At 28.7% G+C, this 113,252-nt stretch carries 130 protein-coding genes, 6 tRNA genes and 1 pseudogene (2 of these 137 running past the window's edge); 58 read left to right on the forward strand and 79 right to left on the reverse strand.

From position 1 onward, the window contains the following. The 44 genes and pseudogenes from cysD to ACYQ1U_RS06430 form a co-directional block, all read right to left on the reverse strand. On the reverse strand, positions 1 to 504 hold the 5' portion of the coding sequence (cysD, locus tag ACYQ1U_RS06215) for a sulfate adenylyltransferase subunit CysD (protein ID WP_459885491.1). The gene continues 408 nt to the left of window position 1, outside the view; 504 of the gene's 912 nt are visible here — the first part of the coding sequence; its start codon is at positions 502 to 504; the stop codon falls past the left edge of the window. Between the two features lie 65 nt (positions 505 to 569). Beyond that, on the reverse strand, positions 570 to 1,811 hold the full coding sequence (locus tag ACYQ1U_RS06220) for a GDP-L-fucose synthase family protein (RefSeq protein ID WP_459885494.1): 1,242 nt from the start codon (positions 1,809 to 1,811) through the stop codon (positions 570 to 572). Between the two features lie 32 nt (positions 1,812 to 1,843). Continuing rightward, positions 1,844 to 2,209, reverse strand: a complete 366-nt coding sequence (locus ACYQ1U_RS06225) for a four helix bundle protein (protein ID WP_459885497.1) — start codon at positions 2,207 to 2,209, stop codon at positions 1,844 to 1,846. A 59-nt stretch (positions 2,210 to 2,268) separates the two neighbouring features. Next, the gene (locus tag ACYQ1U_RS06230; protein WP_459885500.1) at positions 2,269 to 3,300 is read right to left on the reverse strand and encodes a PDDEXK nuclease domain-containing protein; all 1,032 of its coding nucleotides are present in this window, start codon (positions 3,298 to 3,300) and stop codon (positions 2,269 to 2,271) included. Continuing rightward, positions 3,301 to 4,485 (reverse strand): GDP-mannose 4,6-dehydratase, encoded by a 1,185-nt coding sequence (gene gmd / locus ACYQ1U_RS06235; protein WP_459885503.1) that lies wholly within the window; start codon positions 4,483 to 4,485, stop codon positions 3,301 to 3,303. Then, complete coding sequence (locus ACYQ1U_RS06240; protein WP_459885506.1) at positions 4,478 to 5,029, reverse strand: GDP-mannose mannosyl hydrolase; 552 nt, start codon at positions 5,027 to 5,029, stop codon at positions 4,478 to 4,480. The genes gmd and ACYQ1U_RS06240 overlap by 8 nt, the downstream gene beginning before the upstream one ends. 85 nt (positions 5,030 to 5,114) lie before the next feature. Next, the gene (locus tag ACYQ1U_RS06245) at positions 5,115 to 5,393 is read right to left on the reverse strand and encodes a four helix bundle protein (RefSeq protein ID WP_459885508.1); all 279 of its coding nucleotides are present in this window, start codon (positions 5,391 to 5,393) and stop codon (positions 5,115 to 5,117) included. Positions 5,394 to 5,432: 39 nt separating this feature from the next. Next, positions 5,433 to 6,875: a mannose-1-phosphate guanylyltransferase/mannose-6-phosphate isomerase gene (locus ACYQ1U_RS06250; RefSeq protein WP_459885511.1), complete on the reverse strand. Its 1,443-nt coding sequence runs from the start codon at positions 6,873 to 6,875 to the stop codon at positions 5,433 to 5,435. A 229-nt stretch (positions 6,876 to 7,104) separates the two neighbouring features. Further along, on the reverse strand, positions 7,105 to 7,293 hold the full coding sequence (locus ACYQ1U_RS06255) for a hypothetical protein (protein WP_459885514.1): 189 nt from the start codon (positions 7,291 to 7,293) through the stop codon (positions 7,105 to 7,107). Next, a complete protein-coding gene (locus ACYQ1U_RS06260) occupies positions 7,269 to 8,117 on the reverse strand; it encodes an ATP-binding protein (RefSeq protein WP_459885517.1) in 849 nt (282 codons plus the stop codon). The genes ACYQ1U_RS06255 and ACYQ1U_RS06260 overlap by 25 nt, the downstream gene beginning before the upstream one ends. Further along, positions 8,104 to 8,448 carry an ATP-binding protein gene (locus ACYQ1U_RS06265; RefSeq protein ID WP_459885520.1) on the reverse strand — a complete coding sequence of 115 codons (345 nt, stop codon included), beginning with the start codon at positions 8,446 to 8,448 and terminating at the stop codon, positions 8,104 to 8,106. The genes ACYQ1U_RS06260 and ACYQ1U_RS06265 overlap by 14 nt, the downstream gene beginning before the upstream one ends. 300 nt (positions 8,449 to 8,748) lie before the next feature. Beyond that, on the reverse strand, positions 8,749 to 10,044 hold the full coding sequence (locus ACYQ1U_RS06270) for an ATP-binding protein (protein ID WP_459885523.1): 1,296 nt from the start codon (positions 10,042 to 10,044) through the stop codon (positions 8,749 to 8,751). Between the two features lie 461 nt (positions 10,045 to 10,505). Then, the gene (locus ACYQ1U_RS06275) at positions 10,506 to 11,672 is read right to left on the reverse strand and encodes a nucleotide sugar dehydrogenase (protein WP_459885526.1); all 1,167 of its coding nucleotides are present in this window, start codon (positions 11,670 to 11,672) and stop codon (positions 10,506 to 10,508) included. Then, positions 11,669 to 12,081 (reverse strand): annotated as a pseudogene (locus ACYQ1U_RS06280) (four helix bundle protein). Before ACYQ1U_RS06280 ends, ACYQ1U_RS06275 begins: the two are co-directional and overlap by 4 nt. A gap of 179 nt (positions 12,082 to 12,260) precedes the next feature. After that, positions 12,261 to 12,497, reverse strand: a complete 237-nt coding sequence (locus ACYQ1U_RS06285) for a ComEA family DNA-binding protein (RefSeq protein WP_459885529.1) — start codon at positions 12,495 to 12,497, stop codon at positions 12,261 to 12,263. 83 nt (positions 12,498 to 12,580) lie between these two features. Further along, the gene (galE, locus tag ACYQ1U_RS06290; protein ID WP_459885532.1) at positions 12,581 to 13,612 is read right to left on the reverse strand and encodes a UDP-glucose 4-epimerase GalE; all 1,032 of its coding nucleotides are present in this window, start codon (positions 13,610 to 13,612) and stop codon (positions 12,581 to 12,583) included. 235 nt (positions 13,613 to 13,847) lie between these two features. Then, entirely contained in the window at positions 13,848 to 14,264 is a 417-nt protein-coding gene (locus ACYQ1U_RS06295; protein ID WP_459885535.1) for a type II toxin-antitoxin system VapC family toxin, read from the reverse strand. Next, positions 14,257 to 14,529, reverse strand: a complete 273-nt coding sequence (locus ACYQ1U_RS06300) for a hypothetical protein (RefSeq protein ID WP_459885538.1) — start codon at positions 14,527 to 14,529, stop codon at positions 14,257 to 14,259. Before ACYQ1U_RS06300 ends, ACYQ1U_RS06295 begins: the two co-directional genes overlap by 8 nt. Positions 14,530 to 14,597: 68 nt before the next feature. Beyond that, complete coding sequence (locus tag ACYQ1U_RS06305) at positions 14,598 to 15,041, reverse strand: hypothetical protein (protein WP_459885541.1); 444 nt, start codon at positions 15,039 to 15,041, stop codon at positions 14,598 to 14,600. 1 nt (position 15,042) lies between these two features. Next, the gene (locus ACYQ1U_RS06310) at positions 15,043 to 15,483 is read right to left on the reverse strand and encodes a Sua5 YciO YrdC YwlC family protein (protein WP_459885543.1); all 441 of its coding nucleotides are present in this window, start codon (positions 15,481 to 15,483) and stop codon (positions 15,043 to 15,045) included. Further along, positions 15,470 to 15,892 carry a flagellar export protein FliJ gene (locus tag ACYQ1U_RS06315; RefSeq protein WP_459885546.1) on the reverse strand — a complete coding sequence of 141 codons (423 nt, stop codon included), beginning with the start codon at positions 15,890 to 15,892 and terminating at the stop codon, positions 15,470 to 15,472. The genes ACYQ1U_RS06310 and ACYQ1U_RS06315 overlap by 14 nt, the downstream gene beginning before the upstream one ends. 71 nt (positions 15,893 to 15,963) lie before the next feature. Further along, complete coding sequence (locus tag ACYQ1U_RS06320; RefSeq protein ID WP_459886408.1) at positions 15,964 to 17,211, reverse strand: adenylosuccinate synthase; 1,248 nt, start codon at positions 17,209 to 17,211, stop codon at positions 15,964 to 15,966. Next, on the reverse strand, positions 17,198 to 18,013 hold the full coding sequence (locus ACYQ1U_RS06325; RefSeq protein WP_459885549.1) for an ATP phosphoribosyltransferase regulatory subunit: 816 nt from the start codon (positions 18,011 to 18,013) through the stop codon (positions 17,198 to 17,200). Before ACYQ1U_RS06325 ends, ACYQ1U_RS06320 begins: the two co-directional genes overlap by 14 nt. A gap of 128 nt (positions 18,014 to 18,141) precedes the next feature. After that, a complete protein-coding gene (locus ACYQ1U_RS06330; protein ID WP_459885552.1) occupies positions 18,142 to 18,342 on the reverse strand; it encodes a hypothetical protein in 201 nt (66 codons plus the stop codon). A gap of 1 nt (position 18,343) precedes the next feature. Next, positions 18,344 to 19,444 (reverse strand): pyridoxal-phosphate-dependent aminotransferase family protein, encoded by a 1,101-nt coding sequence (locus ACYQ1U_RS06335; protein ID WP_459885555.1) that lies wholly within the window; start codon positions 19,442 to 19,444, stop codon positions 18,344 to 18,346. An 82-nt stretch (positions 19,445 to 19,526) separates the two neighbouring features. Next, positions 19,527 to 19,772 (reverse strand): hypothetical protein, encoded by a 246-nt coding sequence (locus ACYQ1U_RS06340; RefSeq protein WP_459885558.1) that lies wholly within the window; start codon positions 19,770 to 19,772, stop codon positions 19,527 to 19,529. After that, complete coding sequence (gene tkt, locus ACYQ1U_RS06345) at positions 19,750 to 21,600, reverse strand: transketolase (protein ID WP_459885561.1); 1,851 nt, start codon at positions 21,598 to 21,600, stop codon at positions 19,750 to 19,752. Before tkt ends, ACYQ1U_RS06340 begins: the two co-directional genes overlap by 23 nt. 125 nt (positions 21,601 to 21,725) lie before the next feature. Continuing rightward, positions 21,726 to 22,586 carry a polyprenyl synthetase family protein gene (locus ACYQ1U_RS06350; protein WP_459885565.1) on the reverse strand — a complete coding sequence of 287 codons (861 nt, stop codon included), beginning with the start codon at positions 22,584 to 22,586 and terminating at the stop codon, positions 21,726 to 21,728. Positions 22,587 to 22,589: 3 nt separating this feature from the next. Next, positions 22,590 to 23,483: a DUF7488 domain-containing protein gene (locus ACYQ1U_RS06355; protein WP_459885568.1), complete on the reverse strand. Its 894-nt coding sequence runs from the start codon at positions 23,481 to 23,483 to the stop codon at positions 22,590 to 22,592. Beyond that, complete coding sequence (locus ACYQ1U_RS06360; protein ID WP_459885571.1) at positions 23,480 to 23,767, reverse strand: YbaB/EbfC family nucleoid-associated protein; 288 nt, start codon at positions 23,765 to 23,767, stop codon at positions 23,480 to 23,482. Before ACYQ1U_RS06360 ends, ACYQ1U_RS06355 begins: the two co-directional genes overlap by 4 nt. Before the next feature lie 29 nt (positions 23,768 to 23,796). Further along, positions 23,797 to 24,090 (reverse strand): type II toxin-antitoxin system RelE family toxin, encoded by a 294-nt coding sequence (locus ACYQ1U_RS06365; RefSeq protein ID WP_459885574.1) that lies wholly within the window; start codon positions 24,088 to 24,090, stop codon positions 23,797 to 23,799. Then, positions 24,080 to 24,283, reverse strand: coding sequence for a hypothetical protein (locus ACYQ1U_RS06370; RefSeq protein WP_459885577.1), 204 nt, complete (start codon positions 24,281 to 24,283; stop codon positions 24,080 to 24,082). Before ACYQ1U_RS06370 ends, ACYQ1U_RS06365 begins: the two co-directional genes overlap by 11 nt. Next, positions 24,280 to 24,657 (reverse strand): aspartate 1-decarboxylase, encoded by a 378-nt coding sequence (gene panD, locus ACYQ1U_RS06375; RefSeq protein ID WP_459885580.1) that lies wholly within the window; start codon positions 24,655 to 24,657, stop codon positions 24,280 to 24,282. The genes ACYQ1U_RS06370 and panD overlap by 4 nt, the downstream gene beginning before the upstream one ends. Further along, complete coding sequence (locus ACYQ1U_RS06380; protein ID WP_459885583.1) at positions 24,654 to 24,989, reverse strand: (2Fe-2S) ferredoxin domain-containing protein; 336 nt, start codon at positions 24,987 to 24,989, stop codon at positions 24,654 to 24,656. Before ACYQ1U_RS06380 ends, panD begins: the two co-directional genes overlap by 4 nt. Positions 24,990 to 25,159: 170 nt before the next feature. After that, on the reverse strand, positions 25,160 to 26,389 hold the full coding sequence (locus ACYQ1U_RS06385) for a UDP-N-acetylmuramoyl-L-alanyl-D-glutamate--2,6-diaminopimelate ligase (RefSeq protein ID WP_459886411.1): 1,230 nt from the start codon (positions 26,387 to 26,389) through the stop codon (positions 25,160 to 25,162). Then, on the reverse strand, positions 26,361 to 26,726 hold the full coding sequence (locus ACYQ1U_RS06390) for a hypothetical protein (RefSeq protein WP_459885586.1): 366 nt from the start codon (positions 26,724 to 26,726) through the stop codon (positions 26,361 to 26,363). The genes ACYQ1U_RS06385 and ACYQ1U_RS06390 overlap by 29 nt, the downstream gene beginning before the upstream one ends. Further along, positions 26,701 to 26,994, reverse strand: a complete 294-nt coding sequence (locus ACYQ1U_RS06395) for a NifU family protein (RefSeq protein WP_459885589.1) — start codon at positions 26,992 to 26,994, stop codon at positions 26,701 to 26,703. The genes ACYQ1U_RS06390 and ACYQ1U_RS06395 overlap by 26 nt, the downstream gene beginning before the upstream one ends. Position 26,995: 1 nt before the next feature. Further along, positions 26,996 to 27,367: a 50S ribosomal protein L17 gene (gene rplQ / locus ACYQ1U_RS06400; protein ID WP_459885592.1), complete on the reverse strand. Its 372-nt coding sequence runs from the start codon at positions 27,365 to 27,367 to the stop codon at positions 26,996 to 26,998. Then, positions 27,367 to 28,368, reverse strand: coding sequence for a DNA-directed RNA polymerase subunit alpha (locus ACYQ1U_RS06405; protein WP_459885595.1), 1,002 nt, complete (start codon positions 28,366 to 28,368; stop codon positions 27,367 to 27,369). Before ACYQ1U_RS06405 ends, rplQ begins: the two co-directional genes overlap by 1 nt. A gap of 13 nt (positions 28,369 to 28,381) precedes the next feature. After that, positions 28,382 to 29,008 carry a 30S ribosomal protein S4 gene (gene rpsD, locus ACYQ1U_RS06410; protein WP_459885597.1) on the reverse strand — a complete coding sequence of 209 codons (627 nt, stop codon included), beginning with the start codon at positions 29,006 to 29,008 and terminating at the stop codon, positions 28,382 to 28,384. Between the two features lie 2 nt (positions 29,009 to 29,010). Then, positions 29,011 to 29,403 (reverse strand): 30S ribosomal protein S11, encoded by a 393-nt coding sequence (rpsK, locus tag ACYQ1U_RS06415; RefSeq protein WP_459885601.1) that lies wholly within the window; start codon positions 29,401 to 29,403, stop codon positions 29,011 to 29,013. Positions 29,404 to 29,413: 10 nt separating this feature from the next. Beyond that, positions 29,414 to 29,782, reverse strand: a complete 369-nt coding sequence (rpsM, locus tag ACYQ1U_RS06420; RefSeq protein WP_459885604.1) for a 30S ribosomal protein S13 — start codon at positions 29,780 to 29,782, stop codon at positions 29,414 to 29,416. Positions 29,783 to 29,785: 3 nt separating this feature from the next. Beyond that, positions 29,786 to 29,899, reverse strand: a complete 114-nt coding sequence (gene rpmJ / locus ACYQ1U_RS06425; RefSeq protein WP_007475222.1) for a 50S ribosomal protein L36 — start codon at positions 29,897 to 29,899, stop codon at positions 29,786 to 29,788. A gap of 339 nt (positions 29,900 to 30,238) precedes the next feature. Beyond that, positions 30,239 to 31,525 carry an NCS2 family permease gene (locus ACYQ1U_RS06430; RefSeq protein ID WP_459885607.1) on the reverse strand — a complete coding sequence of 429 codons (1,287 nt, stop codon included), beginning with the start codon at positions 31,523 to 31,525 and terminating at the stop codon, positions 30,239 to 30,241. A 458-nt stretch (positions 31,526 to 31,983) separates the two neighbouring features. Here ACYQ1U_RS06430 and ACYQ1U_RS06435 point away from each other — a divergent pair, with 458 nt between their 5' ends. After that, entirely contained in the window at positions 31,984 to 32,406 is a 423-nt protein-coding gene (locus ACYQ1U_RS06435) for an Hsp20/alpha crystallin family protein (protein WP_459885610.1), read from the forward strand. A gap of 95 nt (positions 32,407 to 32,501) precedes the next feature. Here ACYQ1U_RS06435 and ACYQ1U_RS06440 read toward each other — a convergent pair whose 3' ends face one another. The 5 genes from ACYQ1U_RS06440 to flgB form a co-directional block, all read right to left on the reverse strand. Next, positions 32,502 to 33,599: a mechanosensitive ion channel family protein gene (locus ACYQ1U_RS06440; RefSeq protein WP_459885613.1), complete on the reverse strand. Its 1,098-nt coding sequence runs from the start codon at positions 33,597 to 33,599 to the stop codon at positions 32,502 to 32,504. A 140-nt stretch (positions 33,600 to 33,739) separates the two neighbouring features. Then, a complete protein-coding gene (locus ACYQ1U_RS06445; RefSeq protein ID WP_459885616.1) occupies positions 33,740 to 35,446 on the reverse strand; it encodes a peptidoglycan D,D-transpeptidase FtsI family protein in 1,707 nt (568 codons plus the stop codon). Further along, positions 35,446 to 35,739 carry a flagellar hook-basal body complex protein FliE gene (gene fliE, locus ACYQ1U_RS06450; RefSeq protein WP_459885619.1) on the reverse strand — a complete coding sequence of 98 codons (294 nt, stop codon included), beginning with the start codon at positions 35,737 to 35,739 and terminating at the stop codon, positions 35,446 to 35,448. Before fliE ends, ACYQ1U_RS06445 begins: the two co-directional genes overlap by 1 nt. A gap of 3 nt (positions 35,740 to 35,742) precedes the next feature. Beyond that, the gene (gene flgC, locus ACYQ1U_RS06455; protein ID WP_459885622.1) at positions 35,743 to 36,237 is read right to left on the reverse strand and encodes a flagellar basal body rod protein FlgC; all 495 of its coding nucleotides are present in this window, start codon (positions 36,235 to 36,237) and stop codon (positions 35,743 to 35,745) included. 101 nt (positions 36,238 to 36,338) lie between these two features. Beyond that, positions 36,339 to 36,767 (reverse strand): flagellar basal body rod protein FlgB, encoded by a 429-nt coding sequence (flgB, locus tag ACYQ1U_RS06460; protein WP_459885625.1) that lies wholly within the window; start codon positions 36,765 to 36,767, stop codon positions 36,339 to 36,341. Positions 36,768 to 36,871: 104 nt separating this feature from the next. On the opposite strand from flgB, the gene ACYQ1U_RS06465 reads away from it, so the two are divergent. From ACYQ1U_RS06465 to ACYQ1U_RS06545, 17 genes are all read left to right on the forward strand, one after another. After that, on the forward strand, positions 36,872 to 38,011 hold the full coding sequence (locus ACYQ1U_RS06465; RefSeq protein ID WP_459885628.1) for an FtsW/RodA/SpoVE family cell cycle protein: 1,140 nt from the start codon (positions 36,872 to 36,874) through the stop codon (positions 38,009 to 38,011). Positions 38,012 to 38,124: 113 nt separating this feature from the next. Next, positions 38,125 to 39,219 carry an undecaprenyldiphospho-muramoylpentapeptide beta-N-acetylglucosaminyltransferase gene (murG, locus tag ACYQ1U_RS06470; protein ID WP_459885631.1) on the forward strand — a complete coding sequence of 365 codons (1,095 nt, stop codon included), beginning with the start codon at positions 38,125 to 38,127 and terminating at the stop codon, positions 39,217 to 39,219. After that, the gene (locus ACYQ1U_RS06475) at positions 39,219 to 39,767 is read left to right on the forward strand and encodes a Uma2 family endonuclease (RefSeq protein ID WP_459885634.1); all 549 of its coding nucleotides are present in this window, start codon (positions 39,219 to 39,221) and stop codon (positions 39,765 to 39,767) included. Before murG ends, ACYQ1U_RS06475 begins: the two co-directional genes overlap by 1 nt. Positions 39,768 to 39,856: 89 nt before the next feature. After that, a complete protein-coding gene (locus ACYQ1U_RS06480; RefSeq protein ID WP_459885637.1) occupies positions 39,857 to 40,672 on the forward strand; it encodes a lysophospholipid acyltransferase family protein in 816 nt (271 codons plus the stop codon). After that, positions 40,662 to 41,741 carry a capsular polysaccharide export protein, LipB/KpsS family gene (locus ACYQ1U_RS06485; RefSeq protein ID WP_459885640.1) on the forward strand — a complete coding sequence of 360 codons (1,080 nt, stop codon included), beginning with the start codon at positions 40,662 to 40,664 and terminating at the stop codon, positions 41,739 to 41,741. The genes ACYQ1U_RS06480 and ACYQ1U_RS06485 overlap by 11 nt, the downstream gene beginning before the upstream one ends. Continuing rightward, a complete protein-coding gene (locus ACYQ1U_RS06490) occupies positions 41,729 to 42,577 on the forward strand; it encodes a glycosyltransferase family 2 protein (protein WP_459885643.1) in 849 nt (282 codons plus the stop codon). Before ACYQ1U_RS06485 ends, ACYQ1U_RS06490 begins: the two co-directional genes overlap by 13 nt. Continuing rightward, on the forward strand, positions 42,562 to 44,259 hold the full coding sequence (locus tag ACYQ1U_RS06495; RefSeq protein WP_459885647.1) for an ABC transporter ATP-binding protein: 1,698 nt from the start codon (positions 42,562 to 42,564) through the stop codon (positions 44,257 to 44,259). The genes ACYQ1U_RS06490 and ACYQ1U_RS06495 overlap by 16 nt, the downstream gene beginning before the upstream one ends. Next, the gene (locus tag ACYQ1U_RS06500) at positions 44,260 to 45,585 is read left to right on the forward strand and encodes a capsular polysaccharide export protein, LipB/KpsS family (RefSeq protein WP_459885650.1); all 1,326 of its coding nucleotides are present in this window, start codon (positions 44,260 to 44,262) and stop codon (positions 45,583 to 45,585) included. After that, a complete protein-coding gene (locus ACYQ1U_RS06505; RefSeq protein ID WP_459885653.1) occupies positions 45,575 to 46,909 on the forward strand; it encodes a capsular polysaccharide export protein, LipB/KpsS family in 1,335 nt (444 codons plus the stop codon). The genes ACYQ1U_RS06500 and ACYQ1U_RS06505 overlap by 11 nt, the downstream gene beginning before the upstream one ends. A gap of 11 nt (positions 46,910 to 46,920) precedes the next feature. Then, a complete protein-coding gene (gene pseB / locus ACYQ1U_RS06510; RefSeq protein WP_459885656.1) occupies positions 46,921 to 47,916 on the forward strand; it encodes a UDP-N-acetylglucosamine 4,6-dehydratase (inverting) in 996 nt (331 codons plus the stop codon). Next, positions 47,913 to 49,106, forward strand: coding sequence for a UDP-4-amino-4,6-dideoxy-N-acetyl-beta-L-altrosamine transaminase (pseC, locus tag ACYQ1U_RS06515; RefSeq protein ID WP_459885658.1), 1,194 nt, complete (start codon positions 47,913 to 47,915; stop codon positions 49,104 to 49,106). The genes pseB and pseC overlap by 4 nt, the downstream gene beginning before the upstream one ends. Next, entirely contained in the window at positions 49,103 to 49,783 is a 681-nt protein-coding gene (gene pseF, locus ACYQ1U_RS06520; protein ID WP_459885662.1) for a pseudaminic acid cytidylyltransferase, read from the forward strand. Before pseC ends, pseF begins: the two co-directional genes overlap by 4 nt. After that, a complete protein-coding gene (locus ACYQ1U_RS06525; protein WP_459885665.1) occupies positions 49,764 to 50,624 on the forward strand; it encodes a UDP-2,4-diacetamido-2,4,6-trideoxy-beta-L-altropyranose hydrolase in 861 nt (286 codons plus the stop codon). Before pseF ends, ACYQ1U_RS06525 begins: the two co-directional genes overlap by 20 nt. Further along, complete coding sequence (pseH, locus tag ACYQ1U_RS06530) at positions 50,593 to 51,036, forward strand: UDP-4-amino-4,6-dideoxy-N-acetyl-beta-L-altrosamine N-acetyltransferase (RefSeq protein WP_459885667.1); 444 nt, start codon at positions 50,593 to 50,595, stop codon at positions 51,034 to 51,036. Before ACYQ1U_RS06525 ends, pseH begins: the two co-directional genes overlap by 32 nt. Further along, positions 51,017 to 52,039 (forward strand): pseudaminic acid synthase, encoded by a 1,023-nt coding sequence (gene pseI, locus ACYQ1U_RS06535; protein WP_459885670.1) that lies wholly within the window; start codon positions 51,017 to 51,019, stop codon positions 52,037 to 52,039. Before pseH ends, pseI begins: the two co-directional genes overlap by 20 nt. Further along, a complete protein-coding gene (locus tag ACYQ1U_RS06540) occupies positions 52,032 to 52,916 on the forward strand; it encodes a glycosyltransferase family 2 protein (protein ID WP_459885673.1) in 885 nt (294 codons plus the stop codon). The genes pseI and ACYQ1U_RS06540 overlap by 8 nt, the downstream gene beginning before the upstream one ends. 196 nt (positions 52,917 to 53,112) lie before the next feature. Then, a complete protein-coding gene (locus ACYQ1U_RS06545) occupies positions 53,113 to 53,229 on the forward strand; it encodes a diacylglycerol kinase (RefSeq protein WP_459886413.1) in 117 nt (38 codons plus the stop codon). Here ACYQ1U_RS06545 and ACYQ1U_RS06550 read toward each other — a convergent pair. Genes ACYQ1U_RS06550 through tig form a run of 7 tightly spaced genes read right to left on the reverse strand, consistent with a single transcriptional unit; the run spans position 53,215 to position 60,042 of the window. Further along, complete coding sequence (locus ACYQ1U_RS06550) at positions 53,215 to 53,835, reverse strand: tyrosine-protein phosphatase (protein WP_459885676.1); 621 nt, start codon at positions 53,833 to 53,835, stop codon at positions 53,215 to 53,217. The two genes, ACYQ1U_RS06545 and ACYQ1U_RS06550, sit on opposite strands and share 15 nt — an antisense overlap. Continuing rightward, on the reverse strand, positions 53,819 to 55,204 hold the full coding sequence (locus ACYQ1U_RS06555; RefSeq protein ID WP_459885679.1) for an NAD(P)H-hydrate dehydratase: 1,386 nt from the start codon (positions 55,202 to 55,204) through the stop codon (positions 53,819 to 53,821). Before ACYQ1U_RS06555 ends, ACYQ1U_RS06550 begins: the two co-directional genes overlap by 17 nt. Further along, positions 55,201 to 56,679, reverse strand: a complete 1,479-nt coding sequence (locus tag ACYQ1U_RS06560) for a YifB family Mg chelatase-like AAA ATPase (RefSeq protein WP_459885682.1) — start codon at positions 56,677 to 56,679, stop codon at positions 55,201 to 55,203. The genes ACYQ1U_RS06555 and ACYQ1U_RS06560 overlap by 4 nt, the downstream gene beginning before the upstream one ends. Further along, positions 56,643 to 57,167 carry a peptide deformylase gene (def, locus tag ACYQ1U_RS06565; RefSeq protein ID WP_459885685.1) on the reverse strand — a complete coding sequence of 175 codons (525 nt, stop codon included), beginning with the start codon at positions 57,165 to 57,167 and terminating at the stop codon, positions 56,643 to 56,645. The genes ACYQ1U_RS06560 and def overlap by 37 nt, the downstream gene beginning before the upstream one ends. A 3-nt stretch (positions 57,168 to 57,170) precedes the next feature. After that, complete coding sequence (locus ACYQ1U_RS06570) at positions 57,171 to 58,166, reverse strand: GGDEF domain-containing protein (protein WP_459885687.1); 996 nt, start codon at positions 58,164 to 58,166, stop codon at positions 57,171 to 57,173. Further along, positions 58,166 to 58,756 carry an ATP-dependent Clp endopeptidase proteolytic subunit ClpP gene (gene clpP / locus ACYQ1U_RS06575; protein WP_459885690.1) on the reverse strand — a complete coding sequence of 197 codons (591 nt, stop codon included), beginning with the start codon at positions 58,754 to 58,756 and terminating at the stop codon, positions 58,166 to 58,168. Before clpP ends, ACYQ1U_RS06570 begins: the two co-directional genes overlap by 1 nt. Beyond that, complete coding sequence (gene tig / locus ACYQ1U_RS06580) at positions 58,756 to 60,042, reverse strand: trigger factor (protein WP_459885692.1); 1,287 nt, start codon at positions 60,040 to 60,042, stop codon at positions 58,756 to 58,758. The genes clpP and tig overlap by 1 nt, the downstream gene beginning before the upstream one ends. Positions 60,043 to 60,103: 61 nt before the next feature. Here tig and folE point away from each other — a divergent pair, with 61 nt between their 5' ends. From folE to ACYQ1U_RS06615, 7 genes are all read left to right on the forward strand, one after another. Further along, positions 60,104 to 60,682, forward strand: coding sequence for a GTP cyclohydrolase I FolE (gene folE, locus ACYQ1U_RS06585; RefSeq protein ID WP_459885695.1), 579 nt, complete (start codon positions 60,104 to 60,106; stop codon positions 60,680 to 60,682). 307 nt (positions 60,683 to 60,989) lie between these two features. Beyond that, entirely contained in the window at positions 60,990 to 62,288 is a 1,299-nt protein-coding gene (fliI, locus tag ACYQ1U_RS06590; RefSeq protein ID WP_459885698.1) for a flagellar protein export ATPase FliI, read from the forward strand. 366 nt (positions 62,289 to 62,654) lie between these two features. Beyond that, positions 62,655 to 62,732: transfer RNA gene (locus tag ACYQ1U_RS06595), tRNA-Pro, on the forward strand. A 43-nt stretch (positions 62,733 to 62,775) separates the two neighbouring features. Next, positions 62,776 to 62,852, forward strand: a tRNA-His gene (locus tag ACYQ1U_RS06600). Between the two features lie 17 nt (positions 62,853 to 62,869). After that, positions 62,870 to 62,946 (forward strand) — tRNA-Arg (locus ACYQ1U_RS06605). 17 nt (positions 62,947 to 62,963) lie between these two features. After that, positions 62,964 to 63,040, forward strand: a tRNA-Arg gene (locus tag ACYQ1U_RS06610). A gap of 25 nt (positions 63,041 to 63,065) precedes the next feature. Next, positions 63,066 to 63,150: transfer RNA gene (locus ACYQ1U_RS06615), tRNA-Leu, on the forward strand. Positions 63,151 to 63,339: 189 nt separating this feature from the next. Here the strand turns inward: ACYQ1U_RS06615 and ACYQ1U_RS06620 are convergent. From ACYQ1U_RS06620 to ACYQ1U_RS06660, 9 genes are all read right to left on the reverse strand, one after another. Next, positions 63,340 to 64,092 carry an ABC transporter permease gene (locus ACYQ1U_RS06620; protein ID WP_459885700.1) on the reverse strand — a complete coding sequence of 251 codons (753 nt, stop codon included), beginning with the start codon at positions 64,090 to 64,092 and terminating at the stop codon, positions 63,340 to 63,342. A gap of 9 nt (positions 64,093 to 64,101) precedes the next feature. After that, positions 64,102 to 65,076, reverse strand: a complete 975-nt coding sequence (locus ACYQ1U_RS06625) for an ATP-binding cassette domain-containing protein (RefSeq protein ID WP_459885702.1) — start codon at positions 65,074 to 65,076, stop codon at positions 64,102 to 64,104. Positions 65,077 to 65,078: 2 nt separating this feature from the next. Continuing rightward, positions 65,079 to 66,023 carry a tungstate ABC transporter substrate-binding protein WtpA gene (gene wtpA, locus ACYQ1U_RS06630; protein ID WP_459885705.1) on the reverse strand — a complete coding sequence of 315 codons (945 nt, stop codon included), beginning with the start codon at positions 66,021 to 66,023 and terminating at the stop codon, positions 65,079 to 65,081. Positions 66,024 to 66,171: 148 nt separating this feature from the next. Then, positions 66,172 to 67,107, reverse strand: coding sequence for a formate dehydrogenase subunit gamma (locus tag ACYQ1U_RS06635; protein WP_459885708.1), 936 nt, complete (start codon positions 67,105 to 67,107; stop codon positions 66,172 to 66,174). A gap of 12 nt (positions 67,108 to 67,119) precedes the next feature. Beyond that, entirely contained in the window at positions 67,120 to 67,716 is a 597-nt protein-coding gene (gene fdh3B, locus ACYQ1U_RS06640) for a formate dehydrogenase FDH3 subunit beta (protein WP_459885711.1), read from the reverse strand. Positions 67,717 to 67,726: 10 nt separating this feature from the next. Continuing rightward, entirely contained in the window at positions 67,727 to 70,549 is a 2,823-nt protein-coding gene (locus tag ACYQ1U_RS06645) for a formate dehydrogenase subunit alpha (RefSeq protein WP_459885715.1), read from the reverse strand. A gap of 10 nt (positions 70,550 to 70,559) precedes the next feature. Then, on the reverse strand, positions 70,560 to 70,754 hold the full coding sequence (locus tag ACYQ1U_RS06650; protein ID WP_459885718.1) for a twin-arginine translocation signal domain-containing protein: 195 nt from the start codon (positions 70,752 to 70,754) through the stop codon (positions 70,560 to 70,562). A 70-nt stretch (positions 70,755 to 70,824) separates the two neighbouring features. Beyond that, positions 70,825 to 71,562, reverse strand: coding sequence for a TorD/DmsD family molecular chaperone (locus ACYQ1U_RS06655; RefSeq protein ID WP_459885721.1), 738 nt, complete (start codon positions 71,560 to 71,562; stop codon positions 70,825 to 70,827). Beyond that, a complete protein-coding gene (locus ACYQ1U_RS06660) occupies positions 71,552 to 73,207 on the reverse strand; it encodes a 4Fe-4S binding protein (protein ID WP_459885724.1) in 1,656 nt (551 codons plus the stop codon). The genes ACYQ1U_RS06655 and ACYQ1U_RS06660 overlap by 11 nt, the downstream gene beginning before the upstream one ends. 134 nt (positions 73,208 to 73,341) lie before the next feature. On the opposite strand from ACYQ1U_RS06660, the gene ACYQ1U_RS06665 reads away from it, so the two are divergent. From ACYQ1U_RS06665 to ACYQ1U_RS06675, 3 genes are read left to right on the forward strand one after another with little or no spacing between them, the layout of a single operon-like run. After that, on the forward strand, positions 73,342 to 74,430 hold the full coding sequence (locus tag ACYQ1U_RS06665; RefSeq protein ID WP_459885727.1) for an ABC transporter substrate-binding protein: 1,089 nt from the start codon (positions 73,342 to 73,344) through the stop codon (positions 74,428 to 74,430). Further along, on the forward strand, positions 74,427 to 75,917 hold the full coding sequence (locus ACYQ1U_RS06670; protein WP_459885730.1) for a sensor histidine kinase: 1,491 nt from the start codon (positions 74,427 to 74,429) through the stop codon (positions 75,915 to 75,917). Before ACYQ1U_RS06665 ends, ACYQ1U_RS06670 begins: the two co-directional genes overlap by 4 nt. Further along, positions 75,904 to 76,575, forward strand: coding sequence for a response regulator (locus ACYQ1U_RS06675; RefSeq protein WP_459885733.1), 672 nt, complete (start codon positions 75,904 to 75,906; stop codon positions 76,573 to 76,575). Before ACYQ1U_RS06670 ends, ACYQ1U_RS06675 begins: the two co-directional genes overlap by 14 nt. On the opposite strand, the gene ACYQ1U_RS06680 is transcribed toward ACYQ1U_RS06675, so the two are convergent. From ACYQ1U_RS06680 to fdhD, 3 genes are read right to left on the reverse strand one after another with little or no spacing between them, the layout of a single operon-like run. Beyond that, complete coding sequence (locus ACYQ1U_RS06680; protein ID WP_459885736.1) at positions 76,568 to 77,797, reverse strand: molybdopterin molybdotransferase MoeA; 1,230 nt, start codon at positions 77,795 to 77,797, stop codon at positions 76,568 to 76,570. The two genes, ACYQ1U_RS06675 and ACYQ1U_RS06680, sit on opposite strands and share 8 nt — an antisense overlap. Then, a complete protein-coding gene (locus ACYQ1U_RS06685) occupies positions 77,787 to 78,521 on the reverse strand; it encodes a winged helix-turn-helix domain-containing protein (RefSeq protein ID WP_459885739.1) in 735 nt (244 codons plus the stop codon). Before ACYQ1U_RS06685 ends, ACYQ1U_RS06680 begins: the two co-directional genes overlap by 11 nt. A gap of 55 nt (positions 78,522 to 78,576) precedes the next feature. Beyond that, complete coding sequence (fdhD, locus tag ACYQ1U_RS06690; RefSeq protein ID WP_459885742.1) at positions 78,577 to 79,371, reverse strand: formate dehydrogenase accessory sulfurtransferase FdhD; 795 nt, start codon at positions 79,369 to 79,371, stop codon at positions 78,577 to 78,579. A gap of 333 nt (positions 79,372 to 79,704) precedes the next feature. On the opposite strand from fdhD, the gene ACYQ1U_RS06695 reads away from it, so the two are divergent. The 5 genes from ACYQ1U_RS06695 (at position 79,705) to selD (ending at position 83,960) form a co-directional block, all read left to right on the forward strand. Continuing rightward, on the forward strand, positions 79,705 to 81,018 hold the full coding sequence (locus ACYQ1U_RS06695; protein ID WP_459885745.1) for a double-cubane-cluster-containing anaerobic reductase: 1,314 nt from the start codon (positions 79,705 to 79,707) through the stop codon (positions 81,016 to 81,018). After that, positions 81,018 to 81,773 (forward strand): acyl-CoA dehydratase activase, encoded by a 756-nt coding sequence (locus ACYQ1U_RS06700; protein WP_459885747.1) that lies wholly within the window; start codon positions 81,018 to 81,020, stop codon positions 81,771 to 81,773. The genes ACYQ1U_RS06695 and ACYQ1U_RS06700 overlap by 1 nt, the downstream gene beginning before the upstream one ends. Before the next feature lie 46 nt (positions 81,774 to 81,819). After that, positions 81,820 to 82,416: a sulfurtransferase-like selenium metabolism protein YedF gene (yedF, locus tag ACYQ1U_RS06705; RefSeq protein WP_459885750.1), complete on the forward strand. Its 597-nt coding sequence runs from the start codon at positions 81,820 to 81,822 to the stop codon at positions 82,414 to 82,416. 134 nt (positions 82,417 to 82,550) lie between these two features. Beyond that, positions 82,551 to 82,907 (forward strand): DsrE/DsrF/TusD sulfur relay family protein, encoded by a 357-nt coding sequence (locus tag ACYQ1U_RS06710; RefSeq protein ID WP_459885754.1) that lies wholly within the window; start codon positions 82,551 to 82,553, stop codon positions 82,905 to 82,907. Between the two features lie 9 nt (positions 82,908 to 82,916). Continuing rightward, entirely contained in the window at positions 82,917 to 83,960 is a 1,044-nt protein-coding gene (gene selD, locus ACYQ1U_RS06715; protein ID WP_459885757.1) for a selenide, water dikinase SelD, read from the forward strand. On the opposite strand, the gene ACYQ1U_RS06720 is transcribed toward selD, so the two are convergent. Further along, positions 83,953 to 84,246 (reverse strand): NifB/NifX family molybdenum-iron cluster-binding protein, encoded by a 294-nt coding sequence (locus ACYQ1U_RS06720; protein WP_459885760.1) that lies wholly within the window; start codon positions 84,244 to 84,246, stop codon positions 83,953 to 83,955. The two genes, selD and ACYQ1U_RS06720, sit on opposite strands and share 8 nt — an antisense overlap. 60 nt (positions 84,247 to 84,306) lie before the next feature. Here ACYQ1U_RS06720 and selA point away from each other — a divergent pair, with 60 nt between their 5' ends. After that, the gene (gene selA / locus ACYQ1U_RS06725; RefSeq protein ID WP_459885762.1) at positions 84,307 to 85,644 is read left to right on the forward strand and encodes an L-seryl-tRNA(Sec) selenium transferase; all 1,338 of its coding nucleotides are present in this window, start codon (positions 84,307 to 84,309) and stop codon (positions 85,642 to 85,644) included. A gap of 1 nt (position 85,645) precedes the next feature. Next, the gene (gene selB / locus ACYQ1U_RS06730) at positions 85,646 to 87,478 is read left to right on the forward strand and encodes a selenocysteine-specific translation elongation factor (protein ID WP_459885765.1); all 1,833 of its coding nucleotides are present in this window, start codon (positions 85,646 to 85,648) and stop codon (positions 87,476 to 87,478) included. Here selB and ACYQ1U_RS06735 read toward each other — a convergent pair. Continuing rightward, positions 87,479 to 87,576, reverse strand: a tRNA-Sec gene (locus ACYQ1U_RS06735). Positions 87,577 to 87,710: 134 nt separating this feature from the next. After that, positions 87,711 to 88,352 (reverse strand): methyltransferase domain-containing protein, encoded by a 642-nt coding sequence (locus ACYQ1U_RS06740; protein ID WP_459885768.1) that lies wholly within the window; start codon positions 88,350 to 88,352, stop codon positions 87,711 to 87,713. A gap of 226 nt (positions 88,353 to 88,578) precedes the next feature. On the opposite strand from ACYQ1U_RS06740, the gene secG reads away from it, so the two are divergent. Genes secG through ACYQ1U_RS06785 form a run of 9 tightly spaced genes read left to right on the forward strand, consistent with a single transcriptional unit; the run spans position 88,579 to position 94,703 of the window. Further along, a complete protein-coding gene (gene secG, locus ACYQ1U_RS06745; RefSeq protein WP_459885770.1) occupies positions 88,579 to 88,884 on the forward strand; it encodes a preprotein translocase subunit SecG in 306 nt (101 codons plus the stop codon). Beyond that, positions 88,881 to 89,810, forward strand: coding sequence for a polysaccharide deacetylase family protein (locus ACYQ1U_RS06750; RefSeq protein WP_459885773.1), 930 nt, complete (start codon positions 88,881 to 88,883; stop codon positions 89,808 to 89,810). The genes secG and ACYQ1U_RS06750 overlap by 4 nt, the downstream gene beginning before the upstream one ends. Beyond that, positions 89,811 to 90,365, forward strand: a complete 555-nt coding sequence (gene frr / locus ACYQ1U_RS06755) for a ribosome recycling factor (RefSeq protein ID WP_459885776.1) — start codon at positions 89,811 to 89,813, stop codon at positions 90,363 to 90,365. It begins immediately after the preceding gene. Positions 90,366 to 90,385: 20 nt separating this feature from the next. Next, the gene (gene pyrE / locus ACYQ1U_RS06760) at positions 90,386 to 91,009 is read left to right on the forward strand and encodes an orotate phosphoribosyltransferase (protein WP_459885779.1); all 624 of its coding nucleotides are present in this window, start codon (positions 90,386 to 90,388) and stop codon (positions 91,007 to 91,009) included. Continuing rightward, positions 91,009 to 91,413: an HIT family protein gene (locus tag ACYQ1U_RS06765; RefSeq protein WP_459885782.1), complete on the forward strand. Its 405-nt coding sequence runs from the start codon at positions 91,009 to 91,011 to the stop codon at positions 91,411 to 91,413. Before pyrE ends, ACYQ1U_RS06765 begins: the two co-directional genes overlap by 1 nt. After that, positions 91,406 to 92,449, forward strand: coding sequence for an MFS transporter (locus tag ACYQ1U_RS06770; RefSeq protein WP_459885784.1), 1,044 nt, complete (start codon positions 91,406 to 91,408; stop codon positions 92,447 to 92,449). Before ACYQ1U_RS06765 ends, ACYQ1U_RS06770 begins: the two co-directional genes overlap by 8 nt. A 30-nt stretch (positions 92,450 to 92,479) precedes the next feature. Further along, the gene (locus ACYQ1U_RS06775; RefSeq protein ID WP_459885787.1) at positions 92,480 to 93,445 is read left to right on the forward strand and encodes an AAA family ATPase; all 966 of its coding nucleotides are present in this window, start codon (positions 92,480 to 92,482) and stop codon (positions 93,443 to 93,445) included. Beyond that, a complete protein-coding gene (rnhB, locus tag ACYQ1U_RS06780) occupies positions 93,427 to 93,999 on the forward strand; it encodes a ribonuclease HII (protein WP_459885790.1) in 573 nt (190 codons plus the stop codon). The genes ACYQ1U_RS06775 and rnhB overlap by 19 nt, the downstream gene beginning before the upstream one ends. Before the next feature lie 8 nt (positions 94,000 to 94,007). Next, positions 94,008 to 94,703 carry a glucosaminidase domain-containing protein gene (locus ACYQ1U_RS06785; RefSeq protein ID WP_459885793.1) on the forward strand — a complete coding sequence of 232 codons (696 nt, stop codon included), beginning with the start codon at positions 94,008 to 94,010 and terminating at the stop codon, positions 94,701 to 94,703. On the opposite strand, the gene ACYQ1U_RS06790 is transcribed toward ACYQ1U_RS06785, so the two are convergent. Continuing rightward, on the reverse strand, positions 94,684 to 95,604 hold the full coding sequence (locus ACYQ1U_RS06790) for a D-2-hydroxyacid dehydrogenase (RefSeq protein ID WP_459885796.1): 921 nt from the start codon (positions 95,602 to 95,604) through the stop codon (positions 94,684 to 94,686). The genes ACYQ1U_RS06785 and ACYQ1U_RS06790 overlap by 20 nt on opposite strands. A 37-nt stretch (positions 95,605 to 95,641) precedes the next feature. Between ACYQ1U_RS06790 and ACYQ1U_RS06795 the strand changes: the two genes are divergently transcribed. Then, entirely contained in the window at positions 95,642 to 96,328 is a 687-nt protein-coding gene (locus tag ACYQ1U_RS06795; protein WP_459885799.1) for a DUF3108 domain-containing protein, read from the forward strand. Positions 96,329 to 96,454: 126 nt separating this feature from the next. Then, the gene (gene katG / locus ACYQ1U_RS06800) at positions 96,455 to 98,614 is read left to right on the forward strand and encodes a catalase/peroxidase HPI (RefSeq protein WP_459885802.1); all 2,160 of its coding nucleotides are present in this window, start codon (positions 96,455 to 96,457) and stop codon (positions 98,612 to 98,614) included. 4 nt (positions 98,615 to 98,618) lie between these two features. Here katG and ACYQ1U_RS06805 read toward each other — a convergent pair whose 3' ends face one another. Continuing rightward, on the reverse strand, positions 98,619 to 99,965 hold the full coding sequence (locus ACYQ1U_RS06805; protein WP_459885805.1) for an acetyl-CoA carboxylase biotin carboxylase subunit: 1,347 nt from the start codon (positions 99,963 to 99,965) through the stop codon (positions 98,619 to 98,621). Continuing rightward, positions 99,962 to 100,414 carry an acetyl-CoA carboxylase biotin carboxyl carrier protein gene (gene accB, locus ACYQ1U_RS06810; RefSeq protein WP_459885808.1) on the reverse strand — a complete coding sequence of 151 codons (453 nt, stop codon included), beginning with the start codon at positions 100,412 to 100,414 and terminating at the stop codon, positions 99,962 to 99,964. The genes ACYQ1U_RS06805 and accB overlap by 4 nt, the downstream gene beginning before the upstream one ends. A 78-nt stretch (positions 100,415 to 100,492) precedes the next feature. Here accB and dcd point away from each other — a divergent pair, with 78 nt between their 5' ends. The 11 genes from dcd to ribE are packed head-to-tail and all read left to right on the forward strand — an operon-like array spanning position 100,493 to position 107,902. Beyond that, positions 100,493 to 101,053, forward strand: coding sequence for a dCTP deaminase (gene dcd / locus ACYQ1U_RS06815; protein ID WP_459885811.1), 561 nt, complete (start codon positions 100,493 to 100,495; stop codon positions 101,051 to 101,053). A 32-nt stretch (positions 101,054 to 101,085) separates the two neighbouring features. Next, positions 101,086 to 101,772: an orotidine-5'-phosphate decarboxylase gene (pyrF, locus tag ACYQ1U_RS06820; protein ID WP_459886416.1), complete on the forward strand. Its 687-nt coding sequence runs from the start codon at positions 101,086 to 101,088 to the stop codon at positions 101,770 to 101,772. After that, positions 101,769 to 102,503, forward strand: a complete 735-nt coding sequence (locus ACYQ1U_RS06825) for a thioredoxin fold domain-containing protein (protein WP_459885814.1) — start codon at positions 101,769 to 101,771, stop codon at positions 102,501 to 102,503. Before pyrF ends, ACYQ1U_RS06825 begins: the two co-directional genes overlap by 4 nt. Continuing rightward, positions 102,500 to 103,198, forward strand: coding sequence for an FIG domain-containing protein (locus ACYQ1U_RS06830; RefSeq protein ID WP_459885817.1), 699 nt, complete (start codon positions 102,500 to 102,502; stop codon positions 103,196 to 103,198). Before ACYQ1U_RS06825 ends, ACYQ1U_RS06830 begins: the two co-directional genes overlap by 4 nt. Before the next feature lie 2 nt (positions 103,199 to 103,200). After that, positions 103,201 to 104,046, forward strand: coding sequence for an acetyl-CoA carboxylase, carboxyltransferase subunit beta (gene accD, locus ACYQ1U_RS06835; protein ID WP_459885820.1), 846 nt, complete (start codon positions 103,201 to 103,203; stop codon positions 104,044 to 104,046). Next, a complete protein-coding gene (locus ACYQ1U_RS06840; protein ID WP_459885823.1) occupies positions 104,046 to 104,723 on the forward strand; it encodes a thiamine phosphate synthase in 678 nt (225 codons plus the stop codon). Before accD ends, ACYQ1U_RS06840 begins: the two co-directional genes overlap by 1 nt. Next, the gene (locus ACYQ1U_RS06845) at positions 104,669 to 105,100 is read left to right on the forward strand and encodes a 23S rRNA (pseudouridine(1915)-N(3))-methyltransferase RlmH (RefSeq protein ID WP_459885826.1); all 432 of its coding nucleotides are present in this window, start codon (positions 104,669 to 104,671) and stop codon (positions 105,098 to 105,100) included. The genes ACYQ1U_RS06840 and ACYQ1U_RS06845 overlap by 55 nt, the downstream gene beginning before the upstream one ends. Before the next feature lie 19 nt (positions 105,101 to 105,119). Then, complete coding sequence (gene dksA, locus ACYQ1U_RS06850) at positions 105,120 to 105,470, forward strand: RNA polymerase-binding protein DksA (protein WP_459885829.1); 351 nt, start codon at positions 105,120 to 105,122, stop codon at positions 105,468 to 105,470. Further along, on the forward strand, positions 105,467 to 106,387 hold the full coding sequence (locus ACYQ1U_RS06855; protein ID WP_459885832.1) for a hypothetical protein: 921 nt from the start codon (positions 105,467 to 105,469) through the stop codon (positions 106,385 to 106,387). Before dksA ends, ACYQ1U_RS06855 begins: the two co-directional genes overlap by 4 nt. After that, positions 106,362 to 107,297 carry a tRNA dihydrouridine synthase DusB gene (gene dusB / locus ACYQ1U_RS06860; RefSeq protein ID WP_459885835.1) on the forward strand — a complete coding sequence of 312 codons (936 nt, stop codon included), beginning with the start codon at positions 106,362 to 106,364 and terminating at the stop codon, positions 107,295 to 107,297. Before ACYQ1U_RS06855 ends, dusB begins: the two co-directional genes overlap by 26 nt. Beyond that, complete coding sequence (gene ribE, locus ACYQ1U_RS06865; protein WP_459885838.1) at positions 107,297 to 107,902, forward strand: riboflavin synthase; 606 nt, start codon at positions 107,297 to 107,299, stop codon at positions 107,900 to 107,902. The genes dusB and ribE overlap by 1 nt, the downstream gene beginning before the upstream one ends. Positions 107,903 to 108,140: 238 nt before the next feature. Here the strand turns inward: ribE and ACYQ1U_RS06870 are convergent, their stop codons facing one another. Next, positions 108,141 to 108,443, reverse strand: coding sequence for a hypothetical protein (locus tag ACYQ1U_RS06870; RefSeq protein WP_459885841.1), 303 nt, complete (start codon positions 108,441 to 108,443; stop codon positions 108,141 to 108,143). Between the two features lie 114 nt (positions 108,444 to 108,557). On the opposite strand from ACYQ1U_RS06870, the gene ACYQ1U_RS06875 reads away from it, so the two are divergent. Further along, entirely contained in the window at positions 108,558 to 109,943 is a 1,386-nt protein-coding gene (locus tag ACYQ1U_RS06875) for a Do family serine endopeptidase (RefSeq protein WP_459885844.1), read from the forward strand. A gap of 14 nt (positions 109,944 to 109,957) precedes the next feature. Here the strand turns inward: ACYQ1U_RS06875 and ACYQ1U_RS06880 are convergent, their stop codons facing one another. The 4 genes in view from ACYQ1U_RS06880 to clpX are tightly spaced (at most 3 nt apart) and all read right to left on the reverse strand, a layout consistent with a single transcriptional unit that may run on beyond the window. Further along, entirely contained in the window at positions 109,958 to 110,479 is a 522-nt protein-coding gene (locus tag ACYQ1U_RS06880; protein WP_459885847.1) for a hypothetical protein, read from the reverse strand. Positions 110,480 to 110,482: 3 nt separating this feature from the next. Beyond that, complete coding sequence (locus ACYQ1U_RS06885; protein WP_459885850.1) at positions 110,483 to 111,238, reverse strand: rod shape-determining protein MreC; 756 nt, start codon at positions 111,236 to 111,238, stop codon at positions 110,483 to 110,485. Next, a complete protein-coding gene (locus tag ACYQ1U_RS06890; RefSeq protein WP_459885853.1) occupies positions 111,231 to 112,256 on the reverse strand; it encodes a rod shape-determining protein in 1,026 nt (341 codons plus the stop codon). Before ACYQ1U_RS06890 ends, ACYQ1U_RS06885 begins: the two co-directional genes overlap by 8 nt. Then, positions 112,246 to 113,252, reverse strand: partial view of an ATP-dependent Clp protease ATP-binding subunit ClpX gene (clpX, locus tag ACYQ1U_RS06895; RefSeq protein ID WP_459885856.1) — the 3' portion only. Its footprint extends 211 nt past the window's final position; 1,007 of the gene's 1,218 nt are visible here — the last part of the coding sequence; its start codon lies off the right edge, out of view — the gene reads right to left on this strand; the stop codon is at positions 112,246 to 112,248. Before clpX ends, ACYQ1U_RS06890 begins: the two co-directional genes overlap by 11 nt.

Below are 113,252 nucleotides of genomic sequence, written 5' to 3' on the forward strand. Positions count from 1 at the left end.
AAGTTCTGGTCGTTGAGCTTTTGGATTCCATCTATGATTTTTATCACGAAAACTAAAAATTCTCTCTTTTGCACGAGATTTTTCCTCATCTCTTCTAGCACCACCAATTACTGCATCAAATCCATATTTATTAAGTGCTTGTTTTAGTGCCTGAGTTTTCATAATATCAGTATGGACTTTACTCCCATGAATAAAAGGATTGATATTCATTTCAATCCCTTCCGGATTAGTATATACTAAAAGTTCCATTCCAAGCTCTTTTGCTCTTTTATCTCTAAACTCTATCATTTCACGAAATTTCCATAATGTATCAACATGAAGAAGTGGAAAAGGCGGTTTTGCTGGATAGAAAGCCTTCATTGCAAGATGCAGCATTACACTACTATCTTTCCCTATACTATACATCATTACAGGATTAGAAAAATTTGCAGCTACTTCTCTTAAAATATATATACTCTCTGCTTCTAGTTGTTTTAAATGTGTTAATCTTTCATTATTTATCATAATAGATCCTTATACCATTTATAAATTCTTTGATTTTAACATATAACGAATAATCAGTAGTAATTTTATTGAATATACCATTTATAAATCTTTGCAATTCCATATTTTAACGGTGTTTTATACTGCCATCCTAAATTATGCAACTTACTAACATCTGTAACTTTTCTCATTGTTCCATCTGGTTTTGAGGTATTGAAATAAAATTCACCTTTAAATCCAACGATATCTTTTATTAAATATGCTAATTCTTTAATTGATATATCCTGACCTGTGCCTATATTTATATGTGTATTTCTAATTTCTTTAAATTCTTGTGAAATTATATCGCAACTCTTATTACTATCCTTTTTAATATTTACTAAATCTTTAAAATCAACTTTTTCCATCAAAAACACACACGCATCAGCCATATCATCACTCCATAGAAATTCGCGTCTCGGTTCTCCCGATCCCCAAATTTCTATGGAAATTTTGAATTTTGAATTTTGAGTTTTGAATAAAATACCATATTTCTTTAATATGTTTAAAATTTCTTCTTTACTTGCTCTTCCATCAATACCTTCAATAGGATTTTTGTTTAAATCTTTTCTAATTTCATCAAAGTTTTCTTCTTCTAAACATTTCCCAAGATGAATTTTTCTGATAAGTGCTGGTAAAACATGAGACTTTTCTAAATCAAAATTATCATTTTCTCCATATAGATTAGTAGGCATCACTGAAATAAAGTTTGTGCCATATTGCAAGTTATAACTTTCGCACATTTTTATACCTGCTATTTTTGCTATTGCATAAGGTTCATTTGTATATTCAAGCTCTCCTGTTAATAAATATTCTTCTTTTATAGGTTGAGGACAGTTTTTTGGATATATGCAAGTACTTCCTAAAAACATTAGTTTTTTTACACCATATTTATATGCATTATGAATTACATTGTTTTGTATTTGAAGGTTTTCATATATAAAATCTGCTCTATATGTATTGTTTGCAACTATTCCTCCGACTTTTGCAGCGGCAAGAAATACAAACTCAGGTTTATGTTGCTCAAAGAACTCTTGAACCGCTATGCTATCTAATAAATCTAACTTAATCCAAGTGATAGAGTTTGTTTTTAATGTTGAATGTTGAATGTTGAATGTTGAATTATTTGGTTTTCTGTTGTGATAATTTGCGATAATATTTGTATATCCTTTCTCAAGAAGTTTTCTGATAATTGCACTTCCTACAAGTCCAGTTCCACCAGCAACAAAAACACGAGAGTGTTTTTGTAATTTTGAATTTTTAATGTTGAATGTTGAATTTTTTTTCATTTTAAACCTTTCCCTTTATTAAACATTCATAATTAAACATTATTTTTCCCTTGGCTACTTTTTACTATACTGGTTAATAATTTTATAATTTCCTCTATATCATTCATTAAACTTTTTGTATGCTTATCATTTACATCTAAATATCCTGTTTTTATCAATAAATTTATCCAATATTTAGATTCTCTTGCTTCTTTACTAGCTATGCTCATTTTTGCTATAAAATCAGCCTTTGATTGTCCTGCCAGAGCTTCATTTACATTTGCACCTATTGAAGTTCCACATCTTAATAACTGTTTAGATAAAACATATTCATTTTTATTTTTACAAAGATATTGATACAATTTTACTATTCTAATTGCAAAATTAAATGTTTTATCCAAAATAATATTATTTGTCATTTCCTATCCTAATTAAATTAATCATTCAACATTTATAATTCAAAATTTTAAACTGTATTTTAGTCATTATCATCCTTTTGAATCTGTTTTTTTATTTGTTCTATGCTTGGAAGTGTGTCTTTTAATTTGTCAGGCAATTTTGTAGTTAATCTATATTCACTAACTCCTATTGGTTTATTTATATCTCTTAAAGCATATTCGACTATTAAATTATCTTTTGATTTGCATATCAAAATACCTATAGTTGAATTATCTATTTCTGATTTTAGAATATCATCTACAGCAGATACGTAAAAATTTAATTTTCCGGCATATTCAGGTTTAAATTCATCGTTTTTAAGTTCAATTACAATATATGAATGAAGTTTTAAATGATAAAATAATAAATCTATTCTAAATTCTTGATTTGCTATTTCTAATATATATTGCTTACCAACAAATGCAAACCCACTGCCAAGTTCAAGTAAAAAATCTTTTATATTTTCAATTAAAGCATCTTCTAATTCTTTTTCTTTATAATCCTCATTAATAGTCAAAAAATCAAATATATAAGGATCTTTTGTAATTTCTTTTGCTAAGTCTGAGTGAATAGGTGGTAAAGTTTTTTCAAAATTATTTACTGCTCTATTTTTTCTATAAAAAAGCCCGCTCTCTATTTGATGAACTAAAACATTTCTACTAATGCCATTCTTTAATGTATTTTCAACATAAAAAATTGCTTCATCTATATTTTTACATTTTTGAATAATTATAATATTATGTCCCCATGGGATTTGATAAATTTGCGAAACAACTTGTTTCGCAATTTCTTTTTTATCCCAAAAGTTTACCCATTTTCTAATAAGCTCTAAATTTCTTTTAGAAAATCCTTTAACATTAGGAAATGCTTTTGATAAATCAATGCTAAGATTTTCTAAAAATTTACTTCCCCATTTATAATTATCTTGAACTTCAATAATTTTTTTACCAAGATACCAATAAAACTGTAATAACTCGCTATTTACTTTTATAGATGCTTTTATTTGAGCAGATTTAAATTTTAATTTTAAATCTTTTAAAATATTTTTATATTCATCTATATGATCTAACATCTACACTCCACAACTCTTAGGCACCTCAAATCCACATCTCTTTAATACTAACTCTTGATAATTTTCTTTCAAATCACTCTCAACCATCTCTTGTGTCATTTCTTCAAGAGTAATTTGTGGTTCCCATCCAAGTTTTTCTTTGGCTTTTGTAGCATCTCCAAGTAACAAATCAACTTCTGTTGGTCTGAAATATTTAGGGTCAACTTCAATAATTGGCTTGCCAATTAAATTTTTAATGTTTAATGTTAAATGTTGAATTGTTTGTTCATCCGCTCCAATTTCTTTTAATTTATCATTCAAAATTGAAAATTCAACATTATTTAATATTCCTTTTTCATCTACTCCTTTACCTTCAAATACAATATTAAGTCCTAAATATTTTCCTGCAAGTCTTACAAATTCTCTAATCTCAGTTGTCCTACCTGTCGCTATTACCCAGTCTTCTGGTTTTTCATATTGAAGTATCATCCACATCATTCTCACATAATCTTTTGCATGTCCCCAATCTCTTTTTGCACTTAAATTTCCAAGATATAATTTTTTATCAAGTCCTAAAAGGATTCTTGCTATTCCTCTTGTTATTTTTCTTGTTACAAATGTCTCCCCTCTTCTTGATGATTCGTGATTAAAGAGTATTCCATTACAAGCAAACATGTTATAAGCTTCTCTATAATTTACCGTAATCCAATACGCATATAGTTTTGCTACTGCATAAGGACTTCTTGGATAAAAAGGTGTTTTTTCATTTTGTGGAACTTCCTGAACTAATCCGTAAAGCTCTGACGTTGAGGCTTGATAGATTTTTGTTTTATCTGTTAGTCCTAATAGTCTTACTGCTTCAAGAATTCTAAGTGTTCCTATACCATCTGCATTTGCTGTATATTCTGGTTCTTCAAAACTAACTGCTACGTGTGATTGTGCAGCAAGATTGTATATTTCATCTGGCTGAACCTCTTGAATAATACGAGTCAGATTCATACTATCTGTCATATCACCGTAATGTAAAAAGAAATTCACATCTTCTTCATGAGGGTCTTTATATAGGTGATCTATTCTATCGGTATTAAACAAACTGCTTCTTCTTTTTATACCATGTACTTCATAACCTTTTTCAAGTAAAAACTCGGCTAAATAACTTCCATCCTGACCTGTTATCCCTGTTATTAACGCTTTTTTCTTAGACATATTCACTTCCTTTAAAATAATCTTTAATATATTGATGAACATCATTTCTTAGCATAATTTCCTCTATACTTAACCAAATATATTCGTTGTGTTGCTCAAATGGTATATTATTAGGGTTAAGTGATAAGGGATAAGGGCTATTGTGTTTTTTAGAAATTATATCGAAATCCAATAAGTATGCTAAATTGATATAATGAGTAGATATATCATCTCCAAAAATACTATCTTCATAAAAATGTTCAAAAATACCAATGAATTTTAGGGGTAAGGGATAAGTGGTAAGGGATAAGTTTAGTTCTTCTTTTAGGATTCTTTTTTGGGCATCTTCAATAGTTTCGTTTTTAAATATTCTCCCACCTATCGTAAAATAATATCCTTTTGCTGGAGAATTAACTCTTTTTCCAAGTAAATATTTATTATTTTTCTTTATCAAAAAATCTATCGAAATTAGCGGTGTATTTTCTACTACACATTTAAATGTATCAAGAGGTAAGAAGAGATAAGGGGTATGGAATAAGGGATAAGAGCTATGTTCATTAGGCATTTCTTAATTTCCTTTTTAAAGAATTAATAAAAGCATTTAACATTTTGCTTATTTCCATACATTTATTTTCTATAATGATAAATTTTTATTCACTAATATACTCTAAATCTTTTGAAAGAATTAAAAAATATCTAACTTCTTCTAATGAAGCATTAGCAATATTCAAAAACTGAATAAATTCTTTTGTATTTTTCATCGCCTTTCCTTCTACTATATTAACAGGAACTGAATATGCCGTTCTTCTTATTTGAGAAATGATTCCATATATCTCTTCTTTTGGAAAAGATTTAGTAGTTTCATAAATATCTAATACTAAACTATGTGCTTTTTTCCAAACTTCTAAATTATTCCACACTACATACATCTTACACTTACCTCTTATTCCTCTTATCCCTTACTCCTCTTACCTATTATTCCTCTTAAAATCATCTTCAATTCTAATAATATCATCTTCACCAGTATATTCGCCAACCTGTGCTTCAATTAAAACTACTGGAATTTTTCCAGGATTAGAAAGTCTATGAATTTCTCCCATTTTGATGTATGTTGATTCGTTTGGTCTCACAAGATATGTTTTATCTCCTACTTGCACCTCTGCTGTACCACTTACTACTATCCAATGTTCGTTTCTATGAAAATGCTTTTGAAGTGATAGTCTTTTACCTGGTTTTACTACTATTCTTTTTATCTTATATCCATTTTCATCTATTAATGTTTCAAATGTTCCCCAGGGGCGATTTACTTTATAATGTTCAATTATTAATTTTGAATTTTGAATTTTAAGTTTTTCAACAATATTTTTAACTTTTTGTGTTTGGCCTTTTTTAGCAATTAATAGTGCATCTCTGGTATCAATTACTATAAAATCCTCTAATCCAATTGTTGCAATAACTTTTTTACCATTATCTGTATAATAAAAATTATTTTTTCCTTCTATCTCAATCCTACAACCTAAATCCTCATTGCTTAACTCTTCAATTAAACTATCAAAGCTTCCTACATCATTCCACCCAAAACTACTTGGTACTACTTTTATTTTATTACTTCTTTCCATTACTGCATAATCTATACTAATGTCTGGAATATCTTGCATATTGGTTATTCGTAATTGGTTATTGGTTATTTGTTTTATATATTTGCTATACACTTCCTTACATGCTTCATAAACTTCAGGAGAATATTTTTGAAGCTCTTCTAAATAAACTCCGGCTTTAAACATAAACATTCCGCTATTCCATAAATAACGAGTAGTTGGTAGCGAATAGCTAGTAGAATTTTGTTGTATATATTTTTTTGCTGTTTCTAAATCTGGCTTTTCATGAAAATTCTTTACATTCAAACCACTTTCTACTTTCTGCTTGCTACCAGCTACACACTCAATATACCCATATCCTGTGTGAGGTTCAGTTGGTTCAATACCAAACGTTACTAAATAACCATCCTCCGCTAATTTTTTTGCTTTTTCTATTGCCTCTTTGTATTTTTCTATATCTTTGATCAAATGATCACTCGGAGTTACAAAAAGTATCTCTTCCTCTTTACTATGTAATGCTGCAAATGCTATAGCAGGTGCCGTGTTTTTCCCTATTTCTTCTAATAAGAATTGAGATTTGAGGTTTGAGGTTTGAGGATATATTTCTTCAATTTGATCTAATGCTAAAAAATATTGATCTTCATTTGTTATTATCACAAACTCATCACAAACACTACTGTTTCTCTCTATTGTATTTTGAAAAAGAGACTTTGTTTGGTTATCAAATAGCTTTAAAAACTGCTTTGGCATTAATTTTCTGCTTAGTGGCCAAAGTCTAGTACCATTACCCCCACAAAGAATTATATTTTTCATCCATTATCCCTAAAAATATCCTTTATATAAGGATTGATAAATCTTTTTCTATTCTGCTAGGTAAAATTTTATCAAAATTTTTTCTGATTTGTATAGAGTTGGTGTATTGGTTATTGGTATATTGGTTATTGGTATATTGGTTATTGGTATATTGGTTATTGGTGTATTTATATTGGGAACTGAGTGCTAAGGGTTGAGTATTGAGTGCTGAGTTTTAAGATTTTGTGTTTTATTTACTCAACAGCTCAAAAAACTCTCTATTTATGTAATATTTACTCTTACTTATTTTCTTTTCTTCTAGCAAACCGACAGTCGATAACTGCTTTAAATATTTTGAAGCGGTCTGTCTTGATATATTTAAGTGCTTCCTTATGTTAAAAAACTTCAAAAATTTTAATATAAAAATCCAAACAGCCAAAGGGGTATCTCTTCAAAACCGACTTCTATATTATCTTTTACAACAAAAGCATTTTTTAAATTCTTAATCTGTTTTTTAGTCTTATTCTTACCTCCAATCTCGAAAACATATTTATCATCTACAATATAATCGCCTTGTTTGGAGTATTTTATATTATGCTTATAAAGTTGTGATACAAAAAAAGATTCTCTAATAGAACCGATGTTTTGATTTACACATAAAATATTAAATAAATTGGGATTATCTAAAAGAATTTTATCCGGTTTTTGAAATAAAGAGTTTCCTTTTTTATTATAATAAAGAAGATGTATCAATTTTCCTTTTAAAAGTGCTTCTATATAATTATAAAGGGTTTTTATGTTAATCCCGACTTCTCTTGATAAATTAGTTAAATTAAAATTACCCAGAGGGTTTTCGCAAAGCAATAAAAGCAGTTTTTTTAAAACAAATATATTTGATGAATCAATATTAAATAAATACAACAAATTGCTTTCGATTGTTTTATTTACAACTTCTAATAATTTCATATAATATGTGTCTTCATTGCTCTCAAGAAAAAACGGATAAGCTCCATATTTTAAATAATCATCAAAATATTTAAGCGGCTTGATTTTTTTAGATATTTCAAATGCAATATCATAATGATTATTAATAATATTTTCTAATGTTATACTTGAAAAAGAGATATTTAAACTTAACTCTAAAAACTCTCTAAATGAAAGTATCGGAACATCGTAAATGACGGCTCTTCTGCTTAAATCGGGAGTAGATAATACAATAGCACTTGAGCCGGAAAAAATAATTTGAATATCAAAAAAAATCATATATTGTTTTTAAATCATTTTCAAAATCTTTTTGATAATGAATTTCATCAAACGCTATTACCTTTACTCCTTTTTTATAAGCTTCTTCTGTGATATTTAATATTTTTTCAGTAACAATTGAGCTGTCAACAGAAACATATAAAATTTCTCTTTTTTGTAAAGAAAGAGTATTTAGATATTGTTTGATTAGAGTTGTTTTTCCAACTCCTTTTGCACCTCTTATGCCAATTAATTTTTCATTAAAGTTAATGGTGTTATAGATACTCCTTTTATATAGCGGGGGAGAAGATTTTAAAAATAAATTTGAATAAAAAAATAATTTTTCTAACATTCAAAACCTTTCAATGCAATGAAAAAAAATAAACACTTTTTTGTATTATACCAATTCTAATATAGTCATAGTTTTTAAATAGAAGTATATGCTTTAATTGTTTGTATTTGATTAACTAAATTTTATTATACTGAAGTGTCCAAATATCTTGGAATTGGTATAATAATAGATTTTTTATAGTTTTTTTAATCAACTTAGCATTTTAAGGATTTCATTGCACTAAAAGACTTCGTTTTATATATGTGAATTCTCACATTTCATAATACTTAACCCTCAATCCTCAATACTCAGCACTAAATACTAAACCTCATCAATAGAAAATATTTTATACTCTACTTCAAAATTTTTAAATTTTTCCACTAAATTTTTTGATTTTAAGATAAGCTCTTTCAGATTTGCCCTTTTTTTATTCATTTTGACTTCTGCTATTAAAAGTTTTTTATTTATTTCATCTACTGCGACTATATCTATTTCGTTTTTATTGCCTCTTTCCCAGTATCTTCCTATTTTTGTGTATTGTTTTGTGAGTTTTAATTTTTCTACAAAAAGTTTTTCTAAAAATTTGCCTTGGTATGTCGGAAAATCCCTAAAAATAATTTGCTTTAACGCTTCAAAGTTTTCAGCTTCTATAAATGAGAGGTATTTATAAATAAACCTAAACCAAAAATTTAGAAAATTATCCTCTATTTCATATTTTTGAAGTTTTGAGTTTATTTTTGCTGTAATTGGTTTTATGGGCTTAATAATATTATAATCCTTTTCAAGTCTTTCTAAATGACCTGAAATGTTTTTTTGCAATATACTCTCAATCTCACTTCTTGAAGTTTTAGATGAAGCAATCAAAGCAAGTATCGAAAAATATGTAGTATATTCTTTTCCAAACTCTTCAATAAGCCTATTTTTACCTTCGTCTAAAAAAATACTGTTTGGGGCAATTATTACATTGATTATATCTTTCAAGCTAAAAGCATTGAATAATAAAAGCAGTTCTATATATTTTGCAACACCACCGGTAATAGTATAAAAGTCAAGCAGATTTTTTTGAGAGTATGAATTATAATCTTTTAGTATCTCCTCTAGAGTATCTATCCTAAAAGGTTTTAGATTTATTTTAAAATCTGCTCTTGCAAAAAGAGGTTCTTTACTGTCTTCAAATATCTTTTTCATTAGAGAATATACCGACCCGCAAATTATCAAGTGCATATGAGAAGTGTTTTTGTTTAAATCCCATATCTTTTGTATCTGTGAAAAAACCGATGGATTAACTTTATAAAACTCTTGAAACTCATCAAGTATTAAGGTTATTTCATTTGTTTTTGAATACTCCATCAAAAATTCAAACAAATCCGCAAATTTTTCAAATTTTCCAAAAGTTTTTATTCCTTGATTGTTAAGTTCGTCTACAAATTCTTCACATAATAAGGCTTCATTTTTTCTAGAAATAAACAAATAAATAGCATTATTAACCTTCAAAGCCAAAGTAGTTTTGCCAACTCTTCTCCTTCCAACTATAATAGTCATAATAGAGCGATTCTGTTTTAAATTATCAGCTTTTTGAAGTAAATTTAATTCATCATTTCTGTCATAAAATTTCATTTTGTTCCTTATGATAACTTGTGTTATGATAATGTGTGTTATTATAACAAAATTTTTATTAGTGATGAGTGGGGAGTATTTATACCAATTCCAAGATGTTTAGACACTTTAGTATAATAAAATTTAGTTAATCAAATACAACCAATTAAAGCATATACTTCTATTTAAAAACTATGACTATATTAGAATTGGTATTATACCAATTGACAATGGAAAATGGATAATGGAAAATGATGAAAAGTATTGAAATTAAGGAAATTTTAAACATTTATAAAGTAACTAACTAATTAAGAATTGGTATTATTCGTAGCATCTATTGCCCCGAATAAATTCGAGGTTCCGTTAGAGTTATTTAGTCAGTGCCCATTAAATTTATCTGGAACCTCTCTACTTTCGAAGCTTTTTTAGCCGCGATTAAAATCACGGTTGTGAAAAAATGTAAGATTTTTTTAGAATTGGTATTAGTCTCTACTATAAATATCCCTTGTATATACTTTGTCTTTAAACCTTTCTAAATCATCTTCCATTCTGTTTGCAATTATTACATCACATTCATTAAGTGTATCTAAATTGTTTGTAATAGGAATACCGTCTATCTCTTTTTCTTTTGCAGCCGGTTCATAAATTATCATATCCACAAAAGGCTTTAGCATATTTATTACATCAAATATTGCACTGCTTCTGAAGTTATCACTTCCTGCTTTCATTATTAGTCTATAAATGCCCACTTTTTTAGGATTTTTATCAAGTATTCTTTTTGCAATATATTCTTTTCTTAATACATTTGAATCTACAATCGCTTCCATTAATTTTTGAGGTATGTTTTCTTTTGTATAGTTTGCTAAGAGTTGTTTTGTATCTTTTGGAAGGCAGTATCCTCCATATCCAAAGCTTGGATTGTTATAGTGCATTCCTATTCTTGGGTCAAGACATACCCCTTCTATGATATCTTTGCTATTTAAGCCTTTCATTTCGGCAAATGTATCAAGTTCGTTAAAAAACGAAACTCTCATTGCAAGATACGTATTTGCAAAAAGCTTAACCGCTTCTGCTTCTGTATTGTTAGTAAACAAAATAGGAATAGTCTCTTTAAAAGCCCCATCTCTTAGTAGATTTGCAAAAATTTCAGCTTTAGTACTTTTTTCTCCTACAATTATTCTGCTTGGATATAAACTATCATATAATGCTTTTCCTTCTCTTAAAAATTCTGGCACGAAAAATATATTTTTGTAGTTAAATTCTTTTTTGATTCTTTCAGTATATCCTATTGGAATGGTTGAGCGAATTACAATAGTAGCTTTTGGATTTATTTCAAGCACATCTTTTATTACACTCTCAATTGACTTTGTATTAAAGTAATTTGTAATTGGGTCATAATCAGTAGGTGTAGCTATTACTACATATTCAGCATATTCATAAGCCTCTTTTTTATCAAGTGTTGCTCTTAACTTTAAATCCTTCGTCTGGAAAAACTCTGTAATCTCTTTATCTTCTATTGGAGAGATTCTTTTATTTATAAGCTCAACTTTTTCTGGAATAATATCAAGTGCAACTACTTCGTTGTTTTGTGATAATAATACCGCATTACTTAAACCTACGTATCCTGTCCCAGCGATTGCTATTTTCATTTGAGTTCCTTTGATTTAGAAGTATTAGAGGTTTTAGGGGTTGTAGATGTTTTATAAGTTTTTGAAAGTGACTTTATAAGTCCATTTAGTAAATACCCTATTTTTAAAGATTTATCATACAAAAAGTTATAATCTTTATTATTTAAAAAACCTAAATCTTTTGATAATAAAAGCAAATATTTTACCTCCTCTAATGACCCTCTAGAAATATATAAAAATCTTATAAATTCCTTATTGAATTTTTTGAATGGCCTTCTACTATATTTGTTGGAATAGAAACTACTGCCCTTTTTATTTGAGAAATTATACCAAAGGTCTCTTCTTTTGGAAAAGTTTTTAAACAACTATAAATGTCTTTCACAAATTTATGACTTTCTTGCCAAACTATTAAGTCTTGCCAGTTACGCATGATTTTTCTTTGTTTTAGAGGTGTTAAAGGTTGTAGGGGTATTAGAGGTAATAGAAACACTAAAAGTACTAGAGGTACTAGAAGTATTAGGGGTATTAGAAGTTATATTACTCTTATACCCCCCTACAACCTTTACAACTTCTAATACCCATACTAACCCCCTATAACCTCTACTAACTTCATTTAACTTTAATATCATCTTTTATTTTTTCAAATATTTTTTTGCCTATACCTTTGACTTTCATAATATCTTCTTTTTGTTTAAATGGATGAGCTTTTCTATATTCCATAATTGCTACTGCTTTGGTATGGCCAATTCCCTCTAATGAATGTAACTCCTCCATTGTAGCTTTATTGATATCTATTTTTGCAAACAAACTAACTACAAATAAAAATAAAATTAATAATTTTTTCATCCCTTCTCCTTCATTTTTTTATTTTATCATAAAAGACTATACACAATAGACTTTTTAAAATTTTTGTTTAATTTTGTCTATAATTATTTTAAATTTTTCTCCCATTCATATGCAGTTTTACAAATAAAACTTAAATCATCATATTTTGGAGTCCAATCCATTTTATTTTTAATTTTATTATTATCTGCTATAAGCATTGCAGGATCTCCCGCACGTCTACCAGTAACCTCAACCTTAAAATCAACCCCGCTTACTTTTTTCATCGTATCAATTACCTCTTTTACACTAGCACCTCTTCCATATCCTATATTAAAAATATCGCTTCCATCTTTATCTAAATATTCAAGCCCTTTTATATGAGCATCGGCTAAATCCATTACATGGATATAATCCCTAATACCTGTGCCATCAGGTGTAGGATAATCATTTCCAAAAATATACATTTTATCTCTTTTGCCACAAGCACATTCACTTGCTACTTTTATAAGATGTGTTGCGTCTTTTGTTTTTTGTCCTATTGTAAGGTCTGGGCTTGCTCCGGCTACATTAAAATATCTAAAAATTACATATTTAAATTCAGGATTTGCCTTGGCTGCATCTTGAATTATCTTTTCACTAAAAAGTTTAGTTTGTCCATATGGATTAATTGGATTTGTCGGATAGTCCTCAGAAATTTTAAAATCACTTGGAACTTGGAACTTGGCTACTTGGCTACTTTTAACATCAGGTTCTCCATATACAGCAGCAGTTGAAGAAAATATAAACTTTTTAACTCCATATTCATTTGAGAGCTTTACTAAATTGGCAGTATTTGCAGTATTGTTTAAGTAATATTTCAGAGGTTTTTCAACGCTTTCCGGCACAATAAGACTCGCTGCAAAATGAATAATAGCATCAAAATTTTTAGCTTTAAAAACCCCTCTTATCTCATCCCAGTTACTAAGGTCTGCTTCAATAAAATCAAAATCTCTAATCTTTTTAAGCTCATCAATAGTTGATTTAAATCCTGTAATTAAATTATCTATAACTGTTACATCACTGTCACTATTTTCTAAAAGAAGTTTTACCACGTGTGAGCCTATATATCCAGCCCCACCAGTTACTAAAATGTTCATAAAAATCCTTTAATTTTTATTCTTATACCAATTCCAATATGTTTGTATATTTTTAAAAAATTCAAAATCCCTTAATTTTGCGATATTTATCCATTTTCCATTGTCCATTTTCCATTTTCAATTGGTATTATTAAGATTTCAAATTATAACATTTCATATATTAATTTAAAAACTATTTGAAAATAGGCCATTCTTTCAAACTAATAGAATATACCACAAATAAAATAAAGAAAGCCTATGACTTCACTTTAAGATCTAAAAATTCTTCATAATTCATAATTTTGATCCCACAGTTTACAAATTTTTTATCACTTGTAATAAAAATTTCACAATTATTATTTTTAGCACAAAAACATTGTAAAACATCTTCTAAATCTGCTTTATTTTCTTTACAATATTTTATACTTTCTTTTAAAGTTTTTTCACCAAAACCAACTATATTCCATTTATCAATAATATTCTCAAAAAAATCTAAAATCTTAAGATTTCCTTTTAAGATATAATAAACAGTCGTTATAATATCTTCACTAATGAACACTTCATAATCTTCCTCAATTAATTTTATTATAAGCTTCTTTGCCAAGAAATGATTTTTTCTACCGCCATCAATTATATCAATTACAATATTAGCATCCAAAAACACTCTATTCATAATATTTTTCTTTCTTTTTAGTTTTAATATCCTGCACTTTCATATCTTCAAATTCTCCATTAACCATACCAACAAACTGCATAAATTCATCTATTTCTTTTTGTTTTTTTTCTTTTAAAAACTTTTGAAATTCTTTAGCATATTTAGGAGATAAAAATATCCCTTTTATTTCGTTTTTTCTCTTATCCACAACCTCTACATAATCATAATTTTCTATAATCGAAGAATTTCTTACCAAATCTCTAATACTTACTGTTATTGACATAATAATCCTTTGTTGTATTTTGGTTTATTGTAACACTTAAATCCAATATTGTCAAATTTTAATTAAATTCAATTTTTCATCTCTTTTATTAAAATTAAAATACCTCTTTTTTTGTCTTTAAACAAAATTTTGTTTTTATCTTTTTTACAAAAATATCCCTTAATACACTCTTTATTTAATAATTTATCAAAAAAATCACTAGGATAATCTTTACTAATATATTCCCTAATAAACTTTTCTTTGTCAATACACTTTCCATTGTAACAAATATATGAATTTTTAACAGTAATTTTAAAAGGGATTGTGCCTGCTTTATAAATCTCTATCTCTTTAAATCCTAACCCTTCTTTCAAAAAACCCTGATCTGAAATTTTTATTTGAGGTGTTTTAATAACAGCATATATTGGCACTGTTTTTGTAGTACAACCAAGCATTAAAGTGAAAAGTGAAAAGTGAAAAGTGAAAAGCAATATTTTTTTTATCTTCTTAAGTTCCAATTCTACATTCTCCATTCTAACGAATTCTTTTTATTTTATTATTTGAAATTTTATAAATTTTTGAAGCTTCACCTTCAAAAAGGCCTCTTTTATCTTCCACAATAATATCAGCCATCTCTCTTGCCCATTTTTTATCAAACTTTTGTTTATGAGGGTTTGCGGACGTGGAGTACATCCATTTAAACTTTTTTAAAAACTTTAAATGACTCTCATCTTTTACAACTCTAAAACTCTCTTTATTTGGATATATAAAAGTAGTCTTACAAGAGCGTCTTACTAGATTTTTATACTTATTTGGCACTCTTACAAAGTTTTTTAGTGTAGAGAGACTATCTACTTCTCTTAAGATTTTTTGATTTAGGGGTCGCTTTTTTATTGCGTTTAGCTTAATTTTATCTTGAGATAAAAATCCCACAGTCGTATCTGTTTGGGTTAGGTATATTTTATTTGGGTTCATCATTTTTCCTTAGCAATATAGCAATCTCATCTAAATCTCTCATTTCTTTTAACCTTATTTCTTTAACTTTTTTCTTAATCTCCTCACCTTGAAGATATTTCATTTTTTCATATTCTATTTTTGCTTTTTTTAACTCCTCTAATAAATCCTTTTTTCGTGCATTTAACATATCAATTTGAGAATTAAGACTGTTTATTTCCTGTCTTACTAAGTCTTGATTTGCTTTAATATAAGTAAACTGAGAAAAAGTACCTGTTTTGGGGAAAGAAAAAGAAATTAAAGAAGAGTTTAGCTCATCTATTTTATTTTTAAGATCAAGTATTGCAATATTGATTTTTTTTATATCGTTTTCTATTTTTTCAACAGCCCTTTTTTTAAATTTTACAACACTGTCAAATTTTGTTTTCATAACAATCTGTTATTAGTGTATTTGTTATTGGTATATTTGAAATCCAATATACTAATACACCTCTATACCAATTAACGAATAATTGTTGCATTTCTGTCAGGTCCAGTCGATACATACTTAATATGACAATCTATTTTTTCTTCTAAAAATTCAATATATTTTTTTGCATTTTCAGGTAAATCTTCAAATTTTGTAATACCAGCACTTTTTTCCCATCCATCAAACTCTACATAAATTGGTTTAATACCTTCTAAATCACTTGGGAAATAATCCAGTCTCTCTCCATCTCTTTCATATGCCACACATACTTTTACCTTATCAAATCCATCAAGTACGTCAAGTTTCATAATAGCCACTTCATCACAACTATTAAGAGTTACAGCATATTTCGCAGCAACTACATCAAACCACCCACATCTTCTAGGTCTACCGGTAGTTGTTCCAAATTCAGCACCTTGTGCTCTTATTTTATCTCCAGCCTCACTCAAGTCTTCAGTAGGAAAAGGTCCATTACCAACTCTTGTAGTATATGCTTTTGCAATTCCTATTACTTTATTAAGTTTTTTTGGTGGAATGCCGCTACCTGTAAGTGCTCCGCTTGCAATAGTATTTGAGCTTGTAACATATGGATATGTTCCATGATCTACGTCAAGTAAAGTAGCTTGAGCTCCTTCAAGAAGCATATTTTTATCAAAATTATCCCAAAGGTATTTTGTAGTATCTATAATATTGCATCCAAGTTCATTTTGCCATTCTTGAAGTTCTTTTTTCAAATCATCCATATTTGGAATCTCTATATCAAGATATTCAAAGTATCCTTTGTTCATTTCATAATAGTGTTCTAATTTCTCAAGCAGTCTATCTATATTTTTAAGCTCACCCATTCTAACACCAACTCTTGCTATTTTATCAGCATATGCAGGGCCTATTCCTCTTCCAGTTGTACCAATTGCATTTTTACCTCTAAGTTTCTCTCTTGCTTTATCTATTGCTATGTGAGTATCAAGTATCATATGAGCTTTGTCTGAAATAAATAATTTATTTTTTATGTCTTTATCAAAATTTTTTATTTCTTTAATAAGTTGAGGCGGATATACTACAACTCCGTTTGCTATTACATTTATAGCATTTGGATTTAGTACACCACTTGGAAGCAAATGAAGAGCATATTTTTTACCGTCTACTACCACAGTATGTCCGGCATTATGTCCACCTTGACTTCTAATAACAATATCATAATTTTTTGCTACTAAATCAACTATTTTACCCTTACCTTCATCTCCCCACTGAAGTCCTACAATCAAATCAACCATCGAGATCCTTTAACAAGTTATCAGTATATATCGAAAATCCACTACTTCTTATGCCTTCTACTATATATTCTCCGCCTTTTGCTATTACATCATTTTTATTTATAAATCTATAAAAAAGTCCAGTATAGTATCTAAGATTTGCTACATAAAGCGGCGCTAAAATAATATCATAATTTATTTTTTTGCTAGTTTCAATTAGCTCTTTTAAATAATTACCTATTTCGTATGGATACACATTTAAGTCAATATCTTCTGGTTTATTAATTTTTAAAAGTTCTTTTAACCAAGGTTCTTTGAATTTATAAATTCTCATTTTTTTAATATCTTCAATATCAAGCCCCGTTAACTCGCATACTTTTTTTGGAATTTGAATATGAGATAAAACAAGAGGATAATTTTTATTTAGTCTTTTTAAAATATTTATGTTTGTATTAAGTATATCTTCTATATTCCCCTCAAGCCACTCAGCCCCAATTTGATTAATCTCAGTTGACGGTGCACGAAATACCGGCTGAATATAAAACCATTTTTTGGCTTCACTTTTTAGTCTTTTTAATACTATTCTTATAATATCAATTGAACTATCTCCTCTTAGAGCCAAATTTCTATTTTCTTTATCTGTAAATCTAATAAGTTCTTTCTCACTTAAAGCTTCAAGCTGGTGATAAGAAAAAAACGGGCTTACTATCTCTTCGTAATCTAACGATTCAAATACCTCACTAGCTAAACGCTCTACTTCTCTTTTTATTTTGGCTTTTTTGCCAAAATAAAGCTTTGCTCCATCTGGTATATCGTGTGCAAAAATCATTTTTCTTCTTTTATAGAAATATCAACTGATTGAAATAAAAACCACATTAAAATCAATAATAGCACTATTCCTATTAGATAATTCATTCCTTCAACCTTTCAAGAAGTTTCTTCATTTCAACATATTTGCTATTTTTTATATTTGTTAAAACATATAATACTGACAAAACCTAATAAAATTAATATAAAATCAGCATAATTAAAATTATTATGTAAGATTTTATAAATCAAACTTACTTCTCCACTCATTATAGCAAACATAACAACAAAAATATTTCTTAAAGAATCTCTTAATAAATCAATTTCTATTTTTATCTTTTCATTTTTCATTTTACACTTTTAATTTTTCACTTGAATAGACTTTAACTGCACTTCCATCATATGGTCTAATTCCAAGTTCATCAAGAGCTAGTTCTATACTATTTAAGATATATTCCATTTTATAATCTTCTATTAATCCCATATTATTAATTCTAAATAGCTTGCCTTTCATAAAATCCTGTCCACCTGCTACATTTACCTGATATTTTGTTTTTAAGATTTTTCTAATCTCTTCGGCTTTAGGAGTATATATAGCTGCCATTGATAGAGCCGGATTTTTAGGATAAATAGAAAGTCCTATTGCTTTTAGAGCCTCTAATATCGATTTATGTCTTTTTGCAGTATCTTGATAATGTTTAGTTAGACCGATACTTTCTAATTTTTTAAGTACTTCATTTAGTGCTATAATCAAACTTGTAGCTGGTGTAAATGCAGTAGTACCATCACGCTGTTTTTTAATCTCATTTGCTAAGTTAAAATAAAATCCTTTTCCTTTGCCAATTCTCTCAACTGCTGCAACACTTAAACCTAACATTGCAAGTCCTGGTGGAAGCATAAATGCTTTTTGGCTACCTCCTACTACTACATCAATATTACTTGTATCAATATCTTCAACTCCAAGAGCAGTAATACCATCTGCAACAATGATTATATCATCTCTTACTTGTTTTACTGCTTTTGCTACTCTTTCAACTGGATGTCTAAGCCCTCCTGCACTTTCACTTATCTGAATAAATAATGAGTCAATTTCAGTATCTTTAATAGCCTCAACTACTTCATCAACACTTGCTGGAGTATCCCAATCATATTTTAGTTCTTTATAATTAATTCCGTGAGCTTCACAGATTTTACCCCATCTCTCACCAAATTTTCCAGCATTGATAGTAAGAGCTTTTTTCTTTACTATATTTATAACACTTGCTTCCATTGCACCTGTACCTGAACTTGAAAGAAATACATTATTTGGTAATTTAGTAATTTTTGAAAATCTTTCAAGTGCTTCTAATAAAATAGATTTAAATTCAGGTGTTCTATGATGAATAGTCTCACTCAAAAATGTTTCTCTAACAAAATAAGGAATTTCAACCGGTCCTGGTGTTGCTAAAATCATTTTAAACCTTTAACTAAGGAATTTATTAAATACATAAATAAACCTAAAGAAACAATAATTGTTAAAATACTAACTATTTCCATCATTTTACTTCCTTTATCAATTCATCCATTTTATTAAATACAAAAATTGTAACTTTTATTAGTAAAAATTCTACCACAATTGCTACTAAATCAAAAATTACAAAATATATTGGTAATTTCTTAACTAACACATATAGATTAAGAGAAACAATCGCACTTATAAATGTTAAATTCGATAACAACAAAAACTTAAAAAGCTCTCTTAAATTCTCTACCTTTATTTTAACTATTTCTAAGTTTTTCAATTATTTTGTCCTTATCAAACCCAAAATATTTATAAACTTCTCCACCTTTTCCACTTGCACCAAATGTATCCATCCCTATAACCTCATCGGCATATTTATACCACTCAAATCCCCTTCCTGCTTCAATAGCTACTATTTTTCCTTTAAATAAGCTATTTTTAAATTCTTGCGTCTGTTCATCAAATAGATCAAAACAAGGCACACTTACAACTCTTGCATCAAGTTCCACAGCTACTTCCATCGCTAAACTAACTTCACTACCACTTGCTACAAGCGTTATATCAGCTTTTCCATCCCTAAGGATATAAGCACCTCTCTTTAAATCAACTTCTTTTGGTGTTATATTTTTTAACCCCTGTCTACTTAAAGCAAAAACAACTGGTGCATCAATATTTAATGCTGCCTTCCAAGCATTTACATTTTCATTTGCATCGGCAGGTCTAAATACGTAAAGGTTTGGAATAGCTCTAAGAGATGTTAAATGTTCAATTGGCTGATGAGTTGGTCCATCTTCTCCAACTACTATACTATCATGTGTAAAGATCCAATAGTTTTTGTGTGAACTTAAAGCTGCTATTCTTAATGCACCTCTTAGGTAATCACTAAATACTAAAAATGTAGCCACATACGGTAAAAAGCCATAAGCACTAAAAGCATTATTGATTGCCGCCATAGCGTGTTCTCTAATTCCGTAGTGTAAGTTTCTACCGTTTGGAAAATCGTCTTCACATTTGAGTAAAGTATTATTCGATGGTGCTAAATCAGCACTACCTCCTAAGAAACTTGGAATTGCAATAGCAATTGCATTTAAAATTTCACCATTACTTTTTCTAGTAGCAATATTTTCACCTTCTTTAAATTCAGGCCAATTAATTCTAGAAAAGTCTTTTTTGAAAAATTCTTCGATTTCTTTAACTCTTGCTTTTTTATTCCACTCAGCCTCTAATAATTCTCCTTTTTCTCTCACACATCTAAACCTAATCAGCACATCTTCTGGAACAATAAATTTCTCATCAGGATTAAAACCTGCTGCCTCTTTACTTTTTCTAATTACATCTTCTCCAAGTGGTGCCCCGTGAGTTTTTTCACTTCCTTCAACTCCTACAGCGCCTTTTGCAATTATAGTTTTCGCAATAATTAATGTTGGTTTATCACTATTTTTAGCAGTTTGCAAAGTCTTTTTAATTTCATCATAGTCATGCCCATTCATCTCAAGTACTCTAAAACCTTGAGATTCAAATCTTTTTTTCACATCTTCATTAAATGCAATACTCACATCACCTTCAATTGAAATATTATTGCTGTCATAAATTATGATTAAGTCTTTTAGATTATGTTTTCCTGCAATACTACAAGCTTCATAAGCAATTCCTTCTTCTAAATCCCCATCTCCACAAAAACACCAAACTTTATGGTCAATTTCACTAAAACGTCTAGATAAAAATTCTTTTGCCATAGCAAATCCAACAGCATTTGCCACACCTTGTCCAAGAGGACCAGTTGTTACTTCAATTCCCGGTGTATGTCCAATTTCTGGATGACCAGGAGTAATACTGCCAAGCTGTCTAAAATTTTTTAAATCTTCAAGAGTAATATCATAACCCCATAAATAAAGCATTGAGTAAATAAGAGGAGTCGCATGTCCTCCTGAAAACACAACTCTATCTCTATTAATAAAATTTGGATTATGTGGAGTAATATTCACAATCTCACTAAATACTGTCATTATATCAGCAAGTCCAAGAGCTGCACCTGGATGACCTGATTTTGCCTTCTCAACCATATCCGCTGCTAAAAATCTTATCGTATCTGCCATTTTTTTATACATCATAAACCTTTCTTTAGTTATTTGTGTACTATTAGTATATTTGTATATTTGTTATTGGTTTATTAGCCCAATTAATTAATATACAAATATACTAATTACCTTTTTATTATTTTTCATTTCCAATTTTACATTTTACACTTTTCACTTTTCACTTTACTGTGTCTATAAAGATATTTTTCAAGCAATTTATTTAACTCAACTTTTAAACTTTCATCAAATTCATTTAGTTCTTTTTCAATTTCCCCTGCTAATTTGTCTGCTTCTTTTTTAGCTTCATCAATTCCTAAAATAGTAACAAAAGTGTTTTTATTTTCATCAACTCCCGTCGTTTTCCCTGTCTCGCTTGAATCTAAAAGGTCTAATAAATCATCTTGAATTTGAAAAAGCAGTCCTAGCTTTAATCCAAAATCATATAGTTTATCAGCTAATTCTGTTTTATTTACAATAATAGTTCCCATTTTAAGACTTGCAGCAATAAGTTTGCCTGTTTTATTTAGATGTAAAAATTTAAGCTCATTAATATTCAATTTTTTATTTTCAAAATAACAATCTATCGCCTGACCTAAAACCATACCATTAGGTCCTGCATTTTCAGCTAAAATTTTTATAAGTTCTATTTTTATGTCATTATGCATAGGCGCTTTACTTAGCACCTCAAAAGCATAAGTGTTAAGTGCATCTCCAACAAGTGTTGCAGTAACTTCATCATAAGTCACATGTAGTGTAGGATGTCCTCGTCTTAAACTAGCATTATCCATCACCGGCAAATCATCATGAATTAAAGAATATGTGTGAATTAACTCAATTGCAAATGCAGCATATTTTGCACTATCTATTAGCATAGGTTCATATGCTCTTACGACTGATAGCAGTAGACTTGGTCTAAATCTTTTACCACCAGCTATTAGCATCTCATTAAGAGCTTTTTCAAAAAAAGGATGAAAACTTTTAACTTTAATTAAATTTTTTTTTATAAATTCTTCCATTTACTACCTTAGAGGAATATTTATTTTTATACCATCTTTTTCTAACGTAATTGTAACATTTTTGTCAAAAGATAATGCTTTTTTAAGTTCACTAAAAGAATGAATTTTTTTACCATTAACTGCTATTAATCTTGCAGGAGGAGTTAAGTATGTTTTATTATATATTTTTTTTGGTACTTTTGTTACTATTAAATTTTTATCTACTACTATATCAAAATGCATTAGTGGAGTAAAATTATAAATTTTCTTTCTTATTTTGACTAAAAAACTTCTATTATTAGCAGTTATTTTAACCTCATCTCCAATTTTCCCAAGCAATACATACTTACTAAAAGTTTTCACATTTGCATTTTTACCATTTATAAAAACTATTCTTTCTCCCGGTTTAATTCCTTGTACATAAAAAGGGTCTACATATTTTACCTTCATAAATCTATCTACTTCAATACCAATATCTCCCCAATACCCGAATTTCGCAAAATGTTTAACAAAACTTGATTTTATAAAACCAATTCCACTTCCTACACCATAAGCCCTACAGAAAAAATCTACTATTATTGTATTTTTAGGTGTATGTGTACTTAGTTTTGCAGGATTTAAAAAAAGCATATCTTTTGCAAATGTTCCACCATAAACACTATCAAAATTAATTGCTGCCATAAACCAACCAAGTTTTGGATTATCATAAAAATCAATAACTTTTTTATTTTTAGCAGATACTACATACATTTTTGTAAAAGGATCATAAAATATATATTTTGTAGGCTTTGAAAAAGTTATACTTTTTGAGTTTGTAATAGGAACTACCGAATATATATTTTTATATTTTTTAAAACATGGAGAAAAATCAAAATTCATTGCAAATAAAAAAATAGGGAATAATAAAAAAAATCTCATTGCCCCAAATTCATTCCACCAAACATATTAAGAGCTTGTGCTTTTTTATCTTCAACTGCCATTTTTATAGCATCATTAACTGCGCTCATAAGAAGAATTTGAAGTGCTTCTTTATCTTCAAGTAAACTATCATCAATTTTTATATCAATTACTTCAAACTTCCCATTCACAGTGGCTTCAACAAGTCCTCCGCCACTTTTTGCACTATACGTTTTATTATCAGCCGCCTGCATTTGTTCTTGAAGTTTTTGCATCATTTCATTCAAATCAAGATTACCAAACATTAATCCTCCTTTAATAAAGAAAAAACATATTAATCTGATAAATTATCAATATCACTTTTTGAATAAATCTTTAATATCCATACTTCTTTATTCTTATCAACTAAATAATAAATTACTCTATATCCTCCTCTTTTACCTTTTTTAATATCTGAATTTTTAACTCTTATTTTATAATAATTTTTACCTAAATGAATTCCTATTTTAGGATTAATTTCTAATAAATCAATTAATTTTAATAAATTCTCTTTTATAGATTTATATTTCTTAAAAAGCTTTTTAACATCCTTTTTAGCAATTTCTAAAATTTTAACTTTATAATTCATTTAAAAATGTTCTTGCATCTTGAGGAGATTTATTATTCTTTTTTAAATATTTAATCTCTTTTTTAATTTCTTGAAAATCTTTTTCTATCTCTTTTACTCTAAATTGATATATTATACCACCCTTTAAAGATTCTAAAATATTTACAATTTTTTCAAATTTATTATCATTTACCTTAATTTCAATTGTTTTCATTTATCATCCTGTAAGTAAGTTGTTTTTTCTATTACATTATTGTTATCATCTACAATTATGACAGCCGGTCTAAAACTTTTTGCTTCTTGGGGAGTCATATGAGCATAAGCAATAATAATAATTTTATCTCCAGGATGTGCTTTTCTAGCAGCTGCTCCATTCAGACAAATTTCTCTTTTACCACGTTCTCCTTTAATTACATAAGTAGAAAATCTCTCTCCATTATTAATATTTACAACATCTACTTTTTGACCTACTAGTAAATTCGCTTCTTCCATAAGCTCTTCATCAATAGTAATGGAGCCAACATAATTTAAGTTGGCATCCGTTACTGTGGCTCTGTGAATTTTACTATAAAGCATTTCAATTGTCATGCCCAAAATTCCTTCGGTATTAAATATTCTTCAACTGGATTTCCATTTTTGATATGTTCTTCTAAAATTCTATCAATTTTTTCTTTATCAAGATCAACATACATATAATTTCCAGGTTCTACAAGCATAACTGGTCCAAAGTTACATCTATTAAGACAACCAGTTGGTACAATCCAGTTTGTCATAGGATCAATTCCCATTTCCATCATTTTTTGCTGAGTATATGGAAATAAATCTTCTTTTCCTTCTCTTACACAGCTAGGTTTTGGAAATGTTGGTGGTCTTTTTACTTGACACATAAAAATTATATTTTTTGGTTTTGGCATTTGCATATCGCTCTCCTTTTTTTTATATTTTATGTTTAGATTTAACTTATATCATAATTTTACTTATTTTACAAATAAAAAGTTAAATAAACACAAAAAACAAAAAAAATTTATTAAAAAACACAAATGCAAATGTAACTATTTTATAATATCCTCTAAGCAAACTTTATGTTCTGTTAAATATAATTTTTTATAATATTCCTATCACTAAAAGGAATTTTTTCTTTACACTTTTCAATATATTTTTCATCACCTTTTCCTAAAACGAAAAGAATTAAATTTTCTTTTTTTGCAATTTCAATAGCTTTTTTTATAGCTTTTTTTCTATCGGTAATTATTTCATATTTTTTACTTTTTATTCCTTTTGCAATCTCCTCACAAATAACTACTCTATTCTCGCATCTTGGATTATCTTCTGTAAGTATTATATATTCTGCTTGCCTTTCTGCAACAGCACCCATTAGAGGACGTTTTGCTTTATCTCTATTTCCTCCGGCCCCAAACACTACAATTTTTCTGCCCTTGACTGAACTTAGGACTTTTTCCATTCCATCAGGGGTATGTGCAAAATCTATAATAATTAGAGGATTTTTACAAACTATTTCCATTCTACCAGGTACTTTAAAGTTCCAGGTTCCAAGTTTCAAGTTCCAAGTAATATTAAATTTTTTTGAGATTATTTCACTTAATTTAATTGCAAGAGAAAAATTCATTTTATTAAATTTCCCTGCCATTGGAATATCATCAATAATAGGCTTTTCTAATACATATAAATTTTTTGAATTTATTTCAAAATCATACCTTCCTACCTCCACAACTTGGAACTTAGAACTTGAAACTTGGCTACTTTTAATTTTTCCATTAACTACTTTTATCGTTTCATCTTGAAAAAAAGACTCTTTAACTTTTTTGTATTCATCCATAGTCTTGTGAAAATCAAGATGGTCTTGCGAAAAAGAGGTAAGAATCTTAGCAAAAAAATCTATTCCTTCAATTCTATTTTGAACAATTGCATGAGAACTAACTTCCATAATAAAAAAATCTGGTTTATATTTAAAAGCTCTTTTGATTGTAGTTAAAATAGGGGGAGTTGTAAGGGTTTTGTCTTCTACCAATTCTTCATTAAAATAAAATCCCTCAGTCCCCTGCACACCTACATTAAAACCTTGGCTTCGTAGTAAGTATCCTAAAACAAAAGCTGTGGTAGTTTTGCCATTAGTTCCGGTAATACCTATAAACTTTGTTTTAAGATTAAGTGAACTTAATAGATTTTTAGGAGTAATATAATGTTTAATATGAAAGCTATACTTTGAGTTTTGAGAAGTTTTTAGAAAAAGTTTTGAAGGAGTAAGCTCCTTCGTATTATCAGTTATTAAATCATTGTTTAAGTAGTGAATTAAATCCATCAATTATCTCTATATCATTTAAGTTATAAAGAAGCTCTTCAAAATAACTTATAGCATTTTCTTTGAACCCATACTTCAAAAGCATTTCAAAAAACTCAATTAATTCGTCTTTATCTTCAAAAATAACTTTGGTTGAGAGTAAAATATTTTCTAAATCTTGCTTGTCTTTTACAATTTGTTTTACATCTGTAAAGCTTATTCCATCTATCTCTTCGCTTTTTGGTAAAGAGGGAGAAAAAAGCTTATTTAAAATAGCCATCACCTTTTGATAATCCTTTTTGGCAATAGCTTCTTTAATAATATCTTTCAAATCAGAATGAATATTTCGCAAGCTCATCCAATTTATCCTCATATCCATGAGGTACATTTATTACTACTAAATCTGGGTGAATTTTTTCTTTTAATGCTTTTTCAATACCATATTTTAGCGTAGCTCCTGCACTAGCACACCCGACACAGCCACCTTGAAGCTGAACAAAAACTGTTGGCTTTCTAACATCAATTAAAGTAACATCACCGCCATCCATTTGAAGCATAGGACGAATTTCTTCAAGTACTCCTGCTACTGCTTCTTTTAAATCTTCATTAGAAAAAGGAATCTCCATATTATTCTCCTACAAATTCAATAATACACATCTCAGCAGCGTCACCTCTTCTAAATCTAGTTTTTATAATTCTTGTGTATCCACCATTTCTATTTGTAAATCTTGGTGCAATAATTTCAATTAGTTTTTTTGTAGCAGCTTTTGCTCTTTCGTTTGAACCTAGTTTGCTATATACATATCTGTGAGTGTTTAAATCTACTTCATCTTTTGCTCTTGTAATAAGTTTTTCAATATATCTTCTAAGTTCTTTTGCTTTTGGAACTGTTGTTTCGATTTTTTCATTTTCAATTAGATCACATGCTAAATTTTTTAGAAGTGCAAGTCTGTGTTCACTATCACGACCAAGCTTTCTATACCCATGTCTATGTCTCATTACTCTTCTCCTTTAAGTTTTGCTAACTTCTCTTCAATTGCTTTTTTAATATCAAGCGGTAATGTTTTATTAATAGAGAATCCAATCTCTTCAAGCTTTTCAAAAATTTCTTCAAGTGATTTAGTACCAAGGTTTTTGATATTTGCTATTTTTTCTTTACCCATAAGAACTAATTCACCCACAAATTTAATTCCAGCCCTATCAAGTGCATTAAAGCTTCTACTTCTAAGATTTAGAGTTTCAATTTGTTCAAATAAAATATTATACTCTTCTGGTAAACTGAAACTTTCAACTTTTTTAGTTTCAAGCTTAAATTCTTTTGAAAATACACTAAATTGATTTAGATAGTTATTTACAGCATCTTTAAAAGCATCAATTGGATCTATTTGTCCATCCGTTTCAACTTCAAAAATTACTTTTTCAAAGTTCGGGTCGTCTTCTACTAAAACATTTTCAATATTATAAACTACTTTTCTGATAGGACTGAAATATGCATCAAGCCCTATAAATCCATCTGGAAGAGTGTCTCTATAATTCTCTACAGCTACAAACCCCATACCTTTTTTGATGATTAAAGAGAGCTTTAGCTCGCCTTCTTCATTTAAAGTAGCTATATACTCTTCAGGTGTAACCACATCAACTTCATCAGTAATTAAATCTTCACCTTTTACCTCTTTTGGACCTACAAAGGTATAATCAACTACTACTTCATCTTTAGATGAATCTTTAATCTTAAATCTAATATTTTTAAGATTAATAATAAAGCTTGCTACATCCTCAAGCATACCTTTTAGAGAATCAAACTCGTGCTTAACTCCCTCAATTTTTAATCCAACTGGAGCATATCCAGTTGTAGCTGCTATAAGAGTTCTTCTAATTGGATGAGCTACGCTTACTCCAAAACCAGATTCAAAAGGGTAAACTTCGATTTGAGCGAAGTTTCCCTCTTTTTTATAAGAAAATTCAGTTGGAATCAAAACTTCTGTTTTTATTTTATTCATTTTTTAACCCCTATTATTTAGAGTATAGCTCAACTACTAATCTTTCATCTACTGGAATATTTACTTCACTTCTTTCTGGAATTCTTTGGAATACTCCTACTAGTTTTTCTTTATCTACATCTACCCATGGAGCTATACCAGTTTGTGCTGATAATTCTAATGATCTTTGAATTTGAGGATTGTTTTTAGATTTTTCTCTAATTTCTATTCTATCTCCCTCTTTTACAAGATATGAAGGAATATTTACTTTTCTTCCATTTACTAAAATATGTCCATGAGTTACAAGTTGTCTTGCAAATCTTCTAGTTGTTGCAAATCCCATTCGGAAAACAACATTATCAAGTCTTCTTTCAAGTAGTTTGATTAGGTTTTCCCCTGTACTTCCTTCTTGTCTGTTTGCTTCTTTAAAAAATCTTCTAAATTGTTTTTCTAAAACACCATAATAATATTTAATTTTTTGTTTTTCTCTAAGTTGTAATCCATATTCAGAAATTTTAGCTCTTCTTTGTCCATGTTGACCAGGTGCATAAGGTCTTCTATCAAGTGCGCTTTTTCCAGCAAGTCTTCTCTCACCCTTAAGTTCTAATGAAACTCCTAGTCTTCTTTCTATTCTCTCAACAGGTCCTGTATATCTAGCCATCGTTACACCCTTCTTCTTTTTCTTGGTCTACAACCATTGTGTGGCAGAGGAGTAATATCTTTCATCCAAAGTACTTTAATTCCATCAATCGCACCTACAGTTTTAACTGCTGTCTCTCTACCACCACCTGGTCCTTGTACTTTAATACCTACTTCTTTAATTCCATATTCTTTAGCTTTTGCCATTGCATCTTCTACTGCTTGTTGAGCAGCAAATGGAGTTGACTTTTTACTTCCTTTAAAACCAAGTGCTCCTGCACTACTCCAACATAAAGCATTTCCCATTTCATCAGTAACTGTAATCATTGTATTATTAAAAGTAGCAGAAATATATACTATCCCTCTTGCTATTTGTTTTTTAATTTTTTTCTTTTTAGTTAATTTTCTTTTTGCCATCATCTACCCCTTATTTTGCTTTTGCACCAACAGTTTTTCTTTTACCTTTTCTAGTTCTAGCATTAGTTTTAGTTCTTTGTCCTCTAACAGGCAGACCTTTTCTATGTCTAAGTCCTCTATAACAACCTAAATCCATAAGTTCTTTGATATTAAGCTGAACAATTTTTCTAAGCTCACCTTCTACAATATAATTATTTTGAATTTCTTTATTTAAAATTGAAACTTCTTCTTCTGTTAATTCATATACTCTTTTATTTGGATCAATTCCAGTATCTTTTAAAATTTTTCTACTAGTTGTAAGTCCGATTCCATAAATATATGGAAGTGCATACTCGATTTTTTTCTTTTTAGGTAAGTCAATACCAGCAATTCTAGCCATTTCCTATCCTTGTCTTTGTTTATGTCTTGGATTTTCACAAATTACCCTAACAATGCCTTTTCTTTTAACAATTTTACATTTAGGGCAAATTTTCTTAACTGATGCTCTAACTTTCATAATAACCCCTTCTTTTTTAGTTCCAAGTTCCAGGCTTCAAGTTCCATAGTTTTTATAAATTATTTGGAACTTGACAACTTGGTACTTGGCTACTTTTTTAAATTTTTTCCTTGTTTTCAATTGAAACTCGGAACTTGGCTACTTGGCCACTTATCAACCTCCCCGTAGGCACTACGGCCAGCCCTTGCAACTGCCCTTTTTGACAATTGCAAAGCCTCTTTGTAGTTTAGGGGGGATGGAATTATACCATATAAAATTAATGGAAAATGAAAAATGGAAAATGATAAATGATAAAAAAAGAGAAGAATTTTTTACATTATTTCCTTTTATAAAGGAAAACTAGTGAAAGAGAAAAGCCAAAAATCCAATAATAGCAAGAGTAATTGTACCAATATTTATTTTGTCAAATTCTTTTTTTAATAATGCTAAAACTACATATGTAACAAATCCTGCACTAAGTCCAATAGTAATAGAGTAAGTAAGAGGCATAAGAACTACTGTCACAAAAACACTAATAGCAATTGTTAAATCTTTAAAATTAATATTCTTAAGCTCACTAAACATTAAAACACCAACCATTACCAAAATAGGATAAATAGCATTACTAGGAATTGCCTTATAAAGCGGTAAGAAAAATAGAGTTGTTATAAAAAATAACCCTGTAAAAACCGCAGTAAGACCACTTCTTCCTCCCTCTTCAACCCCAACCGCACTTTCAATAAAAGAAGTAGTTGTAGAAGTACCAATTGAAGCACCAATTACAGTTGCAGCTGCATCAGCCTCAAGAGTCTTTTGAAGTTCTTTGCTTCCATCTTTAAAAAGCTCTGCTCTTGTGCCTATCCCTGCAAGCGTTCCTATAGTATCAAACATATCTGTAATCAAAAAAGTAACTATTACAGGTATAAGAGATAAACTAAACGCACTCGCTAAATCAAACTTAAAAGCAATTGGAGCAATGCTTGCAGGAGCTGAAATTATTCCATCAGGAAGTTTTGCAAGTCCAAATACCCAAGCTACAATAGTTGTCACTAAAATTGATAAAATAAAAGCACCTTTTACTCTATATGCATAAAGAAAAGCAGCTATAATAAATCCAAATAATCCTAATAAAACATTTGGGTCTTTAATATTTCCAAGGCCTACTAATACTGCTTCATTTTTCACAATAAATCCCATACCTTGAAGACCAATAAATGCTATAAACATACCAATACCCGCACTAATTGCTCTTCGTAAATCTAATGGAACTGATTCAAGCACCCATACTCTAAATTTTGTAAATGATAAAATTAAAAATATAATACCGCTTATCATAACAATACCAAGAGCTGTTTGCCATGGAATTCCCATACCTTTAACTAACCCAAAAGTAAAATAAGCATTAAGCCCCATCCCTACACTCATAGCTACAGGTGTATTTGACCAAAAGCCATTTAAAATAGTAGCTATTATTGTAACAACTGCAGTTGCAGTAATTAATGCATCATAAGGCATTCCAGTCAAACTCATAATAGAAGCATTGACAGGTACAATATACATCATTGCAAGAAACGTAGAAAATCCTGCTCTAAGCTCAGTAGATACAGTAGTATTCTTCTCTTTAAGTTTAAAAAATTTTTCTAACATTTTTCGTCCTTATGGGTTTTTTTTTAATATATCAAATAAAAGTGCCTTAAAAGTTCCAAACAGATGAAGTTCTAGGTTGCCGATCTGGGTTCCAAGCAAGTGAAGTAGCCAAATATCCAAGTAACCAAGTTCCAAGTAATAGATAATAATACCAATTCCAAAATGTTTAGACACTTCAATATAATAAAATTTAGTTAATCAAATACAACCAATTAAAGCATATACTTCTATTTAAAAACTATGACTATATTAGAATTGGTATAATATAGAACCTGAAACTTGGAACTTCATCCGCTTGGAACCTGGAACTTGGCTACTTATCTAGTTGCGAGTTGCAAGTAGTAAAAATTTTTTTTCTTAAGAAACTTTAGTACTTATATATAAAATTTCTTGACTTTTTATTTATAATTTATTATAATTCTGACAACTAAAAATCCTTTACAAAAAGGAGGGGGAAAATGTGGCCAATGGTATTTGATCCTTTTAGAGAGTTACAAGATATTGAAAGAAGAATTGGAGCAGTGCTTCAAGCAAACAGACCTGTTCAAAAAGTTGAAACATTTACACCAGCAATAAATGAAAGAGTTGATGAAAAAGGTTATTACTTAGAAATTGATTTGCCTGGAGTTAAAAAAGAAGATATTGAAATTTCTATAAATGACGGAGTATTGACAATCTCAGGAGAGAGAAAACTTGAAAAAAAAGAAGAAAAACCAAACTATACAAGGATTGAAAGTTTCTTTGGTAGATTTGAAAGAGCATTTAAATTACCAAATGATGCTGATTTAGATAATATTGAAGCAAAATATGAAGACGGAGTATTAAAAGTATTTATTCCTAAAAAACAAAAACCGGAAGGCAAAAAAATCGAAATCAAATAACTATTATCCCCTAGTTTACTTCTTTTTCTATTTTTCCTGACCATCAGACATCGATTGGTTTTGAGGTAATAGAGGTGTTGAAGTTATTACCTATACTAACCTATACAACCTTTACTAACCTCTTCAATTATAATTGGTGTTTCAAAATAAATAGAATTGCTAGGAAATGCAAAACTGCTACCATTTTTCTCTACAATTTCTTTGATTTTAAGATTTATATCTTCTCTAATTCTCAGATACTCTTTCCATTCGGCTGTATTTGTAAAAAAGTAGCAAAAAATACTAAGACTTGAATCACTAAACTCATCAAAATATATAAGCAAACTCTCATCTTTAGCTATTTCAGGATGAGATAGAAGCATTTCTCTTATATCATTTACTATTTTTTTAATTGTATCAATTGGAGTACCATATACAAGACCTACTCTCATCATAATTCTTCTTTTGTCCCGCCTACTAAAATTTTCAACACTCGTATTAGCAATAGTAGCATTTGGAACAATAATAAGCCTCTTATCAAATGCTCTTATTTTTGTAGTCCTAATGCCAATGTCTTCCACTATACCTTCAACATTTCCTATTTTTACCCATTCACCAAGTTTAAAAATATTGTCTGTAAGTATTGCTATGCCTCCAAAAATATTAGCTGCTGTGTCTTTTGCTGCAAGTGCAAATGCAAGGCCTCCAAGTCCTAAAGACGCAATAAATCCTGTCACATTAATACCCCAATCTTGAAGTAAAGCAATAACACCAATCGAAATAACTAATATTTTTGTAATCTTTACTGTGAAACTCGCTAACTCTTTTGAAGCCTTACCAAACTTTCCTAAAAGTTTATATACATTCTCTTCAAATTCATTAATAACATTATAAATAGCCCAAAAAACATCAAAAATTAAAAGGCCTTTTAAAATATGCTTAATAACAGCATTGTTTACCTCTAAAAAATAAAAAAAGAAATAAAGCCCTGCTATAACAAATAAAAACTTAATAGGCTCTTTTATAGCATGAAGAAGTTTATCATCAAACTCATTCTTTGTTTTTCTTACCAAAAATCTAAAAAAATTTAAAATAAAAACAGCAAAAACTTTTCTAATAATTAAGAAAAAAAATAAAAATAAAAGTGCCAAAATTATTTTGTAAAGAGGCAATTCTAAAAATTTGTAATCTAATATTTTTAATAATTCCATCATTTTTTCTCCTGTATAGGTTGATTGGTTAGTGGAGAGTATTAGAGGTTTTAGAGGTATTAAAATACAACCTATACAACCTCTACTAACTTTTAATACCTTTATTACCTCTAATACCTCTATTAACCTCTACTAACCTTTTTTCATTTTCCATTGTCCATTTTTAAAAGGTTTTCTTTTATCATTATATCAACAATTTTTTTAAACGTAGGTACAGCAGAATTTGAAGCAAAATAATTTGGCCATTTAGCTTTTATATCAAAAAAAGTAACTCCTATTGTATACTTATGATTGCCATCATTTACAAATCCAAAAAATGAAGAGTTATAAACTTGTTGGTAACCTTTTTTCCCCATTGAAACATGCGCAGTACCAGTTTTACCAGCAATAAAAAGCCCTTTAATATTAGCAGCTTTCCCGGTACCTTTTAATACTACTTTCCTTAAAATTCCAAGCATTATTTCAGCATTTTTTGGACTCATTACTCTTTTTTCTTCACTTTTAACATCTGCTATTTTTGGTGTTATCATAATACCTCTATTATTAAAAACGTTATAAGCTTTTAAAAGCTGAACGAAATTCACTAGTATTCCATATCCATAAGCAGTAGTTGATTTATATACTGGATAATGTAAAAGTCTAAGACTTCTAAGTTTACCTTTAAGCTCATAAGGCAGGTCAATACCAGACAGTTTTCCAAAACCAAATCTATAAAGCCAATTTAAAAACTCTTTATTAGTTAATCTTAATGCAAGCTGTGAGATTCCTATATTACTTGAATAAACAATAACATTTTCTGCACTAATCCAATCAAATGGATCATCATCTCTTATTGGTGTTTTTCTCCACTCAGGTTTCCATTTTCCATTATAACCTTTAATAATTTCATACGGATTTACTCTATTTAGTTCTAAAAGAATCGCAAAAGTAATAGGCTTCATAACAGACCCGGGTTCAAAAAGTTCTCTAATGGCACTAATTTTCATATTAGGAATATCCTGATGTCTTATAAAAGTTGGATTATATCTGTTTGAGGTAGCTATTGCTATAATTTTACCACTTCTACTATCCATTACAGCAGCAATTACTTCTTTTGCTTTAAATTTTTCTTTTTGAACATCTAAAAATTTTTCAATTTTTCTTTGAAGGACTAAGTTTATGTTAAGCTTTATATCATTTCCATTTATAGGTTGTTTAACAATTGCATTTTTATCATATATTATATTTCCAAATACATCTCTAAACCCTCTAATAATTCCATTTCGTCTTGCTCTTAAAATATCATCATAATACTCTTCTAATCCATTTTCACCTCTTTTTTCATCTTTTCTATATCTTCCTAGGACTGGTTCTAATACATCTTCATATGGATATACTCTTTTAAAATCAAAACTTACAATATCATACCCTATTCTGATACCACTTTTTGTAGCAAGAAAAACTCTTTTTTTATCAAGAACTTTTTTAAGATATAAAAGATTTTGTTTAGTTTTTAAATCAACTGTTGCAATACGTACTCTTCTTATACCTTTTTTTGTATAAAGGGCTATTTTTTTTTTAATTTCACTAACCGGTACACCTGAATATATAGAAAATAGATTAAAAAAAAGCTCTTTCTTTTGAGGATCTATAAACTCAGGATAGATATAAACTCCATAAAGTTTCTTACTTTTTGCAATAGTATATTCATCTGTGTATATAGAGCCTCTAACTGCTATTTCTTCTTTTTGAGTAATTGGTTTTTTATAATATCTAGGTTTTGCAATACTAAAATAAACAAAAAATGTATATACAAAAGCTATTGCTACAAAAAAAGAAAGAAAAATCCATATAAGCCTAGAATTATTCATTAAATTTGAGTTTTTAGTAGTTCTTTATATGCATTTATTGCTTTGTTTCTCACTTCTAACATCATTTTCATTTTCATTTCAGCTTTCTGAATAGTAATACTAGCTTTAGCTAAATCTTGAACCTCTCCACTGGCAATTTCTGCTTCTGCTACTTCTGCTTTTTGCATTAATTTATTTGTTTCTTCAACTTCTTGTTTTAAGACTTTTTCAAAGTCTAAATCACTAGAATTTTTTTGGCTCTTTACATTTAAAGGATTTAGACTTTGTGTATCTATTTTATTTATAAAAGCCATCTATTATCCTTCCAGTATATTTATTGCACTTTGTGCCATTGATTTTGCACTCTGGAATGCAGCAACATTTGCCTGGTATGCCCTAGTTGCTTCTATTAAATCGGCCATTTCTACAACTGGATTAATATTTGGATATGCTACATATCCATTTGCATCTGCATCTGGATTAGTAGGGTCATATTTTAAAATAGGTTTACTATCATCACGAACTATTTTATCAACTACAACAGTTTCAATAGGTGGTTTCGCTACTTTATAATCCTCACCATCTTCATCAAGAGGATTTTCATATTTATGAAATCTAAAACTTTCTATTTCATTATTTAACTCTTTTTCAAAAGGAATAGCTTTAAAAATAACCTCTTTTCTTCTATAAGGTCCTCCTTCAGGAGTTCTAGTAGTATTAGCATTTGCAATATTTTCTGAAATTATATTTATTCTAAATCTTTGAGCTGATAAACCATAACCAGAAATATCAAAACTATTTAAAAATGCCATCTTCTTCCTTTAAGAATAAATTAAAAGTTAAAAATTAAAAATGAAAAGTTTTGATTTATTTTATATTTTAATATCAACTTTTTACTTCTCACTTTTCACTTCTAAATGTTTTTACTTGAATCAATAACTGCTTTAAAAATTTCAATATCTTTTCTCAAAGCCCTAATGGCAGCATTATATGCCATATTATTTTTTGCCATTTCTGTTGTTTCTACATCTATATCTACACTATTCCCGTCATTCCTTGCTAAATGTCCATCTCTAAAAAAAACAATTGGTTTATATTCATTTTCTATATCTTTTGGCTCTAAGTGCATTGGATTTGTTTTTGCAAGCTCTAATTTTTTAGAAGGTTTACCAAATTTTTTGTCAATTTCAGCACTTAAAGCCTCTTCAAATCTTATATCTTTTGGTCTATAGTAAGGCGTATCAGCATTTGCAATGTTACTTGCTATCATATCTTGTCTTATTTTCCTATAATGCAAAGATTTCTCTAAGATATCAAAACTTTTAGATATTTCAAATGCCATTTTTCACCTTTTTTATTTTCAAGCAAAAATCATTCCCCAATTATTTAAAGAGTTTTTTAAATATGATAAAATTTTAAATATATTATACTTTATAAAGGAATTTATTGCAAAAAGTTGATACTTTAATTTTTATATTAGTAGCTATTTTAATGTTAATAGGAGCAGTTTTTTCTTACTCTCTACCAGTATTTTTAGAAAAAATAAAAAATTTAAGCGAATATCATTTTTTTGAGAGATATACTTTATTTGCTTTTGTAAGCTTTATATGGATGATTATTTTATCAAAATTAAATCCAGATAAATGGTTTAATGTTATAGGATTTAGTATTTTGATAGTTTCTGGAATTTTAGTAATAATTTTACCCTTTTTACCTGAAAGCATCGCTCCTATAATAAATGGTGCAAAAAGATGGATAAAAATAGGACCTTTTAAATTTTCCCCTGTAGAATTTTTTAAACTAGGTGTGGTATTTTTTTTATCTTGGTCATTTACACGAAGAGTTAAAAAGTCAAAAACACTAAAAGAAGAGATAAAAACATTAATACCTTATTTGATATTACTTGGTATATTTTGGGCTTTTATTTCATTTTTACTTTCAGACCTTGGACAAGTCATTGTTATGCTTTTAGTTTTTACTATTTTATTAATAGCAGCTGGCGGAAAATTAATGACTATGGGGCTTATGTTTTTGTTTGGAATAATAATAGGAGCAGTTGCAATTTTCTCAAAAGATTATAGACTCGCTCGTATAGAAAACTGGCTTTATACAATGAGCTCTAACTTTTTTTCAAAGCCAATTGTTGAAGGTTCTATCGCAAATTATGGCCAAGTAATTCAATCTACAAATGCAATTCATCATGGGGGACTGTTTGGAGTAGGTATTGGTAATGGAATATTTAAACTAGGATATTTAAGTGACATTCATACCGATTTTGTGCTTGCTGGAATTGCAGAAGAATCCGGACTTTTTGGAATAACTATTATATTTTTACTGTTTTCATTTCTATTACTTAGAATATTTAGAATTTCAAATAGAAGTGAAAAGAAAGAGTATCAACTATTTGCTCTTGGAATTGGAAGCTTGATTGGAATTCAACTTTTCCTAAATGGAAGTGGAATTACAACTGTTTTACCTTTAAAAGGACTTCCTGTGCCATTTTTAAGTTATGGTGGAAGCTCACTTTTAGCATTTTCTACTGCGATAGGAATGGTTTTGATGATTAGTAAAAAGGCAAGGATCTAATATAGTAGCCAAGTTCCAGGTTCCAAGTAATATTGATATAATTTTAAATATTATATAACCAATAACTAATACACCAATATACCAATATACCACACAAATATGAGGAATAAAAAATGGAAAATTATAAAACCAATACACCAATAACCAATAACCAATATACCAATACACTAAATACTACCCACTACAAACTACACACTACAAACTTTAATATTGCTATAACCGGTGGAGGAACCGGTGGACATTTAAAGATTGCAAAAGTTATCAAAGAAGAGTTAAACAATAGAGGAATAAAACCAATATATATTGGCTCAACGACTGGTCAGGATATAAACTGGTTTAAAGAAGACAATGGATTTAGTGAAAAATATTTTCTCTCTTCAAGCGGAGTAGTAAATAAAAAAGGCTTAAATAAAATAAAATCTTTATTAAATATTATCAAACTATCTTTCGAAGCAAAAAATATTTTAAAAAAACACAATATAAAAGCTGTATTCAGCGTAGGAGGCTTTAGTGCAGCCCCTGCAAGCTTTGCTTCTATTTTAAGTGGTATTCCCCTTTTTATACACGAACAAAATGCTCACATTGGTAGCTTAAATAAAATATTAAAACCATTTAGTAAAAAATTTTTTAATACTTTTATCTATAATGACCCATATCCAGTTGAAGATATATTTTTTGATACTGCACGAATTAGAAAAAAATTAAAAACTATCATATTTCTTGGAGGTAGCCAAGGTGCTAGAAGTATAAATAATCTTGCAATAAAACTTGCTCCTATTTTAAAAGAAAAAGGTATCAAAATAATTCATCAAACAGGAAAAAAAGATTACAAAAGAATAAAAGATTTCTATCAAAAAAAATCAATTGCAGCAGATGTTTTTGATTTTTATACTAAATTATATGAAAAAATAAGTCTTGCCGATTTTGCAATATCTCGTGCCGGGGCTTCTACCCTTTTTGAACTAGCAGCCAATCAAATTCCAACTCTTTTTATACCTTATCCATACGCTACAGGTGATCATCAATACTATAATGCTAAATATTTAGAAAATAAAAATGCAGGAATTGTAAAAAGAAAAATAGAAAAAGAAGAGTTTTTTAAATTATTAAACACTATTGACTTATCACAAATATCTAAAAATTTAGCTAAAATAAATAAAAAAAATGGAGCTAAATATATTGTAGATGAAATATTAAAGGAAATCTGATGGCAATTGTATATATAGAACACTATACATATGAAGATTATAAAAAATGGAAAGGTGATTGGGAACTTATCGGAGGGATGCCTTATGCTATGGCACCAGCACCTGCTAAAAGACACCAACTTTTAAGTAGTGCTATAGTAACACAATTTTACACTCAACTAGAAAATTGCATAAATTGCGAAGTTTTAATAGAAGAAGATTATAAAATCAGTGAAGACACAATCTTAAGACCTGATATTAGTGTTGTTTGTAACGATTTAAACCCAAATTTTATTTCAAAAGCACCGGAAATCATTGTTGAAATTATATCTCCATCAACGGCAAAAAGAGATGAAAAGCTGAAGTTTTCTATTTACGAATTTGAAAAAGTAAAATATTATATTTTAGTATATCCAGATGAACTGAAAGCCAAAATATTTAAACATAATGATGAAAAATATATAAAAGAAGGAGATTTTTTAACCCAAACATATGAATTTAATACAAGTTGTGGGAAAGTTAAGTTAGATTTTGAAAGAGCTTTTAGAAGATATAGAAATATAAAGTAGCCAAGTAACCAAGTTCCAGAGCCTACCCAGCATACACAAAGTGTGCAAGAGTTCCAAGTGGAAAATACCTAACGAGAGGGAAAAATATAATGTATTATTTATTTAGAGTTTTTTATTTTTTAGCAAGAATGAAAATACTTAGGAAGTTATGGTTTATAATTTATTACTTGGATTTTTTTAGAAAACCAATTGTATTCAAAAATCTTGATATTGCATTTCCAGAAAAATCTAATAAAGAAAAAATAAAAATAGCAAAAAATACATATAAAAATTTTTTACAGTTTTTTGAAGATACTGTTGATTATAATAAAAATCCTAAAAAATTTGACAAAATCGAACTCATAGGAGAAGAATATATTATTAACGCTATAAATTCACAAAAACCTATAATTATTATGGCAGCGCATTTTGGTAATTGGGAAATAATCCCAAAATTTATTTTAAAAAAATACAATAAATCTATGGCAGTTGTTATGAGAGAAATTGAACATCCAAAAATTAATAAATTTTTCAAAAAAATAAGGGGAAACGAAAATATTAAAATTATTAATAAAAAAAGAGGAGCTAGAGAAATTATAACAGCATTAAAAAAAGAAAAAAGAATTCTTGGAATTTTAATAGACCAATATACTAGAAACGAAAATGCTCCAAAAGTAATTTTTTTCAAAAAAACTGTATTTAACCATGCTATTTCAAAACTTGCAAAAAGTTTAGATGCAGTTGTTTTGCCTATCTTTATCTATAAAAAAAATAAAAAATATGTAGTTGAGTTTCAAAAACCAAACACTTTTAAAGATAGTATCGAAAATTTTACCCAGTGGCAAGCAAGTGTAATAGAAAAAATGATTAGAAAGTATCCTGACCAGTATTACTGGTTTCATAATAGGTGGAAGAATGAGTATTGATGTATTATTTTTTGCTCTTAACTCTCATCAAGAAAAGTATTTTAAATTTTTATCTAAAAATCTCCCACTTAAAACTTTTACAAAAAGAGTAACTTTTTCCTTTTGTAATACACCAAAAATAGATTTGAGTTATAAATTTAAAGAAATAGAGAATAAATACTTTGGAATAAAAAAGGCTCTCTACAAAAACTTTATAAAAATCCAAGCGCCTATGATATATTGTTTTTATAAAAAAGAGATAGAAAAACATAAACCAAATCTTATAGGAGTTTGGAACGGTATAAAATATCCTCAATTTATGCTAACAAATTTAGCAAAAGAGTTAAATATAAAAGTTATATTTTTTGAGAATGGGTTTTTACCTGATACAACCCAAGTTGATTGTAAAGGAATAAATTATTTAAATTCAGTACCAAGAGACAAAAAATTTTATGAAAATCTTGAATACTATAAAAAATCCCTTCCAGAAAAACTTATACCAAGAGTACCTATTAGAAAACTTGAGGGTGATGAGATTGATCTAAACAAAAAATATATTTTTATACCTCTTCAAGTAAATTATGATTCTCAGATTATCTATTTTTCACCTTGGATTAAATCAATGCAAGAATTTTTTGAAGTTATTAATGATATTGCAGATAAATTTAAAATTGATTTTATATTTAAAGTACATCCTAGTGATAGAGTTACTAAGTATTCAGATTTAATTAAAAAAGCAAAAAATAATGTTTATTTTGCTACAAATCCAACAAGCGAACTTATAAAAAACGCAGAAGCTATAATTACCATTAATTCAAGTGTCGGGATTGAAAGTTTATTATTCAATAAAAAAGTAATTACCTTAGGAGATGCTTTTTATAATATAGAAGGGATTGTAAAATACGCTAATAATAAAAATGAACTTATTAATATTTTAAAAAATCTTGTTTCATGGGAAGTTAATGAAAAACTTATAAAAAACTTTCTTGGATTTTTATATTATGAGTATCTGATCCCAAAATCTTGGAAAAATCCAAATCAAGAACATATCAAAAAAATAACTTATAGGATAAATCAATGCTTACAATGACAATTTTGGTAAAAAATGAAGAAGATATTATAGAAAAAAATATTCGTTTTCATGCTAGTATTGGTGTTGATAGCTTTGTAGTAATGGATAATGATTCTAGTGATGGTACAAGAGAAATTTTAGAAAATCTCAAAAAAGAATTTGAAATTACAATAATTGATGAAAAAGGTCTTTACAATCAGGCTAAATGGATGACAAAGTTAACTCATATAGCTAGAAAAAAATATAATCCAAAGTTTTTAATACCAAATGATGCAGATGAATTTTGGTGGTGTGACGGAAATCTAAAAGAAAAACTACCAAATAAAGCTGTAACTACAGTAGATAGATTTAACTTTTTGTTATATGAAGGACTTGATAGTTGGGAGAAAAGTGAATACAGAGTTGAAAACCCTATTTTTTATAGAAAAAATACTCAACTAAGTAATGAAAAAATCTCAATTGTTTTAACAAAAATTTCTCCAAAAGTAATTATAAAACCTTTGGGACTTTTATGGATTAGAGGTGGAAATCATAAGGCACTTCATTTATTTAATTTCAAAGACTACTTTAAACATTATGATAAAATAAAAAGATTTGAAAAAATAAAAGTTTTTCATTATCCAATAAGAAGTTTTGAGCAATTTAAAAAAAATATAGAAAATAGAAAAAAACTTCTAAAATATGGTGCTAAAATGGGACCACATTATAGAAGATGGGTAAAATTATTAAATGAAGGGAAACTTGAAGAAGAGTTTTATAATAATCTAATATTTAAAAGTGAAAATCTAAAAACTCTTCAAAAATATGGAATAATACTCAAAGACAAAAGGATGAAAAATTGTTTAAGCTTCTAAAAGAATATTTACCATATTATAAGTCATACAAAAAAGAATTTTTCTTAGCATTTATAGGAATGCTATTTGTTTCACTTGCAACAGCTGCTACTGCATATTTAGTAAAACCAGTACTTGATAAAATTTTTATAGAAAAAAACGAAAAAATGCTCTATATTTTACCACTTGCAATAATTTTAGCTTATTTTTTAAAAGGTGTAGGAGCAGTTTTACAACAATATTTCATTAGCTTCATAGGCGAAGATATTGTGAGGAAAATCAGAAATAAATTTTTAAGTCATATTATGGATTTTGACTTAGATTATTTCAAAAAAACCCACTCAGGCGAACTTGTAAGTAGAATTATAAATGATATCAATAGAATACAAAATGCAATATCAGCTTCTATTGCAAATATGCTAAGAGACATTTTAATGAGTATCTTTCTTTTAACAGTTGTTATTTATCAAAATCCTCGTCTTGCTTTTTTTGCTCTAATTATTTTGCCAATTCTTATATATCCAATAGGAAAAATTTCAAAAAAGCTCAAAGTTTTATCAAAAGAAGCTCAAAAAAAGACTGCTACCTTAAATGAACATTTAAGCGAAATATTTAAAAATATAGAAACCATTAAAGCTTATAATGCAAAAAAATATGAAATAGAAGAATTTGAAAAACATAATTTAACTTACTTAAAAATAAATTTAAATACTATTAAAACAAGGGCCTTTTTAATTCCTATTTTAGAACTTTTAAGTGCCGCGATCGCTGCAATTGTAATCATTGTAGGAGGAAAAGAAGTAATTGATGGCAAAATGAGTGTAGGTGCATTTTTCTCTTTTATGACAGCTCTTTTTATGTTAACTGATCCTATAAGAAGAATTTCCATGACTTACTCTCAAATGCAAGATGCAATTGCTGCAAATGAGAGATTAAAAGAGATATTTAACTTAAAACCAAAAATTATCAGTGGAAAAGAAAAAATAAAAGAAATTAAGACAATTGAATTTAAAAATGTAAATTTAAAATATGAAGATGTAGTCGCTTTAAAAAACATAAACTATAAAGCAGATAAACCAAAAAAAATAGGCCTTGTAGGTGATAGCGGAGGTGGTAAGAGTAGCTTTGTAAGTTTAATCCTTAGATATTATGATGTAAATAACGGAGAGATTTTAATCAATGGTAAAAACTTAAAAGAATATGACTTAACCTCTCTTAGAGAAAGAATAGCCTATATTCCTCAAACTATTCATATCTTTAACGATACAATTGCTGCAAATATAGCTTATGGTAAAGAAATCGATGAAAAAAGAATAAAAGAAGCTCTAAAAAAAGCTAATTTATTAGAATTTGTAGAAAATCTTGAAAATGGTATTTATACAATTTTACAAGAAAATGGTGCCAATTTAAGTGGTGGACAAAAGCAAAGAATAGCAATTGCTAGAGCACTTTACAAAAATCCTGACGTTTTGATTTTAGATGAAGCGACAAGTGCACTTGATAATAAAAGCGAAGCAATTATTATGGAATCTATTAATAATTTAAGGGACTTAATTGTATTTATTGTCGCTCATAGGTTAAACACTATCGAAAATACCGATGAGATATTAGTATTTAAAAATGGGCAAATTGTATGTAAGGGTAAAAAAGAAGAATTGCTAAATAATTGTGAAGAGTTTAAAAAACTTTATAAAAGAGGTTAAATGAATACTGTTATATACGGCTTTGATTTAACACCAAATGCAATAAATTCTTTAATAAATGAAAAAATTATAAAAAAACATCTTTGGATTGGAGGAAGAAAAAATAAATATGCAGATGTTAAAATAGTTGATATAGACAATATGAAGTTTAAAACATCTCCTCATACATATATTAAAGAATATGATAAATTTTTTGATAAAAACTTTATTCATTTTACAGAATATTTCTCAAGAAAGAATCCAGTTAATTTTACTCATTTTGAATTTATCAATGCTTTTAATACTTACTTTTATTATTTTTACAAATTATTAAAAAATGTTAAATTAATAATTTTTTCTACTATACCACATTACGGGTTTGATTTTTTAATGTATAAAATGGCAAAAGAAATTTTTAATATAAAAACCATTATATTTTATCAATCTCTTTTTCCAAACAGAATGTGGTATTTGGAAGAAATAGAAGATTATGGCAAATTTGAAAAAATGAAAAAACTTAATAATTACAATCCTCTAAACATTGAAATAAAAAAAGAATTCAAAAAAGACCTGTTCTATATGAAAAATGCCACAAAAAAAGAGTTTAAAAAAACCTGTTTTTATAAACATTTATTAAGAGAATTTGGAGATTCTTTAAATATTTTTGACAAAACTAAAAACCATAATCTTTTAATTCCAATAATAAAATATTTAAAATGTGCAGAATATAACAAGAATATAAAAGTTTTCTCTAAAAAAGAAATCAATTTTTCTGACAATTACGTTTATTTCCCATTACATATGCAACCAGAATTAACCTCCTCAATTTTAGCTGGAAAATATAGCGACCAACTTTTAGCAATAGAAAAATTATCAAAACTAATACCTGATGACTGGAAAATATATGTTAAAGAAAACCCAAAACAAACCTTTTATCAAAGAGATTTTTTATTTTTTAGACGATTAAATAATATAAAAAAAGTAACTTTAATTGATAAAACAGTAAATACTTATGACCTTCTAAAGCACTCTAAATTTGCTGCTACATTAACTGGGACTGTTGGATGGGAAGCTATTAGTGGAGGCAAACCTGTGTTAATTTTTGGAAAAGCATGGTATAAATCATTACCAGGAGTAATAGAATATAAGGATTGTTTAACAGTTAATAAAATATTAAATATTAATATCAATCATCCTGAATTAGAAAAAAAAGTAAACAGCTTGATATCTTATAGTTTCAAAGGTATTATTGACAGTAATTATATTCAAATATATCCGCAATACAATCAACAAGAAAATGAAAAACTAATCTATAATGCTTTACTAAAGGTTATAAATGGCAATTAACACTTTAATTTATGGATTTCATTGGAAAAGTCAAAATAAAGCTATTAAAAATCTTGAAAAAGAGGGCTTAATAAATGTCTCTTTTTGGATTGGTGCACATAAAGAAGCCGATATCCATATAGGAAAACTAAGAAGATTTCAATTCAAAAAAAATTCTTACACTGGCTTAAATAAAGAAATTTATCAAAAAGTATTTGATGAAGGTATTGAAACTTTTATGGATATGTTCTCAAGAGTACCCTCAGCTTATACATTAACACACCAAGAATACAAAAATATTTTTAATCTATATTATGATTATTTCTCAAAAATTTTAACTGAAAAAAAAATTAATTTAATGATATATTATATGCTCCCTCATTTTGGAAGTGATTATATTTTATATCTTTTAGCAAAACATTTAAACATAAAAATGATTTTAATTTATCAATCACTAGAACCAAATAGATTTTTTTATGTTCATAATTTAGATGACTTTGGAGAGTTTAAAGACATAAAAACAGAGTTTGATCATTCATTTATCAACGTTCCTCAAAAAGCTGAAAAGAAACTTTTTTATATGAAAAATATTAAATTAAAATATAGAAGCTGTATTGTTAATTATTTCAAAAATATAGGAAGATGGATATATAGAAAACATGGTTTTATGAGTTTTAGTAGTTTTAATAAACTTTTTTTAGATTGTATAAAATATAAAATCAACTATTCAAAATATGCATTAAATAAGGTAGATTTTAGTCAAAATTATGTGTATTTTCCTCTTCAAATGCAACCTGAACTAACCACTACTACTCTTGGAGGAATTTATAAAGACCAGCTTATTGCAATAGAACATTTAAGTACAATTTTACCAGATGACTGGTATATTTATGTGAAAGAAAATCCAAAACAACTAAATTTATACAGAGGAGAATATTTTTTTAAAAGATTAAATTCAATTAAAAATGTAAAACTTATCTCAAAAACTGTTAATACCTATGATTTATTAAAAAATTCAAAATTTGTAGCAACTATTACAGGTACTATTGGGTGGGAAGCTATAAGTATTGGGAAACCTGCTTTAATTTTTGGAAAAGCATGGTATAAAACCTTACCTGGAGTTATTGAATTTTCACAAGATTTAACACTTGAAAAAATTTTAAATATCAAAATTAATCACAACGAATTAGAAAAAAAATACAATGAGCTTATTAAAAAAACAGCAAATGGAATTATAGATAGAGGTTATATAGCAAATTATCCTAACTATTCAGATAAATCAAATGAAAAAACCGTTACCGATTCTTTAAGAAAAATAATAAAAAGTTTGTATAATAACAATTAAAAAGGCTATTAATGTTTAATGGTAAAAATATATTAATAACAGGTGGAACAGGTAGTTTTGGAAAAAAATACACAGAAATTTTGCTTCAAAATTATAAACCTAATAAAATTATTATATATAGTAGAGATGAGTTAAAACAGTTTGAAATGTCTCAAAAATTCAACGATCCATGCATGAGATATTTTATAGGTGATGTAAGAGATGGTAATAGATTAAAAAAAGCAATGGAAGATGTTGATATTGTAATTCATGCGGCTGCTTTGAAACAAGTACCAGCAGCAGAATATAATCCTATGGAGTGTATTAAAACTAATGTAATGGGTGCAGAAAATGTTATTAATGCTGCACTTGAGAATGAAGTAGAAAAAGTAATAGCCCTCTCAACTGATAAAGCAGCAGGTCCTGTAAACTTATACGGCGCAACAAAATTAGCAAGTGATAAACTTTTTGTAGCAGCGAATAATATGGTAGGAAAAAGAAAAACAAGATTTTCTGTTGTAAGATATGGAAATGTAATAGGTTCGCGTGGAAGCGTAGTTCCGTTTTTTGCAAAACTAATTCGTGAAGGTGCCAAATATCTTCCAATAACTCATCCAGATATGACAAGATTTTTAATTACACTTGAACAAGGCGTTAGATTTGTACTTAAAAATTTTGAGAGAATGCAGGGAGGAGAGATATTCATTCCGAAAATTCCTTCAATGAAAATAGTGGACGTAGCTAAAGCAATGGCACCTAATTTGCCACATAAAATTATAGGAATAAGACCTGGTGAAAAGCTACATGAGGTAATGATTACAAGAGATGATTCACACTTAACTCTTGAATTTGAAGATCATTACGTAATCACTCCTACTATACAATTTACCCACAAAACAGACTTTAGAGAAAATATGTTAGGTGAAAAAGGTAAACCGGTTGAATATGGATTTGAATATAATTCAGGTACAAATAATTGGTGGCTTACAAAAGAAGAATTTTTAAAACTTGCAAAAGAGTTCTTATGATTCCATATGGCAAACAGTACATTGACGAAACAGATAAAAAAGCTGTATTAGAAGTTCTTGAAAACGATTTTTTAACAACGGGACCAAATGTAAAGGAATTTGAAGAAGAACTATGCAAATATACAGGTGCAAAATATGCCGTAGCTGTAAGTAATGGCACTGCTGCATTACATATAGCAAGTCTTATTTTACTTGAAAAAGGTGATTTAGTCTTAACTACGCCGAATTCTTTTTTAGCTACTTCAAATTCAATTCTTTATGCAGGTGCAAAGCCTATTTTCGTAGATATAAAAAAGAACGGAAATATTGACCTTGACAAATGTATAGAAATACTTGAAAAATTTAGAGGAAAAATAAAAGCATTATATGTCGTACATTTTAGCGGAAATCCAGTTGATATGGAAAAATTAAAATACATAAAAGAAAATTTCAATATAAAAATATTAGAAGATGCAGCCCATGCTATTGGAGCAAAATATAGTAGCCAAGTTCCAAGTTCAAAGTTCCAAATAGGAAATTGTCAATATAGTGATATAACAACATTTTCTTTTCATCCGGTAAAAAACATAACTACAGGAGAAGGTGGAGCAATTTTAACTAATGATGAAGAAATTTATAAAAAAGCACTTATTATTAGAAACCATGGAATAGTAAGACCAAGTAACCATGAAAGTTCCAAGTTCCAAAATAAAGAATTAGCAATAGATGAAAAAGGAAATATTAATCCATGGTATTATGAAATGCAAGAGCTTGGGTTTAACTATAGAATTACAGATATTCAGTGTGCATTAGGATTATCTCAATTAAAAAAGCTTGATACTTTCATAAAAAAAAGACAAGCATTAGCAAAAAAATATGATAAAGCTTTTGAAAATACTTTAATTAAACCTCTTTATAAGTTCAATGAAAATAGTGCATATCATTTATATGTTGTAAGAGCTGATTTTAGTAAACTAAAGTTAACAAAAGCTGAACTTTTTTATAAAATGAGAAATTTAGGAATTGGGCTTCAATTACACTATATTCCAATAAATAAACAGCCATATTATCAAAAACTAGGATACGGAAGCGAACATTTGCCTGAAATGTATAAATATTATAAAGAAGCTTTTTCTATTCCTTTATATCCTGCTTTGAGTATTGACGAACAAAATTATGTAATTGAAAAACTCTTTGAGGTGTTAAAGTGAACCTATGTATAATACCGGCAAGAGGTGGAAGTAAAAGAATTCCCAAAAAAAATATAAAACTTTTTTGTGGAAAACCACTTATTTCATATTCTATTGAAACTGCAAAAAAAAGTGAGTTGTTTGAAAAAATAGTAATATCCACTGATAGCGAAGAAATAGCTGAAATTGGCAAAAAATATGGAGCTGAAATTCTTTGGCGTCCAAGAGAGTTAGCAGATGATTATACTGGAAGTATAGAAGTATTCGAGCATGCAATTGTTAAACTTAACAAAAATAAAAAATACCTATATGCTTGTATGATTTATCCAACAGCTCCTTTTTTGCAAATTGAATATCTAAAAAAAGGTTTAGAAGAGCTTAAAAAAAGCAATGCTTGCTATTCATTCGCAGCCACAACCTATGACTTTCCTATTTTCAGAGGTTTTGAAATAACTAATGGCAAAGCTAAGATGATTTTTCCTGAATTTATGAATAAAAGAAGTCAAGATTTAAAAGAAGCTTTTCATGATGCAGGACAGTTTTATTGGAAAAAGCTAAGTTGTAAAGAAAAATTTAAATTTGATGGTAATATACCTATCATTATTCCAAGATACCTCGTTCAAGATATCGATACAATGGAAGATTTTATAAGAGCTGAACTTATGCATAAGGCATTGAATGATTATTTTAAGAGTTGATTTTAGTAATCGTATAGGACTTGGTCATTTAAAAAGAGTAGAAGCATTTATAAGTTCCAAGTTTCAAGTTCCAAGTTCCAAGTTTATTATTTTATGTAAAGAATGTGATGAAAAGCTCACAAAATTACCAATAATAAAAATTAAAGATGAAAATGAGTTTTTTGAAAAAGTTAAAGAATTAAAACCTAACTCAGTAATTGTAGATAATTATAATTTTACTTTAGAAAATGAAAAAGAGTTTAAAAAACTTTTTCCGAGTATCAAACTTAGCATATTTGACGATCTATATTTTAATCACTTTTGTGATGAAGTAATTAATTCAAATTTATATGCTCAAAAATCAAAATACAAAGGGAAAATACCTAATTTTTGTAAAATAAAAATTATTAAACCTTTAATAAGACAAAACTTTATTAAAGCTAAAAGAAGAAAATTAAAAAAAGAAGGTATTTTTGTCTCTTTTGGTGGGACTGATGCAAAAGGTATAGGACTTAAAGTACTAAAAGAATTAAAAAAAATAAAACCAAAAGTAAATTTTTATACAACAAGTGCAAATAAAAATTTAGATAAATTAAAAATATTTTGCAGAGTTAATAAATGGTGTAAATTACATATTGATGAAGACGTAGCAATTGGAATGGCAAAAAGTAAATGGGCTATAATCACTCCAAGTACTATAACTTGGGAAGTTTTATATATGAACCTACCTTTTTTAGCTATACAAGTAGCTGATAATCAAAAATATGTTAAAGAGTATTTAAAAAGAAAAAATATCCCTGTTTTAAGCATAAATGAAATAAGGAAAATTAATGAAAAACTTCGTAAATTTAACATTAAATGAAAAAAAAGAAGTTTTAGAATGGAGAAATCATCCAGAAATTAGAAAATGGATGTACAATAAAGAAGAAATACCTCTAAAAAATCATCTTGAGTTTATTGAAAGTCTAAAAAAAGATAAATCTAAACTATACTTTAAAATGGATAATATAGGGGTTATAAATTATAAAATATCAAATAATACAGCTGAAATTGGTCTTCATAAAAACCCAGAAAAAAAAGGTGTTGGTAAAATATTAATGCAAAAACTAATTGATTATGGGTTTAATGAACTAAATTTAAAAACACTTACTTTAAATGTTTTTGAAGAAAATAAGATTGCTATTAATTTATATAAAAATTTTGGCTTTAGAGAAGTAGATAAAAAAGACAACTTAATAAAAATGGAGCTTAAAAATGAAAATTGGAAAAGTTAACACAGAAAAAAAAGTATTTATAATTGCTGAACTTAGTGCTAATCATAGTGGAAGCTTAAAACTAGCAAAAGACACAATTTATGCAGCAAAAGAGGCTGGAGCTGATGGAGTTAAACTACAAACTTATACACCTGATTGGATGACAATTGACTGCAAAAAAGATGATTTTTTAATAAAAAGCGGAACTTTATGGGATGGTAAAAACTTATATGAATTATATAAATGGGCAATGATGCCACTTGAGTGGCATGAAGAATTGTTTGATTATGCAAGAAGTCTTGATTTAGAAATTTTTAGTTCACCATTTAGTAAAGAAGCCGTTGATTTTTTAGAAAAATTTAATCCACCCGCATATAAAATAGCTTCATTTGAAATAACTGATTATGAGTTAATAGATTATGTAGCCAGCAAAGGAAAACCTATAATAGTCTCTACTGGAATAGCTGAATTTGAAGATATCCAAAACGCAGTTGATACTGCAAAAAAACACGATGTTGAAATAGCTTTACTTAAATGTACATCAGCCTATCCTGCTCCTAGAAGTGAAGTTAACCTTAAAACAATTCCAGCGCTTAAAGAAATTTTTAATGTGACTGTTGGGTTTTCTGACCATACTCTTGGAATTTCAGCCCCTGTTGCTGCGGTTACACTAGGTGCTAGGATAGTTGAAAAACATTTTATTTTAGATAAATCAATTGACTCTCCAGATAAAGCTTTTAGTTTAACTCCAAAAGAGTTCAGAGAAATGGTAAATGCTGTAAGAGTTACTGAAGAGATGATTGGATCTATTGACTTTAAACCTAAAAAAGGCAGAGAATTTGCTAGAAGTCTTTATGTTGTAAAAGATATAAAAAAAGGTGAAAAATTTACTCAAGAAAATGTTAAAGCCATTCGCCCAGGTTTTGGTCTTCATCCAAAGTTTTTGCCTCAAATTCTTGGAAAGAAAGCTTGTCGTGATTTAGAAAAAGGAGATAGATTAAGATGGGAGGATATTAATGATTGATTATTTCTTTCATAAAGTAAACCCTAAAAATGTAAAAATTTCTATGGTTATGATGGTAAAAAATGAAGAAGATATAATAGAAGAAAATATAAAATTTCATGCACAAATAGGAGTAGACAATTTTGTTATTTTAGATAACGGTTCAACTGATAATACAACTGATATTTTAAATGAATTAAAAAAAGAATTTGAAATTTCACTAGAATATAACCCATCTAAATCTTATAAACAAAAAAAGTGGATGACTATGCTTGCTAAAAAAGCAAAAAAGTTATATAACCCAGATTGGATAATTAATAATGATGCTGATGAGTTTTGGGCACCTCTTGAAGGAGAAAGCTTAAAAGATGTATTAAATTTTAAAGGAGGTGTTTTACAAGTAAAACGTTCTAATATGCTTTTATATGAAGGTTTGGATAATTGGAAAAATAGTGAATATAGGGTAGCTAATCAAATTTTAAGCAGAGAAGACTATGAAAATTTAAATATTATGCTTGGAAAAATTGGAAGAAAAACAATTGTCAATCCTCATGGTTATATAAAAACAAATGCCGGAAACCACAGTGCTGAGCACATCGCTTTTTGGAAAAAAAAAGAACCTCTAAATATCCATATTTATCACTATCCTTTTAGAAGTTATAAACAGTTTGAAAATAAAGCAAAAATTTATGTAGAAGTATTAAAAGCAAATCCAAATGCAAAAATAGGTCCGCATGTAAAAAAATGGGCAAGAATGTATTTAGAAGGCAGACTTGAAGAAGAATATAAAAAAATGGTCTTTTCAAAAGAAGATTTAGACTGCCTTCAAAGAATAAATATTGTAAAAAAAGATTTAACTCCTAAAAATTTATTTAAAAAATTTGAATTATTAAAATGAAAAAAAGTAACTTAATATTTGCTATTTTCTTTACTATATTTTTACTCTTACCAGATTTTATTGTTTCAATTTGGTGGGAAAATTATACCAATTCCAAGATGTTTAGACACTTCAGTATAATAAAATTTAGTTAATTAAATACAACCAATTAAAGCATATATTTCTATTTAAAAACTATGACTATATTAGAATTGGTATAACAAATGAATGGCACGAACTTGCCAAAAAAGCAAAAGATACAGCAAGCACTGGAGTATTTTTTAGTTTAATTCAAGCTATAATCATTTGGGGAATAAATTTATTCTCTTTTTAAAAGCTTATCATAAATAAAATCAGCTATTTTATTTGATTTATAACTGTTTTTTATTTTGTCTCTATTTTTTTCAAGCCATTCTACAAAATCACTACCATCATACATTTCAAACATTTTTTTAATTCTACCAGCTTTAGAAAAAGATAAATATCCATACTTTAATCTAAGCTCTTTTTTTATAGCTTTATTTTTATCTTTACCATTTATAATATGCCATAAGACTGCAACAAGTCCTGTTCTATCTGCTCCTGCTTTACAATGAAAAAGTATTGGTTTTTTAGCGTTTTTTAGCAAATATATAAGTTTTTCAATTTCTTCTTTTCTTATGTCTGAAGGGTTTCTTGATGAAATTGAAATAGTTTGATATTCAACCCCTAATTCTTCACAAATTTCTTTCTCTCTTTTATAAATATAATTTTTATTATTTCCTCTAAGATTTATTATTGTTTTAATATTATATTTTTTTATAATTTTTTTTAGTCGCCAAGGAGTAATTTGAGCGCTTCTATAAACACCATCATCTACTTTATGAAAATTAAACCAAAAAAGGTTTATAAAATTATGCTCTTCTGTAATTATCTTAAAAAATTCACGTAATATTTTCAAGCCTTTGAATTAATTTTATTGGTGTTAAAGCATAGTTTGGTTCGTAATTTCCAGCAAATGAATGAGCCAGACTAGCATGAATTGTAGATTTTAGTGGATGATACCCTTGGGCAAGAAGTGCCCCTATCATACCCGCTAACACATCGCCACTTCCACCTTTTGCTAAAGCTACGCTTCCATTTGGGTCTATATGGATTTTACCTTTAAAAGCTATAATCTTATTAGCCCCTTTAAGAAGTAAAACAACATTTTTGTATTTTTCACTAAATTTTTTAGCTAAATCAAACCTATTTTTTTGAATATCTTCTGTGCTGTACTCACCAAAACCTGTAATTTTAAGAAGACTCGCAAACTCTTTTGGGTGAGGAGTTAAAACTATGTTATCTTTTTTTAAAAATTCTTGAATTTCCTCTTTATAAAACATATCAGCATCTATAACCATAGGAATATCAAGCTTTAAAATATCTTCTAACTCATCGTCAAAATGATTTCCTATTCCCATTCCAAAAGACACAGCATTAAATCCCTCTATACGATGAGAATGCATAATTTCATATGGAATATTTATTTTATCATCATGACTTACTATACTTACAAGTCCAGCACCAAAGTTCATTGCTGCCATTGAAGCTAGTATTGCAGCCCCAGGTTTCTCCCCTGCTAATACTCCTAAATGTCCATAAGTTTTTTTATGTGCATTTTGCTTTTCTCTTATAGGAAGACCCAAATCATCTCTCTCCCATATATAATAGTCTGTATTAGCTTTATACTTATTAAAACTTACTCCCAAATCTGCTCTAACTATCTCTCCTACATAATCTTTAGCAAAATCGCTATAAAGAGCTAATTTTTCAGCTCCCATCGTAACTGTCAAATCAGCAATAAATGCCACAGGCCTTAAGTTACCGTTATCATCAATACCAGTTGGAATATCACAAGCTATTTTAAAAGCTTTTGCTTTGTTCATTTTATTAATAAACCCTATAATCTCACTACTTAAGTCTCTTTTTAACCCACTACCAAAAATAGCGTCTACTATTACATCAGCACTAACACATTTTTCTTGTACCTTACCACCAACTGCAAGAAATCTTTCAAGCTGGAGCTTACACATTTTAGATTTTGCTCCAAGTGGAAGGTATAAATTTACTATATAATCCCCTTGCAAAATTCTCGCAAGTGTTATTCCATCAGCCCCATTATTCCCAGGACCAGCTACTATATTAATAGTAGAAAATTTTGGAAATCTTTTATATATCTCAAGAGCCAAAGAGTTGGCTGCATGTTCCATTAAGATATCTTCAGTCAGTTTATACTTTTCATAACACTTTTTATCAAGTGAATAAACCTCTTTATATACCGGTTTCATTTCCTCCTCCTAAATTTCAAAGCCCGAATTATATCTTCTTTTTTTATTTTATCTCTTTTATTTACATTAGCAATAGTTTTTGATAGTTTAAGAACATTAAATTCACTTCTTTTACTAAGTCCAAAATTTTTAATAGCTTTTTGCAGTATTTCATAAGCCTCATTTTCCATATTAAATTTATAGTTTTCTGGCAAATGAGCATTAAACTTACCTTTTTGCATCTCAAAAGCTATCAGTACCTTCTCAAACATATCTTTACTAGAAATTATATCTTCTTCATCATCTTCTATCATTTGATGATATATCTCAATTCTATCATAAAGAGGCTCACTAATTCTATTTTTATATCTTTTTATTTCAAGGTCTGTACATCTGCATTCTTTGTTAATACTTAGAAGATTTCCACAAGGACAAGGATTCATTGCCGCTGCAAATAAAATATCCGTGTCATATTCTATTTTTGAATTTACCCTACTAATTAATATTTTCCTATCTTGAAGAGGTCCTCTTAAATTTTCAAGCACATCTTTTTGAAACTGAGGAAGTTCATCAAAAAATAGTATTCCTTTATTTGCAAAAGCAATTTCACCAATTTTTGCTACTTTACTTCCCCCTCCAAAAATTGCCGCCTTTGTAGCTGTAAAATGTGGTGCTCTATAGGGTCTAACTGGCTTAAAATTAACCTCTTTTCCTTCAAGAGAGTTCAATTTTTCAACTTCTAAAATTTCTTCAATACTCATAGGAGGCAAAATATACCTTAGTCTATTTATAATCATAGACTTTCCAACTCCTGGACTCCCCTCAAGTAAAATATTATGAAAACCAGCAGCACTATACAAAGCTGCAAGTTTTGCATCTCTTTGTCCTATCACATCTTTGAAATCAAGTTTAAAGTCTTCCTCATAATAATACTTTTTTCCTTCTATCTTTATAAAAGAATATTTAAATTCATTTTTTTCAATTTCTTGAGCTTCAAACTCTTCAAATTCACTTAAATGAGAAAAAGCATAAATCTGAATATTAGGAATTTTTGAAACTTTTTTAGCACTTTCAAGAGGAATAATTACTTTTTTTGGTTTAAGTGATAAAATAATAGGAAATATTGTATTTGTATCTTTCAAACTTCCATCAAGACCAAGTTCTCCTAATACTAAATACTCACTCAAATCAATATCTTTATTTTGATATAAAATAGACAAAGCAATAGGCAAATCAAAATGACTTCCAGATTTTGGAAGATCCGATGGAGATAAATTTATAGTAATTTTTAAAGGAGGAAACTCAAAATCGTTATTCAAAAGAGCTGACTTTACTCTCTCTTTACTCTCTTGGATAGATTGATTACCAAGACCTACTATCGAAAAACCAGGAAGTGCTTTTGTAAAACTACTTTCAACTTCTACTAACTTCGCATTAAAGCCATCAAGGGTAGCAGAGTTTATTTTTTTCGTTTTTGTTTTAATAGTTTTTTCCATTTTTTCTCAAACTTTTTACGCCTAATATAATCTAGTCTCTCTATAAATAAGTGACCATCAAGATGATCTGTTTCATGCTGAAAAGCTACACTTAAAAGTCCCTCAGCATCTATAATATGTTCTTTTCCAAACCTATCAAAAAACTTTACTTTAACTTTTTTATATCTTTCAACTTCATCAAAATATTCAGGCACACTAAGACACCCTTCTGTATCTTTTATTGTACCTTCCCATTCTAAAAACTCAGGATTTATTACTTCTATCAATGTATCAGGACTTTGTTTTCCTTCTTCATTTCCAATATCAATTATTAAAGCACGAATAGGAACAGCTACTTGAATAGCAGCAAGCCCTACACCATTTTTTGCAAGCATAGTTTCATACATATCATCAAGAAGTTTATGAAGATCACTATCAAATCTCTCAACTGGTTTTGAAATCTGTTTTAAAATTTTATTAGGATACGTTACAACTTCAAGAACTGCCATATATTATTCTCCTTCATATACCAAATATAAACTATCTTCTCTCTCAGCCCTTTTCATAGCATTTAATGATTCATTTAAATATTCTTCTGCTGGTTTTATTTCTTTAATTTCAGCTATTCCCCCTATAATTGAAAGATCAAGTTCCTCACCTTCTAGAAAAATTGCTGTGTTTCCTATCATCTCAGCAATTCTTTCAATGGTTCTTCCAGCTCCAATTCTATCAGTATGCTTTAAAAGCATCACAAAAACACCATCTCCAAGATGTGCTATTTCATCAGTCCTTCTTGAAGTTTTAAGAAGTATTTTTGCAAAACTTCTATTTGCTAAGATTTTGCCTTTTTCACTTAAAGAACTTAAAATATTATCTTTTAATTTTAAAGCAACAATCGAACTAATATGAGAAAATTTATCTATAAGTTTTATCTCTTTTTCAACAAGTTTTAAAAAATAACCTTTGTTATAAACACCATACTTTGGATCAAATAATGAATTACTTTCAATTTCTTTGATGATTTCTACATTTTTTGCATAAAGATTTTTTATAGCTTTGTTTTCTTTATCAAATTTTTTATACATTAACTCAATCTTATTCTCAAGCTGACTCATTAGCTTTTCCATAGCTTTTGGAGAAGTTATATGATACATTTGCTTTATCTGATTTTCTATTGCTTCTCTAAGTTGAGCTGTGCTTTTATAAATTATAGCAGTATGTTGAAGCAATTCTTTTGTATATTTAAAAGAAAGTTTCATTTTCTTTTCAAGCTCAAAATCTTTATCAACTTCATGAGAATCTTCAATTGAGATTATCTCATAAATCTGTTTTTTAAACTCAACTGGTTCTTCTTCTAAAAGATTAAAAAAATAGACTTTATAATAAGATGGAAGAGGTGGCACCCCATCTTCAATAAGCTTATCAAAAACTTTCCTAGCAAACTTCTCAAGAGGTGAAGTTGGCTGATTTAAGTCCTTTACTTTCACAGATGAATATTTTTCTTCCATTAGCTTTCTCTTTTTTTAAGAACCTTATCAATAAGTCCATATTTCATAGCTTCTTCAGCACTCATAAAAAAGTCTCTCTCAGTATCTTTTTCAATTTTTCTTAAACTTTGACCTGTGTTTTCAGCTAAAATCTTATTTAATTCTTTTTTCATTCTAAGAATTTCTTTTGCATGAATTTCAATATCAGTTGCCTGTCCTTGAGCTCCACCTAACGGCTGATGAATCATAATTCTAGAATGTGGAAGTGCAAATCTCTTTCCTTTTGCACCACTACTCAAAAGAAAAGCTCCCATACTAGCAGCTTGTCCCATACAAATAGTTACTACATCAGGCTTGATATAGTTCATTGTATCATAAATTGCAAATCCACTAGTTACTACTCCACCTGGTGAATTAATATATAAGTAAATATCTTTTTCGGGATTCTCAGCTTCAAGAAATAAAAGTTGAGCCACTATCAAATTTGCTGTATAGTCGTTTATTTCACCTTGAAGCATTATTATTCTATCTTTAAGAAGGCGAGAGTATATATCATATGCCCTCTCACCTCTTCCTGCTTTTTCTATAACGGTTGGAATTAATACACTCATTATTCGCCTTTAATTTTTCCCTCTAACAATTTATTTAGAAGCTTTTCTTGTGTTAAATTCATTTTAAGAACTGGTAATAAACCTTGTTCTTGATAAGATTTAATAATCTCTTGTGGATTTTGTCCTTGCATTAATGCTTCATAATAAAGAATTTGAGTAAGTTCTTGATCACTAACTTCCACTTCCTCTTTTTTAGCAATAGCATCAATAATAAATGTAAGTTTTACTCTTGTCTTTGCTTCATCTTTAAATTTATTTCTGAACTCTTCAAGTTTTTCAGGGTTTTCTTGAAGTTCTTTAACCTCAGCCGGAGATAGTTTTGCCGCTTCATTTCCTACAATTACATCAACTTCTTGGTCTACTATGTTTTCAGGTAAATCAATATCATATTTTTCTACTAAACACTCAAGAATTTTATCTTTTAATGGTGCAAAAGTTTCAGCTTTTTTTCTTTGTAAGATTGAATCTTTTATATAGTTTTTAAGAGTTTCAAGTGTTGCATTCTCATCATTTAAGTATTTTTTAGCTAATTCATCATTAATTTCAGCTGGGATCTTTTCTTGGATTTCTTGAAGCGTTACTTCAAATTCAGCCTCTTTACCTGCAATCTCTTTTGCTCCATAATTTTCAGGAAAAGTTACTTTAATTTTTCTATTCTCTCCTACTTTCATTCCCTCTAATTGTTCTTCAAATCCAGGGATAAATTGTCCACTTCCAATTTCAAGAGGATAACCTTCAGCACTTCCATTTTCCATAGGTTTTCCGTCTATATAACCTTTAAAATCAATTACTGCTATATCACCTTTTTCAAGAGTTTCTTTATTACTAACTTTACCTTCAGCTAAAGATTCAGAGATTTTTTTAAGTTCTGCTTCAATTTCCTCTTCACTAACTTCTGGAAGTTTTGCTTCTGGTACACATTCTTTATATTCGTCATTTACATTAATTTCAGGTTTTGTAAATACTTTAATTTCAACATCAATTTGCTCTTCTTTTTCATCAAATTTAGTAACCTGAGGCTCACCTATTACTTCAACTTCACCTAATTGTTTAATTCCTTCATTTAATACTTCTCTAACTGCTTCACTAATAGCATCTCTTTTAATATCTTCTCCATACATTCTTTCAACAACTTTTACAGGAACTTTTCCTGGTCTAAATCCCTGGATTTTTGCTTTTTTTGCAATTTCTTTTGCTATTTTTTTCTTTTTTTCTTCTAAAGTCTTGTTTTGTATCTCAGCTTTAATTATACTATTAGCAGAATCAATTTTTTGTACTTCAACCATTAATATTCCTTTTTTAAAAGGTATAATACCAAAAAAGTTTATAAAACTCAAAAGGATTAAAATGAGTGTAAATTTAGAAAAAATCGAACTTGCTACAAAATTTATACTTGAAGCAATAGGAGAGGATATAGATAGAGAAGGACTTATTAAAACACCAAAAAGAGTAGCTAAAGCATTTGAAGAAATTTGTAGTGGTTATTTTAAAGATCCAAAAGAAGTATTAAATGATGCTTTGTTTGAGAGTACCAATAACGAAATGGTAGTTGTTAGAAATATTGAATTTTACTCATTATGTGAACATCATATGTTGCCTTTCTTTGGAAGAGTTCATGTAGCTTATATTCCAGATAAAAAAGTAGTAGGACTATCTAAAATCCCAAGAATGGTAGAAGTATTTGCAAGAAGACTTCAAATCCAAGAACAATTAACAGAACAAATTGCAGATGCAATTATGGATGTAGTTAAACCAAAAGGTGTGGGTGTTGTTATACATGCAAGACATATGTGTATGGAAATGAGAGGTGTTAAGTCAAAATACTCTTATACTTCTAGTAGTGCATTAAGAGGTATTTTTTTAGAAGAAAAAACAAGAGATGAATTCTTTAGTATCATAAATGCTCCAGTAGATAACCACTTTTAACAATGGAAAATTATACAATGGATAGTGAAAAATTAAAAATAAACATAATTTTTAATTAAGGCTATTTCATTTTAAAAAACAAAAAAACGAAAAAGTAAAAAATGATAGAGTAGCTAATTTTAACGAAAATTTTGCGTTTAAAAAATTGCTCTTAACCAGTAGGGCAGCGAAGCTGTTAGCAACTTTTAGCAAAATTTGAGAGGTATGTTAAAAAATTAGCTCGAAGCTGTCATTTTTTACTTTTAAGTTTTAGCATGAAACAACCATGAATTTTTAATTGTCTATTTTTAAAGGAGTTAAATTTACAATGCATCTTAAAAGTATCAAAGATAAAATAAAACAAAAGCCTCTCTCAAAACCATATGGTTTTGTTAAAAAAATCAACCCTACAAACTTAGTTGCAACTGGGCTTAATCCAAGCGTAGGAGATATCGTTCGAATAAAATCTTTTGATAACGAAACTCTTGGTATGGTTACAAGCATTATGGAAAACGAATTTATAGTAACTCCTTTTGATTTTTTAGAAGGTATGAAGGTTGGAGATAAAGTATATCTTGACGAAGAAGGAATGAAAGTCCCAGTTGGAGAAAATTTATTAGGAAGAATTGTAGATGCGTTTTTAAGACCAATTGATGACAAGGGAAAAATTGAATATGAAACAAAATATCCTATTATAAAAAAATCTATATCCCCTTTAAATAGAGGAGTGATAAAAGAAGTGTTCCCAACGGGAGTAAAAGCAATTGACGGACTTTTAACTTGCGGAAAAGGACAAAAACTCGGAATCTTTGCAGGTAGTGGAGTTGGTAAAAGCACCCTTATGAGTATGATAGTAAAAGGAAGCAAAGCCGATATAAAAGTAATTGCATTAATTGGTGAAAGAGGTAGAGAAATCCCTGAATTTATCGAACATAATCTAAAAGGTGATTTGACAAATACTGTTATAATAGTGGCTACTTCTGATGATTCGGCTCTTATGAGAAAATACGGAGCATTTTCTGCTATGGCAGTAGCTGAGTATTTTAAAGATAAAGGAAAAGATGTTTTATTTTTAATGGATAGCGTAACTCGTTTTGCAATGGCTCAAAGAGAAATAGGCCTTGCTATGGGAGAACCGCCTACAAGTAAAGGATACCCACCAAGTGCTATTATGCTTTTACCTCAACTAATGGAGAGAGCCGGAAAAGAAAAAAACAAAGGAGCAATAACTGCATTTTTTACAGTACTTGTGGAAGGAGATGATACATCAGCCGATCCTATTGCAGACCAGGCACGCTCAATTTTAGATGGCCATATTCTACTTGATAGAGAACTTACTGATTATGGAATTTATCCGCCAATAAACATACTAAAATCAGCCAGCAGGGTTATGAATAATATCGTAACACCAGAACATCTACAAAAAGCTCAAAAATTTAAGCGCCTTTATGCCCTACTTAAAGAAAATGAAGTATTAATTAGAATTGGTGCATACCAAAAAGGAACTGATCCAGAACTAGATGAAGCTATAACTAAAAAAAATGCAATGGAAAGTTTCCTAAAACAATCTCCAAATGAACTCTATCAATTTTCAGAAATAATTTCTATGTTAAAAAGTATTATTTAATATCACTTAACAAATAAATTTTTTTCTTGTCTCAATTTTAATTTAATCATATCTTTTTTAAATTTAAAAACTTTATTAATTTAATACCAATTCCAAGATGTTTAGACACTTCAGTATAATAAAATTTAGTTAATCAAATACAACCAATTAAAGCATATACTTCTATTTAAAAACTATGACTATATTAGAATTGGTATTAGCATGGTTATTAGTTGTTTTTTTATTCTTAATTTATGTATTTTGTACAACTTGTTTTCTTTTCAAAAAAAGCTTTTTTCTCTTTTTTTTGACTTTTTTTCTCGAACAGGCTTATAAAATCTTGACAAAAAAATTTTTTTTACTTATAATTTCAATCCACAAAGACAGCGGAGTGTAGCGCAGTTTGGTTAGCGCACCTGGTTTGGGACCAGGGGGTCGGGGGTTCGAGTCCCTCCACTCCGACCATTGACCCACTATAAGTGAGTAGCCGAGAAGCTGCCCACTTGTGGTGGGCGTAGCTCAGTTGGTTAGAGCACCAGGTTGTGGCCCTGGGGGTCGCCGGTTCAAGTCCGGTCGTCCACCCCATTGCTCTATCTAGTTAAGCGTCCGTAGCTCAACTGGATAGAGCAACGGACTTCGGATCCGTAGGTTGTAGGTTCGAGTCCTACCGGACGCACCAACAACTGCTCTTAATAAGCGCCCTTAGCTCAGCTGGATAGAGCAACGGCCTTCTAAGCCGTAGGTCGCAGGTTCGAGTCCTGCAGGGCGTACCACTTTTATCATAATTTTCTCCTAAATGCGGGAGTGGCGGAACTGGCAGACGCGCCAGACTTAGGATCTGGTGCCGCAAGGCGTGGAGGTTCGAGTCCTCTCTCCCGCACCACTTATTCAGCTAAAATATTTATAAATTTGGTGATTTTGAAAAATCTATTATCTTCGATAGTCCGTCTAATAAATTAAAATTTGTTTTTGATCAATCACTTTTCTTAATACTGCTTATGTTTTTTTATTTTTTTTACTGTTTTATTCTTAACTTCTCCTTGGTATGTTATAAATCCAAAAAATAAAATTTTTATATTCTATTATTTAACCATCTAACAATTGAAAAAATAATAATTGATATAACTATCATAACAGCTGCTACAGGGGCCGAATAATTTAGACCAAAATTTATAAATCTTTCATAGATTAAAACAGGCGCAATCATTGGATGATATGCAATAATTACTACTGCTCCAAACTCTCCAAGTCCTCTTGCCCACATCATAAGCATACCATTTATAATATCCTTTTTTGCATTTGGAATTACAATCTTTAAAAATGTTTCAAAATTTCCAGCACCTAATGATTTTGAAACATTTTCAAGTTTCACATCAACTTTTCTAAATCCTTCTTTTGCAGAGTTTATCAGATAAGGAGCTGATAAAAACATCATCGCTGCCATAATTCCTGTAGTAGAATCTACAAAACCAAGACCAATTTTACTTAGAAAATTTTCTATTTTTTCATTACCAAAAGTCATAAGTAATGCAATACCTGCTGCTGTATGAGGTACCATTGTTGGAATATCTATAACACTTTCAAGCAAACTTTTTCCAAAAAAATCGTATCTTGCTATAATATAAGCAAGAGGTAACCCTGTCAAAAGCACAAATAGAGTCGCATAAAAAGACACTTTCATAGTTAAAAAAACTGACCTTATTACTTGTGAATCATTCAGAGTTTCAATATAAGTCTCAATTCCAACACCTAAAATTAATTTTAAAAGAGGAATAGATAAAAACAAAATCAATATTCCACCTAAACATACAAAAACTCTTTTCATATTAAAACCTTAAATAAAAATAATTTCTTTTTTATTAAAACAAATATAAATTTTTTCATTTTTATTAATGTTCAATTTTTCTAATTCTGCTTTTGGCTTTTTTATAAAAAATTGTTTATCATTTACTTTTACAAAAATTTTATAGTGGTCTGTTATGCCCATAATCTCTTCTATTATTCCTTCAAAACAGTAATCATATTTTTGAGATCTTTCTTTTGAAAGAATAATTTGATTCGGGTCTATTGAAAAATATTTGTTTGGATTTTCAAATCCCAAAAGTGTAATATTAAATAAATTTTTAAATCCTAAAAATTGAGCTACTTCAATAGAATTTGGATTTTTAAGAACATCTTTTGCATCTCCAACTTGTAAAAGAGTACCTTTTAAGATAATTCCCAATCTATCTGCTAAATACGAAGCTTCTCTAAAATTATGTGTAACATGAATCACTGATAGGTCGTATCTTTTTGGCAATTCTTTTAAATTTTTCATAATTTCATTTCTCATAGTTGGGTCTATTGCACTTAGGGGCTCATCCAAAAGTAAAAGTTTTGGTTTTGAATAAATAGCTCTTGCAAGGGCAACTCTTTGAGCTTCTCCTCCACTAAGATACTTAATTTCTCTTTTGAGAAGGTGCTTTATTTGTAAGAAGTTAATTAAATCTTCAAATAATTTTTCATCTTTTTGGTGATATTTTTCTGAAAAACGAATATTTTTTTCTACATTTAAATGTGGAAATAGAGCAAAATTTTGATATAAAAAACCAAAGTTTCGTTTATTTGGAGGTAATTTGCTGATTTGCTTTACTTCGAAATAAATTTCACCTTCTATTTCTTGAAAACCAGCAATACTTTCAAGTAAAAGAGTTTTACCACTTCCTGTCCTACCTAATAACACAAAATATTCGTTTTTCTCAATATCCAAAGATAGGATATTGAGCTTAAATTTACCTTTTTTTAAGAATAAATCTCTTATTTTAAGCATAATTAATCTTTCAAAATCGATTTATCACCTGTAATTATAGGAGGGTTAATAACACCTTGTCCATTCTTTTTCATAATCTGTTGTCCTATAGGAGATAAAACAAACTTAAAGAATAATACTGCACCTTTTTTATTAAGAGGTAAATTTTCATTTTGCACGATAGTAATTCCATAAACCATTGGAGCTCCTCTTTTTACAATAAATGTACCAGGTTTTTTACCAGTTACTTTAAATGTAGCTTGTTTATAAAACGAAGCATATTTTTTACTTTTTAAACTTATTTGAGGTGGAAGAGTAATGAATTTTAAGTTATGTTGTATTGCAACTGATTTGTAAATAAATAAATAATCAAATGCTCCAACTTCTAATAATCCTAAAAGGTCTGTTTCTTTTGGTCTCACTACTACTTTATTAGTATTTTCTTCTCCTGGAGTATAATAATCCCCATATCCAAAAAGTTCATTAAAAAAAGGCTTGTTATAATAAATTCCAGCAAGTTTTGCTACAAGCATAGTTCTATATCCACATGGATCGAGATTAGGATTTGAATGCCCTACTTTTACTCCTGGTTTTAATAATATATCAGTCCAGTTGTTTGAATTTATTTCGTTTGCATATTTAGATTTTGGAGTATAAGCTATAACCATTTCGTTTGTTGCAAAAAGAGCATTGAATTTAGCATAGTTTGGTTTTAAAAGATTATCTATTACCTTATAATCAGCGCTAGCCATAATATCTGCTTTTTTATGTAAATCAGTAATTTTTCTAGCACATGCTCTACTTCCTGCTGCTTCTCTTACAACATCATACTCTGGATATTTTGCCTCAAACTTTTTTTCTATCTCTGAAAAAGGAACACTTAAACTACCTGCATGAAAGATAACAACTTGCTCTTTTGCAAAAGCAAATAAAGCAGTAATACTAAAAGCTAGGATGATTTTTTTCATTTTTTCTCCTTTATTCTTTATTATGCTAATAGTATTTAAATTTATTTATATAAAGTGTCAAAAATATGATATATTGACATATTTTTTTTATGCATTTTTTGCATATTTTTAATTCTAAAAAATAAAAAGAGTAAAAGAGATAAATCTTTTACTCTTTCGGACATTTTTTAGTAAGTTCTTCGTCTTTTTTTTCTTTAATAATTTTTTTGTAAAAAATAGAGTGAAGATATTTTAATTCTTCTTCGCCTTTACAACCTGTAATCATACTTTCAATAGCACCTTTAATGGTAAAAATACTCATATATAGATGAGTAAAGAAAAAGGCCACAATTAATAACGCCAATAATAAGTGAACAATTACAGCAATTCTTAATAAATCAATGTGAGAAATATCTATTTTTTCAAGGAGGGCTATGTCAAAATCTTGAAAATAAATCATTGCACCAGTAATTATCATTACTATTCCACCAATTGTAGCTAACCAATACCACATTTTTTGACCGGCATTAAATTTGGAGGCAGGAATTTCTTTTTTTTCTTTGCTTAAATATCCACCTAATATTAACATCCATTTAATATCCCAAATTCTTGGTAACATATCTTTTAACCACATTAAAAACATAGGTATTACTGCTACTGCAAAAAGTACGGCTCCTATATCATGCAAATATCTTGCAAATCTTATAGGAGTACCTCCACCGAAGAATTTTGCATAAATAATTAAAAAACCGGTTGGAACAAGCAAAATAAATCCTGCTGCAACTATCCAGTGAACTATTCTTTGCCAGCTAGGAAAAACTAAGAATTTTCTCCCTTCATGAGAAAATTTTTTTGGTCCTATGATAAAATAATGAAGAAAAAAGACAGCCGGGACTCCAATTAAAACTACTAAAAACAATAAATTAATCCAATTAGTTTGTAAATATACAAAAAGCTCTCCATACTTATGCCAAGAAGGAATAGCTTCTATTAATTGAGGTGATATTAATTTGCTGCCGTCATGTAAAGGTGCTTTATTAGGTTCTACTAAAGGCACAGTCCCGGCAAATAATAAACTGCCTATAAGCAAAATTATTTTTTTCATGAATTTTACCTTTTATTTATAAGCTTGGTCCCAACCATATGGTGTCATAGGTCCTTTTCCTTTTGCTGAGTCTCTTGCTCTTTTAATAGCTGCTATACTCTCAGCATCTCCAACTAATAGTGCGTTAGTAGCACAAGTTGCTGCACACATAGGTACTTTTCCTTCTGCAATTCTATTTTGTCCATAAAGTTCAAACTCTTGAATTGAAAAAGTTGGTTCAGGTCCACCAGCACACATAGTACATTTATCCATAACTCCTCTTACTCCAAAAGCACCATCCCTTGGAAATTGAGGTGCTCCAAAAGGACATGCGTATAAACAATATCCGCAACCTATACATTTGTTTTTATCATGAAGCACAATACCATCCTCTCTAATATAAAAACAATCTACTGGACATACTTGTGCACAAGGAGCATCAGTACAATGCATACAAGCAATAGATACAGAAAACTCTTTTCCTTCTATTCCTTCATTAAGTGTTATCACTTTTCTTCTGTGAAGCCCCACAGGAAGTTCGTGGGCTTCAGCACATGCAATAGTACAGCCATTACATTCAATACATCTGTCTTCATCACAGTAAAATTTCATTCGTGCATATTCATACATTTTTTACTCCTTACGCTTTCTCAATACGAACAAGCCCAACTTTAGTTTCAGGAATTTGAGTTACGATATCATATCCATAGTTGGTTACTGTGTTTGCTGATTCACCTATTGCATATGGTTTTGTATTTTCTGGATAATTTTCACTCATATCAACACCTTGCATAATTCCAGCAAAATGGTATGGTAAGAATATTCTATCTGGTGCTACAGAGTATGTAAATCTTGCTTTTACTTTTATTTTAGTTCCCTCAGGTGAGTGAATCCAAATCATATCACCATCTTTAATACCATGTTTATAAGCAAGTTCTGGGTTAATATCAGCAAACATTTCAGGCTGTAGTTCTACTAAATACTTACTGCTTCTTTCTATAATTCCAGCACCACTATACATAACAAGTCTTCCGGTTGTAAGAATTACAGGATATTCTTTTGACCAATCTTTTCTTTGGATTGAGCTATATTTTGTATCTACTCTATAATGATTTTTTTTGTCTGGATATGTTGGATAAATCTTAACTAAATCAGGTCTTGGTGTATGAAGTGGCTCTCTATGTAGTGGAATTTTATCAGGGAATGTCCATACATATGCTCTAGCTTTTGCATTACCATAAGGGGCTACGCCAGCTTTTAGAGCATATTTAGCTATAAGTCCACTTAAATCCACTTTCCAGTTTTTACCCATAATTGCTTTTTCATGAGGTGTAAGTTTGATACCAAGAACTTTTTCAATATTATCTTTAGTAAGTTCTGGATATCCACCTTTTACTTTTGCGCCTTTAACAGTTGCGAAAGGTCCTGCTAAAAGATTTTCTCCTTTGTATTCTGCACCAAATCTTGCTCTAAATCCCATACCACCTTCGCTAACAGGAATATCTACATTGTATAAAACAGGGCTACCTGGATGTGCTTCAGTCCAACATGGCCAAGGTAATCCATAATATTCACCTTTCATAGGTCCTATACCTTTTAAGGTCACTTCATCAAACATATGCCAATTTTCTTGATGTTTTTTAAGTCTCTCTGGTGTCCAACCTGTAAGTCCAATAGTTTTGATTATTCTTGCTATTTCTCTTGTGGCATCTTCTGGCCATTTGTAACTATTTTTTATTTTTATCGGTTTTCCATCTTTTACACCCATCATCATACCACGTACTAATTCATCGTAAAATCCGAATTTTTTTGCAAAAGCAAACATAATCTCTTCATCTGTTTTACTTTCATATAGAGGATTTACTACTTTACTTCTCCATTGGGCTGTTCTGTTTGTAGCTGTTACGCTTCCTTCACATTCAAATTGACTTGCTGTTGGTAAAATATAAACATTATCTTTTTTATTTGTAATAACTGCTGCTTCATTTGCAAACGGTTCCGCAATTACTAATAAATCAAGTTTATCGAGTGCTTGTTGAACTTTTGCAGTTTGAGCAATAGATGTAATACCATTACCTTGAACCCAAAGTACTTTAATAGGACTAGATGAATGAATTTTTTCTTCTTGTAATACACCTTGCCACCATTTTGCAAGTGTAAATCCTTTTGTATGCATCCATTTTTTAGAAGCAAATCTATTTTGAAGCCATTTAAAATCAACTCCCCAGTTTTTAGCAAAATATTTCCAACTTCCTTCACTTAATCCATAATATCCTGGAAGAGAGTGTGATAAACAGCACATATCAGTCGCACCTTGGACATTGTCATGCCCTCTTAAAATATTACATCCTCCACCAAATTTACCCATATTACCAAGAGCTAATTGTAAAATAGGAGCCATTCTTGTATTAGATGAACCAATTGTATGTTGTGTTAGACCCATTGCCCATAGCAAAGTTCCAGGTTTTGTTGTTGCATAAGCTCTTGTAATTTTATATAGAGTTTCTGCTGGTACACCTGTAACATCTTCCACTTTTTCAGGAGTCCATTTTTCTGCTTCTTTCATAACATGTTCCATTCCAAAAACTCTATTTTCAATAAATTTAGGATCATGCCATCCATATTTGAATATTAAATGAAGCATACCATACATAAATGGAATATCTGTCCCTGGTCTTATTCTTGCATACATATCAGCTTTTGCTGCTGTTTTTGTATATCTTGGATCAATAACAATTAAAACAGCATTATTTCTCTCTTTTGCTTTTAAAATATGTTTAAATCCTACAGGATGATTTACCGCTGGATTTGCTCCGAAAATTATTATTGCTTTAGAGTTTTGAATATCTCCTAAATGATTTGTCATAGCGCCATATCCCCATGTGTTCGCGACCCCCGCGACTGTTGCACTATGTCAAATACGTGCTTGATGATCTATATTATTTGTTCCCCAAAAAGCTGCAAATTTTCTAAAATAATAAGCCTGTTCAGTACTCATTTTTGCACTTCCTAAAAACATTACTGAATCAGGCCCATCTTTTTTTCTTATTTCTAACATTTTTTCACTAATTTCGTTTATTGCTTCATCCCAACTAATTCTTTTCCATTTTCCATTTACTTTTTTAAGAGGATGTTTTACTCTCTTTTCGGTTCTAATATAATCAATTGAATCAATTCCTTTAGAACAATGACTTCCATGACTAATAGGATGATCTTGGGCAACTTCTTGTCTTACCCATACTCCATTATGAACTTCTGCTATAATTCCACATCCAACAGAACAAGTAGTACAAACCGTTTTTACTTTTTTACTTCCCGGATAAGGACTTTTTAACTCTTCTTCATTAGCCTCTCTAATTGCATAAGAAGCATTTAACATGCTAGCCCCTGCAACACCTGATAGAGCCGCTAATTTTAAAAAGGACCTTCTCCCAATTTTTGTTTCTAATTTTTCAGAAACCATTGTTTACTCCTTATATAGCGTTTTTGTAATAAATTTCCCAAAATTTAGTTTTTTTGTATAGAATTTCTTTTTTTGGAGAATGACCTCTTACTACTCCATTGTCATATGCAGGCTGACTAGGAGGATTTGCAAATACAAGTTTAGAAGAAGCCACACTCAATGCACCAAGGCTTAGTGCGCCCTTTAAGAAACTTCTTCTTTCCATTTTTTCTCCTTTTTTCAATTTTATCTCTTTAAGAGATAATGGCAAGGCTTTTTAAGCCCTGCCATTATCTCTAAACATTATCTTCAACATCCCCTCCCTCTTCCAAATTACAACTTATAATCACTTCTTCTGTTTTTTTCTGTTTATTTAGTTTTCTTCTTAAGGCTTCTTCATCTGCTATTGTTTTTTGAGGGAGTTTTGTTATTTTTTCTTTTTTAGGTTTAGATTTTTCAAAGTAAATTCTCTCTGTTTCTATAAAAGACTTTAGAACTATTGCTATATCTTTATAAAGGTCTGCTGCAGAATGCATATACACATTTTCAATAAAATCATCTACAAATTCATTTAAAATTTCAAATGTTTTTTCTTCAAGCCACTCAGACTTTTCATCATCTCTTAATTTTTCTAAGATTAAGTGTTGCATAAAAGGCAAAATAAATCCTATGTCATCTTCAGTATCTGTAAATTTCTCATTTTTTCTAAATTTTGAAGCTAGAACTAAATCTATCATTTTTAATCTCATTTTCCCATTTTCTATCTCTTCATCATAAAATGAAGCTGTTGTAGGTACAGGGTCATTTGCAAGATCATAAAAAATATAATCGAATTCATCACTTACTTTTTGTTCATCAAAATTATTAATAAAGTGATTTAATGCTTCTTTTGAGTTCGGGTCTAATGCATTTTCATATAAAATTTCTGCTGCTTCTTTTACACCATTAAATCTATTCTTATCATCAGTAAAGGTAAAAAGCTTTGAAAAAAAACCATAATAAAAAGCTCTTGCATAATCAATTTTATTTTTCATTTATTTTCCTTTCTAAATAATCATTAAATATTAATTTTGATTTACACTCTTCACAGCAGTAAATAGATTTTCTTTTAATTTCATTTGTAAAAAATGGCAATAACATAGAAGCTATTCTTTCTATTGATTTTTTTGGAGCAAAAGGTTTATTACACATAATGCAATAAAAAGGTTCATCTTTTGCCATTGTTTTTTGTTTAAAATTATCAGGATTTAATTCAAGTTTATCATAAATTACATGAATACATTTTTCTGGACATGCAACATCACAATAGCCACAATCTGTACATAAAGAAACATCAAATTTAAGTGAATTATCCTCAGAATGAGCAGTAAGAGCTCCTGCATTACAAACACTTACGCAAGCCATACATAAAGTACATTTATTCTCATCTATTTCTATTTTCCCATAATGAATATATTTATGACCTGTTAAATCAATAACTCCATAATCTTTATCTAAAATATGTGCAAGTCTAATAGAAAAAATACCACTTTTAGTAAGACTTTTTTCATTGATTGTATTTAAAAATTCAGGAGCTAATTTAACATCTAAAAGAGCTTCTTCTAATTCTTTTTCATTTTGTACGAGAAAAATTGCTTCTTTATTATAAATTCTTTTATAAATTTTATTTATTAACTCTATTGCTTCTTTTTCACCTTTAGATAATCTATTTGTATAAAAAACAATTTGGGAACCTACTTCTTGTAACATAGTAATAAAATGAGCTTCATCAAAAAATTTAGCTCCTTCTACTGCAAAAGGTAAAATATTTTTAGGAAGTTCTACATTTAAATTTTCTATCAAATCTTCGGGAATTATAAGTGGAATACGATTTTTAAACTGTTTAGAAATATCTATAAAAATTTCTCTTGGAATTGCAGAAAAATCAAGAGCACCACTTGGACAAACACTTACACATCCTCCACATCCATCACAATCTATATGAGAAAAAACAAGCTTTCTTTCTTCATCTATTTTTAAAATAGCATTTGTAGGACATACATTAACACAATTTCCGCAAGTTTCATTCAGAACTCTATTGTTGTATTGGCAAATATTTATATCGTAATTTATAAAATTTCTATATTCATAAATTCCCTCTCTTTTGTTTATTATTTCTAAAGCTTTTTCTATGCCTATATCTTCTGGGTCTACTATACCTCTTTGTTTATAAGCGATTTCAGGAGCTCCAAACCATATAGCCTGTCCTACTTCCAAGGTTATTTCATTATCTTTTTTTATGTTAAATTGTAAATTTCCTATAGTTCCGCTTATATTTTTTATCCATTCTGGAAGTGCATAATAAACTTCAAAAATTTCCAGTTTGTCGGCTATTTTTTCAGCTTGTTCTTTATTTCCTATAATTAATAATGTATTAGGTATTTCTTTTTGATATTCATTATATTTTGCATAGTCTAATTTTATTCCTCTTATTTCATAAAGCTTCTCCAAATTAGTAATTTTATCAAGAATACTATCTTCTGAATTTTTTAAATAGAAATTTATTTCAGGAGCATAAATTTCACAATTTATTTCTTTTGAATTAGATATAATCGCTTTATTATCGGTTGAAGTTACATAGGTAATTTTCTCAGGTAAAGGAAATTGAAGTTCTTTTGAATAAAAAGCATATTCAATCATTTTTAAACCTTTTTTAACTTTATAAAAAAGTATAGCACTTTAAAACTTAAAAATTCCTTAAACAGTAAATTATTATAATACAAAAAGCACTTTTTTGGCACTTTATATAACTAATATAATAAAAAAGGAACATTATGAAAAAAATATTTTTTTCAACAATTATATTAACTATATTTATAACTGTTTACTATTATAAATCTGCTAAAAAAGAGTATTTAATTGTAAGTTCCTTACCCTTAAGTGGTATTATGAAAAATACGGGAAATAGCGTAAAATTAGGCACTTTAAGCGCAAAGTTTCAAATGGATGTTGAAAATGTGCATTATATTTTTAAAGACGACAAATATGAACCTAAACTTACTGTAGAAAATATAAAAAAGATTTATAATAAAGCCCCCTTTTTGCTTTATGGAATTGTAGGAACACCAACGGTAAAAGAAATTTTACCTTTTCTGAATAGCTATTCACTTTATTTATATGCTCCTTTTACTGGAGCAGAGTTTTTAAGAAAAAATAAGTATATTTTAAACTTCAGAGCATCTTATAAAGATGAAATTAAACATATTATAGATTATTTAATAAAACATAAAATAACGAAAATAGCAGTTTTTTATCAAGATGATGCTTATGGAAATGAAATATATTTTTATACTTACAAAATATTAAAACAAAAAAATATTAATCTTTTAGCAATAGGAACATATAAAAGAAATACTTTTTTTATAGATTCAGCTTTAAGTGAAATATATAATGCCAAACCACAAGCAATTATTATGGGAAGTACATCAAAAGTTAGTGCAATGTTTATAAAAAAATATAGAAAATTAGATAAAAATGTTAAATTTTGCACTATATCATTTGTTAATCCGGATGCTTTAATAAAATTATTAAAAAATAAAGATAATATTATTTTTTCAGAAGTAGTCCCTTATTATGACTCTGATATAAAAGAAGCAAAAGAATTTAAAAAAGCTTTTTCAAAATATTTTCCTAATAAAAAACCATCTTTTTTTGCTTTTGAAGCATATCTTGCAAACAAAGTATTATTAAGAGCATTACTTAAACTTGATTTTCCTTATACACCTTCTCATTTGATAGATATAATAAAAAAGACTCCTAAAAATTTTCTCGATGGAATTACAATAGAATATAAAAACAATCAACTTTTAAATAAAACTTATTTATTTATATATAAAAATAATAAATTTAAAGAGATAAAATGAAAATAATTAATTCTTTTGAAAAATTAAATTTTGTTACAAAATCAAAAATTTTGATTGCTGTTATTACTATTTCTATGCTTACAATAATTATAATGTCTCAATATTCTATTTTTACTTTTAAAAATGACATTGATACTCTATTTGAAAAAAGAACATTGCCTACAGTAAAACTTGAAAATCTAAAAGATTTTTACAAGATAAACTTATTAGAAACAATGATTCAATATAAATCAAAAGAAATAACTTTTAATCAAGCTAAAGAAGTAGTAAAATTGGCATATGAAGTAATCGATAAAGAATTAAACTCTATAAATAATTTTAATGAAAAAGATGAATTCGAACATCTTCTATTTACGAATATTTTAAAACTAAATGAAAAAATCAGAAATCAAATTATAAAGTTTCTACAAACTCGAAAAATAAATATTGAAAAATTAAGAAACAACGTAAATACTATAAATATATATTTGTCAGATATAATTAATTCAAATATAAAAAAAGCAATTGAACAAAAAAGAGAAACAGATAAAAGATTTTCTTTTATAATAAAAGCTTCGATTGCAAGTATAATTATTGTATTCGTATTTAGTATAACTTTAATGATTTTGATTGTAGAAAATTTTAAAGAAATTAACTTGCAATTAGAAAAACAAGTAAAAGAAAAAACAAAAGAACTTGAAATAATTAATAAAAATCTTGAAAAAAGAATACAAAAAACAATTGAAGAAATGAGAAAAAAAAATAAAATTATGTTTCAACAAAGCAAGCTTGCTGCAATGGGAGAAATGCTTCAAAATATTGCTCATCAATGGAGACAACCTCTTGGAAGTTTATCACTGATTTTACAATCAATCCAAATTAAAAATGAAATGGGAAAATTAACTTCAGAATACATAAACAAAAAAACTAAAGAAGGCCTAGAAATTGCTGAAAATATGTCGAAAACAATTGATGATTTCAAAAACTTTTTTAGACCTGATAAAGTCAAAAAAGATTTTCATATTAAAAATTGTATTAAAAAATCTATATCTCTCCTTTCTCATTTATTTGAAAAATACAATATCCATATAGAAGTAAAAATAAAAGAGGATTTGGTAATAAATGGTTATCCAAATGAATTAATGCATGTTTGTTTAAACATTCTAAATAATTCTATAGATGCATTCAAAGAATCAAATATAAATCCTAAAAAAATTTTAATAATGGTAAAAAAAGAAAAACATAATGCAATTATTAGTGTAATTGACAATGCAGGAGGAATAAAAGAAGAATATTTAGATAAAATATTCGAACCATATTTCACTACTAAGTTAAAAGATAAAGGCAGTGGTATAGGACTTTATATGGCAAAACAAATAATAGAAAAGCATATGAATGGTAAAATAAGAGCCCTTAATATAAAACATAAAATGGGTGAAGATAAATTTTTCAAATGCGCTATGTTTGAAATAATTTTGCTTTTGAAGGAAAAAAATGAAAAACTATGACATTTTAAAAGAATTTAATGTATTGTACATAGAAGATGATGTAAATTTACTTAAAAATATGGGAGAAATTTTAGAAGATTTCGTAAAAAAAATTTTTCTAGCAGAGAATACATCAGATGCATATAAAATACTTAAAGAAAACCATATAGATGTAATTATAAGTGATATATTAATAGGTGATAAAAATGGACTTGAATTTATAGAATTTATCAAAAAAAATGGAATAGATATACCTTTTATTTTAACTACTGCTTATACAGAAACAGAATATCTTTTAGAAGCAATAAAATTAAAAACTGTAAACTATTTAGTAAAACCTATTAAAATAAAAGAACTTCTGGATTCACTGTATGACACTGTTTTACCTATCTATCAGCAAAAGCAAATTCAAAAAAATAGTGTTTTATTCAAAATTGTTTCAATTATATGTGAAGGTAAACAGCTTGAAGTTTTGAAATTAATCATAAATGAAATGGATGATGAATATATTTTTTCTTTATCATATTCGGATATAATGCAAAAAATCGAAATAAGCAAACCTACTCTTGTAAAATTATTTAAAGATTTAACTGAAAAAGATATATTACAAAAACTTCCAAAAAGGAAGTATAAAATTAATATTAAAAAAATTGATGAACTGTTTTTACAAATTAATTAAAAATATCTTCATTTTTGGAAAAATCAGTGTTAAATGGAATTATTTTTAGTATTTCTCCTTTCTTAACTATTTCTTTTCCTTTATCTAAAAGCACTAAAGAATTAGAATTAATAAGAGGAGTAAGCATCCCAGAACCATATTTATAAGAATCATAAACTTCCCATTCTCCTTTTTGAAGTTTCCCTAAAATCGTATGGTCTTTTTTAGAATTTACCTTAAAATCACTTCTGTTTTTAGCATAAACAAAATTTGGATAATAATTTATTGCTCCACTCATTTTTCTAAGAGTAGGAATTACAAGAGTAAAGGCATTTATATAAGAACTTAAAGGATTTCCAGGAAGTGCAAAAACAAATACATTATCCATAATTCCTGCCATAGTAGGACGCCCAGGTTTTACCATTATTCCATGAAAAAAAGGTTTTAATCCATTTTTAAGATATGCATCATATAAAAAATCAGCATCACCAAAGCTTATACCACCACTTGTAATAATTACATCATATTTTGTTTTAAGATTAGATATAAATTCTATTGTTTTTTCAAGAGAATCAGGAATTATTCCTATAATATCAGCTTCAAAGTTATGCTTTTTTAAAAGCATTTTGATAGAGTGTGAATTAATATTATACACCTCATCTTCATCAGCTTCTTCCCATGGTTCTTTTAACTCGTTACCTGTTGAGAGAATAGCAATTTTTGGTTTTGTAAAAATTTCAACATTTACTATTCCTTGGCTAACAAGCATAGCAATTGTTTCAGGAGTTAAATGTTTTCCTTTTTGAATCAATACTTCTTCTTTTTTAAATTCTTCCCCTTTTATTCTAACATTTGCTCCTTTTTTTATTTCAGGAATTTCTATATATTCATCAGTAACTTTTATGCATTTTTCAATAGGGATAACAGTATCAAGGCCTTTTGGAACTCTAGCACCAGTCATTATTCTTACACATTCATCGTCTTTTATTTCAAAATCATCATATTTATCTCCGGCATAAATAGTTTTTACTATTTTTAGCTTTTTATTATTTGAATATTTAAAAGCAAATCCATCCATTGCGGAATTTGTAAATGTTGGAGAATTTCTTGTAGCTTTTATATCACTTGCTAAAAACTCATTCAACGCATCATAAACGAAAACTCTTTTTTTTATATTAATTCTTGATGCACTTTGTATACATAATTTTAGAGCCTTTGAAAAAGAGATATTATCAAGTATCATTTCTTTTCCCTTTCAATTTTTTGAGATACAAATCTTTAAATCTTTTATTTGCAAAATCTTGAATTTCTTTTTCTAATTGTCTATATACATCTATATATTCTTTTGCTTTTGGAGTTAAGTAAGTTCCTCCTTTTACACCTTTTTCTACGATAACAAGTTCACCATCAAGATTTTGCTGAAGAATTTTAATATGATTCCAAGCTTTTTTGTAATTCAAACCCATTTTTTCAGCTGCTTTTGCTATTGAGCCTTCTTTTTCTATCAATTCTAGTATTTCCGTTTTTCCTTTACCAAATAATAAATTTCCTTTATTATCTTCTATCCAGATTTTTGTTTTAATATATGCTCTTGGTCTTTTTTTCTCTCTAAATACACCAAGTTCACAATATATTACATCAAATCCGTTATCTTTAATAGCACTTCTTACTTTTTTGAGATTATATTTCTCAGCAAGTTTTCTTGCATCTTTGCAATAAACTCTGTTTTGTTCATCAGCAAGTTTTTGAAGTTCATCTATTATTTCTTTTTCATAATTGTCCGTAAAATCAAGTTTTCCAAACTGTCCAAGACCGCAATCTGTAATTCTAACTCCCATTTCATCAGCTGTTTTTCCAACTATTATCGGTTCTACTTCTGCTTTTTTCGCTACTACATACGCTTTAGCACAGGAAAGTTTGTTGTCTTCATTTTTGTATTTTTCTATTAACTCACTTACTTTTTTCATTTTATATCCCTTTCACAATTTTTCTTTGTCTCTTCATCTTTAATTTTTTCTATTGTCAATTTTGTATAACTACTCTCCAATCATTTGTATAAATATTCATTTTATCCCCTCTTACAAATCCTATTAAAGTAAGATTAAAAGTATCAGCAATTTTAGCTCCAAGACATGTAGTAGCTGTACGTGAAATTAAAATAGGGATTTTGTGCATAATTGCTTTTACAATCATCTCACTACTAAGCCTTCCACTTACCATCATAATCCCATTTTTTGGGTCAAGTCCTGCCAATATAGCTTTGCCAGCTGCTTTATCTACCGTGGAATGTTGTGCTATGTCTTCTGCATCAAAATATGTGTCTTCATCAAAATATAATCTTGCTGTATGAACACATCCTGTTTTTTCATAAAGAGGACAAGATTGATAAAATTTTTCCATTTGTTTGAATATTTCTTTTGTTGTAATAGTTTTGTTTGAGTCAATCTTAGCAGCTTCTATTTTTGAAGGGTCAATATCTACATTTGCAGTTATACTTTTGCCACATCCACTAATAATTATTGCTTCTTCATTTAATTTTTCTATTTTCTCTTGGTTTACATTTGCAGCTATATCAACTATAAGTCCATCATTTTTTATTTCTATCTTTTTAATATCTTTGGGATTATTTATTATTCCTTCGCTTATGAGATATCCTACAGCAAGTGCTTTTTGATCTATTGGAGTTGCCATCATAGAAACTACTCTTTTTCCATTAAGATAAATATCTATTTTTATTTCTCTAATCAAAGTATCTTCAAATTCGAACTTTTTATCTCCTTTTACCTTAATAACCTTAAAAAAAGAAGTAGGCTGCATTTTTAACCTTTCAATTTTTTTTATTATAACAAAAAGTAAACTTTTATATAAAATTTAAGCTTTTCTTAAGATTTATTTGTATATAATTTTTTAAAGGCTGTGAGGTCTGAGGTTCAGACATACACATGAAGCAGCAAACTCCAAACAGCTTCATGATGTACTCCAAAGCATCGTTAAATTACAAAAAACTTGTTGTTAAAAACATAAAACAAATAGTATGTAGTTAGTAGTGTGTATTGATAAATGCAGAATGGTTAAAAATGTAAAAGTCTACAATAATAAAAAACTACTACATACTATAAAACTCATTTATCAAAATAAAAAGGAGACAACATGTCTAAAGATTATACTAAAATGTATGAAAGTTTAAACATGGATATTGAAAAACACAATGAACTAATGTCCACACTTAATACTATTTATCCTGAATTTTTCCTAAAACAAAACAACAGACCCAAAAAAATGGTATATTTTGATTATGTAATGAGTGAAATTCACGGTAAAAGAATTGAAGAAATTTTAGAAAAGAAAAAAAAAGGAAAACCTTTAGTTGGAACATTTTGTATATTTGTACCAGAAGAAATTGTAGTTGGGGCTGATGGTGTTTGTTATGGATTATGCGGTGGGGCAGAGTTTTCTATTGCAGATGCCGAAAAAGACTTGCCAAGAAATATATGTTCTTTAATTAAATCAGCTTATGGATTTAAGGTCCAAAAAACATGTCCTTACACTCAGGCTTCAAATTTTATTTACGGAGAAACCACATGTGAGGCTAAAAAGAAAACATGGGAAATATTAAACGAACTTCATCCTACACACGTTATGCATATTCCTCAAATGAAAAGAAAAAAAGAACAAGAACTTTGGAAAAGTGAAATTTATGAGTTTAAAAAAAATATTGAAGAAATTATAAATAAAGAAATTACTTTTGAAGAACTAAAAAAAGGTATAGAAATTATCAACAATAAAAGAAAAGCTATGCAAAGACTTGATAGATTAAGAGGCATGTATCCTGATGTTGTGCCTATTAGTGGAAAAGATGGACTTTTAATCAATCAGATATCGTTTTATGACGACCCTGAAAGATTTACACAAAAAGTAAATGAGTTATGTGACGAACTTGAAGAAAGAATTAAAAACAAAAACTCAGTTGTACCAAAAGACACTCCTAGAATTATGGTAATCGGTACCCCTATGGCACCCCCAAACTGGAAACTCCACCATATCGTAGAAACAACAGGAGGAGTTATTATAAATGAAGAAGCGTGTATAGGACACAGATATTATAAAGATAATATTAATATTGAAAACGCTCAAAATATTGATGAACTTATAGATAATATGCTTGAGAGATATATGAAAATTGACTGTGCCTGTTTTACTCCAAATGATGAGAGAATAGAAAAAATTATTAAAATGTATAAAGAAAGAAAAGCCGATGGAATTATTTATTATTCACTATCTTTTTGTCATACATACAATGTAGAATCAAAAAAAGTAATAGACAGACTTCAAGAAGAAAATATTCCTGTGTTAAAAATTGAATCTGATTATTCAATGGAAGATATGGGACAAATTAAAACAAGGGTTGAAGCGTTTATTGAGAGTATGTCTTTTAAAAAAAATGTACAGTTTAAAGGTTTTTAATGTATTATGGAGTTGATATAGGCTCTACTTATATCAAAATAGTAGGACTTGATAAAAATAATAATATTATTGATTTAAAAGTATTAAACACATCTATTAATCCAGATGAAATGGTTAAAGATTATTTAAAAAATAAGGTAATAAAAACATTAGTGGCAACGGGCTATGGTAGATATATGATGCAAGAAGCGTTTAAAGTGCCGATAATCAGTGAAATTAAAGCCCATACGAAGGGGGCTTATTATTTTTTTAACGATGTAAGAACGATTATAGATTTAGGCGGACAGGACAGCAAGATTATTAAAGTGGTTGAAGGCGGTAATTTTGATAATTTCAAAATGAATGATAAATGTGCAGCAGGTACTGGAAAGTTTATAGAAATAGCAGCATCAAGACTTCAAATTCCTTTAGAGAAATTTGGAGAAATTGCAAAAAAATCGGATAAAAAGGTACAGATTTCATCTATGTGCGCCGTATTTGCGGAATCAGAAGTTATTTCGCTTATTGCAAGTAAAGAAAAACCTGAAAATATTGCCCATGGAATTATAGAATCAATTGCAGGAAGGCTTGCAGGTATGGCAAAAAGTATGAGACCAGAAGATAAAGTGGTATTTACAGGAGGGGGAGCTAAAAATATTTTACTTAAAGAACTTCTAAGCAAAAAACTAAATAAAAACATATATGTACCTAAACATCCTCAAATGATAGGAGCATTTGGAGCAGCCCTTGCTGGTAAAGAAATGGAAATGAAATAAAAATATAAAAAAATAAAAGAGATTAATAACAATAAAAGGAGTGAAGATGAATAAAAAAATAGACTGCAGAGATATGGCGTGCCCTCAGCCAGTACTTGAGACAAAAAAAGCACTGGAAGAAATGAACGAAGGAATTTTAGAGGTTTTAGTTAATTCTGTGTCATCTGTTCAAAACATTAAAAGATATGCAATTAATAACGGATTTGAACCTAAAGTTGATGATTTAGGAAACGGTGAAACACTAATTACTATTATTAAAGGCTATGAGTGTACAATAATCGCAGATGAAAAAGATGAAGAGAAATTTTTAAATAAAACTATATTTGTAAAAGATGATAAAATTGGTGAAGGAGAGCTTGGAGGTATATTAATAAAAAGATTTTTGAAAACTATTCTTGAATTTAAAAAACTTCCTAAAAATATCATATTTGTAAACAGAGGTGTATTTTTAACTACTAAAGAAGAAAATAAAGAAATTATTGAAATACTTAAAGAATTAGAAAAAAGAGGTGTTAAAATTTATTCATGTGGACTATGTATGAATCACTACAATATCCCAGCAGAAGAACTAAAAGTGGGAGAAATTGGAAACGCATACGATACAATGGATATGCTGTTAAACACAGAAATCGTTAGTTTGTAAATATATGAGAAGAAGTTATCGAGTTCCAAATCCCAAGTCCCAGGTAAATTTGTATGATTGGGTGAGAAAAGTAAGAGTTGGAATAAAAATAAATAAAACTGGAAATAAGATAACAATTAAAAAAAGGAGCTAAAATGAAAATACTTTTTATATTTAATCACGAACCATATGATGGAAGTGATTTAACTTGGAATGGTCTTAGACTTGCTAAAAAACTTTATGAAAGAGGAAATGAAGTAAGACTTTTTCTTATGAACGATTCAGTAGATTTAGCAAGAGAGTGCAATAAAAAACCTGAACATTATGATCATGATTTAGTAGCTATGTTAAAAGATATTTATAATAATGGCATTGAGCTTAAAGTTTGTGGAACATGTCAAGCAAGATGTGGTCTTTTTAAAAATGAGCCTTATTTTACACCTGAGATCAAAGCTACAATGAACGATTTGGCTGAATGGGTGGAAGAGAGTGATAAAATTTTAACTTTTTAAAGGGAATAAATGTTAAAACTAAACAATGAAGCAAAACTTACAAAATATGTAAAAGCGGCGGGCTGAGCAGGTAAATTGGCTCCGGAGGAGCTAAACAGTACTACTTGCGTTTTATGTGGAAAAGATAAAAATTTAATAGTAGGTTTCGAAGGAAATGAAGACGCAAGTATTTATAAAATAAATGAGAAAATAGCACTTGTTCAGACGGTGGATTTTATAACCCCTGTAGTAGATGATCCATTTGTTTACGGACAAATTGCTGCAGCCAATTCTTTAAGCGATGTTTTTGCTATGGGAGGAGATGTAAAGACGGCTCTTAATATTGTGGGATTTGATTCTTGTCATCACAACAAAGAAGTTTTAAAAGAAATTTTAAAAGGTGGAGAAGATAAAATAAATGAATGTGGAGGAGTACTAGTAGGCGGACATACAATAGAAACACCTGAAATGCTTTATGGGTTAAGTGTTACTGGAGTTATACATCCAGATAAAATTATAAGAAATAACACACTCAAAAAAAATGATGTAATAATTATTACAAAACCTCTTGGTATGGGAATTTTAACGACATCTATAAAAGCTGATTTGCTTGATGAAAAGATAACTGCAGAAGTTGCCGAAATATTAAGGACGCTTAACTATAAAGCAAGCCTAATTGCAAGAGAAATAGGCGTAAATGCTATGACTGATGTTACCGGGTTTGGCCTTCTTGGACATTTGTATGAAATGAGTAAAGGAAAATTTACAATAGAAATAGAGTTTGATAAAGTTCCATTTATTAAAGAAGCAATAAATCAAGCATCTATGGGAATTATTCCAGCTGGAAGTTATAATAATCAATCTTTTGTAGAAAAATATGTAAAATTCAAAAAGAATTTGAGCTTTGAAGAAAAAATGATACTTTTCGATGCGCAAACAAGCGGTGGTCTCTTGATAAGCTTACCTCAAGAAAAAGCAAAAGAATACTTAAAAAGAGCTGAGAATGAAGGTGTTTTTGCAAAAGATATAGCAACTGTAAAAGAAATCGAAGAAAAATCTATTGTTATCATTTAGATTTTAGAAACTCTTCAATTGCTTCTTCCACTGTTTTTGCATTTTTTGGTATAAAAACTTTAAAAAATTTATCATTTACATTTTTCCCTGTTATTATATATTTCATATGTATTGCCTTTAGGAAATTTATTAAATCTTGAGGGTTTTTTGTATAAAAACTTGGCGATTTTCTAGAACCATAAGTCTTCGTTTCAGTATCGAATATAATAATATATTCGCATTCTTCAAAACTTTTACAAAATTCACTTCCTACATATTCACCTTTAGCAGTAATTACAAGTTTCATAAAATACCTTTTTTGTTATAATATTATCAAAAGTGCTGGAAGCATTACACAAGGAAAAAAATGAACTTATTAAGACAAATACCAAAAGTAGATAAACTTCAAAAAAAACTCTCAAACATACCTAAAAAAATATCCAGTTTTGTAATAAATGAAGTTTTAAATGAAATAAGAAAAGGTATAAAAAAAGGTGAAATTACAGAAATTAATGAAGATAAAATAGTTGAAACAATCAAAAAAAGAAGTGAAGAAATTCTCTCTCCTTCAATTGTAAATGTAATAAATGCTACAGGAATTATAGTACATACGAATCTTGGAAGAAGTCTTATAGACCCTGCAATTTTTGATTATGGTAAACAAATTTCAACGCATTATTGCAATTTGGAATATGATTTAAAAAAAGGGAAAAGAGGCGACAGATATCATCATAGCGCTAAGCATTTAAGCTTTTTATTCAGATGTGAAGATGCATTGGTAGTTAATAACAATGCCGCAGCCGTTTTTTTGGTACTTAATACTTTTGCAAAAGACAAAGAAGTTATCGTCTCAAGAGGAGAATTAGTCGAAATAGGTGGCAGTTTTAGAGTCCCAGAAGTTATGAAAGCAAGCGGTGCTAAACTTGTAGAAGTTGGTACTACAAATAAAACTCATAAAAAAGACTATCTAAATGCAATTAATGAAAATACAGCAATACTTATGAAAGTTCATAAATCAAATTATTCAATTGAAGGATTTACAGAAGAAGTAGAAATCGAAGATATTATAAAAATGGCAAGAAAAAACAACTTGCTTGATTATTATGATTTAGGTAGCGCTTATATACCAGAACTTCCTCACAGACTAAGCTTATATGAGCCCCCAATTACTGAAATTATGAAACTTTCTCCTTCTCTTGTAAGTTTTAGTGGAGATAAGCTTTTTGGAGGAGTTCAAGCAGGAATTATTTTAGGAAAGAAAAAATATATAGAAAAACTCAAAAAAAATCAAATTTTAAGAATGTTTAGAGTTGATAAAATCACACTTTCTATGATAGAAGCTACTGCACTTGCATATATAAAAGAAGAATATGACAAAATACCTACTTTAAAATTTATTTTTCAATCTCTCGATGAATTAAGACAAAAAGCCAAAAAACTTTTATCCCTAACGCCTAAACTTAAATCGAAAATCAGGGAATCTGAAACATACGTAGGAGGAGGCACTATGCCAAACCGTTCTATTCCTACGATTGTTGTGGAGATTGAAGGAAATGCTGTGAAGTGGGAGAGAGATATGAGAAAAAGAAAGGTTATAGGAAGAATTGAAAAAGATAAATTTATTTTAGATATGAGAAGTATTCAAAATGATGAAATTGAAAAACTTGCAGAAATTATAAACTCAATAATTACATGTGAGATTTAAAATGAAAAACATAATTATTGGTACAGCAGGCCATATAGACCACGGAAAAACTTCTTTAATCGAGGCAATGACAGGATATAACGGAGATGAACTAAAAGAAGAAAAAGAAAGAGGAATTACAATTGATTTAAGTTTTACAAATATGAAAAGAGACGATGTTAACGTTGCTTTTATTGATGTTCCAGGACATGAAAAACTTGTGAAAAATATGATTAGCGGAGCATTTGGATTTGATGCTACACTTTTTGCTATTGATGTAAATGAAGGTATTATGCCTCAAACGATAGAGCATTTGGAAGTCTTGAATATACTAAATGTTCAAAACGTTATAGTTGCTTTGACAAAAGCAGATTTAGCTATACCTGAGCTAATCGAACAGAGAAAAAAAGAAATTGCAGAATTTATCAAAAAATATAAAAATCTAAAATTATTAAAAATACTTCCTACATCTATTAAAGACAAAAAAAGCATTGAAAAACTAAAAGATTATCTATTTTCACTGCCGCCAAGAAAAATTACTCATTCTAAATTTTTCAGATATTATATCGATAGAGTTTTTTCTCTAAAAGGTATAGGGACTGTAGTAACAGGAACAGTACTAAGTGGAAAAGTTAAGCTAAAAGATAAAATTTATATAAACGAAACGAAAACCTTAACAAATGTCAAAAATCTTCAAGTCCACGGTGAAAACGTAGAAGAAGCTTATACTCATCAAAGAGTTGCAATAAATCTTGGTATATCTCATAAAGAATTAAAAAAAGGATATCTTCTTTCAACAAAAGGATATTTAAGAGGATTTAAGCTTATAGATGTATATGTAGAACCAGTTAAAGATAAAGAGATATTTCATAATATGAATGTTTTATTTATTAGTGGATCTAAAAAAATACCAGCAAAACTTTTACTGTTTGATGAAAAAGCAAAAAAAGGCTACGCAACTATCAAACTTGAAGAAAAAGCGTTTTTAGTTTATAACGATCCTTTTGTTTTGCTATATAACGGACGTGTGACAGCAGGTGGAAAAGTCCTAAATCCTGTAAGCGACCCTATCAAAAAAAGAAAAAAACTAACCCTTCTAAAAGCAATAGATGAGAAAAACTTTGAAAAAGCATTTGATATTTTAGTTAAAAACCACAAAAAAGGATTTGGATTACTTCAAAGCTATCAAAGATTTAATATTACACCTCAAGAAGCACTTGAAATCGCAAAAAAACTTAAAGGTGTATTTATAGATAAAGAAAATTACAATATATTTTCATTAGAAGTAAAAAAAGAAATTGAGAATATAACAAAAGCTATTTATGAAAAAAATAGACTTGCTCTCATATCTCCAGCATCTTTAAGATTAAGGTTAAAATGGGCAAGTGAAGGAATAATAAAAAGTGTACTTGACAATTTTGTAAAACAAGGATATTTGAAAAAAGAAGGAAATATTTATAAAAGAAAAGATTTAGGTAATATCGACATAGAAAAATCAGTAGAACATAGACTTTATATACTTTTAGATAATTCAGGACTTACTCCTGAAGCACCATATAATATTTATGAAAAACTTAATATCGATAGAAAAGTGGGAGATGCTGCTATGAAAAAACTCACTTCCGCAAAAAAAGTTATAAGACTTGCTCATAATATTTTTATAACTGATAAGAACATAAATATTGCTGTAAAAAAAATGAAAGATATTATAAAAAAACATGGATTTATCGATATAAAAAAATTCAAAGAAGAAATGCCTATGTCAAGAAAATATATCATTGCATATCTTGATTATTTAGATAATCTTGGAGATATAGTGAAAATAGATAATAAAAGATATCTTAAATATCAATAATGGCGGAAGGGGGAAGGAATCGAACCTTCCAGACGACAGTCACCTGTCGTCTCACCGGGTTTGAAGCCCGGGGTGTCCACCAGGATCACATCCCCTCCAATTTTTTAATATATAATATAATAATTACAAATTTAATTTCTAAAGTCAAGATTACTAAAAACTTAAACAAACAATCTTACAATACTCATAAAAAAAATAAATATTTATTTTTATACTACATTAATTTTAAATCTCATCCATTCAATATAATAACCTCAAACTCCAGATAATTAAAAGGAAATTCTTTTAAAAATCTTCTAATTTTACTAGCTGGGGCTTTAACATCTCCTTTTACACCTGAAAATTTTATATATTCAAGCATCTCTTTAGCAGAATTAAATTCCATTTTGTATTTAAGAATATTAGTTTCCGGATTTAAAATCCTAGCACTTTTTAATATTTTTTCTTTTGAAAAAATTGGAGAATCAATTTCTAAATAATTATGAAGAGTTTTAAAAGTATTTGAAGTAAAAATTGCTAGTATATACTCTTTATTTAAATTTTTTATTTCTCTAAATACAAAATCCAAATTTTTAGCCCATTGAAGAGCAGAAAAAGAAACAATCTGATCAAACTCAAACTGTTTTATAACTTCAAAACATCTTTTTTCATTAAAATCAAGCTGCATTGTATTGCAAGGATTTCTTTTTAACATCTCATAACTCTTATCAATTCCTAAATAAAATTCAAAATCTTTATATTTACATAGCCCTTCACTTCCACAACCTAAGTCAATAACTCTTTTTTTTACTAAATGCAGGTATTTTTTAATAATTTTTTTTTGGATTACATTATACTTGCCATAAGTATGTGCAAACTTCTCAAAACTCTCCATATATTGCCTTATTAAATAAGCAAATTTTATAGGCACTGACCAAATAAAGTGAAATAATTGCAAATTTTAGCAAAATAAAGGCGTTAAAAAAAACATTTTGTTTGAGCAAAGCGAGTTAATGCTTTTTAGCCTTTATGTAGCGTTAAAAAATTTGCTCTTTTGTTGAACTTATTTGGTCAGTGCCATTTTATATTTGTGTTATAATTCTACCTAAAAAAGGTATAAAATGACTGGTGTTTTAATGATTATACAAATTGTTTTAGTTATTGCAATTACAATTTTAGTACTGCTTCAACGTTCTGAATCAATGGGTCTTGGTGCATACAGCAGCTCAAATAACTCTGTATTTGGTGCAGGCGGTCCTATGAATTTTCTTACAAAAACTACAATGTTTTTAGGACTTTTATTTGTATTAAACACTTTAACTCTTGTATATCTATATAATAAACAAGCAAATACTTCTGCTCTTGATGAAGTAAAAATAGAAAAAAAATTACCAGTACCAAGCGTCCCTCAAGTACCTACTAAATGAAAAAATTAATTTTTTTTCTCTTCCCGATTTTATTATTAGCTGAAGCTCATATTTTTGTACTTCATAGAATTGATGATTTTAGATATCCTTATACAAATACATCAAGCAAAGAGTTAAAAAAATATTTTGACTACTTAAAAAGAAACAATTACCAAGTGGTAACACTATCAACTCTTATTGAAATGATAAAAAACAAAAAGCCTCTTAATAAAATCGTAGTATTTACTGTTGATGATAGTTATAAAAGTTTTTATAAAAATGGATTGCCACTATTTAAAAAATATAACTATCCTTTTACCCTTTTTGTATATGGTAAAGCAACTACTGAAAATTGGGGCGATTTTATGAGTTGGGATGAAGTTAGAGAAACTTTAAAATATGGAGAGTTAGGTGTTCATAGCTGGGCTCATCCACATTTAGGTAAACTAAGTAATAAAAAAATAGAAGAAGATACAAAAAAAGCGATTAATGCTTTTAAAAAATATATAGGTTTTGTACCAAAAATTTATAGTTACCCTTATGGTGAATATGATAGTAAAGTCAAAAAAATAATAAAAAAATATTTCGAATATATTGTAAATCAAGACACTGGTGCAATTGACTTAAGCACTCCACTTGATAATATTGACAGAATTGCCCTTACTGGGACAGTAAATATAGCTGAGAAACTAAAACTAAAAAGACTTCACTTAAACACATTAAGCATTAAAAGAGATAAAAATACTATTAATGAAATTTCAGGAATATTAAAAGATAAAGTCCCTTATGTAAATATTTATATTACAAAACTTGGATGGAAAAAAGTTAAAGTTAGAGACTCTAAGTTTGTTTATCACCCTAATTTCACCCTAAAAAGATATAGAAACAGAGTAATCATAAGATATAATTATAAAATAATTTCAAAAGTTTTATTAAAGGAGGAATAAATGGAAGAAGTATTTGAGTTTGCAAAAGAACATATGCAAAAAAGTATCGAGGTATTAAAAAAAGATTTAAACACACTAAGAACTGGTAGAGTATCAATTCATGTACTTGATGGAGTAAAAGTAGAATATTACGGTGCTCCAACACCATTAAATCAGGTAGCAAATATAAATGCTATTGATGCAACTACAATTGTTGTAAGTCCATGGGATAAATCAATTATAAATGATATTGAAAGAGCTATTCAAGAAGCAAATGTTGGTGCAAATCCAAACAACGATGGTGACACAATTAAATTATATTTCCCACCAATGACAGAAGAAGAAAGAAAAAAACAAGCTAAAAAAGCAAAAGAGTTTGGTGAAAAAGCAAAAATTGCAATAAGAAACATTAGACGTGAAGCAAATGATGAGATTAAAAAAATGTTTAAAAATAAAGAAATAACAGAAGATGATCAAAAAAGAGGTCTTGATAAAGTCCAAGAAATTACAGACGAGTTTGTAGCTAAAGTTGATGAGATTGTAAACAAAAAAATCGATGATGTTATGAAAGTATAATTTAATATGGAGAATTTAAAATGGAGAATGGAGAATTGAATATAAAAGAGATATATGAAAAACATGGTGCTCTTTTAAAAGGACATTTTTTACTTAGTAGTGGCAAACATAGTGAATATTACCTTCAAAGCGCAAGAGTACTTGAATACCCAGAAGTTGCAGAAGTTTTAGCAAAAGAACTTGCTAAGCAAATTATTGAATCTGGAATTAAAGTAGATACCGTATGTTCTCCTGCAATTGGTGGATTACTTGCAGGATATGAACTTGCAAGAGCTCTTGGAGTTAGATTCATTTTTACTGAAAGAGTAAAAGGGTTAATGAGCTTAAGAAGAGGCTTTGAAGTAAAATCTAGAGAAAAAGTACTTATCTGTGAAGATATAATTACCACTGGCGGAAGTGCAATGGAGGCTGCACGTGAAGTTGAAAAACAAGGCGGTGAAATTATAGGATTTGCAGCAATAGCAAACAGAGGAGTATGCAAAAGAGTAAATGGTAAGAGTGAAAGAAAAACTGAATGCAAACTACCTGAAGACAAGCCATTTTTTGCTTTGGCAGATTTTGATTTTGAAGTTTATGAGCCTGAAAATTGTCCAATGTGTAAATCTGGTAGCACCCCAATAAAACCTGGAAGTAGAGGGAATTAATGGCTTGCCCTCTTTGTAATCCCAAAAATGAAGATATTATCTTTGAAAATGAACTTTTAAGAGTTATATTAGTTGATGAAATTCCAGGATATGTAAGGGTTATAACTCAAAAACATATTAAAGAACTCAGTGAACTAAGTGACAATGAAGCTATTAGACTTACTTTAGTCATAAAAAAAATAGAAAATGCTATAATAAAAATTTTAAGACCAGATAAAGTAAATATAGTAAGTCTTGGAAATATGGTACCTCATCTTCATATTCATATTATTCCAAGATTCATTAACGACCCTTGGTGGCCAGGGGCTACTTTTTGTAAAAAAAATAGAGAGTTTAATTATCCAATAACTCAAAAAGATATTGAAAAATTAAAAAAAGAGATCAAAAATACTATTAATGAATAGGTTCTTTTTTATTTTAAGTTTATATTATTTTCTTTTTTTTACTCTTATAGGTGATTATGTGATTTTTTTACCAAAATACTTTAAAGAAATCGGATTTTCTGCTTCTCAAATTGGATTTATTTTTGCAATGATGCCAATAGCAAGATTTCTAACACCTTTTCTTTACTTAAAAAAAGCATTAACTAAAAGAGACTACATTTTAGCCCTTATTTGTTCAACAATTGTCTCTTTTCTATTACTTAGTAAAAACTTTTATCTTATTTTAGTTGCATTTTTTATAATCGGTGCTTCTTTTGCAGTTGTTTTCCCATATATTGAAGCAATTGCTATTGAAAAATTAAAAGAAAAGTATGGAAAATCAAGAGTTTTTGGAAGTATAGGATTTATGTTATTTGGAATAATACTTTCATACATTAGTGGAAACTTAATTTATTTTTTTATTATTTTAATGATTTTAACAAACTTGGTAGCTTTTTATTTTCTTGAAGACAAAACCATAAAAAAAAGCTTTGCACCAATTAATTTAACAAAAGAATGGAAATTTTGGGCAGGAGTTATACTACTTCAAATAAGTTTTGGAGGATTTTATAACTTTTTTACAATCTATAACCTACAACACGGTATCTCACAAGAATATATAGGTTGGCTATGGGCTATAGGAGTAACAGCAGAGATTGGAGTTTTTATAATAGGACATAAGTTTTTAAATAAACTTACAGTCTTAAAATGGATAAAAATTTCAATACTCCTTACATCAATAAGATGGCTTATGGTATATCTATTTGCTGGAAATTTAGTTTTAATTGCATTATCTCAGGTTATTCACGCCTTTTCATTTGCTATTTTTCACACCTCAGCACTTTTATATTTATCTAAAAAATATGAAAATAAAACTTTAGCACAACAGTTTTATGCAGGAATCGGATATGGGCTTGCAGCATTTCTTGGAAGTATCATCTCAGGTATTCTTTATGGAGAGAACTTATTTTTATATGAAAGTATAATAGCGCTTTTAGGATTTTTGATTATGCTATAATACATTAAAGTAAAATTAAAAAGGATATAGTTGCATATTCCAAAAAAAATATTTGATAGAAAAATAAAGCTAGAGTTTCAAAATACAATCATTACAGGTCCTAAGAGAGTTGGAAAAACTTTTTTAGTTTTCAATTTTTTAAAAGATTTTAAAGGAAAATATAAATATATTAACTTTGAAGATTATCGTGAAAAAAACTTTGATTTTAGCGAAGTTGATTTAGTAATTTTTGACAATTTCAACTTTTCTATTCCTATTCCTGATATTACTACTTTTATAATTTCTCAAAAAAACATAAGTATTGAAGGTTTTAAAAAGATTGAATTAAAAGGACTTGATTTTGAAGAATTTTTTGCATTTGAAAATACCACAAATATAAATCAATGCTTTGATAAGTTCTTAAGACTTGGAAACTTTCCAAGAATTTTCAGTGAAGAATATTATAGAGACGAATATCTAAAAGAAACATTTGAGCTCTTGCCCTATAATAAAAAAATTTTAGCATTTTTCTTTTCACATATAGGAGAAAAGTTTACACTTTATCAAATTTATCAAATATTAAAAAAAGAGATGAAACTAAGCAAAGACAGCTTTTATAAAATTACAAATGAATTACTAGAAAATCGAATTATATACGAAGTCAATAAATTTAACTCTCCTAAATCCCCTAAAAAATTTTATTCTTATAACTTTGCTTTTAAAAACATTTTAACAAACAAAAAAAATATTCAATACACATTTGAAAATATTATCTTTTTAGAACTAAACAAAGATGAAATATATTATAAAGATACCCTAACTTTTTTCTTACCAACAGAAGAGAGAGGTATTTTAGTTTTACCATTTGCAGATGAAGAAATAGCAAAAGAAAAACTAAAAAAAGTAAATGGAGTTAAAAAAGTCGATATTATTACGATATCTAATGAGTTTGATATAAAAAATAAAAATTTTGAAGTGGAGGTGATACCATTTTGGAGATGGAGATTTGCGGAATAGATGAAGCAGGAAGAGGTCCAATTGCAGGCCCTTTAGTAATAGCTGGATGTATATTTAAGTTCCGAGTTCCGAGTTCCAAGTTCCAAGAATGGTTTGATATATTGACTGATTCAAAGAAGTTAAGTTCTAAAAAAAGAGAGGAGCTGTTTGAAATAATAAAAGAAAATTCAATCTATCATATTGTTTTTAAATCAAATAAAGAAATAGATAAAAAAGGGTTGTCAACTTGCATTAAGGAAGCATTGATTGAAATCAAAGAAAACTTAAAAGCAAAAAAATATCTTTTTGATGGTAATTCAAATTTTGGAGTAAGTGGAATTGAGACAATAATTAAAGGAGATAGTAAAATTAAAGAGATTAGTGCTGCAAGTATATTAGCAAAAGTAAGTCGTGATAGATTTATGATACAAATGGATGAGCTTTTCCCTGAGTATAACTTCAAAAAGCACAAAGGATATATAACAAAAGAACATATTGAAAAAATAAAACAATTTGGATTTTGTAAAATACATAGAAAAAGCTATAAATTAAAAGCTTTAACACCTTCTTTTTAGGGAGATAGATGAAAAAGATAATAGGATTTTTGCTTGCTGTAAATCTTTACTCAGCTTTTCCCTCGTGGTATTACAACATAAAAGATACTAAAAACCAAAAAAAAGCATTTGTAGAAATTTTGCTTCCTTTAATAAAGGAAGAAAATAGAAAAATACAAAATTTAAGAAAAAAAATTATAAAAATCTTTAGTAATCCTTATTTCATTTTAAATCCAAAAGATGTAGAATTTCTTGCAAAAGTTGCTAAAACATACAAAATAAAAAATATCGCTAAAAAAAAAGAATTTTTAAAAAAAATTGACACTATCCCACCTTCACTTGCCCTAGCACAGGCTGCAATTGAAAGCGGCTGGGGGAAAAGTAGATTTGTAAAAGAGGCAAATAATATTTTTGGACATTGGGAATATTCAAATAATGGAATAAAGCCTAAAAGTAAATACGAACATATTAAAATAAATTACTCTATAAAAGTTTTTCCTAGCCTTGAAGACTCAATAGCAACTTATATGAGAAACCTAAATAGAAATCCTGCATATAAAGAATTTAGAGAAAAAAGATGGAAATATAAAAAAGAAAATAAAAAATTTAACGGAGTTGAAGCTGCCGATACACTTATTAGATATTCACAAAAAAAAGAAGAATATGTAAATCTAATAAAAAAAATCATAAAAACTAATAACTGGACTAAATATGATTACGAATAAACTCTTCTATATTTTTATAAATTCCATCCATTAATTTTTGTCTAGCTTCTATACTCGTCCAAGCTATATGAGGACTAAGAAGGGTTTTTTCATTATATTTAAGTAATGGATTATCAGGATCAATTGGCTCTTTTTCAAAAACATCAAAACCTACTAAAATATTTTTAATATCCATTGCTTTTGCCAAATCTTTTTCATTAACTATTCCACCTCTTCCTACATTTATTAAAACTACTCCATTTTTCATTTTCATAAGTTCATCAAACTTTATTAAATCTTTTGTATTTTCATTAAGAGGAGCGTGAATTGTAATAATATCACTTGTAGATAATAACTCATCTAAATCAACTCTTTTGTAATTAGAACTCTTGTTTTTTCCACTTGTAGAATAATAAACCACCTCAGCTCCAAAAGCAGTTGCAACTTTTGCAACCTCTTTTCCAATTGTACCAAGTCCAATTATACCCCACCTTTTTCCTGCAATCTCAAACCAATTTTGAATATGAGTAAATATTTTTGAGTTTGGATACTCTTTTTTTGTATATTTATCAAAATAACACACTTTATTAATAAGTCCTAAAACAAGGACAAATGTTTGTTGGACTACAGATTTGGTAGAATAGCCAGCAACATTTTTTACAATTATCCCTTTAGTCTTAGCATACTCTAAATCTACATTATTCATACCAGTAGCAGCAATTTGAATAAATTTAATTTTAGATTTATCCATTATTTCTTTATCAATTACAACTTTATTAGTAACAACTATATCAGCATCTTTTACTCTCTTTAGAGTTTCTTGTTTTGAAGTAGTCTGATAAATTTCTAATTCCCCAAACTTTTTAAACCTTTCAAAATCAACTTCCCCTAAAGTCAAAGCATCTAAAAAAACTATTTTCATATTTTTCCTTTGGTATAATTATTAAAAAAGGAATTTTATGAAAATAATTTTACTATTATTTTTAGTTGTTTTCTCATATTCTTTTAAAATAGAAGCTGAATATGTAGCAAAATATGGCTGGTTTGGGACTATTGCTAAAGCAAAAGGAGTATATGAAAAAAATAAAACCAATTATCAAATTAAAACTTTTACCAAGTCTACTGGATTTGCTAAAACAATTGCAAATATAAAACAATACTATATTTCTAAAGGTGTTATCAAAAACAATATTTTAATCCCTAAAATTTACAAAAACATAATTATAAGAAATGGAAAAAAGTATGAATTAGTTTACTCATTCGATTATAACAATTCAAAAATATATAAAACTAAATATAAAGAGGGAAAATTTATTTATAAAAAAACTCTCCCTTTCTTCGCAAAAAATGATATTTTAACACTTTATTGGAACCTTCCTAAAATTATGAAAACAAAAAAAAAGACATTCACAGCACTAGGGGGAGATAAACTTACTGGTAGAGTAGATGTTGAAATTATAAAACAAACCACCTCACAAACATATTTAAGATTAAATCTATACAATAAAGTTTTTGCAGGAGATAAAGGAATCTTATATTTATATATAAATAACTCAAACTGGGTAACTACTAAGGGAATGGTAAAAAATGTTTTAAAAATAGGAAATCTTAAAGGGAAAATCACTTCTTTGAAAGTCTCTCACTGAGTTGTATAACTTCACCTTATCAAAAAACTATTTTTAATTAATTAAAACTTATTCTTTAAAAAAAAATTTTTTCTTTTAATAAAAATAAGCTATGATATTAATACAATATAAGAAAAGGAGAAAAAAATGAAATGTCCATTTACAAATAAAACACTTTCCCATACTACAGTCGGGGGAGATATGATTTCAAAATGGTGGCCTGAACAATTGAATTTAAGAATTTTATATCAAAATCCAACTGAACTTAGACCAACAGATGATAATTATACCTATAAAGATGAATTTGAAAAACTTAATTTAGATGAGTTAAAAAAAGATTTAAAAACACTAATGAAAACATCTCAAGATTGGTGGCCTGCTGATTATGGTCATTATGGACCTTTATTTATAAGACTTGCATGGCATAGTGCAGGAACATATAGAGTATTTGACGGAAGAGGCGGAGGAAGCAATGGAAATCAAAGATTTGCACCACTTAACAGCTGGCCTGATAATGTAAACTTAGATAAAGCAAGAAGACTTTTATGGCCAATAAAAGAAAAATATGGCAATAAAATATCATGGGCTGATTTACTTATTTTAGCAGGAACAGTTGCTTTAGAAGATATGGGCTTTAAACCTTACGGTTTCGCTGGTGGTAGGGTTGATATTTGGGAGAGTGAAATAGATACTTATTGGGGCGAAGAAATGGAATGGCTTGCAAATGATAAAAGAGTTCAAGACGGTAAACTTGAAAAACCTCTTGCTGCAGATCATATGGGGCTAATTTATGTTAATCCTGAAGGTCCAAATGGAGAACCAAATATTTTAGAAGCTGCAAAACAAATAAGAGAAAGCTTTAAAAGAATGGCTATGAATGATGAAGAAACAGTAGCTCTTATTGCAGGAGGTCATACTTTTGGTAAAAATCACGGAGCTGCATCAACCGATCACTTAGGACCTGATGTAGAAGCAGCTACAATTGAAGAGCAGAACCTTGGATGGAAAAATAGTTATAAAAGCGGAAAAGGTGCTGACACTATTACAAGTGGAATTGAAGGAGCATGGACACCAACACCAACTAAATGGGATAACTCATTTTTAACTATAATGTTCAAATATGACTGGAATCTTGTAAAAAGTCCTGCAGGTGCATGGCAGTGGGAAGCTGTCAATGTTGAAGAAGAAGATATGGTTCCCGATGCACATATTCCAGGTAAAAAACATAAGCCTATTATGCTAACAACTGATTTAGCATTAAGAATGGATCCTGAATATCAAAAAATTGCAAAAAAATTTTTAGAAAATCCAAAACTTTTAGAAGAAGCATTTGCAAAAGCCTGGTTTAAACTTACACACAGAGACCTTGGACCAAAATCCAGATATTTAGGAAATGATGTGCCTGATGAAGAATTCATATGGCAAGACCCAATTCCGACAGGGAAAAAAGATTTTACAAATGAGGAAATCGAGTCAATAAAAAAAGATTTATTAGAAAACTTATCAATTGATGAAATTGTATATACTGCTTTTTCAGCGGCATCAACATACAGAAATACCGATAAAAGAGGAGGCATAAACGGAGCAAGAATTACATTAAAACCACAGATTGACTGGGAAATAAATCAAGACCTAAGAGTAAATAAAACAATAAATACCTTAAAAAAAATAAAAGAAAAAACCGGCATGTCACTTGCAGACTTACTTGTTTTAGGTGCCATAGGAGCAGTAGAAAAAGCTGCTAAAAACGGAGGAGTTGATATTAAACTGCCTTTTTATCCAGGTAGAGGAGATGCAACTCAAGAGATGACAGATATAGAATCATTTGAATATTTAAGACCGGTTGCAAATGGCTTTTTAAATTATCTACAACAAGGATGTAAAGAGTTAATAAGTGAAAGAGCATTAATTGATAAAGCAAATCAATTGACATTGACAGTGCCAGAACTAACTGTATTAATATCAGGTCTTAGAATGCTTGGTGCAAATTACAATAACACAGATTATGGAAGATTTGTGCAAACAAAAGATAAATTAAGTAATGAAAACCTAAAAAAACTGCTTGATATGAATATTGAATGGAAACCAACAGAAAACCCTCAAATTTTTGATGGATTTGACAGAAAAAATGGTGAAAAAAAATATGAAGCAACAAGAGTTGATCTGATTTTTGGTTCTAATTCAATTCTCAGAGCACAAGCAGAGTTTTATGCACAAGATGATAATAATGAAAAATTTGTAAAAGATTTTGCAAAAGCATTTAATAAGGTAATGAATTTAGACAGATTTGATATTTTCTGGCATTAAAGGGCTATACTACTAGCCCTTTAGTTTCTAAATATTTTGTATCATAATTATTGTTAATAAAATCTTCATTCTCAAGCATTTTTAAATGAAATGGAATTGAAGTTTTAATACCACTTACTTTAAATTCTCTTAATGCTTCTTTCATAACTTCAATAGCTTCATTTCTATCCTTGCCCCAAGTAATTACTTTTGCTATTAAACTATCATAATATGGAGGCACTATATATCCAGAATAAATATGAGTATCTACTCTTACATCTTTCCCACCTGGAATATAAAGTTTTTGAATTTTTCCTGGATTTGGGATAAATTTTTCAGGGTCTTCCGCTAATATCCTACACTCAATTGCATGACCTTTAATTTTGATTGCCTCTTGACTTGGAATTTTTTCACCCTCTTCTATTTTTATCATCCACTCAACTAAATCAAGACCTGTTACCATTTCACTTACTGGATGTTCTACTTGAAGTCTAGTATTCATTTCCATAAAATAAAAGTTAAGATCCTTATCAACCAAAAATTCAATAGTTCCTGCACTATAGTATCCAATGGCTTTTGCAGCTTTTACTGCTGTTTCGTGGAGTCTTTTGCGAGTTTCTTCATCTAAGATAGTAGCAGGTGATTCTTCTATTAATTTTTGATGTCTTCTTTGAAGCGAACAATCTCTCTCCCCTAAATGTATAACATTTCCATGTTTATCACCTAAAATTTGGACCTCAACATGGCGCGGTTTTTCAATATATTTTTCCATATAAATTGTTGGGTCTCCAAATGCACTTTCAGCTTCACTTGAAGCTGCTAAAAATGCATTTTCAAGATAGTTTTCTCTCTCAACAACTCTCATACCTCTACCACCACCACCACTTGCAGCTTTAAGAATTACTGGATATCCAATCTCACGTGCTACTTTTTTTGCTTCTTCTACTGTCTTTATAGCTCCATTACTTCCTGGAATTACAGGTACTCCAGCTCTTTTCATTACTTCTTTGGCTTTAGATTTATCAGCCATAAGCTCCATTACTTCAAGACTTGGTCCAATAAATGCAATATTATGAGCTTTACAAATTTCTACAAATGTTTGATTTTCACTTAAAAATCCATATCCAGGAAAAATTGCATCACACTCTGTCATTTCAGCAGCAGTTATAATAGCAGGAATGTTTAAATAACTTTCATGACTTTGACTAGGTCCAACACATACAGCCCCATCAGCAAATTCTAAATAAACTGCCTCTTTATCTGCTTTTGAGTATATACATACTGCTTCTTTACCCAATTTATGAATAGCTCTAATTGCCCTAAGAGCAATTTCACCACGATTTGCAATAAGAATTCTATTTAGCTTTTTCATGAGCTTAGCCTCTTTACTCTAAATAGTGGTGTATCAAATTCAACTGGTTGTCCATCTTCTACTAAAACTTCTAAAATTTCTAAATCAAATTCAGCTTCAAGTTCATTCATAATTTTCATAGCTTCTATTATACATAAAGTTTGTCCTTTTTTAACTTTATCTCCTACTTTTACGTACGGAGGAGAGTCTGGACTTGGTGCTTGGTAAAAAGTACCTACCATTGGAGATGTTATTAAATCTCCTTCAACTTCACATTCAGGTTTTGCTTCAACCTTTTGTGTAACTTCTTGTATTGTTTGAGAAGTTTGAGATACCGCTTGTTGTGGTTGCGAAGCAACTGAAACACTTTTATCTAAATAAATTCTAAACTTTTCAGTTTCAAGTTCAAGTATATTAGTTTTAGATTTATCAAAAGCTTCAAGTAATTTTTTAATATCTTTTAAATCCATTATAAGTCCCCTTTACTAGAGTTTAATAAAATAATAACATATTTTTGTTACAATTTTAAAAAGTTTCAAGGAAAACTAATGGGTGTTAAGTCGGATAAATGGATTAGATGTATGGCAAAAGAATTTAAAATGATAGAACCTTTTGAAGAAAAACAAGTTAGAAGTGGAATTATAAGTTATGGCGTTAGTAGTTATGGATATGATATAAGAGTAAGCGATGAGTTTATGGTTTTTACAAATATCAATTCTACTATAGTAGACCCAAAACATTTTGATGAAAGAAATGTTGTAAAAATTAAAGGTGACTGCATAATCCCTCCAAATTCATTTGCACTATGTAGAAGCGTTGAGTACTTTAGAATGCCAAGAGATGTACTAGCTATATGTGTAGGAAAAAGCACATATGCAAGATGTGGAATTATTGTAAATGTAACTCCAATAGAACCTGAGTGGGAAGGACATATCACAATTGAAATTAGCAATACTACTCCACTTCCTGCCAAAATATATGCAAACGAGGGAATTGCTCAGCTTATATTCCTTGGGGCTGATGATAACATTTGTGAAACAAGTTATGCTGATAAAAAAGGAAAATATCACGGGCAAAGAGGAATAACACTGCCGAAGGTGGATAAATAATGGAAAATGGAAAATGGAAAATGGAAAATGATATTAAATTATGTATTGCACTTGATAATCCAAGCAGAGATGAAAATCTAAAACTAGCTATTAGTTTAAAAGAATATGCAAATGACTTATGGTTAAAAGTTGGATTTAGAAGTTTCATAAGAGATGGTAATGAGTTTATAAAAGAACTTAAGAATTTAGGTTATAATATATTTCTGGATTTAAAGCTATATGATATTCCAAATACAATGGCTGATGCAGCTGAAGAGATTGCAAAACTAAATATTGATATGTTTAATGTTCACGCAAGTGCAGGAAGCAAGGCTTTAAAAGAGGTAATGGATAGACTTAGTAAATTTAAAAAAAGACCACTTGTTTTAGCAGTAACGGCACTTACAAGTTTTAGTAATGAAGAGTTTGAAAAAATTTATGGAAGCGACATTAAAACAAAAGCAAAAGAGTTTGCAAAAGAAGCTTTCACTGCCGGACTTGATGGGGTAGTATGTAGTGTATGGGAGAGTATTGATATAAAAAATGCAACCTCTCAAGAATTTTTGACCCTCACTCCTGGAATTAGACCGTTTGGAGAAGATGCGGGAGATCAGAAAAGAGTAGCTGATATCAAAGCAGCAAAAGAAAATAAAGCTAATTTTATAGTAGTTGGAAGACCAATATATAAAGCTTCAAATCCAATAAAAGTAGTGGAGAAAATATTAAAGGAGATTAAATGAAAAAAATAATTTTAAGTTTAAGTGTAGCGGCTAGTTTATTTGCATTTGATAAAATCTTATCCAACCAAGAATTACAAAACATAATCAAATCAACTCCTATTTATCCTCAGCTTGAAGAAGCAATGAAACAAGAAAATGTCAAATTAAAAGGCACTAAAAAAGATAATTTTTATATTATAGAAGTAGATACTCCAAGAGGAAAAGGTCTAATTTACGTAACAGTAGATAAAAAATATACAATACTTGGAAGAGTTATTGATAATAAAACAAAAAAACCACTAATTCCAAACTTTCCTAAAAATGCTAATATTATTAAAAAAGGAATAATGTTTACATTTGGAAAAGGAAATAAAGAAATCTATCTTGTAACTGACCCAGAGTGCCCATTTTGTAGAATGTTAGAAAAACAAAAAAAAGAAATTTTAGAAAAAGATTATAAAGTACATGTAATACTATTACCTCTTTCTTTTCACAAAAATGCTAAAGCTATGAGTTATTATGTATTAGCTGGTAAAACTGATAAAGAAAGGGCAAAAAGACTAAGCGAAGTATTATCAGGAAGCGTTAAATGGAAAAAATATAAACCTACACCTGAAGAAAAAGCAAAGTTTGATAAAGAACTAGCCGCTTCTAAAAAAGCTGCTGCAGAACTTGGAGCAAGAGGAACACCAACAATATTTGACAGCAATTTTAATCAAATTGAATGGCCTACATTAGGAGAAGAAAAATGATTGCTTCTAACTTTATAGATGCTGCACTTTGTTGTAGCTTAAAAATAATAAGAAGCTTACATGAAGAATTAAATCTTTTTGAAGAAAAAGGTATAGGGTTTGGAGGAGATAGAAGTTTAAATATAGATTTGATAGCTGAAAAAATTTTAATTGAAAAATTAAGCGAATTTGGCAATATTCTAAGCGAAGAAGCCGGTTTTATAGATAATGGAAAAGATAAAACAATTGTAATTGACCCAATTGATGGAAGCTATAACGTTTCTAACAACATCCCATATTTTGGGACAAGTATTTACTTTGAAGATACTGCAAGTGTTATTGTAAATTTAAGCAATGGAGATTACTTCATAAGAGATGAAAAAGGGAAAAGATTTGATAATTTATTTAGAAAACCTTTTCATGCAAATTTTAGATTAGATGTTGTAATTTTTGAAAAAGCTTATAAAAATCCTGATATTGTCGCAAAACTAGCAAAACATAATTTAAAATTCAGAGCCCCAGGTGCACTAAGTCTCTCTCTTGCATATGGAGAAGCAAGTAAAGCAGTAATTTATAAAGGTGAGATTAGAGAATTCGATATTGCTGCTGCAAAATTTTACAATAGTGATTGTTTCTGGCATTTTGAAGATGATTTAATTGTAATGAGCCCTAAATATGAATATTTAGAAGAAATTCTAAACATAATCAAGGAATAAAAATGGGACTTAGCGATTTTTTAAAAAAATTTAAACGCCCTCAACCATCCAAAGAAGAAAAGCCCACTACTTGGATAAAATGTCCGGCATGTGGTGCTATTAGTTTTTACAAAGAAGTCCAAAAAGAACATAATACATGCCCTAAATGTAGTTATCATTTTAGAATGAGCGCAAACGATAGAATAGCTCTTCTTGCAGATGAAGGAACATTTATAGAATATGATAAAAATCTTGAACCAACTGACCCATTAAACTTCGTAGATAAAAAAAGCTATAAAAAAAGAATAGAAGAAGGTTATAAAAAGACTGGAAGAAAAAGCTCAGTGATAAGTGGAGAGTGTACAATAAATGAAATCCCCACTCAACTTGTAGTATTTGATTTTACTTTTATGGGTGGAAGTCTTGGAAGTGTTGAAGGTGAAAAAATAACTCGTGCTGTAATGAGAGCTACTCAAAAAAAACAAGGCCTTGTAATAGTATCAACCAGTGGTGGGGCAAGAATGCAAGAAAGTACTTTTTCTCTTATGCAAATGGCAAAAACAAGTGCCGCTCTTGCTAGTCTGGCCGAACATAAATTACCTTATATTTCAGTTTTGACTGATCCGACTTTTGGAGGAGTTAGTGCAAGTTTTGCATTTTTAGGTGACTTTATAATAGCTGAACCTGGTGCAATGATTGGATTTGCAGGTCCTAGAGTAATTAAACAGACAATTGGTGAAGACTTGCCTGAAGGTTTTCAAAGAGCTGAGTTTTTACTTGAACACGGCCTTATCGATATGGTAGTAAATAGAGATGAACTTAAACAAACAATAAGTGACTTATTAAAATATTCATTAAAGAGTACGTAATGGCAATTTATGCTCTTTTGGATTTTGATATTTTAAAAAAGTATAATATTTCTATAAAAGATTTTTGTCTCACGGCAAAAGGATTAAAAGCTAAAATATTGCAGTATAGAGACAAAAACTCCTCTCTAGAAGAAAAACTAAATAGACTTAAAGAAATTAGAAAATATTGGAAAAAACCTCTTATTATTAATGATTCAATCGAACTTCTACCTTTAGCCGATGGAATCCATATTGGACAGGAAGACTTACAAAATTTATGTGAAAAGTTTAATGTAAACAAATATGAAATGATAGAAATATTAAAAGACAGTGAAAAGTTAAAAATGAAAAGTGAAAAATTAAATATAAAACTTTACACTTTTCACTTTACACTTTTCACTTCTAAAAAAATAGTAGGACTTTCCACTCATAACAAAGAAGAAATTCTTGAAGCTAACAAACTTCCTTTAAGTTATATAGGTTTAGGAGCATACCGTCCAACTACTACAAAAGACACCTCAAATATATTAGGAGAAAAAATTATTGATCTTATAAAATATTCTTATCATCCTGTTGCTGTAATAGGAGGTGTGAAAATTTATGATAAAATTCCAGCAAACTTTAAAGTAGTAGGAAGTGATATATGCAAATTAATGTCTACTCAATTGAAAAAAAAGAAGATTTTCAAAAGGAAATAAACGAATTTATAAAAAAATCGCGTCAGTTTGCAAATGTAAAAAATATTACTCTCTACTCCAAAAGCCTATCAAAAACAGATAACCCTCAAAAAGAATATTCAAAAATTTTCGAAAAATATACATCTAATGGATTTAATATTATTCTAACACCTGAAGGTAGATTAGTTGATAGTTTTGAATTTTCGAAATTTTTTGAGTATTCTTGTGTAAATTTTTTTATTGCAGGAGCATATGGTTTTGATGAAGAATTTAAAAAAAAGGGGCTTAATATTTCACTAAGTCCTCTTACAATGAGTCATAAGCTAGCTAAACTTGTACTCTTTGAACAAATTTATAGAGGACTTAGTATAAAGCATAATCATCCATACCACAAATAAAAAATAAAAAGGAGAGGAGATGAGTATGAATGTGAATCATTACAAAGAAATTTTACTTATGAGAAAAGCAGAACTTGAAAAAATTTTATTTAATATTTCAAGTGAAATAAATGATATTAGTAAGTGTGAAATTAATGATGATGGGGATTTTGCAGCAGCTAGTATGGATAGTGGTAGAGATTATCAAATCTATTTAAATCAAAAAAAAGAACTAGCTGAAATTGAAGAAGCTTTAAAAAGAATAGAAGAAGGAAATTATGGAATTTGTAAAATGTGTGATGAACCAATTCAAGAAGAAAGACTTAAAATAAAACCTTACGCAAAATACTGTATAATATGTAGAGAAATTATTGAGAAAGAAGGCAAATGAAAAGATTTTTTATATTTGGATTAATATTTATTACAATTGTTACGTTATTTGTGTATATTCAAGATAACAGTTTTACTAATTTTAACATTTTTGGAGTTAATATATCCCTGCCAAATGCCATATGGACAGCTCTATTTTTAGGGCTCTTTTTTATTTTTACTTTAATTTATATATTATATTTGAATTTGAAAAATTCTATCTCTCAAAAAAATATAAAAAAAGATATAGAAATAATTATTAATAATATAAAAAATAAAATACTTTATAAAAATGAAATTAAAGAAACAAAAGTTTTAAAAAATATAAATGAATTTATAAAAAATATCGAAGGTTTAAATATTATTCCTAAAAAAATAGAACGATTTGAATTTTTAGAAGATATCGAAAAATTAAAAAATGGTGAAGTAATAGAAACTAATAAATATAAACTAAAAGTTAATAATCCTTGGTTTATATTAAATGTAAAAAACAAATTGAAAAAAGAACCTGAGTTTGCAAAAGAAGTATTAAAAAAATTTAAAAATGAAGAATTAAAAAAAGAAGCATTTGAAATTTATGCTAAAAAAGCTTCAATAAAAGATATTTTAAAATATGATTATCCAATAACTCTAAATATTTTACTCTCTCACATAAAAGATAATGATCTAGGACTTCTAATACAAAAAGCAACCTTAACTCCAAAAGAACAAATAGAATTTGCAAAAAATATATATCAAACTCGTTCACCTGATATTGAACTTGAATTAGCAAGTTCACTTCCTTTTGCAAAAGCATACTTAGCCTTAAAATATGAACATTTAGATTTAGCAAGAGAAGTTATAGAAAAACATAATATAAAATATTTTGAATTTTTTCTAAACTTAAGAAATAACGGTATTAAGGCTGATATTGATGAATATATCAATGCTAAAATCTAACTCTCCTTATTTTTTTCTAGCTCCTCTTGCAGGATATACAGATTTGCCATTTCGTACAGTTGTTAAAAAATTTGGATGCGATATGACTTTTAGCGAAATGACTAATGTAAATGCTATTAGCTATAATAATGAAAAAACTCAAAAAATGATGCAAAAATCCCCTGAGGAGAGCCCATATTTTGTCCAAATTGCTGCAAACAATATAGAAAATGCCATAAAAGCCGCTCATATTATAAATGAAATAGACTGGATTGATGGAATTGATATTAATCTTGGCTGTCCTGTAAATAAAGCTAGAAGAAGCGGATTTGGTGGGGTACTACTTAAAGATGAAAATAAAGAAAAATTAAAAGAGATAGTAAACGCTATAATAAAAACTTCAAAAAAACCTGTAAGCGCTAAAATGAGACTTGGTTTTGATGAAATAGTAGCGTGTGAAAGAGCAAAACTCCTAGAAGATTTAGGTATTAAATTTTTAACAGTTCATGGCAGAACAGTAAAACAGATGTATAAAGGCAATGCAAATTACGAAGAGATTAAAAAAGTAGTAGAAAATGTAAATATTCCAGTAATTGCAAATGGAGACATAACTGATTTCAAAAAAGCAAAATATGTTTTAGAATATACCGGTGCCAGCGGAGTAGCAATTGGTAGAGGTGCTGTTGGAAAACCTTGGATTTTTCTTGAAATGAAACAAAGCGGAAATATTACGCTAAAGCAAAAAAAAGAAGTAATACTTGAACATTTCAATCAAATGATAAATTTTTATGGAGAATATGGAGTAATTTTATTTAGAAAACACGCTCATGCATACTCAAAAGGAATTGCTAAAGCTAGCGAATTTAGAAGTAAAATAAATGAAGCAAAAGAGGTTGAAGTTGTGAAAGAACTTATTGAGGAGTATTTTTAGTGTTTAACGGCCTTATTAGAGAACTAGGAAAAATTAAAAGTTTCAGCAATAATAAACTAAGAATTCTTTCAAAATATAAGCCTGAAATTGGAGATTCTATTGCAATAAACGGAGTTTGTTTAACTGCTACAAAAATTTTTCCAGATGGATTTGAAGTTGAACTATCTCCTGAAACACAAAAAATAGTGCCTCTTGAAAATTATAAAGAAGGAAAATTAGTACATATAGAGCCAGCTTTGCGTTTTGGTGACAGGATTGATGGACATTTGATTCAAGGACATGTAGATGCTATCGGTGAAGTACTTGAAATTAAAAAAAACCAAAATTCATATGATGTAATTATTAAAACCGATCCAAAAATTATGAAATATATTGCCCCTAAAGGCAGTATTGCAATAGATGGGGTTAGTCTCACAATAAATGAAGTATTCTCTGATAGGTTTAGGTTAACTATTATTCCTCATACTTTTGAAAACACTCTTTTTAAATACTACAAAATCCACCAAAAAGTAAATATTGAAACCGATATGTTTGCAAGATATATTTATCATATGTTTAAAAACAAAACAGATTGTATAAATGAAAAAATTCTTGCTTGGTGGTAGGTTAAATGTAAAGATTTGGTCTAATTATTTTAAGTTTTTTAAAAACTGCTTAGCGTCATCCAAATCCATAAGAGGTACAAGTTCTCCGTTTCTTACATACCACCACTCTCTTTTATCAACTTTTTTTTCCCGTTATAATACCAATTGACAATGGAAAATGGACAATGGAAAATGGACAATGGAAAATGATGAAAAGTATTGAAATTAAGGAAATTTTAAACATTTATAAAGTAACTAACTAATTAAGAATTGGTATAAGTCTTGCTTCAATTACATCATTTTCAAAAATTTCTATATCCCAATCCTCTTTATAAGACTTTTGCTTTTTACACCACTCTTTTCCATTTGATATAAAAAATTCTCTTTCAATATCATCACCATTTAAATAAAGTTTTGCTACATATGCAGGTCCAAATTTTGGTATAAAACACTCATTTGTCTTTAAATGAACCCATTTAACTTTACGTCTTTTAATTAACTCAACCTTAGCTTTTTCTATAAAATCAATTAATTCTTCATCATTAAACTTCGAAAAATCCATTACCCCTCTTTTTATTGATATTTTATCATATATCAATTAAGCAAACTTTAAGATTTTTAATATTTTTTTAATTACCAAGATGTATACTTCATAAAATACTTTTAAGGAGAGGAAATGAAGAAAATTGTTTTATCAGGACTTTTAGCAGCTGCTTTGATGGCTGCAAATATTAACTTAAATGTTGATAATTCTAAACTAAAAAGGATAGCACCAAACCAAAATGGTTTAGCAATATCTTACGCACCAATTGTGCAAAAAGTTATTCCAAGTGTTGTAAATATATCTACTGAAAAAATAGTAGAAACAAGAATACCTGAAAGTTTCAAAAGATTTTTTGAAGACCCATTTTTTAAAAGATTTTTTGGACCATTTGGAAATATTCCAAACAAACCTCAAAAAAGAAAAGAATTTGCTCTTGGAAGTGGTGTAATTCTAAGCAAAGATGGATATATAGTAACAAATTATCATGTAGTAAGTGGTGCAACAAAAATTATTGTAAAAACTCATGATAATAAAAAATATACTGCAAAGCTTATTGGAAGTGACCCTAAAACTGATTTAGCAGTAATAAAAATTGATGCTAAAAACTTACAGCCTATAACAATAGCAGACTCTAGTAAAGTAAAAGTAGGAGATATAGTTTTAGCAATTGGTAATCCTTTTGGACTAGGTGAGACTGTAACTCAAGGTATAGTTAGTGCTAAAAATAGAACTTCTATAGGACTTAATGCATATGAAAACTTTATTCAAACAGATGCAGCAATAAATCCTGGAAATAGCGGTGGAGCTTTAGTAGATATGAAAGGAAGACTGATTGGTATAAATTCAGCTATTATTTCTAGAAGTGGCGGAAATAATGGTATCGGATTTGCAATCCCTAGTAATATGATGAAGTTTGTAGTAACTTCACTTGTAGAAAAAGGAAAAGTTGTTAGAGGTTATCTTGGTGTAATGATTAGCAATATTGACCCAAGCAAAGCAAAACTTTATGGAATTGATAAAGGGGTTCTTATTAACAAAGTAGAACCAAATTCTGCAGCAAGCATTGCCGGACTAAAGCCTGGAGATATTATTGTGGCAGTAGATGGAGAAGAAGTAAAAAATGCAGGTGAGCTTAGAAATAAAATTGCCTTTAAAGGAGCTGATGCTAAGGTTACACTTAAAATTTATAGAAATGGAAGCTTCCAAACAATTGTAGCAAAATTAAAAGCACTAAAAACTAAAAAAGAAAAAATAGAAAATATTGAGTTATTAAAAGGTGTAGAGTTATCTCAAGAAAAAAATTCTGTTATAATTTCAAATATTGACCCTAACTCATATGCTAGTATAGTAGGACTTGCTAAAGGTGATAAAATCTTAAGAGTTAAAACAATAAAAACTGGTAAGTGGGAAAAAGTTACATCAATAGATAAACTAAAAAAACTATTAAAAGGCCTACATAAAGGAGATGTATTAATTGAAGTAGAAAGAGAAGGGGAAGTAAGTATTATTCCTTTTTAATTTTCCCCCTACACCTATACTTCATCAAATCCATTTAAATCATCAAACCCCCCACCAAATATATCATCATTTGTATCATCTTCTTCATAACTTTCAAAATAATCTGTATTCATAACATCTTCATCAGTTAATTTACTATCAAGTTCTTCAAGTTTTGAATCAAGTTCTTCAAGCTTACTATCTATTTCATTAAAATTGTCTTCTAATTTTGAAATTTCATCTTCACTCATTCCTATATCTTTTCCAAACTCATTTGGAGTTACTGAGTTATTAAATAGCAAATTAAAAAGCCCCATCCCCGCAAAAGCTCCAGCTAAAGAACCTAAAAAACTACTTCCAAAGCCACCTGAACTTTGTGAAGTTGATTGCTTAGGCTCTGGTTGTGGTTGTGCTTTTAGGTCTTGGCTTGAGAATTTTTTTTCTTTCGCTTCTTCTAACTTAGCAACTCTTTTATCAATTTCATCAACTTTTTGAACCAGTTTTTCTAAAACCATTCCCATTTTTTTTAGGGTATTTTCTATTTTGTTTACATCCATTTCTCACTCCTTAAAAGTTTTTTTTATTGTAACGTTTTTTTCAACTACATAAAAGAAATCTGGTGTTAACTTATTATAGAAAAGTTTTACTTTTGCTTCTTGATAAAGTTTTTTCTGCTCTACTTTTATAACTTTACCAACTATCGCACCTTTATAAAAAATCCCGTCAAGTCCACTTGTCTTTACGATATCCCCTACTTTAATTGGTGCAAATTTTTGAATATACTTTATAGTATTTATACCTCCTTTAAAAATCCCTGGTACTTCTTTATCTCCAATAATAACTGTATAAGAAGTATTTTTATTGGTATTTAAAAGACCTAAAGAATAATTTCCTACATTTTTAACTAAAATTCCAGCAGCAAAATTATTATAAACAAGACCTCTTGGAGTAGAAATTATCTTATTATAATCTACATAAATTTTAGTAAAATCAGGTAATGCAGCATAAGAGATAGTTTGAGTAAACACTAAATTCGGTTTATCTATTTTTTTAAAAACCTTTAAATCTTTACATATTTGATTAACATACTCATATGTAGCTAGTTTGTTTTGCAAAAGTCTATTTTCAGTTTTAAGAGCCTTTATTTCTTCATCTTTTGTTTTAAAATATTTAATTTTTGCATAAATAGTATCTAAACTTAAAAAAAACTCTTTTTTTACTGTATTTGCAAAAGATATGATATTATCTTTAACAAAAGGAATTTGAAAAATAATAAAAACAAAAAAAGAAAAAACTAAAAGATATATTCTATTCATTAACACTTGCTAAAAGATCAATTTGCTCTAATGCTTTGCCTGTTCCTTTAGCTACTGCTAAAAGAGGATCTTCTGCTATATATACAGGAAGTGAAACTAAATCACTTAAATATTTATCAAGACCTCTTAGAAGTGCTCCTCCTCCTGTTAAAACTATCCCATTTTCTACAATATCTCCAGCCAAATCAGCTGGCGTTTCTTCTAAAACTATTTTTAAAGCCTCGCCTATCTCTTTTACAGGTTCTCTCAAAGCTTCTCTTACATCTTCACTAGTAACTGTAATAGTTTCAAGCAGACCTGAGATTCTATTTTTACCTTTTACAAGCATTTTAAGTTCTTTATCAAGTTTAATAGCGCTCCCTATTTCTATTTTTATCTCTTCAGCAGTTCTTTCACCAATTATAAGATTATATTTTTTATTTACATAATCAACTATTGCTTTATCAAATTTATCTCCTGCAACTCTTATAGATTTACTAACAACAAGTCCTCCAAGAGAAATTACACCAATTTCAGTAGTTCCCCCACCTATATCAATTACCATACTTCCTTGAGGATCTCTAACAGGAAGTCCCGCACCAATTGCCGCTGCCATTGGTTCTTCTATCAGATATACTTCTCTAGCTCCAGCACTCATAGCTGATTCTTTTACAGCTTTTCTTTCAACTTGAGTTAAACCATATGGTACACATATTACAATTCTTGGGCGAATTAAAGTTTTCCTATTATGAACTTTTCTTATAAAATATCTAATCATCTCTTCTGTTACACTAAAATCTGCAATAACGCCATTTTTCATAGGACGAATAGCAATAATATCTTTTGGAGTTTTTCCAATCATATCTTTTGCTTCTTTTCCTACTGCTAAGACCTTTTTTTTGTGCTTGCCTTCTCTTATAGCTACAACGCTTGGTTCGTTTATTACAATTCCTTTTCCTTTAACACTTACAAGTGTATTGGCAGTACCAAGGTCAATTGCCAAATCACTACTAAAAACTCCAAGAAGTTTACTTAGCATTTCCTTCCTTTTTAATCAAAATAGGCTTTTGTCTATTCTTTATAACATCTTTTGTAATAACTACCTTATATCCCTTGAATTCAGGCAAATCAAACATAATATCAACCATTGATTCTTCAAGTATTGCTCTAAGCCCTCTAGCCCCAGTTCCTCTTTTTATAGCCATCTCTGCAATTGCTTCAAGCGCTTCTTTTTCAAATTCAAGCTCTACATCATCAAGAGCAAAAAGTGCTTGATATTGCTTTATAATAGCATCTTTTGGCTCAGTTAATACTCTTATTAAATCATCTTTATCAAGTTCTCTTAAAGTAGCAATAACAGGAAGTCTTCCAATAAGTTCAGGAATTAATCCATATTTAACTAAATCCTCTGGTTCTACTAGAGAAAAAATATCATCTTTAGATAATTTTTCCTTTGCTTTTCCTAAAAATCCAACGGTACCTCCCTCAAGCCTTCTTTCTATAATCTCTTCAAGACCCTCAAAAGCTCCTCCACATATAAACAAAATATTTGTTGTATCAATTTGTATAAATTCTTGATGAGGATGTTTTCTACCTCCTCCAGGTGGTACATTTACAATTGAACCTTCAATAATTTTAAGAAGTGCTTGCTGAACTCCTTCACCTGAAACATCTCTTGTAATTGATGGATTTTCACTTTTTCTACTAATTTTATCAATCTCATCTATAAATATTATTCCTCTCTGGGCTCTTTTAATATCTCCATCCGCTGCTTGAATTAACTTAAGCAGTACATTTTCAACATCTTCCCCAACATATCCAGCTTCGGTTAGAGATGTCGCATCTGCAATAGCAAGTGGTACATCAAGAAGTTTTGCTAAAGTTCTTGCTATTAGTGTTTTACCACTACCAGTCGGCCCTATTATCAGTATATTTGATTTTTGGATTTCAACATCTAGACTTTCACCATAAAGAATTCTTTTATAATGATTATAAACAGCAACTGAAATAATTTTCTTAGCTTTTTCTTGTCCTA

It is taken from the genome of Caminibacter profundus (assembly GCF_054657155.1).

Bases quoted from the DNA above. Each gene is read 5' to 3' on its own strand.
- ACYQ1U_RS06695 (WP_459885745.1), top strand. From the start codon at position 79,705: ATGTCTAAAGATTATACTAAAATGTATGAAAGTTTAAACATGGATATT.
- ACYQ1U_RS06660 (WP_459885724.1), bottom strand. From the start codon at position 73,207: ATGATTGAATATGCTTTTTATTCAAAAGAACTTCAATTTCCTTTACCT.
- folE (WP_459885695.1), top strand. From the start codon at position 60,104: ATGAGTGTAAATTTAGAAAAAATCGAACTTGCTACAAAATTTATACTT.
- murG (WP_459885631.1), top strand. From the start codon at position 38,125: ATGGAAAATTATAAAACCAATACACCAATAACCAATAACCAATATACC.
- ACYQ1U_RS06385 (WP_459886411.1), bottom strand. From the start codon at position 26,389: ATGGATTTAATTCACTACTTAAACAATGATTTAATAACTGATAATACG.
- ACYQ1U_RS06805 (WP_459885805.1), bottom strand. From the start codon at position 99,965: ATGAAAAAGCTAAATAGAATTCTTATTGCAAATCGTGGTGAAATTGCT.
- ACYQ1U_RS06260 (WP_459885517.1), bottom strand. From the start codon at position 8,117: ATGATTTTTTTTGATATTCAAATTATTTTTTCCGGCTCAAGTGCTATT.
- ACYQ1U_RS06225 (WP_459885497.1), bottom strand. From the start codon at position 2,209: ATGACAAATAATATTATTTTGGATAAAACATTTAATTTTGCAATTAGA.
- ACYQ1U_RS06230 (WP_459885500.1), bottom strand. From the start codon at position 3,300: ATGTTAGATCATATAGATGAATATAAAAATATTTTAAAAGATTTAAAA.
- def (WP_459885685.1), bottom strand. From the start codon at position 57,167: ATGGCAGTTCTTGAAGTTGTAACGTATCCTAATAAAATTTTAAAACAG.
- secG (WP_459885770.1), top strand. From the start codon at position 88,579: ATGACTGGTGTTTTAATGATTATACAAATTGTTTTAGTTATTGCAATT.
- panD (WP_459885580.1), bottom strand. From the start codon at position 24,657: ATGACAATTGAAATGCTTTATAGTAAAATTCACAGAGCCACAGTAACG.
- ACYQ1U_RS06570 (WP_459885687.1), bottom strand. From the start codon at position 58,166: ATGGAAGAAAAATATTCATCTGTGAAAGTAAAGGACTTAAATCAGCCA.
- ACYQ1U_RS06620 (WP_459885700.1), bottom strand. From the start codon at position 64,092: ATGAAAAGAGTTTTTGTATGTTTAGGTGGAATATTGATTTTGTTTTTA.
- tkt (WP_459885561.1), bottom strand. From the start codon at position 21,600: ATGTATAAAAAAATGGCAGATACGATAAGATTTTTAGCAGCGGATATG.
- ACYQ1U_RS06870 (WP_459885841.1), bottom strand. From the start codon at position 108,443: ATGGATTTTTCGAAGTTTAATGATGAAGAATTAATTGATTTTATAGAA.
- ACYQ1U_RS06790 (WP_459885796.1), bottom strand. From the start codon at position 95,604: ATGAAAATAGTTTTTTTAGATGCTTTGACTTTAGGGGAAGTTGATTTT.
- ACYQ1U_RS06855 (WP_459885832.1), top strand. From the start codon at position 105,467: ATGAAAAGATTTTTTATATTTGGATTAATATTTATTACAATTGTTACG.
- ACYQ1U_RS06355 (WP_459885568.1), bottom strand. From the start codon at position 23,483: ATGAGATTTTTTTTATTATTCCCTATTTTTTTATTTGCAATGAATTTT.
- rpmJ (WP_007475222.1), bottom strand. From the start codon at position 29,899: ATGAAAGTTAGAGCATCAGTTAAGAAAATTTGCCCTAAATGTAAAATT.
- accD (WP_459885820.1), top strand. From the start codon at position 103,201: ATGGGACTTAGCGATTTTTTAAAAAAATTTAAACGCCCTCAACCATCC.
- ACYQ1U_RS06435 (WP_459885610.1), top strand. From the start codon at position 31,984: ATGTGGCCAATGGTATTTGATCCTTTTAGAGAGTTACAAGATATTGAA.
- dusB (WP_459885835.1), top strand. From the start codon at position 106,362: ATGAATATATCAATGCTAAAATCTAACTCTCCTTATTTTTTTCTAGCT.
- wtpA (WP_459885705.1), bottom strand. From the start codon at position 66,023: ATGAAAAAAATCATCCTAGCTTTTAGTATTACTGCTTTATTTGCTTTT.
- ACYQ1U_RS06325 (WP_459885549.1), bottom strand. From the start codon at position 18,013: ATGATTTTTGCACACGATATACCAGATGGAGCAAAGCTTTATTTTGGC.
- ACYQ1U_RS06655 (WP_459885721.1), bottom strand. From the start codon at position 71,562: ATGAAAAATAAAATTGATTATGCAAGAGCTTTTTATTATGGTTTTTTT.
- ACYQ1U_RS06285 (WP_459885529.1), bottom strand. From the start codon at position 12,497: ATGAAAAAATTATTAATTTTATTTTTATTTGTAGTTAGTTTGTTTGCA.
- ACYQ1U_RS06710 (WP_459885754.1), top strand. From the start codon at position 82,551: ATGAAAATACTTTTTATATTTAATCACGAACCATATGATGGAAGTGAT.
- pyrE (WP_459885779.1), top strand. From the start codon at position 90,386: ATGGAGAATGGAGAATTGAATATAAAAGAGATATATGAAAAACATGGT.
- rpsM (WP_459885604.1), bottom strand. From the start codon at position 29,782: ATGGCTAGAATTGCTGGTATTGACTTACCTAAAAAGAAAAAAATCGAG.
- ACYQ1U_RS06700 (WP_459885747.1), top strand. From the start codon at position 81,018: ATGTATTATGGAGTTGATATAGGCTCTACTTATATCAAAATAGTAGGA.
- ACYQ1U_RS06500 (WP_459885650.1), top strand. From the start codon at position 44,260: ATGAATACTGTTATATACGGCTTTGATTTAACACCAAATGCAATAAAT.
- ACYQ1U_RS06785 (WP_459885793.1), top strand. From the start codon at position 94,008: ATGAAAAAGATAATAGGATTTTTGCTTGCTGTAAATCTTTACTCAGCT.
- ACYQ1U_RS06350 (WP_459885565.1), bottom strand. From the start codon at position 22,586: ATGGAAGAATTTATAAAAAAAAATTTAATTAAAGTTAAAAGTTTTCAT.
- ACYQ1U_RS06830 (WP_459885817.1), top strand. From the start codon at position 102,500: ATGATTGCTTCTAACTTTATAGATGCTGCACTTTGTTGTAGCTTAAAA.
- ACYQ1U_RS06625 (WP_459885702.1), bottom strand. From the start codon at position 65,076: ATGCTTAAAATAAGAGATTTATTCTTAAAAAAAGGTAAATTTAAGCTC.
- ACYQ1U_RS06440 (WP_459885613.1), bottom strand. From the start codon at position 33,599: ATGATGGAATTATTAAAAATATTAGATTACAAATTTTTAGAATTGCCT.
- pseH (WP_459885667.1), top strand. From the start codon at position 50,593: ATGAAAAACTTCGTAAATTTAACATTAAATGAAAAAAAAGAAGTTTTA.
- ACYQ1U_RS06560 (WP_459885682.1), bottom strand. From the start codon at position 56,679: ATGGAAAAAACTATTAAAACAAAAACGAAAAAAATAAACTCTGCTACC.
- yedF (WP_459885750.1), top strand. From the start codon at position 81,820: ATGAATAAAAAAATAGACTGCAGAGATATGGCGTGCCCTCAGCCAGTA.
- pseB (WP_459885656.1), top strand. From the start codon at position 46,921: ATGTTTAATGGTAAAAATATATTAATAACAGGTGGAACAGGTAGTTTT.
- fliE (WP_459885619.1), bottom strand. From the start codon at position 35,739: ATGGCTTTTATAAATAAAATAGATACACAAAGTCTAAATCCTTTAAAT.
- selB (WP_459885765.1), top strand. From the start codon at position 85,646: ATGAAAAACATAATTATTGGTACAGCAGGCCATATAGACCACGGAAAA.
- ACYQ1U_RS06840 (WP_459885823.1), top strand. From the start codon at position 104,046: ATGGCAATTTATGCTCTTTTGGATTTTGATATTTTAAAAAAGTATAAT.
- ACYQ1U_RS06525 (WP_459885665.1), top strand. From the start codon at position 49,764: ATGATTATTTTAAGAGTTGATTTTAGTAATCGTATAGGACTTGGTCAT.
- ACYQ1U_RS06390 (WP_459885586.1), bottom strand. From the start codon at position 26,726: ATGAGCTTGCGAAATATTCATTCTGATTTGAAAGATATTATTAAAGAA.
- ACYQ1U_RS06720 (WP_459885760.1), bottom strand. From the start codon at position 84,246: ATGAAACTTGTAATTACTGCTAAAGGTGAATATGTAGGAAGTGAATTT.
- ACYQ1U_RS06360 (WP_459885571.1), bottom strand. From the start codon at position 23,767: ATGTTTGGTAATCTTGATTTGAATGAAATGATGCAAAAACTTCAAGAA.
- ACYQ1U_RS06240 (WP_459885506.1), bottom strand. From the start codon at position 5,029: ATGCCTAATGAACATAGCTCTTATCCCTTATTCCATACCCCTTATCTC.
- fdhD (WP_459885742.1), bottom strand. From the start codon at position 79,371: ATGCAGCCTACTTCTTTTTTTAAGGTTATTAAGGTAAAAGGAGATAAA.
- ACYQ1U_RS06665 (WP_459885727.1), top strand. From the start codon at position 73,342: ATGAAAAAAATATTTTTTTCAACAATTATATTAACTATATTTATAACT.
- ACYQ1U_RS06740 (WP_459885768.1), bottom strand. From the start codon at position 88,352: ATGGAGAGTTTTGAGAAGTTTGCACATACTTATGGCAAGTATAATGTA.
- tig (WP_459885692.1), bottom strand. From the start codon at position 60,042: ATGGTTGAAGTACAAAAAATTGATTCTGCTAATAGTATAATTAAAGCT.
- frr (WP_459885776.1), top strand. From the start codon at position 89,811: ATGGAAGAAGTATTTGAGTTTGCAAAAGAACATATGCAAAAAAGTATC.
- flgB (WP_459885625.1), bottom strand. From the start codon at position 36,767: ATGGCATTTGAAATATCTAAAAGTTTTGATATCTTAGAGAAATCTTTG.
- pseI (WP_459885670.1), top strand. From the start codon at position 51,017: ATGAAAATTGGAAAAGTTAACACAGAAAAAAAAGTATTTATAATTGCT.
- pseC (WP_459885658.1), top strand. From the start codon at position 47,913: ATGATTCCATATGGCAAACAGTACATTGACGAAACAGATAAAAAAGCT.
- ACYQ1U_RS06475 (WP_459885634.1), top strand. From the start codon at position 39,219: ATGGCAATTGTATATATAGAACACTATACATATGAAGATTATAAAAAA.
- ACYQ1U_RS06765 (WP_459885782.1), top strand. From the start codon at position 91,009: ATGGCTTGCCCTCTTTGTAATCCCAAAAATGAAGATATTATCTTTGAA.
- ACYQ1U_RS06770 (WP_459885784.1), top strand. From the start codon at position 91,406: ATGAATAGGTTCTTTTTTATTTTAAGTTTATATTATTTTCTTTTTTTT.
- ACYQ1U_RS06480 (WP_459885637.1), top strand. From the start codon at position 39,857: ATGTATTATTTATTTAGAGTTTTTTATTTTTTAGCAAGAATGAAAATA.
- ACYQ1U_RS06315 (WP_459885546.1), bottom strand. From the start codon at position 15,892: ATGAAAACAAAATTTGACAGTGTTGTAAAATTTAAAAAAAGGGCTGTT.
- clpP (WP_459885690.1), bottom strand. From the start codon at position 58,756: ATGAGTGTATTAATTCCAACCGTTATAGAAAAAGCAGGAAGAGGTGAG.
- ACYQ1U_RS06335 (WP_459885555.1), bottom strand. From the start codon at position 19,444: ATGATTTTAGCAACACCAGGACCGGTTGAAATTCCTTATTTTGTTAGA.
- ACYQ1U_RS06395 (WP_459885589.1), bottom strand. From the start codon at position 26,994: ATGGAGATTCCTTTTTCTAATGAAGATTTAAAAGAAGCAGTAGCAGGA.
- ACYQ1U_RS06370 (WP_459885577.1), bottom strand. From the start codon at position 24,283: ATGAAAACAATTGAAATTAAGGTAAATGATAATAAATTTGAAAAAATT.
- ACYQ1U_RS06885 (WP_459885850.1), bottom strand. From the start codon at position 111,238: ATGAATAGAATATATCTTTTAGTTTTTTCTTTTTTTGTTTTTATTATT.
- fdh3B (WP_459885711.1), bottom strand. From the start codon at position 67,716: ATGTATGAATATGCACGAATGAAATTTTACTGTGATGAAGACAGATGT.
- ACYQ1U_RS06300 (WP_459885538.1), bottom strand. From the start codon at position 14,529: ATGTCAATAACAGTAAGTATTAGAGATTTGGTAAGAAATTCTTCGATT.
- ACYQ1U_RS06880 (WP_459885847.1), bottom strand. From the start codon at position 110,479: ATGGATGTAAACAAAATAGAAAATACCCTAAAAAAAATGGGAATGGTT.
- ACYQ1U_RS06505 (WP_459885653.1), top strand. From the start codon at position 45,575: ATGGCAATTAACACTTTAATTTATGGATTTCATTGGAAAAGTCAAAAT.
- flgC (WP_459885622.1), bottom strand. From the start codon at position 36,237: ATGGCATTTTTAAATAGTTTTGATATTTCTGGTTATGGTTTATCAGCT.
- ACYQ1U_RS06890 (WP_459885853.1), bottom strand. From the start codon at position 112,256: ATGCTAAGTAAACTTCTTGGAGTTTTTAGTAGTGATTTGGCAATTGAC.
- ACYQ1U_RS06250 (WP_459885511.1), bottom strand. From the start codon at position 6,875: ATGAAAAATATAATTCTTTGTGGGGGTAATGGTACTAGACTTTGGCCA.
- ACYQ1U_RS06275 (WP_459885526.1), bottom strand. From the start codon at position 11,672: ATGAAAATAGCAATCGCTGGGACAGGATACGTAGGTTTAAGTAATGCG.
- ACYQ1U_RS06650 (WP_459885718.1), bottom strand. From the start codon at position 70,754: ATGGAAAGAAGAAGTTTCTTAAAGGGCGCACTAAGCCTTGGTGCATTG.
- ACYQ1U_RS06365 (WP_459885574.1), bottom strand. From the start codon at position 24,090: ATGAATTATAAAGTTAAAATTTTAGAAATTGCTAAAAAGGATGTTAAA.
- ACYQ1U_RS06670 (WP_459885730.1), top strand. From the start codon at position 74,427: ATGAAAATAATTAATTCTTTTGAAAAATTAAATTTTGTTACAAAATCA.
- gmd (WP_459885503.1), bottom strand. From the start codon at position 4,485: ATGTCTAAGAAAAAAGCGTTAATAACAGGGATAACAGGTCAGGATGGA.
- ACYQ1U_RS06540 (WP_459885673.1), top strand. From the start codon at position 52,032: ATGATTGATTATTTCTTTCATAAAGTAAACCCTAAAAATGTAAAAATT.
- ACYQ1U_RS06795 (WP_459885799.1), top strand. From the start codon at position 95,642: ATGAAAATAATTTTACTATTATTTTTAGTTGTTTTCTCATATTCTTTT.
- katG (WP_459885802.1), top strand. From the start codon at position 96,455: ATGAAATGTCCATTTACAAATAAAACACTTTCCCATACTACAGTCGGG.
- ACYQ1U_RS06750 (WP_459885773.1), top strand. From the start codon at position 88,881: ATGAAAAAATTAATTTTTTTTCTCTTCCCGATTTTATTATTAGCTGAA.
- rpsK (WP_459885601.1), bottom strand. From the start codon at position 29,403: ATGGCAAAAAGAAAATTAACTAAAAAGAAAAAAATTAAAAAACAAATA.
- ACYQ1U_RS06555 (WP_459885679.1), bottom strand. From the start codon at position 55,204: ATGAAACCGGTATATAAAGAGGTTTATTCACTTGATAAAAAGTGTTAT.
- rpsD (WP_459885597.1), bottom strand. From the start codon at position 29,008: ATGGCTAGATATACAGGACCTGTTGAGAGAATAGAAAGAAGACTAGGA.
- ACYQ1U_RS06445 (WP_459885616.1), bottom strand. From the start codon at position 35,446: ATGAATAATTCTAGGCTTATATGGATTTTTCTTTCTTTTTTTGTAGCA.
- ACYQ1U_RS06270 (WP_459885523.1), bottom strand. From the start codon at position 10,044: ATGAAATTTTATGACAGAAATGATGAATTAAATTTACTTCAAAAAGCT.
- ACYQ1U_RS06845 (WP_459885826.1), top strand. From the start codon at position 104,669: ATGCAAATTAATGTCTACTCAATTGAAAAAAAAGAAGATTTTCAAAAG.
- accB (WP_459885808.1), bottom strand. From the start codon at position 100,414: ATGGATTTAAAAGATATTAAAAAATTACTTGAAGCTTTTGATAAATCT.
- ACYQ1U_RS06405 (WP_459885595.1), bottom strand. From the start codon at position 28,368: ATGAATAAAATAAAAACAGAAGTTTTGATTCCAACTGAATTTTCTTAT.
- fliI (WP_459885698.1), top strand. From the start codon at position 60,990: ATGCATCTTAAAAGTATCAAAGATAAAATAAAACAAAAGCCTCTCTCA.
- ACYQ1U_RS06380 (WP_459885583.1), bottom strand. From the start codon at position 24,989: ATGCAAATGCCAAAACCAAAAAATATAATTTTTATGTGTCAAGTAAAA.
- ACYQ1U_RS06685 (WP_459885739.1), bottom strand. From the start codon at position 78,521: ATGAAAAAAGTAAGTGAGTTAATAGAAAAATACAAAAATGAAGACAAC.
- dksA (WP_459885829.1), top strand. From the start codon at position 105,120: ATGAGTATGAATGTGAATCATTACAAAGAAATTTTACTTATGAGAAAA.
- rplQ (WP_459885592.1), bottom strand. From the start codon at position 27,367: ATGAGACATAGACATGGGTATAGAAAGCTTGGTCGTGATAGTGAACAC.
- ACYQ1U_RS06295 (WP_459885535.1), bottom strand. From the start codon at position 14,264: ATGAATAGAGTGTTTTTGGATGCTAATATTGTAATTGATATAATTGAT.
- ACYQ1U_RS06430 (WP_459885607.1), bottom strand. From the start codon at position 31,525: ATGTTAGAAAAATTTTTTAAACTTAAAGAGAAGAATACTACTGTATCT.
- ACYQ1U_RS06305 (WP_459885541.1), bottom strand. From the start codon at position 15,041: ATGGAGAATGTAGAATTGGAACTTAAGAAGATAAAAAAAATATTGCTT.
- galE (WP_459885532.1), bottom strand. From the start codon at position 13,612: ATGAACATTTTAGTAACTGGTGGGGCTGGATATATAGGCTCACACGTG.
- ACYQ1U_RS06310 (WP_459885543.1), bottom strand. From the start codon at position 15,483: ATGAACCCAAATAAAATATACCTAACCCAAACAGATACGACTGTGGGA.
- ACYQ1U_RS06490 (WP_459885643.1), top strand. From the start codon at position 41,729: ATGCTTACAATGACAATTTTGGTAAAAAATGAAGAAGATATTATAGAA.
- ACYQ1U_RS06245 (WP_459885508.1), bottom strand. From the start codon at position 5,393: ATGTATGTAGTGTGGAATAATTTAGAAGTTTGGAAAAAAGCACATAGT.
- ACYQ1U_RS06330 (WP_459885552.1), bottom strand. From the start codon at position 18,342: ATGAAAAATGAAAAGATAAAAATAGAAATTGATTTATTAAGAGATTCT.
- ACYQ1U_RS06680 (WP_459885736.1), bottom strand. From the start codon at position 77,797: ATGATACTTGATAATATCTCTTTTTCAAAGGCTCTAAAATTATGTATA.
- ACYQ1U_RS06825 (WP_459885814.1), top strand. From the start codon at position 101,769: ATGAAAAAAATAATTTTAAGTTTAAGTGTAGCGGCTAGTTTATTTGCA.
- ACYQ1U_RS06675 (WP_459885733.1), top strand. From the start codon at position 75,904: ATGAAAAACTATGACATTTTAAAAGAATTTAATGTATTGTACATAGAA.
- ACYQ1U_RS06220 (WP_459885494.1), bottom strand. From the start codon at position 1,811: ATGAAAAAAAATTCAACATTCAACATTAAAAATTCAAAATTACAAAAA.
- selA (WP_459885762.1), top strand. From the start codon at position 84,307: ATGAACTTATTAAGACAAATACCAAAAGTAGATAAACTTCAAAAAAAA.
- dcd (WP_459885811.1), top strand. From the start codon at position 100,493: ATGGGTGTTAAGTCGGATAAATGGATTAGATGTATGGCAAAAGAATTT.
- ACYQ1U_RS06485 (WP_459885640.1), top strand. From the start codon at position 40,662: ATGAGTATTGATGTATTATTTTTTGCTCTTAACTCTCATCAAGAAAAG.
- ACYQ1U_RS06635 (WP_459885708.1), bottom strand. From the start codon at position 67,107: ATGAAAAAAATAATTTTGCTTATAGGCAGTTTATTATTTGCCGGGACT.
- rnhB (WP_459885790.1), top strand. From the start codon at position 93,427: ATGGAGATTTGCGGAATAGATGAAGCAGGAAGAGGTCCAATTGCAGGC.
- ACYQ1U_RS06265 (WP_459885520.1), bottom strand. From the start codon at position 8,448: ATGTTAGAAAAATTATTTTTTTATTCAAATTTATTTTTAAAATCTTCT.
- ACYQ1U_RS06875 (WP_459885844.1), top strand. From the start codon at position 108,558: ATGAAGAAAATTGTTTTATCAGGACTTTTAGCAGCTGCTTTGATGGCT.